Below are 108,399 nucleotides of genomic sequence, written 5' to 3'. Positions count from 1 at the left end.
CGGCTGACGACGCGAGACTGTGCGCGCGGCGTTCGGAACGTCTACGCACTGCGTAGCATTCCACGTCTCGGACGAGGTGCTCGCCGAGGTCGGCTGACGACGCGAGACTGTGCGCGCGGCGTTCGGAACGTCTACGCACTGCGTAGCATTCCACGTGTCGGACGAGGTACTCGCCGAGGTCGGCTGACGACGCGAGACTGTGCGCGCGGCGTTCGGAACGTCTACGCACTGCGTAGCATTCCACGTCTCGGACGAGGTGCTCGCCGAGGTCGGCTGAGTTTTCCCTTGCGTGGCAAGGAATCAGGGCCCGGGCCGGAAACTTTCCGGCCCGGGCCCTGTGCTCTTCCCGGTCCGTCGGGCAGAATGTGCGCCGTGACCTCGACGACCCCCGCCGCCTCCGCCGACATCACCGCCGAACTCTCCGCCGAAGAGCTGCGCCTCATCGAATGGATCGAGACGCAGGCGAAGGAACGCGGCAACGCGGTCATCACGGTCGCCGCGGACGACGAGGGCGCCGGCTACTGCTTCACCGCCTGCGCGTGGGCGCTGCACCACGTGCCGGAAGCCGTCGTGGTCGGGCTGCCCGACCAGATGGGCCAGGTGCTGCTCGACGCCTACGTCGACCGCGCGGCCAACGGCGAGATCTTCGAGGTCGGCCGGCGCTACGACGACTTCTTCGAGGGCGTCCCGGTCGTCCTCGAGCGCGTCAACAAGGGGCACTACCCCGAGTACTTCGGCACGGCTTTCCTGATCTACCCGGACGGCGACTTCCCGGCGCTGCAGCTGATCGTCGCGACGCCGGAGGGCAAGTTCCCCTGGCACCCCGACGCGCCCGAGGGCTTCGCGCGGTGGCAGCCGGTGCTGACCGAGAGCGGCGACCCCGAAAGCTGGACCCCCGGCGTCGACGGCCCCTAGAACTTCCGCAGGTCGGCGGCCGCTTCCGGATACCGCCGAGCCAGTTCCGCGGCGGATTCGAACTCGATGCAGTCGTCGGTGTACGGCGGCACGACGACCGTGCCCAGCAGGCTCCACGACCCGAGCGTGACGGTCGCCTGCCACGTGCCGGCGGGCACGACGACCTGCGGCCGCTCCCCGGCGGCGACGTCGGTGCCCAGCACCGGCCGCTCGACCGAGCCGTCCGGGTGCAGCAGCAGCATCGCGGCCGGCGCGCCCGCGTGGTGCACCCAGACCTCGACGCGGTCCAGCCGGTGCGGCGCGGAAAGCTCCGGCGCGACGACCAGGTAGTAGATCGCGGACCCCTCGGCCGAGCGCCAGCTCTGCGCCCACCGCCCACCTTCGACGGGCAGCGGCCGCAGTCCCAGGTGGGTGACGAAATCCGACGGCTCCGGCATGTCACCCATCCTGCCGCAGGCGCGCCCAGTAACCTGCGAACTCGAACGGATGTTCGCGGCGGGAAGGAAGAACGGGTGCGGGTGCTCGGGGTCGACCCCGGTCTGACCAGGTGCGGCCTGGGGGTGGTCGACGGCGGCAAGGGCCGGGCCGTCCGCTGCGTCGCCGTCGACGTGGTGCGGACGCCGCCCGACGCCGACCTGGCCCACCGCCTGCTCGGCATCTCGGACGAGGTCGAACGGTGGATGGACAAGTACAAGCCGCAGGCCGTCGCCGTCGAACGCGTCTTCGCCCAGCACAACGTCCGGACCGCGATGGGCACCGCACAGGCGGGCGGGGTGGTCGCCCTGGCCGCCGCCCGCCGCGGCCTGCCGGTCGTCTTCCACACACCGAGCGAGGTGAAGGCCGCGGTCAGCGGCTCCGGCCGGGCGGACAAGGCGCAGGTCACGGCCATGGTGATACGGCTGCTCAACCTCGAGGTCGCCCCGCACCCTGCCGACGCCGCGGACGCCCTCGCCCTCGCCATCTGCCACCTCTGGCGTGAGCCGATGCGGGCTCGCCTCGCCGAAGCCGAAGCCCGCGCGGCCGAAATGGCCCGCACCCACAAAGCCCGCCTCGCCGCGGCGGCGAAGCAAGCGAAGAACCCTGGAGCAGCGCGATGATCTCGTCGGTACGCGGAGAAGTCCTCTCGGTCGCCCTGGACCACGTCGTGGTCGAGGTCGGCGGGGTCGGCTTCGCCGTGCAGGCCACCCCGGCGACCCTGGCCACCCTGCGCCGCGGCGAGGAGGCCCGGCTGCACACCGCCCTGGTCGTCCGCGAGGACTCGCTGACGCTGTTCGGCTTCGCCGACGCCGACGCGCGCGAGCTGTTCGGGCTGCTGCAGACGGTGTCCGGGATCGGCCCGCGGCTGGCGCTGGCCACCCTCGCGGTGCTGGACCCCGACAAACTCCGCGCCGCGCTGGTCGAAGGCAACATCACCGTGCTCACCTCGGTGCCCGGCATCGGCCGCAAGGGCGCCGAGCGGCTCACCCTCGAACTGCGCGACAAGGTCACCGCGCTCGGCTCCGGCGACGCGCCCGCGGTGACCGCGCCCGGCGCGCTGCGCTCGGAGGTCGTCGAGGCGCTGGCCGGCCTCGGGTTCCCGGCCAAGCAGGCCGAACAGGCCGTCGACAAGGTCCTCGCCGACGGTGACGGCCATACGACGGCCAGCGTGCTGCGCGCCGCGCTGACCACCCTCGGCCGGAAGCGCTAGGCGCCGCCGTGGAGTATGAAGCGGTGGAAGAGGAAGAGGCCCTCTCGGCGTGGGCCCAGACCGGCGACCGCGACGTCGAGGGCACGCTGCGGCCGCGCAAGCTCGACGAGTTCGTCGGCCAGCCACGCGTGCGCGAGCAGCTGGAGCTGGTGCTGGAAAGCGCCCGCCGCCGCGGCGTGCCGCCCGACCACGTCCTGCTCTCCGGGCCGCCCGGCCTCGGCAAGACGTCGATGGCCATGATCGTCGCCGCCGAGCTGGGTGCGGCCATCCGGATCACCTCCGGCCCCGCGCTGGAACGGGCGGGCGACCTCGCCGCGATGCTGTCCAACCTGGCGCCGGGCGACGTCCTGTTCATCGACGAGATCCACCGGATCGCCCGCCCCGCCGAGGAGATGCTGTACCTCGCGATGGAGGACTTCCGGGTCGACGTCGTCGTCGGCAAGGGCCCGGGCGCGACCAGCATCCCGCTCGAGATCGCCCCGTTCACGCTGGTCGGGGCGACCACGCGGTCGGGTTCGCTGACCGGCCCGCTGCGCGACCGCTTCGGCTTCACCGGCCAGATGGAGTTCTACACCGACGCCGAGCTGGAGCTGGTCGTCCGCCGCGCCGCCACGATCCTCGACATCCCGATCGACCGCGACGGCTGCGCGGAGATCGCCGGCCGCTCGCGGGGCACGCCCCGGATCGCCAACCGGCTGCTGCGCCGCGTCCGCGACTACGCCGAGGTCCGCGCCGACGGCAAGGTGACCCGCGACGTCGCCCGCGCCGCGCTGGCCGTCTACGACGTCGACGAGCTCGGTCTCGACCGGCTCGACCGGGCCGTCCTGACCGCCCTGACCAGGTCGTTCGGCGGCGGACCGGTCGGCATCTCGACCCTGGCGGTGGCCGTGGGGGAGGAGGCGACCACCGTGGAAGAGGTGTGTGAGCCCTACCTCGTGCGCGCCGGTATGCTCGCCCGCACCCCGCGCGGCCGGGTCGCCACCGCGACCGCGTGGGAACACCTCGGCATGGTGCCCCCCGCGGACCTCCCGGGGCGCCCGGACCAGGGCGGGCCGTCGCTGTTCGAGCAGGACTGAACGGCCCGCACCGGCGGGTGGGTGCTGGCGTCCGCGCTGGTACCTGGCACACTTGACAGGAGCACATACCCAAAAACCGGACATTTCGGCTGGGCCCGGTGTCCGTCGAACGGAGAATCATGCAACAGCTATTGCTGCCCCTGCTGCTCGTGCTCGTCCTCGCCGTGCCGCTGGTGATGAGCACGCGGAAGCAGAAGAAGCAGCAGGCCGCGCAGCAGGACCTGCAGAGCAGCCTGGCGCCCGGTGACCGCGTGATGACCACCTCGGGTCTCTACGGCACCGTCGCCGACGCCTCGGGCGACACCACGATCGACATCGAGATCGCGCCCGGCGTCGTCACGACCTGGCTGCGGCTGGCGGTCCGCGAGAAGGTCGAGCCGGTCGTCGAGACCGACGAGGACACCGCGGACGAGGCGGAGGCCCCCGCCGAGGAGTCGATCATCGAGACCGGCTCCGGCATCAAGGACGAGGAGCCGCAGACCACGGCTCAGGTCGCCCCGCCGCTGGAGCACGGCAAGAAGTAGGTCCTCGCGGCACCCTGGGCGGGACGCGGGAACGCCCGACGAAAGTCGGTGTGGCCTCGCACGCCGGGCTCACGCAGCACCGAGTACTGTCTCGGTGCTGCGTGCGTGTCCGCCGTCATACCCGTGCCCGGGAGTGAATCGCACACAGTCCCTCCCGGTAACCCTCCGGGCGGGCACCGCTTAGTTGGGGCAACCCAGTCCGAGGAGACCGAAGCACCGTGGCATCATCGGCCGGGCATCTCCGCCCGGGACGCTATCTCGCCTTCTTCGCCCTGATCGTGATCGTGCTGTACGCGCTGGTGTTCCTCACCGGCAACCACAAGCCGACCCCGAAGCTGGGCATCGACCTGCAAGGCGGCACCCGGGTCACGCTCACCGCCCGCACCCCCGACGGCGGCCAGCCCACCCGGGAATCCCTGAACCAGGCGCGCCAGATCATCGAGCGCCGCGTCAACGGGATCGGCGTCAGCGGCACCGAGGTCCTCCTCGACGGCAACAACGTCGTCATCACCGTCCCCGGCGAGCAGGGCGACCAGGCGAAGAACCTGGGCAAGACCGCGAAGCTCGGCTTCCGCAAGGTCGTCGCGAACGCGACCCAGCCGGTCGTGCCGCCGCAGACCACGACCCCGCCGCCGGCCACCGGCACGCCGACCACGGGAACCACCCCGACCTCGGGCGCGCCGAGCAAATCCGCGCCGCCCGCTTCGTCGAGCGCGCCGCCGTCGAGCCCGGCCGCCGGTGGCGGCGGTGCCGCGGGCGCCCTCGCGCCGCAGCAGAGCACCACGCCCGCCCCGCCGAGCAGCAGCACCACGCCGCCGCCGGCGTCGAGCCAGGCCCCGGCGCCCTCGGACGGCTCGGTCGACGCCGACACCGCGAAGCAGATCCAGGCCGCCAAGGCGCTGCGCCAGGACCCGAAGCTGATCGGCGCGGACGGCACCCCGAACCAGGACCTCGTCGCGAAGGCGATGGCGTCGCTCACCTGCGCGCCGAACGCCAAGGACCCCCTCGAGGGCAACGACGACCCGAAGCTGCCGCTGGTCGCCTGCGGTGACCACGACACGTACAAGTACCTGCTGGAGCCGGAGTTCCTGCCGGGCACCGAGATCGCCGACGCGACCTCGGGCTACGACCAGCAGCGCGGCCAGTGGGTGGTGAACCTCAGCTTCAAGAGCGAGGGCACCAAGATCTGGGCGGACTTCACCTCGAAGAACGTCAACCAGCAGGCCGCGTTCGTCCTGGACACGCAGGTCGTGTCCGCGCCGAACATCCAGGTGGCCATCCTCGACGGCAACACCCAGATCACCGGCAAGTTCACCCAGTCCGAGGCGAAGGACCTCTCGGACATCCTCAAGTACGGCTCGCTGCCGCTGTCGTTCGCTTCCTCGGACGCGACCACGGTGTCGGCGACCCTCGGCCTGGCCTCGCTGCAGGCGGGCCTGATCGCCGGCGGCATCGGCCTGCTGGTGGTCTTCATCTACTGCCTGTTCTACTACCGGCTGCTCGGCGTGCTCACCATCCTGTCGCTGGCCCTGTCCGGCGCGCTGGTGTTCGCGGTGCTGGTGCTCCTCGGCCGCTGGATCGGCTACACGCTGGACCTCGCGGGCATCGCCGGCCTGATCATCGCCATCGGTATCACGGCGGACTCGTTCGTCATCTACTTCGAACGGCTCAAGGACGAGATCCGGGAGGGCCGGACGTTCCGGTCCGCGGTGCCGCGCGGCTGGGTCCGCGCCCGTCGCACCATCCTGGCCTCGGACGCGGTGAGCTTCCTGGCCGCGGCCATCCTCTACGTCATCGCGGTCGGCGACGTCCAGGGCTTCGCGTTCACCCTCGGCATGTCCACGGTGCTCGACCTGGTCGTCGTGTACCTGGTGACGCACCCGCTGGTGGCCATCGTGTCCACGTCCAAGAACGCGTTCCTGTCCAATCCGAGGCACCTGGGTCTCGGCGCCGTGCAGCAAGTGGGCTCGCAGCGTAAGAAGTCGACCTCGGTCGGCCGCGCGAACGTGAAGGAGGCCTGACGTGGGGGTCGAAGAACTGGGCACGGACGCCGAAGGCAACGCCAAGGCGGCGGTGAAGCCCGGCAAGAGGGAAAGCGTCTTCCACCGGCTCTACGTCGGCACGGGTGCGTTCGACGTCGTCGGCAAGCGCAAGCGCTGGTACGTCTTCTTCGGCGCGCTGGTGCTGGTCTGCCTCGCGTCGATGATCATCCGCGGGTTCAACCTCGGCATCGAGTTCGAGGGTGGCACGCAGATCCAGATGCCGGCCAACGGCACGCACGGCGTGATCACCGAGCAGCAGGCGAAGGACTCGTTCGAGAAGGCGCTCGGCCGCCCGGCGGCCGAGGCGCAGAAGGTCGGCACCGGTGCGGCGTCGACCATCCAGATCCGCACCGACACGCTGAACGCGGCCGACGTCGCGAAGGTCAAGCAGGGCCTGTTCCAGGACCTGGGCCCGAAGGGCACCAACGGCCAGCCCAGCGTGCAGGCGATCAGCGACAGCGCGGTGAGCGCGTCCTGGGGCGGGGAGATCTCGCAGAAGGCGCTGATCGCGCTCGGCGTGTTCCTCGTCGCGGTGGTCATCTTCCTGGCGATCTACTTCGACCTGCGGATGGCCGCGGCGGCGCTCGTCTCGCTGCTGCACGACATCCTCGTCACCGCCGGCGTGTACTCGCTGATCGGCTTCGAGGTCACCCCGGCGACCGTGATCGGCCTGCTGACGATCCTCGGGTTCTCGCTGTACGACACGGTGGTGGTGTTCGACAAGGTCCGCGAGAACACGCGCGGCCTGCTCGGGCTGACCCGTCGCACCTACGGCGAGGCCGCCAACCTGGCGCTCAACCAGACCCTGATGCGGTCGTTCAACACGGCGTTCATCGCGCTGCTGCCGATCCTGGGCCTGCTGATCGTCGGGTACGTCCTGCTCGGCTCGGGCACGCTGCAGGACCTGGCGCTGGTGCAGCTCACCGGTACCCTCGTCGGCGTCCTGTCGTCGGTCGCACTGGCCACGCCGCTGCTGGTCGACTTCAAGATGCGCGACCCGAAGTACGCGCAGCAGGCCGAGCGGGTCCGGCAGCGCCGGGTCAGCCAGGAGCGCAAGGCGGCGGGCGAAGAGGACTTCGACGCCTCGGACGACGACGCCCTGGCAAAGGAACTGCGCAAGGAGAAGGCGTACGCGGCCGCGGCCAGCGTCCCCGCCCGGATCCAGAAGCAGCGCCCGTCCGGCAAGCCCGCGGGCAAGCGGAAGCGCTGACGTGGAGCTGGACGACGCCCTCGGCCTCATCGCCGAGGTGCCGGACTTCCCGGAGCCCGGCGTGCTGTTCCGCGACCTGAGCCCGCTCTTCGCGGACGCGGGTGCGTTCAAAGCGGTGACCGACGCGCTGGCGGAAACGCTGGAGCCCGGTGTCGAGGCGCTCGCGGGTGTGGAAGCCCGCGGGTTCCTCCTCGCCGCGGCCGTCGGGTACGCCCGCGGCCTCGGCGTGGTGCTGATCCGCAAGCCGGGCAAGCTCCCGCAGGTGGCGGGCCGGGTGGACTACGCGCTGGAGTACGGCACGGCGACGGTCGAGCTGCCGGCGGGCGTCGTCCGGCCGGGCCAGCACATCGCGATCCTGGACGACGTCCTCGCGACGGGCGGCACGGTAGCGGCCACGGGCAAGCTCCTGGAGGACGCGGGCGCGGTGGTCGACGGCGTGTCGGTGGTCCTGGAGCTGGGCGCGCTGGGCGGCCGCGAGGTCCTGGGAGACCGCAAGGTCCACGCACTGCAGACCTGCTGAGAGGCAGCCGCGACGGCCGGCACGCAACCCGCACCGCGCTCCACCCAGGCCTCCCCGCAACCCCGATCCGAAGCCAGAACACGGCCGGCGGTGCCGGGTCAAGGCATCTTTCCCGCCTTGACGCGGTACTGCCGGCCGTAGTCACAATCGGGCATCGGGGTGGTGGGCCGTCTGATCAATGAAGCCGCTGGTCGCAGGCCCGACATCCCCCTGAACGGGCGCACCCGGGAGGGCCGCGAGGCGTAGCGGCTACCCTGGTGTTCCGAAGGCCGCACGAGCAGCAGGAGGTGCGGGTGAGCCAGGAGCTCGACGCCGCGGTGCCCGCGAAAGAGGGCGCCCAGCAGAACGGGCAGGCGGCGGCCCAGCCGCCGAGGCCGAACGGTGCGGCGCCGAACCCGTCCGCGACCCGGCGGGTCCGGGCGCGCCTGGCCCGGCGGATCACCGCGCAGCGCGCCGCCCCGGTCAAGCAGGTCCTCGAACCCCTCGCCGTCATCCACCGCGAGCTGCACCCCAACGCCGACCTCGGGCTGCTCCAGCGCGCCTACGACGTCGCCGAGGAGCTGCACCGGAACCAGCGGCGCAAGTCCGGCGACCCCTACATCACGCACCCGCTCGCCGTCGCCACCATCCTCGCCGAGCTCGGCATGGACACCACGACCCTGGTCGCGGCCCTGCTGCACGACACGGTCGAGGACACCGGCTACGCGGTCGAGAGCCTGAAGGCCGACTTCGGCGAGAAGGTCGCCGAACTCGTCGACGGCGTCACGAAGCTGGACAAGGTCAAGCTCGGCACGTCCGCCGAAGCCGAGACCATCCGCAAGATGGTCATCGCGATGGCCAAGGACCCGCGCGTGCTGGTCATCAAGCTCGCCGACCGGCTGCACAACATGCGCACCATGCGCTTCCTGCCGCCGGAGAAGCAGGCCCGCAAGGCCCGCGAGACCCTCGAGGTCCTCGCGCCGCTGGCCCACCGCCTCGGCATGGCCACGGTCAAGTGGGAGCTGGAAGACCTCGCGTTCGCGATCCTGCAGCCGAAGAAGTACGACGAGATCGTGCGCCTGGTCGCCGACCGCGCGCCCTCGCGCGACATCTACCTGCGGTCGGTCATCACCGACCTGACCAGCAACCTCGTGTCGTCGCGGATCACCGCGAAGGTCGAGGGCCGGCCGAAGCACTACTACTCGATCCACCAGAAGATGATCGTCCGCGGCCGGGACCTGGACGACATCCACGACCTGGTCGGCGTCCGGATCCTCGTCGAGGACGTCCGTGACTGCTACGCCGCGATGGGTGTCGTGCACGCGCTGTGGCAGCCGGTGCCCGGCCGGTTCAAGGACTACATCGCCCAGCCGCGCTTCGGCGTCTACCAGTCGCTGCACACCACCGTGATCGGCCCGGACGGCAAGCCCCTCGAGGTGCAGATCCGCACCTACGAGATGCACCGGACCGCCGAGTACGGCATCGCCGCGCACTGGCGCTACAAGGAAACCAAGGGCACGCACACCGGCAACGCCATGGACGTCGACGAGATGGCGTGGATGCGCCAGCTCCTCGACTGGCAGCGGGAAGCGGCGGACCCGGGCGACTTCCTCGAGTCGCTGCGCTACGAGCTGGCCGCGCGCGAGATCTTCGTGTTCACGCCGAAGGGCGACGTCATCACCTTGCCGGTCGACTCGACCCCGGTGGACTTCGCCTACGCCGTGCACACCGAGGTCGGGCACCGCTGCATCGGCGCCCGCGTCAACGGCCGCCTGGTCGCGCTCGAACGCAAGTTGGAGAACGGCGAAGTCGTCGAGATCTTCACGTCGAAGGCGGAGAACGCCGGGCCGTCGCGCGACTGGCTGTCGTTCGCCGGCTCGCCGAAGGCGCGCGCCAAGATCCGGCAGTGGTTCGCCAAGGAACGCCGCGACGAGGCGATCGAAGGCGGCAAGGAAGCCATCACCAAGGAGATCCGCAAGGTCGGCCTGCCGATCCAGCGGCTGGTCTCCGCGGAGTCGATGGGCGCGGTCGCCACCGAGCTGCGCCACGCCGACATCTCGTCGCTGTACGCGGCGGTCGGCGAGGGCCACACCAGCGCCAAGCACGTCGTCCAGCGGCTGGTCGCGCTGATCGGCGGGGTCGACGCGGCGGAGGAGGAGCTCGCCGAGCGCGCGACGCCGTCCACGGTCACCCGCCGCCGCGGGTCCAACGACGTCGGCGTGGTGGTCAAGGGCGCCAGCGACGTCTGGGCGAAGCTGGCCCGCTGCTGCACCCCGGTGCCGGGCGACGAGATCCTCGGGTTCGTGACCCGCGGCGGTGGCGTTTCGGTGCACCGCACCGACTGCACGAACGCCGGCGACCTGCAGTCCCAGCCCGAGCGGCTGGTCGAGGTCGAGTGGGCGCCTTCGGCGTCGTCGGTGTTCCTGGTGGCGATCCAGGTCGAGGCGCTCGACCGGCACCGCCTGCTCTCCGACGTGACCAAGGTGCTGGCCGACGAGAAGGTCAACATCCTGTCGGCCTCGGTGACCACGTCCCGCGACCGGGTCGCGGTCAGCCGCTTCTCGTTCGAGATGGGCGACCCGAAGCACCTCGGCCACGTCCTCAAGGTGGTCCGCGGCGTGGAAGGCGTCTACGACGTCTACCGCGTGACGTCGGCTTCCTAGGGAGTCCAGGAGACACCGGCGGCCGCCGCGATGCGCTCGCGCGACTCCAGGAGCCGCGCGCGCAACGGCGGCAGGTCGACGTCGAGCAGGCGCCCGTGCCGTTTGACCGCCTTCCCGGCGACGTAGACGCTGTCCACCAGCCCGGGGTGACCGGCGCTGACGATGGTGCGGACCGGGTCGGCGACGGGGAAGACCGAGAGGTCTTCGGCGTCCAGCAGGACGAGGTCGGCGTCCGTGCCGGGGGTGAGGCGGCCGGCGTTGCGCCCGCACGCCAGGGCGCCGTTCACCGTGGCGCACTCGAGGACGGTCCGCGTCGTCAGGCCGCGGTCGGCGGCCAGTGCCGTGCGCATGGCGCCGAACAGGTCGCCTCCGGCGGACAGGCAGTCGTCGACCGACAGCGTCGGGCGGAGGCCGGCGGCGAGTGCGCGGCCGGTGATGAGCGGCTCGAAGCCCATCTTCAGCTCGACGTCCGGGCTGATCGACACCGAAGAACCCGCGTCGGCGAGCATCGCCAGCTGGTCGTCGGAGAGGCCGTTGCCGTGGACGACGGTCGTTCGGTCGTCGAGCAGGCCGCGGGCGTGCATCTCCGCGATCGGGCGGTCGCCCCGCGGCCAGCCACCGGTGCCGTGGACGTGCGTGCTCACCGGCAGCCCGAGTTCCCTTGCCAGGGCGACATCCGCGGCGGTTTCGTCCATTGTGGAAATCACCGGCCCGCGCAGGCCGAGCACCATGTCGTCGCCCGGCAGCAGCTTGCGCACGCGCCGGATCTCCGGCTCGACGTCCGGCCCGTCGGCGCCGTAGCAGAAGATCGAGTGGCCGGGTGCGTCGTGCAGCCCGGCGATCGCGGCGTCGGCGTTCTCGGGGTGGAGGGCGCAGTGGAACCAGTCGAGCATGGTCGTGACGCCGGAGTTCAGGGCTTCGAGGCGGCCGAGGAGGTTGCCCAGGTAGACGTCCTCGGTCCGGTAGTGCGGTTTGAGCGTCCCGTGCGCGGCGACGCGGTACTCGTCGAACGTCCAGTCCGCGCCGAGCCCGCGGAACGCCGTCTGCCAGGTGTGCCGGTGCGTGTCGACGAACCCGGGCAGCACGATCTTCCCCGTCGCGTCGACGATCTCGGCATCGACGTCGAGCGCGGCGCCGATGGCGGCGATCCGGCCGTCCTCGATGAGCACATCGCCGCGGGGAAGGTCGCCGAGCGCCGGGTCCATGCTGACCACCATGCCGCCGCGCAGCAGTGTCTTCATCAGTCTCCTCCAAGAGTTGACGCGTCAACTCTGTATGCTACGCCCATGCTGGACGCGGCGGAGTGGGAGTTCTGGGACACCTGGATGCGCGCCCACCGGCTGCTCCTCCGCGAGCTCGACCGCGGGCTGCAGCGCGACTGCGGCATTTCGAAGGCCGAGTTCAGCGTGCTGATGACGCTGACCCGGCCGATGCGCGTCGGCGAGCTCGCCGACGCGCTCGACTGGGAGAAGAGCCGCGTCGCGCACCTGCTGACGCGGATGGAGCGCCGCGGCCTGGTGGCGCGGATCGAGGACGGCGCCACCGGACGGCGCACGGGAGTCGACCTGACCGGAGAAGGCCGCCGGACGGCGGAGCGCGCCACCAAGGCGCACGGCGCCAACGTCCGCCGCCTCGCCCTCGACCGGCTCACCGCCGACCAGGCCGCGGCCATCCGCTCCTGGAGCGAGCAGGTGCTGGCGGAAGGCTAGAAGAGCGCCGCGACCAGTGCGACCAGCGGCGGCACCGCCTGCGCGAGGGCACCGCCGCGGCCCGCGCCGCGCGGCCGGCTCAGGGCGAGCAGATCGGACACCCCGAGGACGATCCCGGCCAGCGCCATGTACGCGCAGGTATAGAGCACCAGCGCGCGCCCGGCCCCGGCCTGGCCGGTGTGCAGCAGCACCAGCCCGGCGACCGGCCCGGCCGCCAGGAACAGGTTGTAGAACCCGACGTTGAACGACCACAGCCGGGTGGCGGGCAGGTTCGCCGTCGGGATCTTGAAGATGCCCTCGTGCACGCCCGGCCGCTCGAACAGCAGGACCTCCCACGTGAACGCCAGGAGATGCACCAGCGCGGCGACCCCGGCGAATACTTCGGCGACGGCGTTCACGGCCGCACCAGCTCGACGCCGTGCCGGCTCGCGACCTCCGGGATCCGCTCCGCCGGAGCCAGGTCGACGTCGCGGAAGAAGCGGCCCATCGCGTCGGTCAGGCTGATCGCGAGGAACTTCGCCGACGGCGTGTGCACGGTGAAGGTGTTCACCGCGCCCGCCGGGATGCTGATCGACGCGCCGGGGCCCAGGTCGTGCAGCTCGCCGTCGACGTAGACCGTGATCCGGCCGTGCAGCACGTAGAAGCTCTTCGCCCAGGGCTCCGAGTGCGGCGGGACCGACGGCCCGCGGGGCGCGTCGACCTCGAACAGCTCGTAGGCCCCGCCGGTGTGCTCGGCACCGACCTTGACGGTGATCCGGGCGTCCTTCGAATCGAGTTCCGGGCCTTCGCCCGGTGCGCTGAAGTGGGTCATGCCCATCGATGGTGGGAACCGGCGGAGCGGGCGGCCATCCCCGGTTTCTGGGATACCCGTTCCGCCGTCCGGCGGCGCATACTCGGTCCATGTGGGAGGGTCGGGCGCAGGGCGCGCGGCGCGACATCGCCGCACTCGCGACGGCGGGCCTCGGGGTCGCCGAGCTGCACGCCGCCGCCATCGAGCTGGTCGAGCGGGTGGTGCCCACCGAGCTGACCTGCTGGGCGTCGCTCGACCCCGAAACCGCCGTGATCAGCTCGATGACCAGCGGCCGCGCCCGGATCCCCGGCGAGTACGAGCCGCTGCTGGCGACCTACGAGTACGACGGCGCCCAGCCGCACACCTTCGCCGAGCTGGCCGCGCGCCCGGTGCCGGTGGCCCGGCTCTCGGACCTGCCGCACCGCGACGCCGAACGCAGCGGCCGGCTCAACGAGGTGTGGCGGCCGCTGGGCCTGGACCACGAGCTGCGCGCGGTGTTCCGCGTCGACGGGACGTCGTGGGGCGCGGCGGGCCTGGTGCGGCGCGGCGAGTTCAGCGACCGCGAAGTCGAGTTCCTGACGGCGATCGCGCCGGCCGTGGCGGCCGCGACCCGGGTGGCCGCGCGCACGCGCGACCCGGGGGAGCCGGCGGACGCGGCGATCGTCGTGGCGGGCCCGGACGGCAGGCAGCGGGCGGCCACCGCGGCGGCCGCGGCGTGGCGGTCCGAACTGGACGAAATCGCCCCCGGCCGGTTCGCGGTGCTGCTGCGGGCGGTGGTGACCGGTGCGCGGGCGGCGGCGACAGGCACCTTCCGCGCCCGGGTCCGCGACGCCCGCGGCGGCTGGATCGTGTTGCACGCCAGCAGGTTGGTCGCCGAGGACGCCGACGAGACCGTGGTGACGGTCGGCCGTGCGTCGGGGGCCGAGCTGCTGAGCGTGCGGCTGGCGGCCTACGGCCTGACCGCCCGCGAGCGCGACGTCTGCCGCGAGGTGCTGGCCGGGCGGTCCACTGTGGACATCGCGGACCGGCTCGGCATCTCGGCCCACACGGTGCAGGACCACCTCAAATCGGTGTTCGGCAAGGTGGCCGTCCGCAGCCGCGGCGAACTGACGGCGAAGCTGCTTTCCTGACCGTTTTTCCGCCCGGAATTGCGGTGCCGGTTTTCGCGACTGCATGCTACGGTCCGCAAATTGCAGGGCGGCCGAGCCGAGGGGGCAGCATGTCCGACGACACCACGCGTTACCTCTGTGCGGCTTCCTACCTCGACCCCCGCTACGGCACCGAGGCGATCACCGAATTCCTCGTCGAGCCGACCCGGCCGGTCCCGCCGTCACCGGGCGTCGACGCCGGCCGGGTGCTGACCGAGGCGGTGCGGGCGCGGGCGCGCCGCAAGAACTACGACGGCGTGCTGGTCGGGCTGATGGCCGTCGTCATCGCGCTGTCGTGGGACAACCCGCTGCTGTACGGCTGGATCGTGCTGTCGGTGCTGCTCGTGGTCGCGCGGGCGGGGAAGACCGCGTACGCGAACGAGCGGGTGTTCAACCCGAAGACGCTCGTGCTGGTGCTCGCCGCGGTCGTGGTTCTGTGGCTGCTGCTGACCTACTCGGACGTGCTCTTCGACTCCGGGAGCTCGTATTCGTCGCGCTACTACGACGACGTCGACATCGACTACGACGGCTCCTCGGGCGGCGAAACCGCCCGGTTCGTCATCGGCATCGTGCTGGCCGTGGTCGTGCTCATGGTCGTCACCTTCGAGCGCTGGTCGCTGTGGAACCTGCTGACCACGCGCTTCACGCGCTTCGCCCCGCCGTCCCCCGACACCGGCAGCCTCTCCGGCCTGTTCACCGAAGACTTCCGCGACCAGCTCGCCCGCTACCGGCGCGACGACGAGTTCGCCGGGATGCCCGGTGCGCCGCTGGTGGTGTACCGCGGCTACAAACCGTTCGTGGGCGCGGGTTTCCGCCGGGACGCCTGGTCGATGGCGATCCCGCTGGAGCGGCTCGAAGACGACGAGAGCGACCCCGAGACCCGGCGGGAGCTGACCACCGAGACGCTGTACGAGGAGATCCGCGGGGCGGTCGCGGAGCTGCGGCAGTCGGCCGCGTTGTCGCCCGACCGGCGGCTCGGCGGGCTGACCGTGACCGAAGCCGTGTTCACCCCGGCCGCGGAGCTCATCGACCACCTCACCGACGCCGAGGCCGCGTCCTACCTGCCGGACATCGAGTACCCGCCGCACACGCGGCTGACCGAGGCCGACGTCGAGCGGATCCGGCGCGAACCCCGGGAGTGGGCGCGCTACTACCTGTGCTTCCAGGTGGAAACCTGGGACCGGGACCTGGTGCTCACGACGTTCCTGCACGTGGCGGTGGACGACACGACGCTCTACGTGGAGTGGACGCCGTTCATGCTGCCGCCGATCAAGGCCGAATACCGGGTCGTGGACAAGATGCGGCAGGAGTCGCTGCGCCCGTTCGGGCAGGGGCTGCTCGCCTGGCTGGAGCTGCCGGCGAGCCTGCCGGGCCGGATCGCCAACCTGGCGTCGTGGATCCGGCGGCCGAAGCGCGAGGCCGGCGTCCTCGACCCGGAGCGCTACGGCGCCGCGAGCACCCTGCGCGAGCTCGCGGCGGTGAACCTGTTCACCGACTACTTCCAGCTCGTCGACATCGAACGCTACGAGAAGATCATCGGCAGCAGGCTGCTGCCGACGATCGGCAAGCTGCTCGGCGACGCCGGGTTCTCGACGGCGAAGTTCGAGGAGCAGGCGGCCGTGGTGATCAACAACGACATCAGCATCGGCGGCGACAACCGCGCCCCGATCACCCAGACCGGGCAGCGCGGCCCGCGGCCGCGCGTGCCGAAGACGACCGGGCGCAACGCCGGAACGGAGGCCTGATGGGACACCGGATCACGAACAAGGTCAGCATCGGCGGGGACAACTCGGGCCGCATCACCCAGACCGGCATCGAAGGCGGCGGTGCCGACGAGACGGTTTCCTCGCTGCTGCAGCTGGTCGAGCGGCTGACGGCCGAGGTGCGCGGGAAGGACCTCGCGAAGCAGGAAGTGCTGGAGGACACGCTCACCGACCTGGCGGAAGACCTCCGCGCGGGCGACGCCGCCGAGCCGGCGGTGGTGCGCAGCCGATGGGAGAAGATCAAGGGGCTGCTCGGCGGGCTCGCGCAGTTCTCCGAGCTGGTCGCGAAGATCTCCGACCAGGTCCAGAAGATCTTCACCTGAGCGCGGCCTCAGAGCACCTTCCGCAGCAGGGCGTTGACCTCGTCCGGCCGTTCCATCCCCGGGAGGTGGCCGGTGTCGGGGAGTTCGACGAGCTCGGCGTTCGGCAGCGACGCCGCGAGGTGGTGGGACAGCTCGACGAGGCCGGGCGCGTCCGCCGTCCCGATCACCACCAGGGCCGGCGTCGTGATCTCGCCCAGCCGGTGCCGGGTGTCCGGGATCTTCTCCGTCCACTGTGGAGCACTCCAGTCGTGCCGGTAGACCTGTTCGCACATCTCCCGCACCAGCGCGACCATGTCCGGCGGCAGGACCGAGACGTCCCGCTCCGGGCCGGCGACCATGTAGCGGATGTTCGCGTCGGCCATCGCGCGCACGTCCGCCTCGTCGACGTCGATCTCGCGGGCGGCGTACCGGGCCAGCCGTCCGTCGGGGAACAGTTCCGTGGTGAGCCGCGCGATGTCCCGTTGCATGTGGTCCGGCCACGGGTGCCCGGTCAGGCCCGAGCCGAGCAGGGCGAGCCGGGTGATCCGCTCCGGCGCGGCCAGGGCGGCGTCCAGCGCGCACGCCCCGCCCATCGACGCCCCGACCAGCGCGGCCCGCTCGATCCCCCGGGCATCGAGCAGGGCCAGCAGGTCCTCGAAGTGGGCGTACTCGCCGGGGCCGTCGGCGGTTTCGCCGAAGCCGCGGCGGTCGTAGCGGATCACCCGGTGCGTGGCGGCGAGGGCGGTGAACTGGGCGTCCCACATCCGGCGGTCGCCGATCGCGGCGTGCAGCAGCACGACGGCGGGCCCCTCTCCCGCTTCGTCGTAGCCGAACGCCGTCCCGCCCACCTCGATCGTCGCCATGGGCCCAAGCTAGCGACCCGAACGTGTCACACACCGCACTTTTCGCTCAGGGCGAGAAGCTAATGTGCGACTCATGACCGAAGGATTCGAGCTGACGCGCGACGGGGAAGTCGCCCGGCTCACGCTGACCCGCCCGGAGAAGATGAACGCGATCACCTACGGCATGTGGTCGGCGATCCCGGACGTCGTGGCCGAGGTCGACGCCGATCCCGCGGTGAAGGTGCTGGTGATCGCGGGGGCCGGGAAGCACTTCTCGGCGGGCGCGGACATCAGCGAGTTCGGCGAGCTGCGCACGACCGCGGAGGGCGCGGCGAGCTACGACAAGGCGGTCGAGGGCGCGGTGGCGGCGCTGACCGCGCTGCGCAAGCCGTCGGTGGCGATGATCCAGGGCAACTGCATCGGCGGCGGCTGCCAGATCTCGGTCGCCTGCGACTTCCGGTTCGCCGCCGAGGGCTCCCGGTTCGGCATCACGCCGGCGAAGCTCGGCATCGTCTACCACTTCGACTCCACGCGCCAGCTCGTGTCGCTGGTCGGCCCGGCGCACGCGAAGTACTTCCTGCTGTCGGGCGAGCTGATCACCGCCGGCCGCGCCCGCGAGATCGGCCTGCTCAACGACGTCTTCCCGGCCGCGGAGCTGGAGTCGTCGACGCAGGAGTTCGTCGCCACGCTCTGCTCGCGGTCGCAGGCGTCGATCCGCGGGATGAACCGGATCATCGAGAAGATCGTGGCCGGCCAGGAGACGTCCGACGCCGAGGTCGAGGAGATCCGTTCCGAGGCCCTGCACGGCGTCGACTACGCCGAGGGCGTCGCCGCGTTCCTGGAGCGGCGCCCGCCGCGGTTCACCTTCCGCTGAGGATTGCACGCGTTGCCGCCGTTCGCGGCGATCGGCACGTGCAAGGGCCCGTCCGTGGTGACCTTCGAGGTTTCCCGGAGCAGCCCGGACGGCCCGTCGCGCACGGTGTCGGCGACCCAGTGGCCCGGTCCCAGGAAGCCCAGCGGTGCCCTCACGGTCGTGGCTGGCCCGGCGAAGATGCCGCCGACGAACCAGCGGTCACCCGAGCGGCGCGCGAACACCGCTTCACGGCCGGGCCTCCCGGACAGCAGGCGGGTTTCGTCCCAGACGGTCGGCAGCTCGTCGATCGTGCGCACGGCCTCCGGCCGGGCTTCGTAGTTCTCCGGCTTGTCCGCGCTGTGCTGCCAGCCGGATTCGTAGACGAAGAAGGTCGCCACCTCGTGGGCGTCCGTCGTGTCCCGATCGGACACCACGAACGCCGTCGGCGTGTAGTCCATGCTGCCGACGACGTTGCGGGTGAACGGGAACATCATGTTGGTCGCCGCCCGCGTCCGGAGCTGTTCGGCGCCGCGGTCGGCTTCGAAGCTCAGCACGTGGGCCAGGTGCGCGGGAACCCGCGCGGGACGGTCGCGCCGTGGAAGTCGATCATCAGCTCCTGCACGGCGGTGGCCCGCGATGTCGTCGACCAGCAGGTACGGCCAGCCGTGGCGGGCGGCGAAGTCGGCGAACTGCTTCTGTCGCAACGGATCGCCCGGGCTGTCGTGTTCGGACAGCCAGGACCAGGCGACCTTGCCCGGCCGCACCCAGGACGTGTCGTCCAGTTCGGACGGTCGCGCGAGGTCGTCGGCCAAAGTGGACTCGGTGACCGCCGCCAGGTCGCCGGTGATCGCCACCCGCCACGGCGTGGCGAACGGCCCCGGACCGGTGACGGCGGCGTCCGCGAGCTTGATGGCGTAGCCCGCCGAGCCGGCCGGGTGCGTCAGCCGGGCGCCGGAATACCGTCCGTCCACATCGGACTCGGTCAGGAGCGTGTAGCCGTCGCCGGTGGCGAACAGCGACGGGAAGCCGTAGTCGCCCGCCTGGGCGTCGCCCGCGGTAGTTTCGACCCGGACCCCTTCGTAGTCGGGGGAGTAGGGCAGCAGCCACGCGGGCGCCGCCGGGGGCAGCGTGAACGCCGACGCCTCGCCGAGCACAGGCCGAGGGGAGCGGGCGCGAGCACGGTCGTGCCGCCGCGGGTGACGGCGAAGGTCAGGCCGTCGTCACCGGTGCGGGCGACGACGGCGGTCACGGCGCCGGCGAGGCTCACGCTCCAGCGGCCGGCGGCACCGGCGGGCCCGCTCGTCACGGCCGTGGCCGCCGACGCCAAAGCCAACGCCGGCGCGAAGGCGAGCGCGGGCCTGCTCCCGAACCCCAAGGCAGCTCCTTCGCCGCGCGGAATGGCGTGTCGAGCACCGATCTTCGGCGCTCGGCGCGGATTCCGCCGACGGAGGGGTCAGGCATCCAGGTAGGCGTGGAAGTGCTCGGCGACGACGTCGGTCACCCCGGCGGGGTCGAGGCTCCCGTCGATTTCGATGACGCGGATGCCGAGCTCCCGCGCCGAGCGCACGGCCTGCGCGGCGAGCATCCGATCGCGCGTCAGGCGGCTGCGCTGCCGCGGGATGGTGGGCTCGTCCGGCCGGTGGCGCAGCTGGTGCTGGCGGAACAGCTCGGTCGGCACCAGCACGACCATCCGGCTCGGCGAATCCACGAGCGGCGCGACCAGTTCCGGGCGCAGGCCCCGGCCCTCGGCGACGATCGGCCGCGGCGAGGTCAGGGCGCGCAGGTCGGCCAGCGCGCATTCGAACCGCTGCCGGAACTCGGCCAGCAGGGCGGTCAGCTGGTCGCCGGCGGGGACGTCGTCGGCCGGCGCGGCACCGGGCCGGGCCCGGTCGTCGTGGTGGTAGGTCGTCAGCCCGTGGCGCTCGGCCAGCAGCCGGGCGACGGTCGACTTGCCCGTCCACGGGGCGCCACCGATCCAGAGCGTCTTGCGCAGAGTCCCGAACGGATCCGAGGTCATCGTTCGACTATTGCGGCACCGGCGCCCCGAAGGCCAGAGTTCGGGCGCTGGTTGATCCGTTCAGCTCAGGGCTCGCTTTCGCCGTCGACGACGAGGACGGTGGAGTCGTCGGCGAAGTCCGGTTTCCCGCCGAGCCGGAAGTGGAACCGCGAGCCCGGCCGCACGGCGGCGATCACCTGGGTCTCGGCCGTGTCGAGCACGATGATCGAGAGCTCGGTCGTGACCGGTTCCGGCCGCAGGACCTCGGGCACGACCGGGATCGGCAGCGTGCCGCTGACCGAGCCGGAGCCGTCGTCGTCTTCTGCGACGGGTTCGAACGGCGGCGGCGGGACGAGCCGCGGCCGGCGCCGCCACCAGAGCCCGGCGATCAGGCCGGTGAGCAGTCCGCCGGTGCCGCTGACGGCGGAGGCGAGCCCGACGCTGAGTCCGGAGGGCGCTTCGACGGGGTCGGCCTTCGGCGCCGGGGCGGGAGCCGGGGGAGTGGCGGGCAGCGGCCCGAACCGCACGGCGGGGTCCCGGGCGTCGTCGGGCAGCTGCAGCACCTGGCCCGGTTCGATGGCGGTGGGGTCGGTGAAGGGCGTGCCGTCGGGTCTGGGCCTGCCCTGGTTGAGCTGGAAGATCTCGGGGAACCGGTTGCCGTCACCGAGGGCGCGTTCGGCGATCTTGAACAGCGTGATGTCATCGGGGTTGTCGGCGTGCGGAACGATGTAGTACTTGACGGCGGGCGGAGGCGGCTGGGTCTGTGCGAGGGCGGGGCCGCCGACGAGCACGGCGAAGAGGACACCGGCGGCGCCGGCCTGCCCGGCCCGCCCGAGCACGCGGCGCACCGCGGGGTTTGCGACCATGGTCGGCACCTCTCCCCGGCGACCCCGGCGGGTCCCGGTGTTGCCCCTCTACACGGGGCCGGAGCGGGTGCGGTTCAGATCTCGTCCCACGGCACGGTTTCGTACGCCTTCGCGAGCAACTCCACCGCGCGGTCCGCGGGCGGCAGCACGAGGTCGTCGACGGACGCGATCGCGCGGCCCGGGGTCTCGGAGTTCGTCACGAACATCGCGTCGAACGAACGCAGGTCCGCCGGCCGGACTTCGCGCGTCTCCTGCGGGACACCCAGGCGGCGCAACGCTTCCTTCTGCACCAGCATCGTGATCCCCGGCAGCACCGCGGCTTCCGGCCACACGACCGTGTCGCCGGCCAGGAAACCGGCGTTCCACACCGAGGCCTCGCTGATCCGGCCGGCCGGGTCGACGAACAGCGCGTCGTCGTAGCCGGCCAGCTCGGCCTGGCGGGAGTGGTAGATCAGCCCGAACGTGCCCAAGTGCTTCACCTGCGGCAGCTCCCGCTGGTACCGCACCGTGCGCAGGCGCAGCGGCGCCGGCTCGGGCGGGTGCGGCGGGAGCGTCCGGACCAGGATCTCCGGCACGAGAGGTTCGTCGAACGAGCGCGTGACCACCATGACCCGCACCGAAAGCGCGGGTTCGCCGGCGATCGCCTGGCGGACGTACGCCCGCACCCGGTCGACGTCGAGGTCGGTGCCGAACAGCAGCCGCGTGCTCGTCGCGAGCCGCTCGAGGTGGAACGCGAGGCCGCGGACCCGCCCGTCCCGGACCTGCATCGCGGTGAAATGGCCGTAGGAGGTCATTCCCGCGACGAAGGCACCCGGGCCGAGCGGCTCCCCGTTCAGCTCGATGCGCGCCGCCACTACTGGACGGTCACGCCCGTGAACTTGACCTGCTTCGTCGGCGCCCCGGTGCCGTCCTGCGGGTTCGGGTTCGCGATGCCGGCCTTGGCGACGGCGTCGAGGACCTTGAGGCCCTCGTCGCTGATGCTGCCGAACACCGAGTAGTCCGCCGGCAGGCCGTCGGCGTTGCCGTAGACCATGAAGAACTGGCTGCCGCCGGAGTTCGGGGCGGACGTCTTCGCCATCGCGAGGATGCCGCGGCCGTACTTGATCTCCGGGAACGCCTCGTCCGGCATCGTGTAGCCGGGGCCGCCCTGGCCGTCCTGCGTCGGGTCGCCGGTGGCCGAGGGGTCACCGCACTGCAGCATCTGCAGGCCCTCGGTGCCGAGCCGGTGGCACATGGTGTCGTTGTAGAAGTTCTGCTTCGCCAGGCTGACGAAGCTCTGCACCGCGCAGGGCGCGAGCGCCCGGTCGAGCGTCAGCGGGATGTCGCCCGCGGTGCTCTTCAGCGTCACGTTCACCGTGCCGGTCGACGGGACGTTCTTGCCGTCGGGCAGGTTGACCTTCTTCGGCGCCTTGCCCGTCGTGTCGGCCTTGAAGTCGCACGTCGTCGGGTTCGGCAGCGCCGTGGCCCGCTTCGGCAGCGCCGTGCGCTGCGTCGGGATCTGGAGGTCGGTCGGCGGCGGCGCGGCCGAAGACGACGCCGCCGTGTCGGTGGCGTCACCGCCGTTGGCGCTCACGATCCACACCACCACGCCCGCCACGACGAGCACGGCCACGCCGACGACACCAGCGCCGATCCTCCTGCGTCGCTTCTGCTGCTCCAATCGGCGCTCGAGCTGCCTCTCGAGCTTGCGCTTCGCAGCTTCGCGGCGCTGCTGGTTGGTCGCCACCCCGTACCCTCCAGGTTTCCGCTCGTGTCACACGTCTGAGGTAGCGGCAGTGTATGGGCACAGCCTGTGAGGACCATGTACAGGGCCCGCTAGTCTCAACCCGATCGTGATCGGCGCCATCCGGCGCGGATGTCCGGGAGGCGTTCGGTGCTCGTCGTCGGGTTCGGCAGCGGCCCGCTGCAGGCCAACTGCTACCTGCTGGCGGCAGCCGCCGGCGGGCCCTGCGTGGTCGTGGATCCGGGGCAGGAGGTGACCGCCCCGCTGACCGCCGCGCTCGCCGAGCACCGGCTGGTCCCGGCGGCTCTCGTGGCCACCCACGGGCACGCGGACCACGTCGCTTCGGCCGCTTCGCTGGCGGCCGACCACGGCGTCCCGCTGCACTTGCACCCCGCCGACGCTTCGCTGTACGACGGCGACAGCGTCCCGCTCGAGCCGGGCACCTTCGCCGGTCTGGACCTCGACGTCCGCCCGGTGCCGGGGCACACCCCGGGCTCGGTGGTCCTGGGCCTGGCGACGGCCGAGGGCGGCCGGCTCGCGCTGACCGGCGACACGCTGTTCGCCGGCTCGGTCGGCCGCGGTGCCGACCCGGAGGCGGTGCGCGACCTGCTGACGAGCCTGCCGGACGACACGGTGGTGCTGCCGGGCCACGGACCGGCGACGACGATCGGGCGGGAACGCGCGGGCAACCCGTTCCTCGCCGGGACGGGGGCCTGAGCATGACGGAAGAGACCACCGAACGGCTGGCGCTGTTCGAGGAGGACCCGCGTGGCCGCCGTCGCCGCGGGATCTCGGGCCTGATCGGCGTGGTGATCGTCGCGGCCGCGTTCGGCGGTGTCGCGGGCCTGATCGGCGGCACCCTGATCGGGCTGGTCGTGGCGCTGGTGATCGCGCTGCCGCTGCTGTACGTGATGGCGGTCAGCATCCGCCGCCGCGTCTGGCTGGAGGGCTCGACGCTGCTCGTGCGCACGTGGGGCCTGCGCCGCGTCGACCTGGTCACGGCGACCCGGCTCGACCTGGTGATCGGCGACGTCCGCGGCTCCCGCACGGTGAGCCTGCTGGTGAACGCCGGCCAGCGCGGCAAGGTCGCGAAGGTCGACCTCGCGGTGTTCTCCGGCACCGGCGGCCGCGAGCTGGGCATCCTGCAGCTGCGGAAGCTGGCGAACGCGCTGATGAACAACACCGAGGCGAACGGCCTGGTGTTCGGCGAGCTGCTGGTCGCCGAACTGAAGGCCGAGGCGCGCGGCTCCGGCGTCGCGGACCGCCCGCTCTACCGCCTGGCGTCGGTGGCGCCGTCGGGCAAGTACGTGCAGCGGTTCACGATGGAGGCCGTCAGCCGGTTCGTGGCGACTCTCGACTGAGCTCTTCGTCCGCCTCGCGCAGCTGCTCGAGCTGGTAGACGAGCTCCGGGACCTCCTGCGCGATGTACGCGGCGAGGCGCTCGACGTGGTGCAGGGTGGCGCGGACGTCCTCGAGGGCGGCCGCGATGCGCGGCAGCGACTCCACGGCCTGGACGGTGGCCGTGACCACCCGCAGCGCACCTCGAACCACCTGGCGCGGGCCGATGAGCACGAACATGGCGCCTCCCCGGGTCGGCTGCCGCCTTCCTACCGCGTTCCGGCCGGTCCGGCTCGGTCGGGGTGTGCCGGTGTTACGGGTGGGACGGAACGGCTTTCGTGGTGCTGCTGAGGTATCCGGCGGGCTCGCGGGAGGCGATCAGCGCGGCCAGGATCGTCGTCACCGGGACCGCCGCCACGATGCCGACGCTGCCGGCGAGCGTCCGGACGATCTCCTGCGCGATCTCCTCGCTGCCGAGCAGCGCGCCCAGTCCGACCCCGGAGATCGACGAGTACAGCAGCACCGGCAGCGCGGCCCCGGCGTAGGCCATCACCAGCGTGTTGACCGCCGACCCGACGTGGTCGCGGCCGATCCGCAGGCCCGAGCGGTACAGCTCCTGCCAGGTCAGGTCCGGGTTGGCGCGGCGCAGCTCCCAGACGGCGCTGGTCTGGGTGACGGTGACGTCGTCGAGCACGCCGAGCGCGCCGATCACGACACCGGCCAGCAGGAGACCCCGGGAGTCGATGCCGTGGCCGAGCGACCCGATGAGCGTCGACGTGCTGTCGTCGAGCCCGGTCAGCGAGGCAGCGGCGGAGAAGATCGCCGACAGGACGCCGATCAACGCCAGGCTGACCAGCGTGCCGAGGACGGCCGCCGACGTTCTCGCCGACAGCCCGTGGGTCAGGTAGAGCGCGATGAACATGATCGCGCCCGACCCGGCGATGGCCACGACCAGCGGGTTCTCGCCGGCGAGGATGGCCGGGAGGATGAACAGCGCGATCACGACGAACGACAGGCCGAGCGCGACGAGCGCGGCCAGGCCCTGCCAGCGGCCCAGCACCAGCACGGCGACCGCGAAGAGGGCGGCGAGCACGAGCAGCGGGGTGCCGCGCTGGAAGTCCACGAGCTGGAAGCTGGCCGGGTCGCCGGCGTTGCCGCCGTTGTAGGCGAGCACGACGGCGTCGCCCGCGGCGAACCGCGGCGTGCTCGGCTCGATCGGGACGGTCAGCTTCAGCTGCTTCCCGCTCGCCGGGCCGTCGGTCATCGTGAGGTCGACCGTCAGGCAGGGCTTGGCGTTCGGGTCGGTCTGGTCGCCGACCTGGACCTGGCCCTGGGCGAGGCAGGGGCCGGTGGCGGTCGCGGTGATGTCCGCGGCCACCGGCGTGCCCTGCGGGACGACGCTCGTCGGGTCCGCCTTGCCCCAGGGGTAGAGCACGATCATGCCGGCGACGGTCGCCAGCGCCAGCGGGGCGAGCAGCCAGATCAGCAGGAGCTTGACGCGCTTCGACGCCGGGGCGGCGGGCCCGTGGCCATGACCGTGGCCGTGACCCGTTTCGGGCTCGGGTTTCTTCGCGGTGCGCGGCTTGGTACCGGCCGGGACCCGCTGCGGCCCGGTGTCCCCGCGCCGGGCGGCGCGCTGCGGTCCGGTGTCGGTCCGCCGGTCGCCGGTCGCGCGCGGAGCCTCGCTGCCCGGGACTCGCTGCGGGCCGGTGTCGGCGCGCTTGTCGCCGGAACCGTGCGAAGCGCCGTCGGCCGGAACCCGTTGCGGCCCGGTGGCGCGGCGGTCGGCGGTGGACCGGGCGCCGGCCGGGACTCGCTGGGGTCCGGTGTCGGCGCGCCGGCGAGCGGGGTCGGCGGCGCGGCGCGCGCCCTCCGGTGGCGGGGTCCGGCGGGCCGGTTTGCGGGGCGTACCCGGCGTTCCGGGCTTTTCGGAGGCGCCGCGCGCCGGCGAAGGGGACACCTCGTCCGTGATCCGGCGAATCGGGCCGGTTGCGTCGTCGTCGGTGTCGGGGCGGTCCACGCGCACATCCTGACAGCGGGATGTGCCGCCGCGCGCAAGGGGCCGCCGAGGGTCCGGTTCCTCCCGATGCGTCAGCCGTACGCCTGGCGGACGTGGACCCGCCGGTAGGCCGACGGCGGCGTGTCGAAGTGGTCCAGGAAGGCCTGGCGCAGCGTCTCCGTCGAGCCGAACCCGCAGCGGCGGGCGATGGTGGCCAGCGGGAGGTCCGTTCCCGACAGCATCCGCGCCGCGTGCTCGGTGCGGACCGTGCGGACGTACTTGCCCGGCGTCGTGCCGAGGTGCGCGTCGAACAGGCGGGTCAGCTGGCGGGTGCTCAGACCCGCCCGGGCGGCCAGCGCCGGGGTGCCGAGGTCGGCGTCGAGGTGCTCGGCGATGTACGCGGTCAGGTCGCGGACCTCGCGGTGCTCCGGTGGCGGGCCGGCCAGGAACAGGCTCACCTGGGCCTGGTTGCCGGGCCGCTGCAGGTACGTCACCAGCGACCGGGCGACCTCGCGGGCCAGCGTCGGCCCGTGGTCGGCCTCCACGAGCGCCATGGTCAGGTCGAGCCCGCTGGTCACCCCGGCGGCCGTGTAGACGTTCCCGTGCTGGATGTAGAGCGGCACGGGATCGACCGTGACCGCCGGGTAGGCGTCGGCCAGCTGCGCCGCCCAGCGCCAGTGGGTCGTGGCGCGGCGGCCGTTGAGCAGGCCCGCCGCGGCGAGCACCTCGGCGCCGGTGCAGACCGACGCCACCCGCCGGCTCGTCCGGGCCAGCCGCCGGATGTGGGCGAGCACGCGTTCGTCGGACGCCGCCGTCGTGCTGCCCCAGCCACCCGCGACGACCAGCGTGTCGAGGTCGGCCGTCACCTGGTCGAGCCGCAGGTGCGGCTGCAGGACCAGGCCGGAGCACGTGCGGATGGCCTGGCCGTCGATGGTGGCCAGCCGGATCTCGTAGGGCGGGCGCGCGCCGTGGCGGTTGGCGGCGTCGAGGACGTCGGCCGGGCAGGCGACGTCCAGCAGCTCCACGTCGGGGAATCCGACGATCGTGACCCGTCTGGGTGAGCCTGCCATGATCGCACGCTAGCAGCCGGACCGGCCTTCGGACGCGGTTCGCAGGATTTCGGACATCCGCGTCCGGCGCCCCGGCGGCCGCCGCCAGGGTGAGGGCCATGACCGCTGAGCAGAAGACCCTCGCCTTCGTCGTCTACCCGGGGCTGACGCCACTGGACCTGGTGGGCCCGCTCCAGGTGCTGAGCGCCTTGGCGCAGCTGGACCGCGGCTACCGGACTGTCGTCGTCGGCGCCACGAAGGACACCGTCGGGACCGACACGCCGCTGAGTGTCGCGCCCAGCCACACGTTCGACGAAGTGCCTTCGCCGTACGCGGTGCTCGTGCCGGGCGGCACGGTGCCGACGCTGCGGGCGATGGCGGACGAGCGCCTGCTCGCCTGGCTGCGCACCGCGGCCGCCGGTGCCGAGCTGGTGACGTCGGTCTGCACCGGCTCGATGGTCCTCGGCGCGGCCGGCCTCCTGGAAGGCAAGCGGGCGACGACGCACTGGATGTTCCGCGACCTGCTGACCGGCCTGGGCGCGACACCGACGGCCGAACGCTGGGTCGAAGACGGCCGGGTGATCACCGCGGCGGGCGTGTCGGCCGGCATCGACCTCGCGCTGCACCTCGTGGAACGGCTGGCCGGCCGTCGGGTCGCGACGAACATCCAGTTCGCCATCGAGTACGACCCGGAGCCGCCGCAGGGCCGCCTGGACTGGGACAACCAGCCCTACGGCGACCTCAAACCGCTGCGTGAGCACACGCTGCGGGCCGGGCTGGCCGACCACCCGGAGCTGCTGGGCAAGCTGTTGGCAAACGCCTGAACCAACGGCGTCGGCCATCCGGGTGATCGAGGGAAAAGCCCAGCCTCCGGCGGCTACATTCAGCTCGCTCGATCAGGTGATCTCGCGGGTGGGGTGTAGCCGTGCGGTTCCAGGTGCTCGGTCCGCTGACCGCCTCCGTGCCGCTGCCGTCGGCGGCCCAGCCGCGGCGGCTGCTCGCCGTGCTGCTCGCGCGCGCCGGCCAGTTCGTCGGCCGCGACACGCTGGTCGACGAGCTGTGGCCGGACGGCGCGCCGTCGAGCGCCGCGGCGATCGTGCAGGTGACCGTGTCGAAGCTGCGCAAGACGCTCTCGCCCGGCCTGGGGGCCGCCGAGGCCGGGCAACGCCTGCGGTCGGGGCCGCGGGGCTACGCCCTGTCGGTCGAGCCGGGGGAGCTGGACGCGGACGACTTCCTGACGCTGCTGTCCGCGGGCGCCGACGACCGGGCGCAACGCCGTCGCGCGCTCGAACGGGCGCTGGCGTGCTGGCGGGGCGACGCCTTCGCCGACGTCGCCGGCGGGCCGCTGCTGGAGGCGCACAAGCTGTGGCTGGAGGACCGGCGTTCGGCGGCGCTGCTGCAGCTGGTCGAGCTGGAGCTCGCCGACGGCGACGGCCGCGCGGTCGTCGAGCGGCTCGACCCGGTGGTCGCGGCCCGGCCCGCGGACGAGCGCTTCGCCGCCCGGCTCGCGTCCGCGCTCGGCGCCGTCGGCCACCGCGAGTCGGCGCTGGAGGTGCTCCGCCGGACGCGGCGGGCGCTCTGGGAAGAGGCGGGTGTGTGGCCGGGCGACGACCTCGTCGCGGTGTACCGCCGGATCGCCGGCACCGAATGGACGACGCCGGGCCCGCCCGCCCAGCTCCCGCCGGCGGTGCCCGACTTCACCGGCCGGGTCGCCGAGCTCGCCGGCACCGTCCGTGCCCTGCGCGGTTCCGGACCGGTCGTGCTGCACGGCGCCGCCGGGGCCGGGAAGTCGGCGCTGGCCGTCCAGGCGGCCTGGCGGGTGCGCCGCCGCTTCCCCGACGGCCAGCTGACCGCGTCGCTGCGTGACGCCGAGCCGGCCACCGTCCTCACCGGATTCCTGCGCCAGCTCGGTGCGACGCCGGCCGAGCTGGCCGACCGCGCCGGCCTGACCGGGTTGTGGCGCAGCTACACCGCCGATCGCCGGCTGCTGGTGCTGCTGGAGGACGTCACGACCGAGGCTCAGGTGCGGGCGCTGCTGCCGAGCGGGCCCGGGTGCGCGACGCTGGTGACCACGCGCCGTGAGCTGCCCGGCCTGTGCGGGGCGCGGCCCGTCGAGGTGGGCTGTCTGTCCACAGAGGACGCTCGGGCGCTGCTCGCGGCGATCGTGGGGGAGGCGCGGCTGCACGCGGAACCTTCGGCGGCGCACCGGGTTCTCGAGTGCTGCGCCGGGCTCGCGCTCGCCGTCCGGATCGCCGGGGCGAAGCTCGCGGCGCGGCCGAACCTGCGGGTGGCGGAGCTGGCGGCCCGGCTGGCCGACGACCGCCGCCGCCTCGACGAGCTGGCCACCGGCGACCTCGCGGTCCGGGCGGTGGTGACGTCGGCGCTGCGCGAGCGGCCGGCGGCGGACCGGTCGCTGCTGAGGCTGCTGGCGGCGTTCGAGGGGCCGGTGCCGGACTGGTGCGTCGCGGCGTTGCTGGACCGGCCGCCGGCGGAGGCCCGAGACCGGCTCGAGGAACTGGCCGCGGCGCACCTGGTCGAGCGGGCCGGGCCGGTTCCGGGCGAGGGAACGTCCTGCTCCGGACCGGACGGCCGCGCGGCACCCCGCTGGGCCTTGCCGCCCTTCATCCGGCTCGTCCTCACCGAAACCCCGGAGACCGGCTCCGCCGCCCTCCGGCGGGCCTGCGAGGCCGCCCTCGCGCTCGCCGAGCACGCCCGGGGCCGCGCGCCGAGCGGGCTGCCGACGCCCGATCCCGCTGTCCTGCGCCGGGTCGCCGCCGAACCCGGGGCCTGGGCGGCCGAAGAGACCGCGCACCTCGCCGCGGCCGCGCGGGTGGCCGCGGCGCGCGGCTGGCACGACCTCACCGAACGGCTCGCCGACGCCTGCACCGCGCTGGCCGGCACGCCGTGGCTCGGCCACGCCGCCCGGGCCGTGTCAGTGCTCGGGCTGGCCGCCGCCCGGCGGCGGCAGGACCCGCGCGCGGAAGCCGAAAAGCTCTACAACCTCGGTTCGGTGCACTGGCAGCACGGCCACGGCAGGCAGGCCCGCAACTACTTCGTCATGGCCGAGACCCGCTTCCGGCAGCTCGACGACCCGCAGGGGACCGGCGCGGTGCTGGCCGCGCTCGCCGACGTCCACCTCGACGGCGGTGACCCGCGCGCCGCCGAGGCCGAGCTGGTCGAGGCGCTCGGCCTGCTGCGCGCGTGCGGCGACCGCCACGGGCAGGCGGCCGCGGCCGCGCAGCTGGGGTCGCTGGCCGAGGACGTCGGGGACGTGCGGCGCGCGGTCGAGAGCTTCGAAGCCGGCATGCTGCTCGCGAGCGAGTGCGACGACGGCCGCGGGCACGACCAGGCCGCCAAGCGCTACGCCGACGTCCTGCGCCGCCACGGCGGCTACGACCGGGCCGCGGATCTGCTCACCGGCGCGCTCGGCGGCGCCGTCCGCACCCGCGAGCGGCACTGGGAGGCGCACGTCCTGCGCAGCCTGGGCGCCCTGCACACCGAGGCGGGCGAGCCGCGTGACGGCGAACGCTTCCTGACGCGGTCGCTGACGCTGTTCGAGCAGATCGGGCACCGGCACGCCGCCGCCTACACCCACCGCTGCCTCGCCGAAGCGCGCCGCCGCGCCGGCGACCCGGCGGGTGCGCGGTGGCACCTTCGCGTCGCCATGGGCGTGTTCCGCGAGTTGCGGGACCGCCGCGGCGCCGGCTACACCCTGCTCAGCCTCGGCCGGACCCACGCGGACGAGGGTGCCGCGGCCGAGGCCGCGCGGCTGCTGCGGACGTCGGCCGGCCTCTTCCGCGAGCTCGGGTTCCCGCTGTGGGAGCTGCGCGCGCTGGGGGAGCTCACCGCCGTCAGCAGTGAATCCCCGGCCCGGGACCGCACTCGTGAAGTCTTGACGAAGATCAGGACCTGACCCGCCGCCGCCCGGTGCCGCGGCGCGGGCGTTTGGCGAAGTTATGGCCCCGCCGATTTGGCTGCCGCCGTTCGGATCGTCGTACCGAGGAGGCAAGGCATGCCGGGACAACGGATGCTCGCGCGCGCGGCAGTGGGACTGACCGCGACGGCCGCGACGGTGGTCTTCGCGACCATCGGCACCGCGTCGGCGAGCGTCGAGGTCACCAAGCTCACCCAGGCGCAGGCGGCGTCGCAGCTGTCGGCCGCCGGGGTCACGCACTCGTCGAGCGGGGGCTGCACCGACCGCTACAACTCGACCTGCACGTCGTACGAGCAGATCAACCAGAGCACGGTCAGCGGCGTGATCACCCTCAAGCGCGCCAGCGGCTGCGCGATCAACATCACCGGCGGGACCGAGACCGGGCACGCGTCCGGCACCTACAGCCACTGGAACGGCTACAAGGTGGACATCTCGCACAACAGCTGCATCGACTCCTACATCAAGAACAGCTTCTCCTACATCGGGATGCGCGGCGACGGCTACCCGCAGTGGAAGGCCGGCTCCGGCAACCTCTACTGCGACGAGGGCAACCACTGGGACATCACGTACTACACCTGCGGCTGCTGAGGTCCGCCCGGCCGGGGCCTGCCCGTTTCGAGGGCTGCGGGCAGCTCCCGGTTACCGGCCGCGACCGCGGGGTACCTCTCCGGTGTGGAGACGACTTCGCGCAACACCCGAGCCGGCAAGCAGCGGACGGCGGTCATCGGCGCCGCCGGGGGTTTCGTCCTGCTCGCCGGCCTGTACCTCGTGCTCGCGCCCTGGGTCACCGGCTTCGGCGGGGCGGGCGTGCTGGCGCTGAGCAACACGGTGGTCGGCCTGGTCCTGGTCGCACTGGCGATCGCCCGCACGGCGACGCGGCGCCTGCGGTTCCTTGGCTGGGTGGTCCCGGTGCTCGGCGCGTGGACGGCGCTGTCACCGTGGCTGCTGCGACCGGCCGCCGAGACGCAGCCGTCGACGGCGGCGCTGGTCGGCAACGTGGTGGCCGGCGCGGTGGTCATCGTGGCCGGCGCGGCGATGCTCGCCCGCGGTGACTGACCGCTGTCCCGGACGTCAGTTCCCGATGAACACCCAGTCCCCGGAGCCGGGGCGGTACGGGCTGTCGGCCCGCTTGGCGACCACGCCCGGCAGGCCGTGCTGGCGGCTGGCGCCGAGGACGTCTTCGCCGCCGCCCGCGAAGTAGCGGGGGACCTGCCAGTGGCGGTCGGCCACCGGGAGGTCGGCCAGGAGCTCCCGGCGTTCGGTGTAGGGCAGGTCCAGGGTCGGCCTGCCGTCGAGGTGCAGGACGTCGCTCGCGAAGTAGAACACCGGGCAGTGCGCCTTGAGCCGCTTCGCCGCGTTGCCGTCGGCCCGGCGGCGTTCCTCGAGGCCTTCGGGGTAGGGCTTGCCGTCCTTGATCACGACGACTTCGCCGTCCAGCAGCACTTCCGTCGACCCGAGCTCTTCGCCCAGCTTGTGGAGGTCGGGGTAGCGGCCGGTGACGTCGGCGCCCGTGTCGTCGTGCGCGGTGACGCGGCCGCCGGAGACGAGCAGCATCGTGCGCAGGCCGCCCCAGGCGAACTCGTACGCCCAGTCGTCGTCATCGGGCGGCAGCTCGCCCGGGACCGCCGTCATCGGTTCGAGAAATTCGGGGGCGTCCTCGTGTCCCGGCTCGGCCGGGTCGAGGCGCCGCAGCATCCAGTCGCGGTCGTCGTCGGCGTTGTGCCGGTTGAGGAAGAGGTACTTGCCGCGCGCCCGCTCGCCGTGGAAGACGACCTCGACCTTGTGGTCGTTCCAGTGCAGGGTTTCGTACTTCCCGGTGTCCCACACGGTCATCCGGCCGCCGCCGTACTCGCCGGCCGGGATCTCGCCCTCGAAGGTGAGGTACTCCATGGGGTGGTCTTCGGTGTGCACCGCCAGCCGGTTCACGCCGGGCGTGAGCGGCAGTCCGCGCGGGACGGCCCAGGACACGAGCACGCCGTCGCGTTCCAGCCGGAAGTCCCAATGCAGCCGGGAAGCGTGGTGCTCCTGGATGACGAAGAGGTCGTTGCCCCCGGGTGACGGCGGGCCGTCGGGCCAGGGTTCGGGGGTGCGGTCCCGGCCGCGCTTGCCGCGGTACTCCTCGAGTTTGTCCGCCATCGCCGCCCCGGTACCCCTTCCGCTCGGGAGCGTCCAGGGTACCGGGCCGCCGGATCAGCCGTACTGGCAGACGGACGCGGTGCGGTAGCAGTTCGCGTAGTGGCTGATCTGGTGGTCGAAGTCGGTCAGCCGGATGACGACGTGCTCGACCCCGCCCGGCACGGTCGCGGTCAGGCCGTGGGTGCCGATCGACCCGGTCACGTTGACGCCTTGGTCCGCGCAGGCCTTCTGGCCCGAGCCGGGGAACTCGTAGGGGGCGGTCACCTTCGTCGACCCCTGGTAACCGGTGGCCGTCACCGTGATGCATTCGCCGGCCTTGACGAACAGGCTCGTGTCGCCGATGGTGACGGTCTTCAGGGACGTCGACCAGCTCAGGCTTCCGCTGAGGGCGGTCGCCAGCGTCCCGGAGCTGTGGTTGACGTTGACGGTGAAGCCGGACGGCGCCGCCGAGGCCACGCCCGCCGTAGCCGAGGCCATCGCGGCCGCGGTGCCCAGCGCCGCGGCGATCCGAACGAGGTTCCGCATTCGTTTCTCCCCTTCGTCGCGGAGCCCGGCGGCTCCGTCACCGCCTGAACGCCCGACCCCGGCCCGCGGTTGAGCCCCGCGCGCGCGTTCACCTGTTCGGCCCGCCACGACGACGGCCCCCGCCGGTGGGCGAGGGGCCGTCGAACGCCGGTGACGTCAGTCCGTTTCCGCCATGGCTTCGGCGAACTGCGCCGCGTACAGCCGCGCGTACGCGCCGCCGCTGCCCAGCAGTGTTTCGTGGTCGCCCTGCTCGACGATCTGCCCGTGCTCCATCACCAGGATCACGTCCGCGTCGCGGATCGTCGAGAGCCGGTGGGCGATCACGAAGCTCGTGCGGCCGCTGCGCAGCGAGTTCATCGCCCGCTGGATGAGGACCTCGGTGCGGGTGTCCACCGAACTGGTCGCCTCGTCCAGGATCAGGATCACCGGCTTGGCCAGGAACGCCCGCGCCACCGTGATCAGCTGCTTCTCACCCGCGCTGACCGTGCCGCCCTCGTCGTCGAGCACCGTCTCGTAGCCGTCCGGCAGCGTCCGGACGAACCGGTCGACGTGCGTCGCCTTCGCCGCTTCGACGATCTCCTCGCGGCTCGGGTTGTCCGCGCCGTAGGCGATGTTCTCCGCGATCGTGCCGCCGAACAGCCACGCGTCCTGCAGCACCATGCCGGTCTGGTCGCGCAGCTCCTCGCGGTTCATCTTCGCGATGTCGACGCCGTCGAGCGTGATCCGCCCGCCGTCCAGCTCGTAGAACCGCATGAGCAGGTTGACCAGCGTCGTCTTGCCCGCGCCGGTCGGGCCGACGATCGCCACCGTCTGGCCCGGTTCGACCGTAAGCGACAGGTCGTCGATCAGCGGCTTGTCCGGCAGGTAGCGGAACGAGACGTCCTGGAACTCGACGCGCCCGCGGATCACCGACGGCCGCTCCGGGTGCTCCGGTTCCGGCGCCTGCTCGTCGGCGTCGAGCAGCGCGAACACCCGCTCGGCCGACGCGACCCCGGACTGCAGCAGGTTCGCCATGCTGGCGATCTGCGTGACCGGCTGGCTGAACTGGCGCGAGTACTGGATGAACGCCTGTACCTCGCCGAGCGTCAGGCTGCCCGACGCGACGCGCAGCGCGCCGATCACGGCCACCAGCACGTAGCTCAGGTTGCCGATGAACATCATCGCCGGCTGGATCATGCCGGAGATGAACTGGGCCTTGAAGCTCGCCTGGTACAGCGTTTCGTTCTGCTTGTCGAAGATCGCCGCGGACTCTTCGCGGCGGCCGAACACCTTGACCAGCGAATGCCCGGTGTACATCTCCTCGACGTGCGCGTTGAGCTTCCCGGTCGTCGACCACTGCTTGATGAAGTTCGGCTGCGCCCGCTTCCCGATCTTCGCCGCCACGACCGCCGACAGCGGCACGGTGAGCAGCGCGATCACCGCGAGCAGCGGCGAGATCAGGAACATCATGATCAGCACGCCGATGACGGTCAGCAGCGAGGAGACGATCTGCGACAGCGTCTGCTGCAGCGACATCGCCAGGTTGTCGATGTCGTTGGTGACGCGGGAAAGCACCTCGCCGCGCGGCTGGCGGTCGAAGTACTTCAGCGGCAGCCGCGCGAACTTCGCCTCGACGTCCTGGCGCAGCCGGTACACCGCGTGCTGCACCAGCGTCGTCGTCAGCCGGGCCTGGATGAGCCCGAAGAACGACGAGATGACGAACAGCGCCAGCACGACGAGCAGGATCTGCCCGACCTTGTCGAAGTCGATGCCCATGCCGGGCACGAGGTCGACGCGGTTGTAGATGTCGGCGAGCGTGCCGTCGCCGCGGGCGCGCAGCCCGGCGACGACCTGCTCCTTGGTGACGCCCGGCGGCACCTGCTTGCCGAGCACGCCGGCGAGGATCGCGTCGGTCGCCTGGCCGAGGATCTTCGGCCCGATCACGGTGAGCGCGACGCTCGCCGCGCCGAGCACCAGTACGCCGATCAGGTACAGCCGCTGCGGGGCGAGCATGTGCAGCAGCCGCTTCAAGGACCCCTTGAAGTCGAGCGCCTTCTCGGGCGGCGCACCGCCCGCCATCCACCTGCCCGGCCCGGCCGTGGCGGCGCCGGTGTTCTTGTGCCGCTCGGCGGTCGGCCGTTCGCCGGCGTCGGTGACGGCGGCTTTGGGCGATTCGGTGGTGCTCACGCCGCCTCCTGCTCGGTCAGCTGGGACAGCACGATCTCGCGGTAGGTTTCGTTGCTGTCGAACAGTTCGTGGTGGGTACCGGTGCCGACGACGCGGCCCTCGTCGAGGACGATGATCCGGTCCGCGTTGCGGATCGTGCTGACCCGCTGGGCGACGATGATCACCGTCGCGTCGGCGGTTTCGGACACGAGCGCGCGGCGCAGGGCCGCGTCGGTCGCGTAGTCCAGCGCCGAGAACGAGTCGTCGAACAGGTAGATCTCGGGTTTGTGCACCAGCATCCGCGCGATCGCGAGCCGTTGCCGCTGGCCGCCCGAGACGTTCGTGCCGCCCTGGGCGATCGGCGCCTCGAGACCGCCTTCCATTGCTTCGACGAAGTCCTTGCCCTGCGCCACTTCCAGCGCGTGCCACAGTTCTTCGTCGGTGGCGTCCGGGTTGCCGTAGCGCAGGTTGCTCGCGACCGTCCCGGCGAACAGGTACGGCTTCTGCGGCACCAGCCCGACCGCGCGGGCGAGCACCGCCGGGTCGAGGTCGCGCACGTCGACGCCGTCGACCTTCACCGTGCCGCGGGTGGCGTCCATCAGCCGCGGGATCAGGTTCAGCAGCGTCGTCTTGCCGGTACCGGTGGACCCGATCACGGCGGTGGTCTCACCCGGCCGCCCGATCAGCGAAATGTCCTGCAGCACCGGCTTTTCCGCACCGGGGTAGCGGAACTCGACACCCGAGAGCTCCAGGTGCCCGTGCACCGCGCCGGGACGGATCGGCGACACCGGCGGGCGGACGCTCGACTCGGTGTCGAGCACCTCGCTGATCCGCTCGGCGCTGACCTCCGCGCGCGGCACCATCATGAACATGAACGTGGCCATCATGACGGCCATCAGGATCTGCAGCAGGTAGGACAGGAACGCCGTCATGGCCCCGATCTGCATGCTGCCGGAGTCGATCCGCTGCCCGCCGAACCACAGCACGGCGACGCTGGAGGCGTTCATCACCAGCATGACGATCGGGAACATCAGCGCCATCAGGCGGCCCACCCGCAGCGACACGGTGAGCAGCTGGTCGTTCGCGACGTCGAAGCGCTCGCGTTCGTGCTTATCCCGGACGAACGCGCGGATCACGCGGATGCCCATGATCTGCTCGCGCAGCACTTGGTTGATCCGGTCGATCCGCTCCTGCATCAGCCGGAACGCCGGGCGCATCTTGGTGATGATCGTGCCGACCGCGATGGCCAGCACCGGCACGATCACCAGCAGCAGCCCCGACAGCGGCACGTCGAGGTTGAGCGCCAGGATGATCCCGCCGACGCACATGATCGGCGCGGACACCATCAGCGTCAGCGTCATGACCACGAGCATCTGGATCTGCTGGACGTCGTTGGTGGTGCGGGTGATCAGCGACGGCGTGCCGAACTGGCCGACCTCGCGCGCGGAGAAGTCCTGCACCCGGTGGAAGACGCCGGCCCGGATGTCGCGGCCGACCGCCATCGCGGTGCGGGCGCCGTAGTACACCGCGCCGATGGAACCGGTGATCTGGGCGAGCGTCACGGCCAGCATCACCGCGCCGACGCGGACGATGTACCCCATGTCGCCTTTGATCAGCCCGTTGTCGACGATGTCGGCGTTGAGCGTCGGCAGGTAGAGCATGGCGATCGTCTGCACGAGCTGCAGCGCCACGATCACCCACAACGTGGTTCTGTACGGGCGCAGGTGACTGCGCAGGAGCTTGACTAGCACAACGATTCCCCCAGTGGAGTGGTGGTGGTGTTCGGTTCGGGTTTCCGGTCGGTGCCGCCGGTCAGGGTCGGCATCCCGGCGGCCAGCTCGTCCAGCAACCGCTCCAGCGTGGGCAGGAGCGGCTCGTCGGTCATGAACCAGTTGACGAAGGCGACGCGGACGGCGCTTTCCACCGAGGAGGCCATCAGCCGGCACAGCAGGTGGTCCACACCGCCCACCCGTTTCGCGATCGTTTCGGCGAGGACCCGCTCGACCGCCGCGTGGGCGTTGAGGAACTCGCCCCGCAGCATGAGCTGGCCCATCAGCTCCCGGATACGCGCAACGTACGCGCGATCGGGCTCGCCCTCACGCGAATATTGGTGGATCACCGCCTGCTTGACGGACTCCCAGAGCGGCTCGCCTTCGGGCCGGGCGAGCAGGGCTTCGCGCATCCCCTCGTGACGGTCGACGACCACCGAGCAGACCGCCTGCTCCTTGCTGGAGAAGTAGTTGTTGAATGTCCGCGGCGACACCCCGACCTCGGTGGCGATGTCCTCGACCCGGACGTTCTCCAGCCCGCGCTCCAGCGTGAGCCGCAGCGCGGCCTGCGCGAGGGCCCGGCGAGCCTCGCGCTTCTTGCGTTCCCGCAGCGTCAGCTTCGGTGGTTCGTCCGGCGCCATGAACGGAGTGTAGCGAAAAACTTGCGTGCCCCGCAAAAAAGTGCGGGGCACGCAAAAATCTGGGCGAACCGGACAGGGCTCGATTTCGTCGTGTGCGGCCGCCCGGCCTGCGGTATCGGGCGCCGTGTGCGTTCCGTTGCGGGGCGCAAATTGCAAAAATGGACCGATTGGCCTAACGCACTGCGCTCACCAGGAGCTACGTCCCGAAAATCCGCTCACTGCGCGCGATCGCGCGGGGACCGGCTGTGGACATCTGGCAAGCCTTTCTGCTTGCATGTCGGGCGTCGCCGCCCGGGGGTCGGCGCCGCGTACTCGTTTTCCGCACCTGAGCAAGGAAGAAGTGGGACCACATGGCGAGCCGGGCCCGGGAACTCCTGGATCGATCACGCGTCCTGCTGGACCGCTCGCGGGTCGCCGCCGCGCAGTTCCTCACCGCGCCGCCGAAGCACCCCGGGTACGCGCCCGCGCCGGGGCCGGCGATCGCGCAGCTGACGCCGCCGGTGGCGGCATCGGCGTCGTCCTCGGACGACGCCGTGCTGGCCGAGATCTGCGCCAGCGTGGCCCTGCGTGACCTCAACCTGCTCGACCAGCTCCTGGCCCGGCTCGAAGAGCTGGAGGCGGGGGAGGAGGACCACCACCGCCTCGCCGAGCTCTACCAGCTGGACCACCTCGCGACCCGGCTGCGCCGCAACGCCGAGAACCTGCGCGTGCTGGCCGGCCAGGAGACCGCCGACGACGCCGCCCGGGCGACTTCGGTCCTCGACGTCATGCGCGCGGCGATGTCCTCGATCGACCACTACGCCCGGATCACGATCGGCCGCGTGGTGAACCTCGGCGTCGTCGGCTTCGCCGCGGAGGACCTGGGCCGGGTGCTCGCGGAGCTGTTCGACAACGCCGCCAACCAGTCTTCGCCCAGCTCGCCGGTGAACGTCAGCGCGCACCTGACCGAGCAGGGCAGCGTGCTCGTCCGGATCGAGGACGAGGGCATCGGCATCCCGGCCGACCGGATCGACGGCCTCAACGCGCGGCTGGCCGCCGGCGGCGACCTCGACGACGCCGCGGCGCGGCACATGGGGCTCGCGGTCGTCTCCCGGCTCGCCGCCCGCCACGACTTCACCGTGCGGCTGGACCGGCGGAGCCCGCACGGCACGGTGGCCACCGTGCTGCTGCCCACCGGCATCGTCACCGAGCTGGCCGAAAACGCCTGGTCGGGCACCCGGACCGTGACGGTCGAGCCGGTGAAGGCGCCGGCGGGCGAACCGGCCTCCGTCGGCGGGCTGCCGCGCCGCCGCCCGGGCACGTTCCCGAAGGAGGAGCCGGTGCGGGCCGTGCCGCGCAAGCCGAGCCCCCGCCCGCGGCCGCTCGAGCAGACCGGCGGCACCACGGCCAACGGCCTGCCGCGGCGGGTACCCGGCAGCATCCGCGGTGCCGCGCCCGAACCGCCACCACCGCCCCCGGCCGCCGAACCGGCGGCGAACGGGCACGAGCAGCTGCTCGCCGACCTCGGCGCCTTCGCCGACGGCGAGCGGGCCGCCCTCGCCGAGAACCACCGTGCCCAGCAGGACGAGACGCCCGGAGGAACCGCCTCGTGAGCGCCCCCCACCCGGCCCCGGCGAACTTCGCCTGGCTGCTCGACGACTTCGTGCGCAAGGTCCACGGCGTCAGCCACGCGCTGATCATGAGCGTGGACGGCTTCCCCCTCACCGCGTCCGACTCGGTCGGCGAGGCCGAAGCCGAGCAGCTCGCGGCGATCGCCAGCGGCCTGCTCTCGCTCGCCGGCAACAGCGCGGCGCTGTTCGGGAAGGGCGCCTGCGAGCAGATCATCATCCGGCTCACCCACGGCTACTTCCTGTTCATGGGCATCGGTTCCGGTGCCGGGCTCGCGGTGCTGACCTCGGGCGAGGCGGACATGAAGGTGGTCGCCTACGAGATGACCCAGTTCATCACCAACGCCGGCCACGCGCTCACCCCCGAGGTGCGCGCCGAACTGCGCCAGGTGCTCACCGCGCGCCGCCCCCGGGTGTGATGACGATGCCCGACAAGGATGTGATCCCCGTGTCCGAGAAGGACACCGCCTTGCCGCGGCGCAGCCGCCGGATCCGCGCGTACGCGCTCACCGGCGGCCGCACCAGCACCCGGCACCAGCTGCTGGTGGAGACGCTGGTCTCGGTCCCGCAGTACGACCCCGCGCTGAGCGGCACGCTCATGCCCGAGTCGCGTTCGCTCTACGAGCGCGCCCGCTCCCGCTGCTCGATCGCCGAGCTGTCGGTCGGGCTCGACCTGCCGCTGGGCGTGGTGCGGGTGCTGATCGGCGACCTCGCGTCCCAGGGCGCGGTGTTCGTCCACCCCACCGCGCACGCCTACCACCACGACACCAACGTGCTCGAGAGGATCCTTGATGGGCTCAAGCGGCTCCCCGCCTGAGGGCGATCTGCTGACGATCTCCGCGAAGATCGTCGTCGCCGGGGGCTTCGGTGTCGGGAAGACCACGTTCGTCGGCGCGGTGTCGGAAGTGCCGCCGATGAGCAACGAGGCCTGGATGACCGAGGCCGGCGAAGGCGTCGACGACATCCCGCCCGGCGGCAAGTCGACGACGACCGTGGCGATGGACTTCGGCCGGATCACGCTGCGCCCGGACCTGCTGCTGTACCTGTTCGGCACGCCGGGGCAGGCGCGGTTCTGGTTCCTCTGGGACGACCTGAGCCGCGGGGCGCTCGGCGCGGTCGTGCTGGTCGACACCAGCCGGATCGACGAGTCGTTCGCGGCGATCAACTACTTCGAGAACGACTCGGACCTGCCGTTCGTCGTCGCGGTCAACCAGTTCGAGGGCATGCCGGTGCACGACCTCGACGAGGTGCGCGACGCGCTCGCGCTCGACCCGAGCGTCCCGCTGGTCACCTGCGACGCCCGCGACCGCGCCTCGGCGATCGCCACCCTGACCGAGCTGGTCAGCCACACGCTGTCGCTGGCCGTGCTGTCCGGTCCGCGTGAGCTGGCCGGCAGCGTCCCGAACGCCTGAGAAGGAGAACGAGCTTCATGCGCAGGGTTCTGATCGTCGGCGCCGGGCAGTCCGGGCTGCAGCTGGCCCTCGGGCTGCAGGCGAAGGGCTACGACGTCACGGTGATGTCCGCGCGGACGCCGGACGAGATTCGCGGCGGGCGCGTGATGTCGACGCAGTGCATGTTCCACGACGCGCTGCAGCACGAGCGGGACCTCGGGATCAACCTGTGGGAGGCCGACACCGTCAACGTCGAAGGCCTCGGTGTGTCCGTGGCCGCGCCCGACGGCGGCCGCGCCCTCGACTGGTTCGCCGAGCTGGACCACGTCGCGCAGTCGGTCGACCAGCGGGTCAAGATGGCGGGCTGGCTGGAGCTGTTCGAAGACCGCGGCGGCAAGCTCGTCATCCACGGCGTGATGACGTCCGAGCTGGACGCCCTGTCCCGGCTCTACGACCTGGTGATCATCTCGGCGGGCAAGGGCGAGCTGGTCCAGCTGTTCGACCGGGTGCCCGAGCGCTCGCCGTACACGAAGCCGATGCGCGCGCTGTCGCTGGCCTACGCCCACGGCGTCCGGCCGCGGCCGGAGCACCCGGACCGGATGGCGGTGCGGTTCAACATCGTCCCCGGCGTCGGCGAGCTGTTCATGATCCCCGCGTACACGCTGAGCGGGAACTGCGACATCCTCTTCTTCGAGGGCATCCCCGGCGGGCCGCTGGACTGCTTCGACGACCGCCCCGGCCCGGCCGAGCACTTCGGGCGGATCCTCGACCTGATGAAGCAGTTCGTGCCGTGGGAGTACGACCGCTGCCGCGACGCCGAGCTGACCGACGCGAAGGCCACGCTGGCCGGCGGCTACACGCCGGTGGTGCGCCGTCCGGTCGGCACCCTGCCGGGTGGGGCGATCGTGCTGGGCATGGCCGACGTCGTCGTCGCGAACGACCCGATCACCGGCCAGGGCTCGAACAACGCGAGCCACTGCGCGGCCACCTACCTGGACGCGATCGTCGAGCGCGGCGAGGAGCCGTTCGACGCGGAGTGGATGGACGCCACGTTCGAGCGCTACTGGGAGTACGCCCGGCACGTCACCGAATGGACCAACGCGCTGCTGCTCCCGCCGCCCCCGCACGTGCTCCAGATCCTCGGGGTCGCCGGCCAGAACCCCGCGGTCGCGCGGCGGTTCGCGAACGGGTTCACCGATCCGACGGACTTCCAAAACTGGTTCATGGACCCCGCACTCTGGGAGAAGTACCTGGCAGAGGTCTAGATCAGGCTGTCGCCTCGGGACGTTTCGGGCTACGGTTGTCACGTAGCGTGAAGGCGATCTCGGAGGTGCGTGGCATGCGGGCGATGTGGAAGGGCTCGGTGTCGTTCGGGCTGGTGAGCATCCCGATCCAGCTGTACGCGGCCACCGAGAACAAGAACGTCTCCCTGCGCCAGGTGCACGAGGCCGACGGCGGCCGCATCCAGTACAAGCGGTTCTGCACGATCGACGGCGCCGAGGTGCCCTACGCCGAGATCGCCAAGGGCTACGAACTGCCCGACGGCGAGATGGTCGTCATCACCGACGCCGAGATGGCGGACCTGCCGCTGCCCACGCAGCGCACGATCGACGTGCTGGAGTTCGTGCCGCTCGAGTCGATCGACCCGATCCAGTACGACCGCACGTACTACCTGGAGCCGCAGAAGAACGCGGTGAAGCCGTACGTGGTGCTGCGGGACGCGCTGCACAAGTCGAGCCAGGTGGCCATCGCCAAGGTCGCGGTGCGGCAGCGGGAGAGCATGGCGGTGCTGCGGGTGCACGCCGACGTGCTGGTGATGACGACGATGCTGTGGCCGGACGAGGTCCGCGAGCCCGACTTCCCGTTCCTGCGCGACGACCCGCCGCAGATCCGGCCGCAGGAGCTGACCATGGCCGGGTCGCTGATCGACTCGCTGGCCGAGCCGGTGTTCGAGCCGGAGAAGTACCACGACCACTACCGCGAGGCCCTCGAGGAGATGATCGAGGCCAAGGTGGCGGGGGAGGAGACGACCAAGCCCGCGGCGGTCACCGCGAAGGCGGACGTCGTCGACCTGATGGCGGCGCTGCAGGCCAGTGTGGACGCCGCGAAGAAGTCCCGCGGGGCGAAGTCCTCTTCGGAGGAGTCCGATGAGGACGAAAAGCCGGCCGCGAAGAAGAAGCCGGCGCCGCGGAAGCGGGCCCCCAAGTCGGCCTGATCCCGGCCGCGGTGGCCGGCGCGACACGCCGTCGCGGTCGTCCCGCGTCCGCGGGGTTCCCGGTGGTACCAAGGGGTTATGGAATGTGCTTCGTGTGATGCGGGCGTGGACCACTGTCACGGCACGCCGGTGGTGCACCCGGAAGGCGGATTCACCGAGTGCACCGATGCGGCCTGTTCGGACGCCGACCGGGTCCGGCACGGCCTGATCGTCGACTGCGAGGCGCTCGGCGGCGGGTGCCGCTGCGCCGCAGCACCCGGGAAACCCCTGCTGCGCCAAGCTTCCTGAGCCTCCCGCCAGGATCCGCGAAGGCCTTCCCGCCCGGTTTCACCCCCGGCTGGGGAGGCCTTCGCGGCGTCAGGGAGGCGTGAAGACGTAACACGATCGTGTATGCAGCTGTGTACACGGGCTTGGCGATGTGCTAACACTAACGGGGTCCTTCGGCTCTCCCTCCCCCTCGGAGCCGGAGGACCCTTTATTTTCCGTCCGTTGTGGATATGTCAGCCCTGGATGTACAGTTCAATGCATGGTGACGTGTGAGACGCGGGAGTCGGCGCTGGCCCGGATCGGGCGCGCGCTGGCCGATCCGACCCGCTGCCGGATCCTGACCGCCCTCTTGGACGGCCCGGCCTACCCCGGGCGGCTGGCCGCCGACCTCGGGCTGAGCCGCTCGAACGTCTCGAACCACCTGTCCTGCCTGCGCGGCTGCGGGCTCGTCGTGGCCGGCTACGAGGGACGTCAGGTGCGCTACGAGATCGCCGACGCCCACCTGGCCCGCGCCCTGGGCGAACTCGTCCGGGTGGTGCTGGCGGTCGAGCCGCGGGAAGAGTGCGAGCCGGCATGACGGACGCGTGCTCCGACGGCTGCTGCTCGCCGGTCGCGATCGCTCCGGACCGCCGGGCGGGGCTGGTGCGCCGGGTCCGGCTGCTCGTGACGGCGACGATCGCCTACAACGTCGTCGAAGCGGCCGTGGCGCTGACGGCGGGCACCGCGGCCTCGTCCGGCGCGCTGGTCGGCTTCGGACTGGATTCGGTGGTGGAAGTCGCTTCCGCGGTCGCGGTCGCGTGGCAGTTCTCGGGCCGAGACCCGGAAGCCCGCGAACGGCGGGCCCTGCGGATGATCGCGTTGTCGTTCTTCGCGCTGGCCGCCTACGTGACGGCGGATTCCCTGCGGACGTTCTTCACCGCGGCGGCACCGGAAAGCTCGCTCACGGGTGTCGTCCTGGCGGCCGTTTCGCTCGTCGTGATGCCCGTCCTGTCCGCCGCGCAACGGCGGGCGGGCCGGGAACTGGGTTCGGCCAGCGCGGTCGCGGATTCGCGGCAGACTTTGCTCTGCACTTACCTTTCCGCGGTCCTGCTGGCGGGATTGGTGCTCAACACCGTTCTGGGGTGGTGGTGGGCCGATCCGGCCGTTGCCCTCTTCATCGCTTTCGCGGCGGTGAAAGAAGGCCGAACGGCCTGGCGCGGCGAGCAGTGCTGCTGACGCCGTGCCAGGCCGTTCGCTACCTGCGAATCAGTACCAGTGCGCACGCCCACCGATCCGGCGGCCGGTGCCGCCCAGGATGGCCAGTGCCACACCGGCCACCGCGAGAATGATGCCGATGGTGTAAAGCACCGGGATACCCACGATGAACCCGATGACCAGAAGAATTACACCGAGAATGATCACTTGACACACACTCCTTCGCATGGGACCCGTCCGGCGTGCCGGCCGGGCGGATGCGCTGTCACGGGGAGGATGGCCACTTTCCCGATGAACCAAACTGCGTCGAATGGAGCAATCCTGGATCAGTACCGGTAGTGATCGAGCTTGTACGGACCTTCGACGTCGACGCCGATGTATTCCGCCTGGGCCTTCGTGAGCTTGGTGAGTTTCACACCGAGTGCGTCGAGGTGCAGGCGGGCCACCTTCTCGTCGAGGTGCTTGGGCAGCCGGTGCACGTCGGTGGCGTACTCGCCGGGCTTGGCGAACAGCTCGATCTGCGCGATGGCCTGGTTGGTGAACGAGTTCGACATCACGAACGACGGGTGGCCGGTCGCGTTGCCGAGGTTCATCAGGCGGCCCTCGGAAAGCACGATGATCGCGTGGCCGTCCGCGAACGTCCACTCGTGCACCTGCGGCTTGATCTCCTTCTTCGTGATGCCGGGCAGCTTCGCCAGGCCGGCCATGTCGATCTCGTTGTCGAAGTGCCCGACGTTCGCGACGATCGCGTTGTGCTTCATCCGGCTCATCTGCTCGGCCGAGATGATGCCGAAGTTGCCGGTGGTGGTGATGAAGATGTCGCCGTGGGCCACGACGTCGTCGAGCTCGACGACGTCCAGCCCGTCCATCGCCGCCTGCAGCGCGCAGATCGGGTCGATCTCGGTCACCGCGACCCGGGCGCCCTGCCCGCGCAGCGCCTCGACCGCGCCCTTGCCGACGTCGCCGTAGCCGCAGACGACGACGCGCTTGCCGCCGATCATCACGTCCGTGGCGCGGTTGAGGCCGTCCACAAGGGAGTGCCGGATGCCGTACTTGTTGTCGAACTTGGACTTCGTCACGGAGTCGTTGACGTTCATCGCGGGGAAGAGCAGCTCGCCGTCCTTGGCGAGCTTGTAGAGCCGCTTGACGCCGTTGGTCGTCTCCTCGGTGACGCCGCGGATCTCCTTGGCCATGCGGGTGAACCGGTCGCCGTCGGCCGCGAGGCTCGCGCGCAGCGTATCGAGGACGATCCGGTACTCGTCGGAGTCCTCTTCGGACGGTTGCGGCACCGCGCCCGCCGCCTCGAACTCGACTCCCTTGTGGACGAGCAGGGTGGCGTCGCCGCCGTCGTCGAGGATCATGTTCGGGGCCTGGCCGCCGGGGAAGGCGAAGAGCCGGTCGGTGCACCACCAGTACTCTTCGAGCGTCTCGCCCTTCCAGGCGAACACCGAGGTGCCGGCCGGCGCTTCGACGGTGCCTTCGGGGCCGACGACGACCGCGGCGGCGGCCTCGTCCTGGGTGGAGAAGATGTTGCAGGACACCCAGCGCACCTCGGCGCCGAGGGCGACCAAGGTCTCGATGAGCACGGCGGTCTGGACGGTCATGTGCAGCGACCCGGCGATGCGGGCGCCCTTCAGCGGCTGCGCCGCGGCGTACTCGCGGCGGATCGCCATCAGGCCGGGCATCTCGTGCTCGGCCAGCCGCAGCTGGGTGCGGCCGGCGTCGGCGAGGGAGAGGTCGGCGACGGCGAAGTCGAGGCCATTGCGGTTCTGCAGTTTGTCACTCATTCTTCGGTGCACTCCGGAGCTCGTCGGCGGGACGCGCGGGAGGCAGCACGAATGTCCTTGCGGACAACGAAAAGGCACCTCCCTCGCGGGAGGCGCCCTTGGAGTCGTGGTACGGGCCGAGCGTGGCGGAAGGAGTTCCGTCGCAGCGCCTCTCGGCCCGGAACCAGGATGGCAAAGCCGCCGGGAGGCTGTCAAGCGAGCGAGCGGGCCATGAAAACGTCGTCGACGTCGTGGCCGTCGACGCGGAATTCGGCCCGCAGCACGCCTTCCACGACGAACCCGCAGGCCTCGTAGACGCGGCGGGCCGCGGTGTTGTGACCCAGCACGCGCAGCGTCACCTTGCGCGCCCCGCGTGCCCGCGCCTCGGCCACGGCGGCTTCGACGAGCCGCCGGGCGATGCCGAGCCGCTGCCGGTCCGGGTCGACGGCGAGCCCGCCGATCACCCGCACGTGGTCGTGCGCGGGGATGCCGAAACCCTTGCCGAGCCGGACGTAGCCGGCGACCGCGCCGTCGTGCTCCGCGACGAAGACGTCTTCGGGCCGGCAGTCCTCGTCGAAGAACGGCGTCCCGGGCGGCGGCGCCGGAGCGGGGGAGACCGTCGTCGTCCAGGTGCGTTCGTCCAGCTTCGCGAGTGCGGCTTCGTCGTCGGCGCGGGCGGGGCGGATGGTGGTCGTCACGCGAGCATCGTGGCGGAACCGCGGCCGGCGCGCGAAGGGATTAAGGGCTAGATCAGGTGCGCGCGCCGCCAGATGCCCTCGGACCGGCCGCCGATCAGCCCCGCTTCGCGCAGGAACGGCACAATCTTCTCGGCCATCCAGCGCCGCGTCTCGTGGAAGTGCGGGTTGGCGAGCGCCGCGGCGCGGCCCTCGCGCGGATCGATCCCGACGCTGCGGTAGATCCGCGGGTCGACCATGCTGTCGATGACGCCGAAGGCGACCAGCGCGGTCCGTACCCGGTGCCGCTGCAGCGCCGCCTTCGACAGCTTCGGCGTCTCCCGCAGCACTTCCTCCTTGGCGAACCGGACGTGCCGGGCCTCCTCGACGACGTGGATGCGGTTGACCGAGCGGATCAGCGGCTGGATGCCGTCGTCGTCCATCATCGAGCGCTGCAGCCGGTCGGTGGTCTCCTCCGCGACCAGCACGCTGGCGAACATCGACGGGCCGGCCGCGGTCGCGCCGAACACCTTCGCGGCGCGGTGGACGACCTTCGGGACGCCGTAGCGCGGGACGCCGAGCCGGTCGGCGGTGCGGGCGAACATCACCGAGTGCCGGGTCTCGTCGCCGATCTCGGTCATCGCGTACTGCGCGTGCTCGGTGCGCGCGTCGAGGTCGAAGACGTACCGGGCGAGCAGCTGCATGAGGACGATCTCGAACCACAGGCCGACGCTCATGATGCTGGCGATCTCGTGCTTCGACAGCTCGATCCGCTGCTCCGGCGTCAGCTTCGCCCACAGGTCGGTGCCGTAGAGGGAGACCCGCTCCAGCGGCATGTACGCCTTGTCTTCGGCGAGCGGTGCGGCCCAGTCGATGTCGACGTACGGGTCGTAGGAGTTCTTCGCGGAGCTTTTGAGCAGGCGAGCCGCGGTGACGTCCCGGTCCTGGGCCTCGACGCCCATGGCGCTCCCTTCGGAAGTATGGGGTACACGCTGTACTAGCTACTTCGGCGAGCGTACACCGGCTCGCCGGGCTTGAGTAGGCTTCCCGGGTGACCAAGGTCGACGGACGGGCGACGCGCTGGGCCGGCCAGCAGGAACGGCGGCGCGCGGAGTTCGTCGACGCGGCACTGGCGGCGATCGCCGAGCACGGCCCGGACGTCTCGACCGAGCAGATCGCCGAACGCGCCGGCGTCGCCCGGACCCGGCTGTACAAGCACTTCGCGGACGCGGCGGACCTCCAGCGGGCCATCGCCCAGCGCGCGGCCGAGCTGGTGACGGCCGAGCTGGAACCGCTCTGGCACCCGTCGGGCTCGCCGAACGAGATGATCTCGACGGTGATCGCGACGCACCTGCGCTGGCTGACCGAGCACGTCCACCTGCACCGCTACCTGTCCCGCGCGGCCCCGGGCCCGACGGACGTGCGCGGCACGATCGCCCGCCACCTGAGCAGCCTGTTCACCGGTTACCTGACGGCGTTCGGCCGCGACCCGGCCCCGGCGGACACGATCGCGTTCGGCCTGGTCGGCTACGTCGAATCGGCGACGACCCGCTGGCTCGACCACCCGGGCGCGCTGACGTTGGACCAGCTGACCGCCCAGCTGAGCGGCACGATCTGGGCGATGCTGGACCACACGCTGCGGGCGGTGGGGGTGGAACTGGACCCGGACCGGCCGCTGCCGCTCCCGGACGGGCTCTAGTCCTCGCGCGGGAACTCCGCGCGCACGCCCAGCAGCCGCACCGCGCGGGTCAGCTCGAACATCCCCAGCACCTCCCGCGCCGCGCGGTCGATCTCCGCCGCGTCCGACGTCGGCTCGGGCAGCGTGATGCTGTGCGTGTGGGTCAGGAACGGCACGAACCGGACCTTCACCGCGACCCGCGCCGCCGGCCGGCCTTCGTCCAGGACGTCCTGTGACACGCGCTTCGCCAGCGCCGACACCTCCGCCGCCATCTCCGCCGGGTCGGTGAGGTCGCGCTGGAACGTCGTCTCGCGGCTGCGCGACCGGGCCACGTACGGCGTCGCGCTCACCTCCGCGTCGCTGATCCCGCCGCCGAGCAGGCGCAGCCACGGGCCGGTCTTCGGGCCGAACCGCGCCGCCAGCTCCGCCGGGTCGGCGCCGGCCAGGTCCAGGACCGTGGTGATGCCGAGCTCGGCGAGCTTCTTCGCCGTCTTGCCGCCGATGCCCCACAGCGCGTCGGTCGGGCGCGCTGCCATGACCTCCCACCAGTTCGCCTGCGTCAGCCGGAAGATCCCGCCCGGCTTGCCGAACCCGGTCGCGAGCTTGGCCCGCAGCTTGTTGTCCCCGATCCCGACCGCGCACGACAGCCCGGTCTCCCGCGCCACCGCGTCCTTGATCGCCGCCGCCAGCGCCTCGGGGTCGTCGGTCTCGGCCCCGACGAACGCCTCGTCCCAGCCCAGCACCTCCACCACGACCGGGAACTCCCGCACGGCGGCCATCACGTGCTCGGAGACCTCGAGGTAGGCCGGCGGGTCGCTGGGCAGGAAGACGGCGTCCGGGCAGCGCTTGGCCGCGATCCGCAGCGGCATGCCGGACTGGACGCCGAACTCGCGGGCTTCGTACGACGCCGTCGCGACGACGGCGCGTTCGGTGGGGTCGCCGTTGCCGCCGACGACCACCGGCTTCCCGCGCAGCTCGGGGTGGCGGGCGATCTCGACCGCGGCGATGAACTGGTCGAGGTCGACGTGCAGGACCCACTTCACGCCGCCCAGTGTTGCCTCAGAGCCGGTGGCGCGCCACGTGGGTCCAGACGGTGCCGGTCAGGGCGAGGATCCCGCAGAGCGTCACGCCGGGGTCGGGCAGGACCAGCCCCAGCACGAGCAGGGTCACGGCGACGACGTCGACGACGATCAGGAAGGCGCTGCGGAGCGCGCGCGACTTCGGGCGCTTGCCCTCGCGCAGTGCGGTGGCGAGATCGGGGTCGGTGACCTCGAGGTGCCGCTCGATCTTCTCGAGCTCGGTGCGGTCGTGGTGGCTGAGCATCGGGGTACTCCTTCGGCGCCGAACCCGCCGTATCGCCAGAGCGAATACCCAATCGTCCTCCCGGCGAACCGCCAATCGTCTTCTCATTTCGTGCTTTTTGCTGCTCCGACCGGGTGATCCGCGCTCCGTGACCGCTCGGAAGCACGTTACGTTCGCAGGGCACGAGGCCGGTCAGGCCGGCTTCGCGCCGGTCGTGGCCGGTCCGGACCTTCAAGCAAGCGGAGGACGCCATGACCCTGCCCACCGAACCGATCGGCAGCATCCCGCGCCCCGAGTACCTGATCGAGGGGCTGGGCGCCTTCGCGGCCGGACGGATCGACGCCGCCGCGCTCGCCGAGCTGGAGAGCCGGGCCCTCGCGGACACGATCAGCCGGTTCGAAGAGACCGGCTCGCCGGTCGTGTCCGACGGCGAGCAGGGCAAGCCGAGCTTCGCGACCTACCCGCTGGCCGGGCTGACCGCGCTGGCGCCGGACGGCGTCGTCATCCCGTTCGCCGACGGCCACACCCGCCAGCTGCCGCGGCTGACCGCGGGCCCGTTCCGCTACGCGACGCACGCGGACGCTTACCTGACGCGCGCGAAAGCCCTTACCGGCAAGCCCGTCAAGCAGGCGGCGATAGCCGCGTCGGCGCTCTCGTTGATCTACCCGGCCGACGGCATCGACGGGTACTCGCGGGAGCAGTTCCTCGCCGATCTCGTCGACGAAGCCGAAGCCGACATCCGGCGCAGCCTCGACGCGGGCGCGCACAGCGTGCAGATCGACTTCACCGAGGGGCGGCTGTCGCTGAAGCTCGACCCGTCCGGCGGGCTGCTGCGGCAGTTCGTCGACCTCAACAACGCCGTGCTGGACCGCTTCACGGCGGAGGAGCGCGCGAAGATCGGCGTGCACACCTGCCCGGGCGGCGACCAGGACTCGGTGCACAGCCTCGACGTCGACTACGCGGGTCTGCTGCCGGCATTGCTCTCGCTCCAGGCGGGCAACTTCTACGTGCAGCTCGCGAGCGAGGCCGAACCGGAGCGCGCGCTGCAGGTGATCGCCGATCACCTGGGGGACGGCCGCCGCGTGTTCGTCGGGGTGATCGACCCGATCGACCCGCGGGTGGAGACGCCGGAGGAGGTCCGCGACCGGGTGCTCACGGCGGCGAAGTACCTGCCGGCCGACCGGCTGGGCACGTGCGACGACTGCGGGTTCTCGCCGTTCGCCGACGACACGTCGACGTCGCGCGACATCGCGTTCGCCAAGATCAAGGCGCGGGTCGAGGGAACCGCGCTGGCGGCCGAGCAGCTGTGACGGCCGGGGCCCGCTCCGGCGGGCCCCTCAGGCCGTCTCGGCGGCGACCTTCAGCCCGAGGGCGACGAGCACGCTGCCGAGCACGGCGTCGAGCCCGCGGCGCACGCGCCCGCTGGCGAAGAACCGCTTGAGCGCGCCGACCACGAGGGCGAGGACGGCGAACCAGCCGACGGTGCCGGCGGTGGCGATGGCGGCCAGCTCGAGGGTCTGCAGGGTGGAGCCGTCGGCGGGGAGGAACTGGGGCAGCAGGGCCAGGAAGTACACGGCGACCTTCGGGTTGAGCAGGTTGGTGAAGAGCCCCTGCCGGAACGCGGCGCCGGCGTCGAGGGCTTTGGCGGTGGTTTCGCCCAGGTCGCGGTATTCGCCGCGGCGCACGGCGAGCCAGGCCTTGACCCCGAGGAAGACGAGGTAGCAGGCCCCGGCGAGCTTGACGACCATGAAGGCGACGGCGGAGGCCGTGAGCACGGCGGCCACCCCGAAGGCGATGGCGACGACCCAGGCGAAGACCCCGAGCGAGATCCCGGCCCCGGCGGCGATCCCGGCGCGCCGCCCACCGGTGAGCGACGAGCGGGTGACGACGACGAAGTCCGGCCCGGGCGACATCGCGCCGAGGATCACGACCAGCAGGAACGAGGCGGCGGTGGCACCGGGGATCATGCGGCCGAGCATACGAGGCGAAGGCCACTGGTTTTCGCGGCCGAACCGGGAAGAACCGGTGATCCACTGGTGTTGCCACCGGTACCGGCCCGAGCCCGGAAGTTCGCGTCCGAACCTCCGGTAGGGTCGGCCGAGTGGGCGATCCCAGGGGAGCGAGCATGACGGCTGAGGTGCGGACGCGGGTGCGGATCCCGTTGCGGCTGCACGGCGGCATCGAGGTCGACGCCGAAGCCGTCACCTTCCGCAACCTCGCCGACGACGGTGAGCACCTCGCCCTGGTCCTCGGCACCCCCGGCGACGTGCCGCTCGTGCGCCCGCACTCCGAATGCCTCACCGGGGACGTCTTCGGGTCCGCGCGCTGCGACTGCGGCCCGCAGCTGGCCGAGGCCGTCGACCGGATCTCCGCCGCCGGCGGCTATCTGCTCTACCTGCGTCAGGAAGGCCGGGGGATCGGCCTCTACAACAAGCTCGACGCCTACGCCCTGCAAGACCAGGGGCTCGACACCTACGCCGCCAACGCCGCGCTCGGCCTGCCCGAAGATGCCCGCGACTACACCGTTGCCGCGCAGATGCTCGAAGCGCTCGGGGTCGCCGAAGTGAACCTGCTGTCGAACAACCCGGACAAGGCCGCGCAGCTCGAGGCGGCCGGGATCACCGTGCGCGACCGGGTGCCGACCGGAGTCTTCGCCACCGACAGCAACGTCCGGTACCTGCGCGCGAAGGCCGAGCAGACCGGGCACACCCTGCCCGGGCTGGCCAGCTAGCTGAGCCGCTGGGCCGCCGCGGCCGCCGGGCTCGTGGTGAGCTTCTCCAGCAGTCCGATGAGGACCGTCTGCTCCGACGGCGACAGCGACGCCGCCCAGGCCCGCTCGCGCGTGTTGTGCGCCTGGTAGGCGTCGGTCACCGCCGTGCGGCCCGCGTCCGTCAGTGCCAGCCGGACCGCGCGGCGATCCTCGGGAACCTGCGTTCGCGTCACCAGGCCGTCCCGTTCCAGGGTCTTGACCAGTGCCGACACCGCAGCGCGGCTCATCCCGGCCAGGCGCGCCGCGTGGCGGGACTCGAGCGGGCCGGCCAGCCACAGCACGAACAGCACCCGGAACCCGCCCCAGCTCAGGCCGCGCGGGCGGTGCACCGTCGACTCCCAGTCGTAGACCAGCGCGCCAGCCAGCCGGTGCAGGGTCAGGCCGAGGCGCATCGCGACGGGGTCGGTGTCCGGCAGCTCCGCCTTCGCCTTCCCGATCGCGTAGTCGACGAACGAAAGGTAGTCGAGGTCTTCGGCCGGTCGGTCGGTCATGCGGCCAGATTAGGCGAAGGGGTTCCGCGCGGGGTGCCGGCGGGGTTAGGGTGACCGGCGAGATAGTCAAACCTTTGACGATCGTGAGGAGCGCTCGCCGTGACGAAGAAAGCGTTCGCCTCTTCGGCCGACCTGGCGGAGAAAGCGCAGACCCTGGAAGTCCTGGACGACGGCGTGTACGCGCTGACCGCCGAGGGCGACCCCAACATCGGCGCCATCGAAGGCGAGGACTTCCTCGTCTGCTTCGAAGCGCTGGCCACGCCGGTCGCCGCGGCGGAGTGGCTCGCGAAACTCCGCGAACACACCGACAAACCCGTGCGCTACCTGGTGCTGAGCCACTACCACGCGGTGCGCGTGCTGGGCGCGTCGGCGTTCGACGCGGACGTGATCGTCGCGCACGAGAACACCCGGGCCCTGGTCGCCGAGCGCGGCAAGGAGGACTGGGAGAGCGAGTTCGGCCGGATGCCGCGGCTGGCCAAGGGCGCGGACTCGGTGCCCGGCCTGACCTGGCCGACGCTGACCTTCTCCGACCGGCTGACGATCGACCTCGGCGGCGACCGCGGCGACCTCGTCCTGCAGTACTGCGGGCGCGGCCACACCGAAGGCGACATCGTGGCGTGGCTGCCGCGGCAACGGATCCTCTACGCGGGCGATCTCGTCGAGGCGGAGGCCGCGCTCTACACCGGCGACGCGTTCCACCGCGAGTGGGCCTCGTCCACTTTGGACCGCGTGGCCGCGTTCGGCGCCGGGTCGCTGATCGGCGGCCGCGGCGGGGTGAGCCGCGGCCGCGAAGCCGTCGACGCCGCCATCGCGCAGACCCGGCACTTCCTGGACACGATGATCCGCGAGGTCGGCGCGGTCCGCGACGCCGGCGGCACGCTCAAGGAAGCCTTCGAGCGCACGCACGCGGCACTGGCCGACCGGTACGGGCACTGGCCGATCTTCGAGCACTGCCTGCCCTTCGACGTCTCCCGGCTGTGGGACGAGCTGGGCGGCATCGAACGGCCGGTGGTGTGGACGGCCGAACGCGACCGCGAAGTCTGGGACCAGCTCCAAGGATGACCGTCGCCGTCCTGGGCAGCGGCCCGGTCGGCCAGACGGCCGCGCTGCTGCTGGCGCGCTGGGGTGTGCCGGTGGTGCTCGTCGACGAGCACGAGGTACGCGATCCCGTGGGGTCCAAGGCCATCTGCCAGCAACGGGACACTTTGGACGTCTGGGCGTCGCTCGGCGCGGGCTGCCTCGCCGAGGAGGGCTTGACCTGGACGACCGCGCGGACGTTCCACCGCGCCGGCGAGCTGTTCTCCCTGAGACTGCCCGACGGCGGGTCGGCGCTGCCGCCGTTCGTGAACCTGTCGCAGGCCCGCGTCGAAGAGGTCCTGGACGAGCTGATCGAACGGCAGCCGCTGATCGACGTCCGCCGCGGCCACCGTGTCCGGGAGCTGACCCAGCCGGGCCGGGTGGTCGTCGAGTGCGACACGGCGGACGGGCCGCGCCGGATCGAGGCCGACTACGCGATCGCCTGCGCGGGCGCGCGCGGTGACACCGTGCGCCACGCCCTCGGGCAGCACCTGGAAGGGGTGTCGTTCCGCGACCTGTTCCTGATCTGCGACATCCGCGCGGACCTGCCGGGCTGGGCGGCCGAGCGGCGGTTCTACTTCGACCCGCCGTGGAACCCGGGCCGCCAGGTGCTCATCCACCCGTGCCCCGGCTCGCAGTTCCGCATCGACTGGCAGGTCCCCGAGGACTATGACCTCGCGGCCGAGGAGTCGGGCGGGGCGCTGGAGAAGCGGATCCGGGCGATCATCGGCGCGGTGCCCTACGAGGTGGTCTGGCGGTCGGTGTACCGCTTCCACACGCGGCTGGTGCCGCGGATGCGGGTCGGCCGGGTGCTGCTGGCCGGGGACTGCGCCCACCTCGTCGCGCCGTTCGGGGCGCGCGGGCTCAACTCCGGCGTGGCCGACGCGGAGAACGCGGCCTGGAAGCTGGCCGCCGTCCTGCGCGGCGAGGCGGGGGAGGAGCTGCTGGAGAGCTACCACACCGAGCGGCACGCGGCGGCGGTGGAGAACGCGGCGGTCACCACGGCCACGATGGACTTCCTGGTGCCCCAGGACGACGAGCAGCACCGCCGCCGGCTGGACGTCCTCACGCGCGCGGCGCACGATCCGGCCGCCTGCGCGCTGGTCGACTCGGGCCGGCTGGCGGAACCGTTCTGGTACGTGGATTCGCCGTTGACCACGCCCGATCCGCTCCGGCCGTTCGCCGGACGGCCGCCGCGCGGGGCGGTCCCGCCGCCGGGGCCCGGGATCCTGCTGCCGGACCTCACCGTCGCGAGTGGACGGTTGCGCGACCTGGCCCGGCAGGGGTTCCTGCTGCTGACGACGCCGGGCGTGCGAGCGGAGGGCGTGCGGTCGGTGGAGATCCCGGTGGGCGGGGTGCTGGGTGCGCGTCCGGGCGAAGCCTGGCTGGTCCGCCCGGACGCGTACGTCGCCGCGGTGCTACGGGTAGGAGACCAGCGGGCTCACCTGGTGGCCGGTGTTCGCGGCGTCACCCGAATCGTTGACGACGTGGGCGATCGTGCCCACGCCGCCGAGTGACACCGAGACGAGGTTGTGGAACCGGACCCCGCTTGTGTTCGGCACCTCGAACGAGTGACTGGCCACAATGGACGGATTGGTGTTGAAGAAGCAGTAGCTGCCCAGTCCCCAGCCTTCGTGGCTGGTCACCGAGTCGGCCACCTTGTACGCCGCCCAGCCCTGCCGGCCGCCGCCGCTGGACCACGACGCCTGGTCCGGCGGGTCGTACGGCATCTCGTTCTGGAAGAAGTACGTCCGCCCGCCGTTGCCGTTCCAGAGCACCTCGTACTGCTGGTAGTGCTCGACGAACAAGCCGTACATCGTCACGTTGGCGCCGTTGACGACCAGGCCGTTGGCCGCGGTGTTGACGTTCCAGCCGACGCCGTAGGAGTGGTCGCCGCGCCACAGCCACATGTGGTCGCCGATGACGTTGTTCGAGTTGACCACCAGCGTCTGCGTGGCCTTCCCGACGGCCGCGCCGCCGATCCGGAAGAACACGTCGTGCAGCGACGTCGGGTCGGCCGCGTGGTTCGCGTTCAACCCCGGCTGGCCGACCTGCACCAGCACCGGCGAGTTCACCGCGCCGGCGTCGATCAGCAGCCCGGCGATCTTCACGCCGTCCACATCGGACGTCGTGATCGCGGCGGTTCCGTTGGTGGGCATCAGCGTCGCCAGGCCGAGGCCGAGCACCACGGTGTCCGGGCGCGTGACGTTCAGCGCCTGGTCGAGGTGGTAGACACCCGGCGTCACGAGCAGGTTCTTGCCCGCCGCCAGCGCGGCGTTGAGCGTCGCGGCCGAGTCGGACGGGTGTGCGACGTAGAACTCGCTGAGCGAGATCGACTGCCCGGCCGGCGCGCCGTGGCCCCAGCTCGTGCCCTGCGAGTTCTGCCGCAGTGCCGGGACGAACACGTTGTAGCTGCCCGAGCCGTCGACGTAGAGGAACGGCTTCTCGCGGACCACCGGGGTCTGGCCGACGACCGTCTCCGGCGGGTTCGGGAAGCTCGCCGGCGGGGTGCCGGTCGAGCCGACGAACACCATGTTCCACACGCCGCCCTGCCAGCCGCCCAGCTCGCTGTTGCGGGTCAGGAACTGCTGCTGCGAACCGGAAACGGCGACGCCGTCGATCTTGCTGTCGGCGATCAGGCCGCCGCTGGCCCAGCCGTCCCCGCCGTTCCACAGCTGGATCTGGCTGCCCCGCAGGTGCATCCGGCGGTAGGGCGCGGCCTGCGCGACGGCCCAGCGCTCGACCTGGCCGACCGGCAGCGTCACCGACAGGTTCTCGGCCGACCGCCAGAAGTTCTGCGTCGCGTTGCCCTTGTTGTTCGGGTTGTCGCCCTGCTGCAGCCAATCCGCTTCGACGCGGACGTGGCCGTTGAGGTTGACGTCGTCGGGCGACAGGCCGAGGCCCGCCACCTGCTCGTAGAAGCCGAGGTTGACGTCGGCGGTGTAGGTGCCCGGCTTGAACAGCACGGCGTAGCGCTCGTCGCCGAACTGGTTGGTGTGCTGCTGGTTCGCGATCTGCGTCAGCCGGTTCTGGATGGTCGCGGCCGGCGTCGAGGGGTCGAACACCGACACGTTCGGGCCGAGGTCCGGGTTGCGCGGGTCGGTCGGCGGGATGGTCGTCCCGCCACCGGTGCCGTGCACGGCGACTTCCCAGAGGGAGTAGCCGTAGCCGGTCGCCCGCTGGGTGCCGTAGACCCGCAGGTAGCGCGCGGTCCCGGTGAGGGGCACGGTCTGCGTGCCGCCGGCTCCGGTGGTCGTCGAATACGCGGTCGTCCAGGTGCTCGCGTCCGGGGACAGCTGGACGGAGAACGCTTTCGCGTACGCGGCTTCCCAGGTGAGCACCACGTCGCAGAGCTGCTGCGCGGAGCCCAGGTCGACCTGCAGCCACTGCGGGTCGCTGAACGCGCTGGACCAGCGCGTCCCGGTGTTGCCGTCGACGGCGGCGGACGCGGGGGTGCCGCCGTTCTCGGTCGAGGACGCGGTCGCGGGGTGGCCCTGCGCGAGGTTCGCCGTGCCGCACGCGGCGGCCTGGGCCGGCGCGGAGCCGACCACCGCCGCGGTGGTGACCGCGGTGACGAAGGTGGTCGCGATGACGAGGAGGCGGTGTACGGGGGAGAACGTCGTTGATCTCATCGGCCTGCCTGCTGATCGGGGGGAGGACGTGCGAAACGGGCCGGGCGAGCCCCACAGCTCGCGCCGGCGTCGGGTGGTGCGGCGGGTCCGCCCCCAGGTCACCCGCCCGGCGCCGTGAGCCGGAGGAGCGGTACCGGGTGGTGCGAGGAGCGCGAACCAGTCAGCCCGAAGGGTGCGTGTCTCGGCGGAGCCGTCCCGGGTGGCGGTCACGGAACCGGTTCCGTCGGTGAGATCGCAGTTAACAGCGCCAGGTTCGGCGGAGTCAAGGATCCGGCGCGGATTCTCCTCGCCCGGACCAGTGTCCGGCGTGGTCGGTGACCGTCCGGCGCAGGGAAGTTGACATTTTATGGTCCTTTATTTATATCTTGAACTAAGAGCGTGCCAACGGCCGGGACCCACACCCGCGCCGAAGACCACGTGAGCCGATCCGCGCCGGGGCAAGGCCGTCCCGGCGCCGGTTCGCCGTGGAGGTGCCCATGCAACGCCGCATGCCGAGGATCCGGGTTCTCGCCGTCCTCGCCCTGACCCTGGCCGCCCTGCTCACCGCGCCGGTGGCGCAGGCCGCGCCCGTCCTGCTCTCCCAAGGCCGTCCGGTGACGGCGTCCTCGACCGAGTCCGCCGCGTTCCCGGCGTCCGCCGCCGTCGACGGCGACCCCGGCACCCGCTGGTCCAGCGGCTTCAGCGACCCGCAGTACCTCCAGGTCGACCTCGGCTCGACCCAGCAGCTGTCCCAGGTCGTGCTGAACTGGGAAGCCGCCTACGCCAAGGCGTTCACGATCCAGGCGTCCACCGACGGCGCCACCTGGACGTCCCTCTACTCGACCACCACCGCGACCGGCGGCAACCAGACGCTGACCGTCACCGGCAGCGGCCGGTACGTCCGGCTGACCGGCACCCAGCGGGCGACGCAGTACGGCTATTCGCTGTGGGAGTTCCAGGTCTACGGCGGGGGCGGCACGACCCAGCCCGGTGACGTCCTGCTGTCCTACGGCAAGCCCGGCACCGCGTCCTCCTACCAGGACGACGGCGCGTGCCCCGGCTGCCTCCCGGCCAAGGCCTTCGACCACGACCCGGCCACGCGCTGGGCGACCAGCGCGACCACCGGCTGGGTCGACCCCGGCTGGATCACCGTCGACCTCGGCGCGACGGCGACGATCCACCAGGTCGTCCTGCAGTGGGACCCGGCCTACGCCGTCGCGTACCAGATCCAGGTGTCGAACGACAACGCGAACTGGACGTCGGTCTACTCGACCACCACGGGCAAGGGCTTCAAGGAGACGCTGACCGTCAACGGATCCGGCCGGTACGTCCGGATGTACGGCACCGCCCGCTCCAACGGCTACGGCTACTCGCTGTGGGGCTTCGACGTCTACGGCACCGGCGGCAACCCGGTGCAGCCGCCGCCCGCGCCGCCGGCCCCGCACTTCCCGGGCACGCTGGTCTGGAGCGACGAGTTCAACGGCGCTGCGGGCGCGGCTCCCGACGCGAGCAAGTGGACGGCCGAGACCGGGCCGGGGGTCAACAACGAGCTCGAGTACTACACGAACAACAACAACGCCAAGCAGGACGGCCGCGGCAACCTCGTCATCCAGGTCCGCCGCGAAGCCACTCCGGGCAGCGCGTGCCCGGTCGACCCGATCAGCGGCAGCGGCACCTGCCAGTACACCTCCGGCCGGATCAACACCGCGGGCAAGTTCAGCTTCACCTACGGGCACGTCGAGGCGAACATCAAGGTGTCCGGCACGCAGGGGCTGTGGCCCGCGTTCTGGTTGCTGGGCGCCAACTTCTTCAGCGGCACGCCGTGGCCCAACTGCGGCGAGATCGACATCATGGAACACGTCGGCAAGTCGCCGAACCTGGCGTACTCGACGATCCACGCCCCGGCGTACAACGGCGCCGGCGGTATCGGCGCACCGTTCGACCTCGGTCAGGACGTCGCCGCGGGCTTCCACAAGTTCGGCCTGGACTGGGACGCGAACCACATGACCTTCTCTGTCGACGGCAACGCGTTCGAGACGATCGACCGCGCCACCGTGGAGTCGACGCGCGGGCCGTGGGTCTACGACCACCCGTTCTTCCTGATCCTCAACAACGCCATCGGCGGCGACTTCCCCGGCCCGCCGGGAGCGGGGACCGTCCTGCCGCAGGACATGGTGATCGACTACGTGCGGGTCTACCAGTGAAGCGGCTCGCCCTCGCCGCGGTGGTGGCGGTGGGCCTGCTCACCGCGCCGCTGTTCACCGCCCAGGCGGCCCCGACGCTGCTTTCGCAGGGGCATCCGGTGACCGCGTCCTCCACCGAGAACGCCGCCTTCCCGGCGTCGGCCGCGGTGGACGGCGACCCGGGCACCCGCTGGTCGAGCCTGGCCGCCGACCCGCAGACGCTGCAGGTCGACCTCGGCGGATCGCACACGCTCAACCAGGTCGTGCTCCAGTGGGAGGCGGCCTACGCGAAGGCGTTCACGATCCAGGCCTCGGCCGACGGCAGCCAGTGGTCCACTGTGTACTCGACCACCACGGGCACCGGCGGCACGCAGACGCTGCCGGTGTCCGGAAGCGGCCGGTACGTCCGCCTGACGACGACCCAGCGGGCGACCCAGTGGGGCGTGTCGCTGTGGGAGTTCCAGGTCTTCGGCGACGGATCGGCCCAGGCGTGCGGCAGCGCCAACGCGGCGTTGCGGCAGCCCGCGACCGCGTCCAGCGTCCAGTCCGACGCCTTCCCGGCGTCGGCGGCGTTCGACGGCGACGGCGGGACCCGCTGGTCGAGCCTGGCCGCGGACCCGCAGTGGATCCAGGTCGACCTCGGCAGCGCACGCCCGGTCTGCGGCGTGGACCTGACGTGGGAGGCGGCGTACGCGAGCGCGTACACGATCCAGCTGTCCACCAACGGCTCGACGTGGACGACGGCGGCGACCGTGACCGGCGCGGGCGGCACCGAGCACCCCGCGGTGTCCGGCACGGCGCGTTATGTCCGGCTGAACGCGACCGCGCGAGCCACCCAGTGGGGTGTCTCGCTGTGGGAGTTCGCGGTGCACACCAGTGACAGCGCGCCGCCGACGACCACGCCCACCAACCCGGGTGGCTGCCCGTGGGTGGGATCCACCGCGCCGGTCGCCGACCGGGTGAACCAGCTGCTGGCCGTCATGACGCCCCAGCAGAAGGTCAAGGTGCTGCACGGCAACGGCGCGACCGGGCCGTACATCGGCAACACCGACGCCGTGCCGGAGCTGTGCATCCCGGCCCTCGGCCTGCAGGACGGGCCGGCCGGGGTCGGCGACGGCCTCGACGGCGTCACCCAGTTCCCGGCGCCGGTGTCGGCCGCCGCGACCTGGGACACCGGGCTGATGAACCGGTACGGCAGCGCGATGGGTGCCGAGTTCGCCGGCAAGGGCGTCGACATCGCCCTCGGCCCGACGATCAACCTGGTCCGCGACCCGCGCTGGGGCCGCAACTTCGAGACCTACAGCGAGGACCCGTACCTCGCCGGCGCGGCGGGGACCTCGACGATCCAGGGCATCCAGAGCCAGGGCGTGATGGCGCAGGCCAAGCACGCGGCCGCCTACAACGTCGAGGCCGGGGCGTCGCGCGGGACGCCGTCGGACAACGTCATCGTCGACGACCGGACGCTGCACGAGCTGTACCTACCGGCGTTCCAGCAGGTGGCGAGCCAGGGCCAGGTCGCGTCGATGATGTGCGCCTACAACCAGATCAACGGCGTCCCGGCGTGCCAGAACAGCGGCGTGCTGACCACGGCGATCAAGCAGGACGCCGGATGGGGCGGGTTCGTCGGCTCCGACTGGGGTTCGGCGACCGGCGGCCCGCGGCAGCTGGCCAACGGCGGGCTCGACATGGAGATGCCCGGCGGCGCGTTCTTCGGCCAGGGCCTGCTCGACGCCGTCTCCCGCGGCGAGGTCACGCAGGCGCGCGTCGACGACATGGTCCGGCGGGTGCTGACCCAGATGTTCCGGTTCGGCGTCTTCGACCGGGCTCGGCGGGGTTCACCGGCTTCGGTGGTGACCAACGCGGCCAACGTGACGACCGCGCGGGACGTCGCCGCGGCCGGGTCGGTGCTGCTGAAGAACACCGGGGTGCTGCCGTTGACGGCGGCGACGAAGTCGATCGCGCTGTCCGGCGGCGACGGCATCGACCCGCAGAACATCGGCGGCGGCAGCGCCAAGGTGAACCCGTCGCCGGCGTCGGTCAACCCCATCAACGGGATCAAGGCCAGGGCGGGCTCCGGCGTCACCGTGTCCTATGTGGACGGGGCGGGGGAGCACGTCCAGACGCCGAACATCCCGGGTGCGGTGGCGGCCGCCCGCACCGCGGACGTCGCCGTCGTGTTCGCCAGCTACGGCGAGTCCGAGACCCAGGACCTCGACACGATCGATCTGCAGAACCAGCAGAACGACCTCATCGACGCCGTCGCCTCGGCCAACCCGCGCACGGTCGTCGTGCTCAACACTGGGTCGGCGGTGACCATGCCGTGGCTGGGCAAGGTCGCCGCGGTGATCGAGGGCTGGTACCCGGGCCAGGAGAACGGCAACGCGCTCGCGTCGCTGCTCTACGGCGACGTCAACCCGTCGGGCAAGCTGCCGATCAGCTTCCCGAAGCAGCTCGCCGACCTGCCGACGGCAAGCGTCCAGCAGTTCCCGGGCGCGAACGACCGGATCGAATACTCCGAAGGGCTCAACGTCGGCTACCGGTGGTACGACAGCCGGAACCTCGACCCGCTGTTCCCGTTCGGCTTCGGCCTGTCGTACACGACGTTCGGGTTCTCCGACCTGGTCGTCACGCCCCAGGGTACGAACGGCACCGCGACCGTGACGGCGACGGTGACCAACACCGGCACCCGCGCGGGCGCCGACGTCGTCCAGCTCTACATCGGCCAGCCCGCCGGGAACGGCGAGCCGCCGAAACAGCTGAAGGGGTTCAAGAAGGTGCAGCTCAACCCCGGGCAGAGCACCCAGGTGTCGTTCCCGCTCACGCCGCGGGACCTCGCGCACTGGACCGGGTCGTGGACGACGAACGCGGGCCAGTACCGCGTCTACGTCGGGGATTCCTCGCGCAACGTCCCGCTTTCGGGAGGGTTGACCGTGTCCTGAGTCGATTCGCGGATCACCAGTGACGTCGGGACGATCAGCGGCTCGTCCGGCCGGGGTGCCCCACCCAGCCGGTCGAGCAGCTGGCGGGCCGCGGTCTCGCCCATCTCCCGCAGCGGCTGGCGGATCGTCGTCAGCGCCGGCTGGGTGTGCGCGGCCAGGGGGATGTCGTCGAACCCGACCACGGCGACGTCCCCCGGCACCGCGCGCCCGGACTTGCGCAGGCCGGCCAGCACCCCTGCCGCGGTGAGGTCGTTGTGCGCGAAGACGGCGTCGAACTCCGGGCCGGTGGCGAGGAGCTGGAGGATCGCGGCCTCGCCGCTTTCGCTCGTGAAGTCGCCTTCGATGATCAGGCGCGGGTCGAGCGTCAGCCCGGCATCGCGCACGACTTCGTTGAACCCGTTGAGGCGGTCGGTGGTGCAGCCGAAGTCGCGCGGCCCGGTCACGGTCGCGAACCGCGTGCGGCCGACGGCGAGGAGGTGCCGGGCCGCGGCCGCGCCACCCTGACGGTTGTCCGTGCCCACCGACGGGAACGCGGGACGGCGCCCGCGGTCGTCGATCACCACCACCGGCAGCCCGGAGTCGTGCAGCACGCGCAGGTGCCGCACGGCGTCCGGCGGCTCGACGAGCAGCAGCCCGTCGAACGCCTTCGCCGACACCTGCCGCGAGAACTCGTCGAGGGAGTCCGTGCCGCGGTTGGCCGTGGACAGCAGCAGGCCGTAGCCCTTGGCCTCCACGACGTCGGCGACGCCCTGCAGCACCTCGCCCATCCACGGCCAGGTCAGCCCCGGCACCAGCATCCCGACCGTGCGGGTCACCCCGCGGGCGAGCCCGACCGCGCCGGCGCTCGGGATGTACCCGGTCGCCGCGATCACCTCGCGCACGCGGATCGCGGTCGCCGCGTCCACATCGGCCTTGTTGTTGAGCACCCTCGACACGGTCGTCTTGCTCACCCGCGCCCGGCGGGCGACCTCGGCGATCGTGACGCGCATCCGTCCTCCCGGGGGCCCTGTGCTGCAAAGGTACTCGCCCTCGGGGCCACCGCGAGCGGTGCGAGATCGATCAAGTCCGGACAGACAGCCGGGAAAGGCTCGCGTCGCCGGTCTTCCAGCGCGTCCGGACGGCCACGTAGCGGGCCGGACCCGAGTCCGCGGCCGCGTAGGTGACGCCGTCGACGCTGGTTTCGACGGTCGTGGCGGGCACGCGTCCGCGGGTCCAGGCCAGTTCGACCGCGGAAACCGCCGTCACCGCCCCGAGATCGACGACCATCCGGCCGTCCGGCCCCGGCCGCCACGCCGTCGCCGGGTCGTCGTCGACCGCGGCGGCCGGGCTGGACATCCCCGGCGGCAGGGGTTCGGCGGGGAAGGTGGTCCGGCCGAGCGCGCGGTCGGCCAGCGGGTAGGGGCGGACGTCGCCGAAGACGACCGGCACGGTCCGCCTTGGCGGCAGCAGCACCGGCCGCGCGCGGCCGCCGTCCGGGGTGACGGTGACGAGCACGGGCAGCAGCCCGGACGGCGCGGTCAGCTCGACCCGGCTCGCGTCGCGGACGACCGCCTTCACCCCGGCCGGGCCGTTGAGCGTGAACCGCGGGCGCTCGATGCGGCCTTCCGCCGCGGCGAGGGCGTAGGAGTATTCGGTGCCGGTCCGGGTGAGGGTCTGCTCGCCGCGGTACAACCGGTTGCCCGGGAGGGGCACCGTGCCGCTCGCCGCCGTGCCGGAGAGGTTGAGCAGCACGAGGAAGCCGTCGGTGACGGTGGCTTCGACCGCGGTCGCGCCGGTCGTGACGCGGCCACTGGCCTGCGCGGGGCCGGGGCGCAGCTCGGCGACGAAGGGGGCGGGCGGGCCGTCGGAGAGGGTGACGTGGTCGCCGGTGACGGTGAGCGGGTTCGGTCCGGTGACGGTGATCCCGGCCCGGCCGTCGATGTCGAGGCGGCCCTTCGTGCTGCTGAGCGCGGGCACCCGGTAGGTCGCCGCCGTCGTCCAGGTGACGCCGTCCGGCGAGGTTTCGATGCGGTACTTGCGGCCGGCGGCGGCTTCCCAGTTCAGCCGGACGCGGTCGACCGTCCGCGGCGCGCCGAGGTCGACGGCGAGCCAGCTGTCCGCCCGCGGCCGGTCCGAAGTGGACACTGCCCAGCGGGTGGTGGTGTCGCCGTCGGTGGCGTACTTGGCCTCCTTGCCGGGGCTCGCCGACGACGCCGACGCGGTGCCGGTTCGCGCGAGGTCCGGACCGTCGCCGGCGCGGATCTCGAAGGCCCAGACCGAATAGCCGTACTGCGGGTCCGGCTGGACGCCGAGCATGCGGACGTACCGGGCGGTGACCGGCGCGAACGTCAGGTCGTCGGTCCGGGCGCCGCCGGCCGGCGCCTTGATCGTCACGGTGCCTTCGGCGGCGGTGTACGTGCGGTCGCCGTCGAGGCCCGGGACGCCCGGCATCGCGAGGTTGTAGACGTTCAGGACGCCTTCGCCTTCGGCGACACCGGTGCTGGCGTACACGGCGGAACCGGTCGGAAGGGTGGCGAAGGCGGCGTACCCGGCGTCGAAGCGGAGGAGGCCGACGGTGCCGTCGAAGCCGTCGCGGACCTTCGCGTAGGTGGTGGCGTGCCGTTCCTTGACGGCGATGTTCGTGGCGGGCAGCAGCATCGGGTTGGCGCCGCCGAGGACGAAGAGCCAGTCGTCGTGGTGCGGCTGCCAGGCGAACTTGACGAAGCCGGGCTTGGTGACGGTGCCCGCCCAGGCGGCGGGGGAGCGGTGGGCGAGCAGACCGGGCCCGGCGCCGAAGTCGGCGGCCCCGGCGGCGTGGGTGTCGAACTCCGCCTTGGTCACCGGGGTGATCGGGCGCTGGTTCGCTCGCCACTCGTGGAGGAGGTAGCTGATGGCGAGCTCGGCGCGGGCTTCGGGTTCGTACTTGGGCTCGCCGGAGAACTTCGTGATCCGGTCGGCGGGCGCGTAGGCCTGGTAGGGCTCGAGCCGGGCGGCCAGCTGGGCTTCGGCGTGGGCGGCGTGGCGGTCGCCGAGGACCTGGGCGCGGAAGGCGAGCGGGATGACGTCGCGGCCGTAGAGGTGTTCGCGGTCGGCGACCATCGGCATCAGCGGCTCGCCGGCGTCGCTGGTCATCAGGAGCATGGTGCGCCAGAGCAGCTCGCCGTTCGGCTGGGCGGTGAGGACCTCGGGCAGCGGCGTGCCGGCGGCGAGGAAGTGCATCGCGTTGCGACCGGAGGTGCGCCAGAGCTCTTCCTGGTAGTGCGGGCCGAAGGAACCGTGGTTCTCGACGAGGAACGTGTCGTGGAGGTTGGTGGCGGTGTTGGCGTCGATCGGGCGACCGTCGACGAGCCGCGGGTTGGCGAGATCGGCGGCGGGGAGCCCGCCTTCGTTGCGGCTCCAGGTGCCGAAGGCCGCTCCCCAGTCTGCCGCGCGCGGATCTCCCGGCGCCCAGGCGAGGGCCGGGGCGAGCGACTGGGCGTAGACGCCCATCTCTTCGAGCTTGGTGTCACCTTGGTAGCCGCCCTGGAGGCCGTTGGGTGTCCAGCCGCCGGACGTCGGGTCGTCGCGGGTGCCGAGCGCGGTGGTGTAGGCGGCTTGCCCGGTGGTGATGCGCTCGACGTTCTGCTTGGTGACCTCGTCGAGGTCCGTCCACAGTAGACGGGCGGCGAGCAGGAAGTACGACTGGAAAGTGGTGTCGAAGAAGAGCCGACGGCCCCATTCGCCGCCGCCGGCGAGCAGGTTCGACGCGGCGAAGTGCCTGATGGTGGCGAGGGTGTGGGCTTTGAGTTCGGCCTTTTCGATGCCGGCGGTGGCGGCGTCGTAGCCGTCGCGGGTGAGGAGGAGGGCGTTCCCGAGGACGACGGCGAAGGTGAAGTCCTTGGCGGGGTAGATCCCGGCGGCCCGGTCGAATTGCTGTTCGGCCCAGCGGGTGTGCCGGAGGAGAACCCGCAGGTAGGTGGCGGCGACCGGGTCGGGTGGCGCGGCGCTTTCGGCCGCCGCCGTGGCGGGTGGCAATCCCGCGGCGAGGAGGGCCGCGACGCCGCCCGCGCTCAGGAGGGCTTGACGTCGGTTCAACTCGCCCATGGTTCGGTCTCCGCTCGATGACAACCTTGTCAGAGCGGATTCTGGGACGGCCCGGTCCGGCGGGGCAAGCCCGGCGGTGGATCCCGTCCGGTTTCGGACAAGGCTGGAGTAATTCGTATAACGGGCTATACCTTGCCCGCCGGGTATGGCGGCTCGCCTCCGTGGTGGGAGCAACCTCACCGAAGCCGACCCCTCCCAGCGTGTTGAGATGACAACGTGATCACCGACCCCGGCACCTTCCTCCTCCTGATCCTGGCCGGAGTGGGCGCCGGCCTGACCGGAGCCACCGCCGGGCTCGCCTCCCTCGTCTCCTACCCGGCCCTCCTCGCGGCCGGCCTGCCGCCCGTCACCGCGAACGTCACCAACACCGTCGCCATGCTCGGCACCACCGCCGGAGCCGCCGCCGGCGCGCGCCCCGAACTCGCCGGTCAGCGGCGAAACCTCGTGCCGCTGTGCCTCATCACCACCGTCGGCGGTGCGTGCGGCGGCCTCGTCCTGCTCCTGACCCCGTCCGACGCCTTCACCGCCATCGTCCCGTGGCTGATCGGCGGCGCCTCGATCGTCCTCATCGCCGGGCCGCGGCTGCGCCGGCTGGCCGAAGGCGCCGAACACCACGGCCTGAGCCCGGCCACCGCCGTCGCCGCGTTCTTCATCGGTGTCTACGGCGGTTACTTCGGTGCCGCCGCCGGAGTGCTCATGCTCGCGCTGCTCGTCTCCGTCTGGAGCCAGCCGCTGGCCCGGACGAACGCCGCGAAGAACCTGGTCACCGGCTCGGCGAACCTGCTCGCCGCGATCGTCTTCGCCTGCACCGGCAAGGTCGCCTGGGCCGCCGCGCTCGCCGTCTGCCTCGGTTCCCTCGCCGGCTCGTGGCTCGGCTCGAACCTCGTCCGCCGCCTCCCGGCGACGCCGTTGCGCATCGGAATCGGTATCGCCGGGCTCGGACTGGCCGTGGTGCTGGCGTTCTCCTGAAACGACAAGGCATGATCGGCGGGGTATCGGCGAGCAGGAGACCAGATGAGCATTGTCGGGACCAGGGTGGTCCGCCAGGAGGATCAGAACCTGATCACCGCGGGCGGCACCTACGTGGACGATCTGCGGGAGGAAGCGCTTTCCGGCGCCGCGCATGCGGTGTTCGTGCGCAGTCCGGTCGCGCACGCGCGGATCGGCAGCATTGACGTCAGCGAGGCGAAGGCGGCGCCGGGGGTGCTCGGCGTGTTCACCGCCGCCGACCTCGGCCTCGACCCGCACGACGCGGGGCCGGTGAAGGAACCGTGGCTGGCCGACGGCGTGGTGCGCTACGTCGGCGAGCCCGTCGCGCTCGTCCTCACCGAGGAGCGCTACCAGCTGGCCGACGCGGCCGAGCTGGTCGACATCGACTACGACCCCCTCGACGCCGTCGCGAGCATCGACGCGGCACTGGCGGGCGAGACGCTGCTGTACCCCGACAAGGGCAGCAACGTCATGCAGGTCAACGGCGCGCAGGAGTTCGACGAGTCGATCTTCGACGGCTGCGACGTCGTCGTGACGCAGGCGATCGTGAACCAGCGCGTCGCCCCGGCGCCCCTCGAAGTCCGCGGCGCCTCGTGCGCGTGGGGCGAGGACGGCCGCCTGACGGTCTGGCTTTCCACGCAGAACGCCCAGATCGCCCGCACGCAGGTGGCCATGAGCCTCGGCGTCGGCGAAGACCGGGTGCGCGTGATCGCCCCGGACGTCGGCGGTGGCTTCGGCGCGAAGATCGGCGCGGACCCCGAGGCGACCGTCCTCGCCTGGGCCGCGAAGGAGATCGGCAGGCCCGTGCGCTGGGTCGAGTCGCGCAGCGAGAACCTCACCTCGATGACGCACGGCCGCGCGCAGCAGAACACCGTGACCATCGGCGGCAGGCGCGACGGCACCGTCCTGGCGTACCGCCTCGACGTCGTCCAGGACGCGGGCGCCTACCCGCGGACGCTGTTCCTCCCGACGCTGACCGAGCTGATGGCCGTCGGCGTCTACCGGTTCCCCAAGGTGGAGACGCGCAGCCGCGCGGTCGTCACGAACACGACGCCGATCGCCGCCTACCGCGGCGCGGGCCGCCCGGAGGCGACAGCCGCGGTCGAGCGCGCGATGGACGTGTTCGCGGCCGAGATCGGCATGGACCCGGCCGAGGTCCGCCGCGTCAACTTCATCCGTCCCGAGGAGTTCCCGTACCAGACGCCGACCGGCGCGTCCTACGACACGGGCGAGTACGCGGCGGCGCTGGACAAGGTCCTCGAGACCGCCGGCTACACCGAGCTGCGCGCCGAGCAGCAGCGGCGCCGCGACGCGGGCGAGACCGTCGAGCTCGGCCTCGGGATCGCCGCCTACGTCGAGATCACCGGTGGTGACGCCGGCGGCGAGAGCGGCCGCGTTGACATCCACCCGGACGGCTCGGTCGTCGCCTGGACCGGCAGCTCTCCGCACGGCCAGGGCCTGGGGACGTCGCTGGCGATGCTCTTGTCCGACCAGCTCGGCGTGCCGCTGGAGAAGATCACCGTCCGCCACGGCGACACCGACGAGGTGCCCAAGGCCGTCGGCACGTTCGGTTCCCGGTCGCTGCAGCTCGGCGGCTCGGCGATCCGCCAGGCCGCCGACGAGGTCATCGCGCAGGCCCGGCAGCTGGCCGCCGACCTGCTCGAAGCCGCCCCCGAGGACATCGAGCTGGACGCCGACCGCGGCGTCTGGCAGGTCCGCGGCGCGCCGTCGAGCACGGTGCTCAGCTGGGCGCAGGTCGCCGAAACGGCCGGCGAGGGCAAGCTCACCGCCGACGTCTGGTTCGGCGGCGGCAAGCCGACGTTCCCGTTCGGCGCGCACCTCGCCGTCGTCGAGGTCGACACCGAGACGGGCAAGGTCGAGCTGCGGCGGATCATCGCCGTCGACGACGCCGGCCCGATCGTCAACCCGCTGACCTTCCGCGGGCAGCGCCACGGCGGGCTCGGCCAGGGTGCCGCGCAGGCGCTCATGGAGGTCGTCACCTACGACGAGGACGGCAACCCGACGACCGCGACGCTGGCGGACTACTCGTTCGTCACCGCCGCCGAGCTGCCGGACTTCGAACTGGTCGACATGGCCACCCCGACGGACCGGAACCTGCTGGGCGTCAAGGGAATCGGCGAAGCCGCGACGATCGGCTCGACGCCCGCGGTGCACAACGCCGTGGTGGACGCGCTTTCCGCCCGCGGCGTCCGGCACCTGGACATGCCCACGACCCCGATCCGGGTCTGGGCCGCACTTTCGAAGGGAAACGCACGGTGAAGGTTTCGATCGAGGTCAACGGGCGGCCGGTGGCCGAGGAGGTGCCGGACCGGACGTTGCTGGTGCACTTCCTGCGCGACACCGCCGGGCTGACCGGCACGAACATCGGCTGCGACACGACGTCCTGCGGCGCCTGCACGGTGCTGCTCGACGGCGAGTCGGTCAAGTCCTGCACGGTGCTGGCCGCGCAGGCCGACGGCCACGCCGTCACGACCGTCGAGGGACTGTCCTCTTCGGACGGCTCGTTGCATCCGGTGCAGCGCGCGTTCCGCGAGCAGCACGGCCTGCAGTGCGGGTTCTGCACGCCGGGCATGATCATGGCGTCGGTGTCGCTGCTGGCTGACAACCCGAAGCCGACGCGCGACGAGGTGCGGGCGGGGCTGGAGGGCAACCTCTGCCGCTGCACGGGGTACCACAACATCGTCAGCGCCGTGATCGAGGCATCGGGCCAGGAGGTGGACCAGTGATCCCCGCCGCGTTCGAGTACCAGCGCGTGTCCACAGTGGACGACGCGCTGGCCCGGCTGGCTTCCCTGGGCGACGAGGCAAAGGTGCTCGCCGGTGGTCATTCCCTGCTGCCGCTGATGAAACTGCGCCTGGCGGCACCGGAGTACCTGATCGACATCGGCCCGGTGGACGAGCTGCGTTACGTCCGCCTCGACGGCGACGACGTCGTGATCGGCGCGTTGTCCCGCTACAGCGACCTCGCGCGGGACCCGGTGCTGCTGGAGCACGCGCCCCTGCTGGCGCACGTGTCGGCTTCGGTGGGCGACCGCCAGGTCCGCCACCGCGGCACGATCGGCGGTTCGCTGGTGCACGCGGATTCGGCGGCGGACCTGCCGGCGGCGATCCTGGCCTCCGACGCGGTCCTGGTCGCGCGCGGCCCGGAGGGGGAGCGGCGCATCCCGGCGGCGGAGTTCTTCCTCGGCCCGTTCACGACGCCGCTGGAGCCGGCCGAGCTGCTGATCGAGGTTCGGCTGCCCCGTCAGACGGGGATGGGCTGGGGCTTCGAGAAGTTCACCCGCCGCGCGATCGACTGGGCGATGGTGGGGGTGGCGGTCGTCGGCGGCCGGGTCGGCTTGGTGAACATGGGCGGAGTCCCGCTGCGGGCGACGGCCACGGAGTCGGCGTTAGCCGAGGGGAAGTCGATCGCCGAGGCGGCCTCGCTGGCGGCTGCCGACACGAACCCGCCCGACGAGCCCCACGCGACGGCGGAGTACCGCCGCCACTTGGCCCGGGTGCTGACCCGCCGGGCGTTGACCGCGGCCGGCTGACGTTCGACGATCACCGGCGCCGTCCGTCGGCGCCGGTGATCGCGACGGCCGATTCCCGCCAGTCCGGCTGGTGCGCGGTGGGCAGGATCGAGGCGTGAAGACTTCTGCGCACACGGCGATCGAGCCCGGAATCCTGTACTTCGGTACCCCGGTCGTGTTGATATCGAGCGAAAACGAGGACGGTTCGGCCAACCTGGCACCGATGTCATCGGCGTTCTGGCTCGGCTGGCGGGCGATGCTGGGGCTCGGTGCCCGTTCCAAGACGACTCAGAACCTGTTGCGTACTCGGGAATGCGTGCTGAACCTGCCTTCGGACGAGTTGGCTCCCGCTGTTGACCGGTTGGCTCTGACCACCGGTTCCGATCCTGTGCCTCCTGGGAAGGTGAAGCGGGGGTACTTCCACGTCGCCGACAAGTTTTCGCGCGCCGGGTTGACTTCTGTTGCTTCCGAGACCGTTTCGCCGCCTCGGGTCGGTGAGTGTCCTGTTGCGATGGAGGCTGTTGTCGAGGCCGTGCATCCGGTTGCCGACGAGGATCCCCTGCAGCGTGGGGGGATTGTGGCTGTCGAGGTGCGGGTCCAGCGGGTCTTCGTGCACGACTCGATCCGGGTTCCGGGGAGTGCCGATCACATCGACCCCGATGCCTGGCGGCCGTTGATCATGAGTTTTCAGAAGCTTTATGGTCTTGGGGACCAGGTTCATCCTTCTACTTTGGCTCGGATTCCTGAACGGTTGTACCGTGGGCCTGATATTGATCGGGCGCGTTCTGTTGGCCTTGGGGCTCGTGGTTGAGTTTTACTGATACGGCTTCGCCGGGGCGTGGGAAATCGGCGCTTCTTATGGCTGGGTGTTCCTGTGTCTGGGAGCGCCGATTCCCCACGCAGCGGTGTCCCTGCCGGGCTTACTCTTTCTACCCTTTCGTGTGATGATCGTGTGTTCGGGTTCGGTTAACCTTGTTGTATGGCAACGGAAACGGTGTGGCAGACGGATGCGATGGCCCTGGCCGATCGCATCGCCACTCTGCTCACCGTGGTGCGTTCTGCCGAGGCGGAGATCGGTGCGTTGCTGGTGGAAATCGAGTCCCGCGGGGTGATGGAACTCTTCGGCTACCGCTCGGTCGCCCGACTCCTCGAGCACTTGGCTGACATCCCGAAGTCCGCTGCCGAGACGATGGTCAAACGAGCCCAGGCCCTGCACCCCGGCCACCACCTCGACAGCCCGGCACCTGTCGCTCCCGCTACCGCGGCCGCCGCGGCGGAGGGCCGCTTGAGCAACCCGATGATCGACACCGTCATCGGCAGTCTCACGCAGGTCCCGCCCGCACATCGCGAGGACGCCGAGCAGCACCTGCTGGCCCTGGCATCGAACGCGGGCTACAAGCAGGTCGCCGCCCTCGGCGCCCGCATCGTGGCCCATTTGGACCCCGACGGTCCCGAGCCCGACACGACCGAACCGGCTGTTCCCGCCCGGGAACTGTCCCTGCGGCGCAAACGAACCGGGATTTGGGAGCTGCACGGCCGCTTCGACGACGAAACCGGCACCCGCGCGAGCGCCCTGCTGGATGCCTTGGCCGAACGCCGCACCAACCCCTCCGAGGGCGCCGACCTGCGCTCCCCGCAGGAACGCTACGGCGACGCCTTCTCCGACGCAGTGGATCTCGCCCTCAACTCACCGGACCTGCCCATGCAGGCGGGCGAGCGGGCGCACGTGATGGTCGCGGTGTCGCTGAAGGATCTGAAGTCCGGCGTCGGCCAGGCGACCCTGGGCGACACGGGCACGATGACGGCGGCGGAGGCCAGGATCCATGCCTGCGACAGCATGATCATCCCGGCGGTGCTGGGCGAGAACAGCGAACCCCTGAACCTCGGACGGCTCCGCCGCCTGATCTCCGCAGGCCTGCGCCGCGCGTTGTTCCTGCGCGACCGCGGCTGCGCCTTCCCCGGCTGCCACCGCCCACCCCGCCACTGCCAGGGCCACCACATCCGCCACTGGGCCGACGGCGGCCCGACAGACCTGAACAACCTGGTCCTGATGTGCGCCCACCACCACCGACTGCTACACCGTTCCGGTTGGGAGGTCCGCATCGCCGCCGACGGCCTACCGGAGTTCCTCCCACCAGCGTTCCTGGACAAACGCCGAAAACCCAGACGCAACAACCTGCATCAACCGCTGCCATTCGCAGCCTGAGCCGATCGAACACGGGAAAGGCCCGCAGCCACAAGGCTACGGGCCTACACCCACGCCCTCATGTCCCCAAGGGCAACGCCAGCGGTCCTCAGCTGGACTGGATCCGACGCCCCAATCGGACCAACATCTCTCGCGGGCCCGCGAGCCGCGAGCCGCGAGCCGCCAGCTGCGAGTCGCTAGCCGCTCGTCGAGAGTCGCCGGCCGGGGCGCCAGCCGCCGGTCGCAAGGCCCGAGTCGCGAGTCGCCCGCGCCAGCCGCTCGCCGTCCACCGCGAGCAGTCAGCCACCAGCCGTGAGCCGCTCGCTGCCAGCCCGCCAGCTGCGAGTCACCCGCTGTTCGCCTCGTCGCTGGAAGCCGGCCTTGCGCGCGGTGCCCCGTGTCGGGCGAACGCTGGCCGGGCCCGCCGTCCGGTTGAGTTGCGTTTCCTCGCAGGAAGCGCTTGCTGTCCGCAGGCTGAGCCCACATCCGCTGCCGCCTCGTCGGCGCTGTTCGCCGGCTGCGCTCGTCATCTGCATAAACCCGGCCCCACCGAGTCACGTAGCGTCGAGCTGGGTCAGTACCGGTGCCAGCTGCTCGATCCCCGCCGTCACCGCTGCTCTTCCCTTGGCCGAGCTCACCGACGGCTGCTGCGTCAGCAACACCACCACATACCGCCCACTCACGACCCCCGTAGTGTTCAACACCAGCGCGTTCCGCAGGATCATCCACCCCTGCTTGATCTGCCACGACCGCCCGGCCAAGCCGTCCGGTATCCCGAAGTACTGGTCCCACCCGTCGTCCGCCGGGTTGCGGGCTGCCGCCAATGCCGCCAGCAGTGGGGCCGCCACCTCGTCCGGGACCACGTCCAGCAAGTACTCGTACGTCGTCACCACGTCGGATGCGCTCGTCCTCGCCATTCCCCACTGGGTCGGGTCCGTGGGCGGTGTCGTGTGCGACAACCCGATCAACGCCGCCGTGCGGGTCACTATCGCGTTGCCGCCGTTGCGCTCCCAAAACCGCGAGGCGATCGCGTCGTTGCTGCCCTCCAGCATGTCCGTCAGGTCCGCCACCGACTCCGCGTCCGGCAGCGCCCACGTTCCGCCCTCGTGGACCTCGTCGATCGCGATCAGGAGCTTCACCACCGAGGCCGTGTAGTACGGGCTGTCCGCGTCCAGCGAGGCCAGATCCTCGTCCGACTCACGGTCGTACAGGACGAACCCGACACTCGTTCCCCGGGACTCCGCACTCACCGCGGCGCTCACCGAACCGGCCACCGACGACAAGTCCGGGTACGGCGCCTCCGACGTCGTCGACGCCCCCGGGCTGATCGCCGTGTCGTCGGGCGGCTCCGAAGCCGGCGACACCACCGCCGGCCGGTGTCCGTCGGGCGCCGCCACCAGCACGGCCGTCAGCGCCGCCGCCGTCAGCCCTGCACCCGCCAGTGTCCAGCGGATCCGTCTTCCCATGTCCGCTCAACGTGCGCCAAACCCCGGACGACCTGTCGTTTTGCTGTGTCTTGCTGTGGAAACGCTGTGGTCCGGACCGTGGGACACCCGCGCGGCAGGCGTAGCGTCGTCTTGTGAGCGACTTGAAGATTCTCGTGGTGGGCGCCGGCGCGACCGGTGGGTACTTCGGCGGACGGCTGCTGCAAGCCGGGCGGGACGTCACCTTCCTCGTCCGGCCGGCCCGGGCGAAGCTGCTGCGGGAACGCGGCCTGCGGATCGTCGGCCTCGGGGAGGACACCGTCCTCGACCCGCCGCTGGTCGAGACCGGCTCCCTCGACGGCACCTACGACCTCGTCCTGCTCGCCGTCAAGGCGAGCGGCCTGGCCTCGGCCATCGACGATTTCGCCCCCGCCGTCGGCCCCGGCACGCTGATCCTGCCGTTCCTCAACGGGCTCGCGCACATCGACGTCCTCGACAAGCGCTTCGGCTCCGACGCCGTGCTCGGCGGCGTCGCCAAGGTGCAGACCACCATCGACGACGACGGCGCCATCCGACGGCTCGGCCCGCTGCAGAGCCTGGCCTACGGCGCCCGCGCCGAAGCGCCCACAAACCTCGCCGCGGTCGACGAGGCCCTGAAGAACGCCGGGTTCACCGCCGCCCTGGACGCGCGGATCACCGAGTCCATGTGGGCGAAATGGGTGTTCATCGCCGCGATCGGCGCGGTGAACAGCCTGATGCGCGGCACCATCGGAGAGGTCGTCGCCGTCCCCGGCGGCGCGGACTTCGCCGAAGCCGTCGTGGCCGAAGCGGCCGCCGTCGCCGCGGCCGCCGGGTACCCCGTCCCCGCCGCCGACCTCGCGGCCACCCGGAAGACCGTCACCGACCCCGCGATGGGGGGATCTTCGCTGTACCGCGACCTGCTCGCCGGTCACCCGGTCGAGGGGGAGCAGATCTTCGGCGATCTCACCGCGCGTGCCCGTGAGCTGGGCGTTGCGACACCGCTACTGGATCTTGTCACCCTCCAGCTGCGCGTGCACCAGCACCGCATCGGGTGACGTGATCACCTAGTGCGCTTTGCCCGCACAGGCCGGGGATCGTGGTCTTTCGGGCACCCGCGTGGCGGCGCCGACGCGGGGTTCCCGGGCACTGCTAACCTTCGGCAGGAAAGTTGCTTGAGGGTTTGACGAACGAATGCAGCGAGGGGAAATGGCGGACAGGTTCGAGTTCGTCCTCGAGGTCGTCGAAGCCCTCGTCGTCGGCCAGGCGACCGGCGGCGACATCCGGCGCTACCCGTTGCGCGCGGGCAACCTCCCGGCGGACCCGCTGCGGTTCGTGCGGGTCGCGCGCCAGGTGTACGACGCGCTCGAGCAGCGACGGCTTTCGGTTTCGGGCGAACTGCACCCGGGCGTGCGGACGGCGTTCGAGCTGCTCGCCGAGCCGCGGGTTTCGGTTGCGGTGAGCGGGATCGACGGCCTCGGCGCCGACGTCGCCGTGCTCGTGGTCACCGACGGCGCCCAGGCGCTCGGCATCACCCAGGCCCCCGACACCGACGACCTGCTCTTCTCGCTGTTCGCCGACGAGGAGCTGGTCGAGGTCGTCACCGGCGTGCTGCCGCCCGCCCCGGCCGCGACCACCGGCAAGCACGTCGTGCACCGCGCGGCCGGGCGCGAGGTCTCGGCCATGACGGCGAAGCGGATCGCGGACGCGGAGTTCGACGAAGAAGAGACCGACGCCTTCGGCATGATCGAGGTCAAGGCCGTGGTGCGGCCGGGCCGCCGGCCGCCGGCGCCGAAGCCCTCGGACGTCGCCGTGCTCGAACGCGTGCTCGCCGAACCGCGGCTCGGCGGCGGCCACATCGCGGTCACCGCGCAGGGCCGGCGCGGCGAGCGGCTGGCGGGCGACCCGCTGAGCTGGCTGGACACCGCCGACGGCCGCTACCTGGTGCACACCACGACCGGCGAGGCCGGCGAGCTGACCGCCGAATACGTCCCGGCCGGACGGGCCGACCTCGCCCGCGCGATCCGCGATGCGATCGCCGCGGTGTACTGACCGGAAAGGGAACAGTCCTGATGACGGAAGAGACCCAGGCGGTTGCCCAGGCTCTCCAGGCGACGGCGCAGATGCAGACCGCGACCGAGCCCGCGCAGAAGGCCATGGCCGCGGTCCGTGTCGGGCTCGCCGGTGCCCAGCTGAAGCGGCTCGCGCAGAGCGGCGGCTTCGCCATCGACGACACCACGGGCAACCAGCTGATCGAAGCGCTCGAAGGCGTGCTCGAGTCGCTCGAGCAGCGCTGGGCGAACCTGCAGCGGCTGCACGACGCGCCGGCGATGAGCCGGACCGCGACCGGCCAGTGGGTCTCCGCGCACATGGTGAACACCGCCGCCGACGAGAACGGCCTGGTCACCCAGCTGCAGGCGGCGCGCCAGGAGTTCCCGACCTACATCGAAGCCATCAAGCTGGCGAAGAAGAACTACAAGTCCCGGGAAGAGACCACGCGCGCGACGCTGACCTCGCTCCCGACCGCCGACCAGAGCTGAGGGAGACCGTGGCACCCACCGCCGAGTCCGTCTCGGACCCGTCGTCCCCGGACTACAACCCGCGCAGTCCGCTCTACGACGTGACGGCCGATTCGTCGTCGAAGTACTACGTCGGGCCGCTGAAGGCGGACAACCTGCCTTCGGGTGACGAGATCCGCGAGATGGCCACCCAGCAGATCGACGACGAGATCCGGGCCGGCTGGCTCGGCCCGGCCGTCGACCCGGTGCTGCGCGACAAGAAGATCCAGGAGCTGTACCAGCAGCACCTCGACGCCGCGAAGCACGGCCTCGACGAGGGTCTCACCATGCGCGAGAACGGCGGCGCGCCGAAGACGCTGTGGGCCAACGCGAGCCACGAGCAGATGAACGACGCCATCACCCAGGACGCCAACCCGGCCAGCGTCGCGGAGACGTCGGAGGAGTGGGTGGCCGTCGGCAACGAGCTGGGCACGCACCAGAAGACCCTGGGCGACGCGATCAACGCGAGCACCAGCAACTGGCAGGGCGACGCCGGTGACGCCGTGCGCGAGCACCTCGCCGGCGTCGGCAAGTGGCTGGGCGCGACCGCGCAGGGAGCGACGCTCGCCGGGCGCCAGCAGGAGATCCACTCCCAGGCGCTGAACGAGACCCAGCGGCAGATGGTCGCGAACCCGCCGGTGCAGTTCGACCTGCAGAGCACCAACCAGCGCCTGATGTCGATGACCGACCCGGTGCAGTACGCGGCGGCGGCGGGCGAAGCGATGCAGACCTACCGGGCGCAGCAGGCCGCGCGGGACCACGCCGCGCAGATCATGACGCAGTACGACGAAACCATCGGCGCCGCGGTCGCGACGCCGCGGTTCCCGGCCCCGCCGAAGCTCCCGACGGCGACGGCGCAGCGGCAGGGCACCGCGGCGGGCGGCGCGGGTGCGGGCGGCAGCGCCCAGCCGCTGATGGCACGAACGGCGATGGACCCGGCGCTCGACCCCACGGCCGCGGGTCGCACCCCGGCCGGCCTGAATGCCGCCGGGCTCGACGGCGCGGGCGGCCCCGGTGGCAGCGGTGCCGGCATCCCCGGTGGCGGCGCCGGCTTCTCCGGCAGCGGCATCCCCGGTGACGGTTCGGGCGCGGGCGGGTCCGGCTTCTCGGGCGCCGGCATCCCGGGCGGTGGCAGCGGAGCGGGCGGTTCGGGCTTCTCCGGGGCCGGCATCCCGGCCGCCGGCGGCGGCGGTGCCGGTGGCTCGGGCTTCTCGGGCGCGGGCATCCCCGACATCCCCGGCGGCAGCTTCACCGGCTCCGGCATCCCCGGCTCGTCGGCGCCGGGCTTCGACGACTCGACGACGACGTCCGGCTTCACCCCCTCCGGCATCCCCGGGGGCGGCGGTACCGGCGGCAGCGGCTTCACGCCGCCGTCGATCCCGAACATCCCGGACGTCTCCGGTGGCGGCGGCGGTGGCATCCGCGGCGGCAGCCCGATCCCCGGGTTCACTCCGCCCGGCATCGACCCGATCACCGGCCTGCCCACCGGCACCGGCCCCGGGGGCATCCCCGGCGGCGGCATCCCGGGCGGTGGCACCGGCAAGATGCCGACCATCGGCCGCGGCGGCGGGATCAACGGCGAAAGCATCGCGAGCAGGCTCGGCGGCATCGGCGGCGGGTCCGGGGGCGGCTCCCTCGGCGGGATCGGCGGTGGCTCGGGTGCCGGCGGCGTCGGCGGTGGCGTGCGCGGTACGGGCGCGGGCAGCCTGGGCGGCGGTGCCGCGTCCGGCGCGGCCGCGGAGGCCGAAGCGGCGGCGGCGCGCAACGCCGGGATGGCGGGCAAAGCCGGTGCCGCGGGCAGCCCGGGCATGGGCGGCATGGGTGCCGGTGCCCGCGGCGGCAAGAAGGAAGACGACAAGGAACACAAGTCGGCCGACTACCTCGAGAGCGACGACCCGAACTTCTTCGCGGGCGAGCAGGTGGTGGCGCCCCCGGTGATCGGCGACTGGAAGAACCAGGATTGGAAGTGAACGCATGACGGCGGCGGGCTTCGAGGTCGAGCCGGACGAGCTGGTCGCGCACGCGAGCCACGTCGAGGGCCTGGTGGACCGGCTCGACACGGCGTCCGCCGCGGCCGACTCGGCGATGTCGGACCACGCCTACGGGCTGCTGTGCGCGTTCCTGCCGCCGATCATCCGGCCGACGGGGGAGAAGGCGAAGGAAGCGCTCACGGCGTCGGCGGAAGGCGTCCGCGGGCTCGCGGACAACGTCAAGACGGCCGCGCAGTCCTACCGCGACGGCGAAGAGGGCAACGCCCAGCCGTTCGAGCGTCAGCTCGCCGCGTCGCCGCGCACGGCGGAATCGAGGCAGGCATGACGTCCCCGAACAACGGCCTCGGCGACCTGATCCGCGACCCGGACGAGGCGATCCGCCGGATGGACGACTGGGCGGCCGGGTTCGCGGCGAAGGCGCAGCGCTACCAGGCGGCGCAGGAGGAGACCGAGCGGCTGCGGCTGACCGCCAGCAGCAGCGACGGCGCCGTCAGCGTCACCGTCGGCGCGGACGGCACCGTCACCGACCTGACGTTCAGCAACAAGATCAAGTCGTTCCCCCTCGACGAGCTGTCCCGGGCCATCCTGACCACCATGCGGCGCGCGCAGTCCGGCATCGCCGAGAAGGTGGCCGGCGTGATGGCCGAGCAGCTCGGCGACGAGGACCGCGAGACCCGGACGCTGCTGCTGGACAACCTCCGCGGCCGGTTCCCCGACCCGGACGAGCCCGAGGACCAGCCGCCGGCCGAGCCCCCGCCCGCACCGCCGGCGCCGTCCGGCGGCGCCGCGACGCCGCCGGCCTCGGGCCCGGCGACGCCACCGCGCCGCGGGACCGCGGCCGATCCGGACGAGCAGGACAACAACCCCTGGTGACGAGCGGCTGAACGACCGCTCGACAAGGACGGCTTCCGGGGTCGACACTGAGCCGATGACCGGCCTGATCCCCGGAAGCCGCGTCCGCCTGCGCCCCGCCGCAGCCGCCGACGCCGCCCGGTTCGAGGAGATCCTGTCGCACCCGGACATCGCCCGCTGGTGGGCGGACGCCGAAGAACCGGTGGCGGCGCAGGTGTCCTACCTACTGGACCCCGACGACGGCACCACGACCTACGCCATCGAGCACGATGACGTCGTCGTGGGCATCGAGCTGGCCTTCGAGGAAGCCGACCCCCAGTACCGGCACGCCGGGATCGACATCGCGGTGCACCCGGACTGGCAGGGCCGCGGCCTCGGCACGGACGCGATCCGGACGCTGGCCGAGCACCTGTTCACCGTGCGCGGGCACCACCGGCTGGTGATCGACCCGGCGGCGGACAACAAGTCCGCGATCCAGCTGTACCGGTCGCTGGGCTTCCGGCCGGTCGGCCGGATGCGCGCGTACGAACGCGGGCCGGACGGCAGCTGGCACGACGGGCTGCTGATGGACCTGCTGGCCGAAGACCTCGTCCCCGCGCTGGCCGGCTCGTGAGCACCCCGGTCGCGGCACGACAGCTGCGGCGGGTTGCCGTGGCCAGCGCGATCGGGACCACGATCGAGTGGTACGACTACTTCATCTACAGCACGGCGACGGCGCTCGTGTTCGGCAAGCTCTTCTTCACGTCGCTCTCGCCCGCGTCGGGCACCCTCGCCGCGTTCGCGACGCTCGGCGTCGGGTTCCTCGCCCGCCCGGTCGGCGGGATCCTGTGGGGCCACTTCGGCGACCGCGTGGGCCGCAAGGCGATGCTCGTGCTGTCCCTGCTTTTGATGGGTTTCGCGACGGTCGGCGTCGGCCTGCTGCCGACCTACTCCGCGATCGGCGTCTGGGCGCCGATCCTGCTGCTCGTCCTGCGGCTGCTGCAGGGGCTGAGCGCGGGCGGCGAGTGGGGTGGCGCGGCGCTGATGGCCGTCGAGCACGCGCCCGAAGGCCGCCGCGGCCGGTACGGGTCGTTCTCGCAGATCGGCGTTCCGGCCGGGCTGATCCTGGCGCAGCTGCTGTTCTTCGTCCTCGGCCGGTCGCTGACCGACGCGCAGTTCGCGTCCTGGGGCTGGCGGGTGCCGTTCCTGGCGAGCATCGTGCTCGTCGGCGTCGGCCTGGTGATCCGGCTGCGGATCGAGGAGACGCCGGTGTTCGCGCGGCTGCGTGACGAAGAGGAGCGCAGCAGCCGGCCGATGGTCGACGTCCTGCGCGAGCGGCCGCGGGCACTGCTGGTGGCGTCGGGCAGCTTCATCGCCAACACCGCGATCGGCTACATCTTCCTGGCGTACCTGCTTTCCTACGGCACGTCGGTGCTCAAGATCGACCGCACGACCCTGCTGGTGGTGGTGATCGTGGGCAGCCTGACGTGGCTGGTGAGCATCCTCGTCACGGCGGCGTGGTCCGACCGCGCCGGCCGCAAACCCGTGTACCTGGCCGGGTCGATCCTGCTGGTCGTCTGGCCGATCCCGTTCTTCCTGCTGGTGGACACCAAGGCCGCGGTCTGGCTGATCGTCGCGGTCGTGGTGCTGAACATCGGGCTGGGCGCGACGTACGGGCCGCAGTCGGCGTTGTTCGCGGAGCTGTTCGAGCCGCGGTACCGCTACAGCGGCGCGTCGTTCTCCTACGCCGTGGGCGCGGTGCTGGGCGGCGGGTTCGCACCCCTGATCGCGACGGCGTTGCAGACCGCCACCGGGACTTCGCTGTCGGTGTCGCTCTACCTCGTGGCGGTGGCGCTGCTGAGCCTGGTGGCGGTGCTGTTCATCCCGCGCTCACAGCCGGTCTAGCCGGACCGCGGCGGCCATCCGCTCGTAGCCCGCGTCGCCCGGGTGGAGGTGGTCGCCGGAGTCGTAGGCCGGCAGCATCCGCAGCGGGTCGCCCGGGTCGCGGACGGCGGCGTCGAAGTCGACGACGCCGTCGAAGACCCCGCTGGTGCGGATGAAGGTGTTCACCGCGGTGCGGGTCGCTTCGAGGGTTTCGTCGTAGACGCGCCAGCCCTTGAACGGGGTGAGCGTGCCGCCGAGGACCCGGATGCCGCGTGCGTGCGCCTGCGCCACCAGCTGGCGGTAGGCCGAGGTGATCGCGTCCGGGTCGGTCTGGTGCGGGTCCTGCTGGATGTCGTTGATGCCCTCCAGCACGATCAGCGTCCGGACGCCGCCGACGCTCAGCACGTCGCGGTCGAAGCGGGACAACGCGTTCTGGCCGGCGCCGGACCCGGGGACGTCGAGCAGCAGCCGGTTGGCGCTGATGCCGGCGTTGAGGACGCCGAAGCGGCCGTGCAGCCGGTCGGCGAGGTAGTCCGGCCAGCGGTGGTTGGCGCCGGCGACCGAGCCGACGCCGTCGGTGATCGAGTCGCCGAGCGTCACGATCGAGGCTTCGGCACCGCCCTGGACGTCGACGCCGGAAACGTAGTGCCACACGGACGTCTGCTCGGTGTAGGGCGCGCCCGCCTCGCTGCCGGCGAAGTCGCCGGCGCGGGTGAAGTACGACGTCTGCGACGCGGCCGGGTGGTAGGTGACCGGGCCGGACTTCGTGGGCACGTACGTCGTGACGAGGAGGTTGGCGTCCGCCGGGATCCGGGCGTCGACGGGATCGCTGAGCGCTTCGGCGCCGGCCGGGACGACGACACTCGGCGCACCACCGAAGGTGAGCGAGCGCAGTGTGCCGGGGACGGCGTCGGGACCGTCGGCCTGTACCGCGATCGTGACGTGCCCGAAGGTCAGGGGAGAAGCGCCGAAGGCGTTGGAGAGGTGGACGCGCGCCCGGCCGCCGCCCGCGCTGGTGTGCACGACGTTGCGGATCGAGAAGCTGGGGTAGCCGTCCGGAGTATTGGCGACGGCGGCCGCGGGCGCGGCGGCCCAGGTGCCGACCCAGCCGTGGACGGCGTGCTCGGTGGATGCCGGGAGAGCGCTTTCAGGGTGGGCGGTGCCGGCCGTCGTGAGGATGCCGAACCCCGCCAGGACTGCCGCGCTCACGGCCAGGAAGCGTCGCATCCACTCACAGTGGCGTGGCTGGTCCGGACCGGGGACCGCTGATCAGGTGAGCGAACCGGACAAGACCCCGGACAGGGGTGTCAGGAATGGGGCGGGCCCGTCCGGGATTCTGGGGATGCCGGACGGGCCCGCGCGAGGTGGCCGTTGCCGCGACGGCCGCTCGCCGGAGTGCCCGGTCCCGATCGGGCGGAGGCTGGCCCGGATCGTTGCGTCGTGGCGACCCCGGAGGGCGTGTGCGAGACGCCCTCACCCAGAGCACGGCCGGTGGTGCGCGGCGGTTCAGCGGGAGCGCGGATTTCGCGGGGGAATCTCGGCGAGGCGCCTTTCGGGCACGCGGAACGGCCGTGAACGAGTCGTTCACGGCCGTTCGGGCGGAAACCTCACGCGGCGGCGGGAAAGCCGCCCAGTGCGCGGTGGCCGGCATCGGTCAGTTCGGCCGGGGCCCACTGGCCCGGCGACGGCGTGCCGGCCGCGCGGATCAACCCGGCGCGGGCCAGGTCGTGGGCGGTGTTCTGGTCGCAGCACGGCAGCCCGTCCACGCGGAGGTCGGGTGCACAGCTGCAGCGGAGCTCGGCGCGCCCGTCGCGGATCGCCTTGAGCATGGCGATCGCGCGGCGGCTCAGCGCGTTCTGAGAGGTGGACATCGGTCTGGCCTTTCGGTGCGCGGCTGGTTCCGGCGGCGAGTTGCTGCAGCTCGTTACCCAGGACTACGCGCCGGACCCGAGCGAGGTTCACTTCGATCGCCTCTTGACACCGGAAGGCCCAACGAGCAGGGTCAGTCATCGGATGAATCAGCCCCGCCAACGGCAGAGTGGCCAACTATGGCCCAACTCTGCCGTCAATCCGCCGTAGTCATCCGATCCCTGGAGGTTCAGTGACGACCTTCCCCCGCCGGCAAGCCCTCGGCATCGCGCTCGGTGGCGCGGTGGCTCTCGGCGCCGCCGGTCTCACCCCCGCCGGTGCCGCCGTGCCCGTGGACGCCGCGCCGGACGGTCCCGGCACCCCGATCGTCCCGCCCCCGCCGCCCGTCCCCGTCGCCCTCGACACGTGGTTCACCAACGACGGCATCGACAGCGCGTCCGCCACCGGCGGCGACTTCGACGGCTCCGGCTACACCTTCCCCGCCGAACAGCTGCCCGCCGGGCGGACGACGACCGTCGGCGGGGTCCCGTTCACCCTCGGGTCCGCCGCCGCCGGCGCGAAGAACAACATCGCCGCCACCGGCCAGCGGATCGACCTGCCGAAGGGCCGCTACTTCGTCGCCTACTTCCTGGTCGCCGCCAGCTACGGCACGACCGGCGGCACGGCCACCGTGCACTACGCCGACGGCAGCACGAGCACCGGCTCCCTCTCCGGCCCGGACTGGTACACCGGCACCGGCGCGCTGGTCTCGCCGTTCCGGTACGCACCCGGCGGGGTCGTGGACGCCAACCCGGTTTCGCTGGCCACCGGCCAGGTCTGGGTCGACCCGGCCCGCGAAGCCGTCGCCCTGACCCTGCCCACCACGGCGACCCCCGCGCCGAACGTCTCCAGCCTGCACGTCTTCGCCCTCACCCTGCAGCCGGTGGCCGTCGGCCGCTCGGCGCTCGTGCTCGACAGCCGCTCCACGGTGAACCTCCTGTCCGACGGCGGCCCGCAGGCCGCCGAAGCGACCATCGTCAACGCCGGCACCGTGTGGCTCGGCGCCGGCGACCGCGTGAGCGTCACCGTCGACGTCCCCGGCGGCCGCACGACCGTGCCCGCGGCCATCCGCGCGCTGGCGCCGGGGGAGCAGGCGACCGTCCGGCTCGGGATCGCGCCGAACGCGTCCGTCCCGCCCGGAACCACGACGAACGGCCAGGTCCGCGTCACGGCCGGCCGCGGGACCCTCGCCACCCAGCAGGTCCCGATCACGCTCGGGATCCCGGACTTCCGGCCGACCGACGCCTCGCTGTCGACGCACCGGGCGCCCTACTGGTTCACCGACAGCAAGTTCGGCATCTTCATCCACTGGGGTGTGTACGCCGTGCCCGCGTGGGCGCCGGTCGGGCAGCAGTACGCCGAGTGGTACTGGCAGAACCAGCAGGACCCGAACGGCGCGACCTACGCCTACCACCGGGAGAAGTACGGCGAGAACTTCGCCTACGACGACTTCATCCCGCTGTTCACCGCCGCGAAGTTCGACCCCCGCACGTGGCTGAACCTGATCGCCGACGCCGGCGCGGAGTACTACGTCCTGACGTCCAAGCACCACGACGGTTTCGCGTTGTGGGACACCAAGGTCAGCGACCGCAACTCCGTCAAGCTCGGTCCGAAGCGGAACATCATCGCCGAGCTGTTCGCCGCCTCCCGGAAGTACACACCCCAGCTGCGCAACGGCCTGTACTTCTCGCTGCCCGAGTGGTTCAACCCGGACAACCCGTGGATGGGCCACGCGCCGCGCAACCCGTACACCGGCGCGCCGCTGCCCTACACCGGCTACACCGCGGGCAAGGACTTCGTCCGCGACTACCAGGCCCCGCAGGTGCTCGAGCTGATCTCGGAGTTCGACCCGGACGTCCTGTGGTTCGACATCGGCGGCGTCAACGACAGCCGAAACGTGCTCACCGAGTACTTCAACCGCGCCAAGAACCGCAAGCGCCCCAAGGACGTCACCTACAACGACCGCGGCGGCATCCCCGACCACGACTTCACCACGCCGGAGTACACGACGTACCCGAACACCGTGGTGGCGAAGTGGGAGGCGAGCCGCGGGCTCGACCCGTTCTCCTACGGCTACAACCGCGCGACCCCCGACGACCGGTACATGACCGCCGAGGAGGTCGTCCGGACGCTCGTGGACATCGTGTCGAAGAACGGCAACTTCCTGCTCGACATCGGCCCGGACTTCGACGGCACGATCCCGGACGTCATGCAGAAGCACCTGCGTGACGCTGGCGCGTGGCTGAAGGTCAACGGCGAAGCCATCTACGGCACGACGTACTGGTCGCGCATGGCCCAGCTCGGCGACCTGCGGTTCACGGTCAAGCAGAGCGAGGCCTTCTACGTGCACTCGCTGGCCGCGCCGGGCAGCAGGCTGGTGGTCGCCGCACCGGTCCCGATCCGGGACGGCGACCGCGTGACGCTGCTGGGCTACCGCGGGAACCTGCACTGGACCGTCGAAAACGGCGCGCTGGTGATCGACGTCCCGGCCGCGGCCCGGCAGGCGGGCCGCTACGCGTGGGTGTTCAAGATCGCCTGGAGCTAGAGGTCGGCGTTCTTGCCGATGTACAGCTCCGCGAACGCCGCCGCGGCCGCGGGCGAACCCAGCAGGCGGCGCATCCGGGCCTCCGCGATGCGCGCCGCGAACGGGTTCTCGCCCGTGGCCGCGGTGTTGTGGAAGATGTCCGACAGCCACTGGGAAAACTCCTGGTACTGCCACACCAGCGGCAGGCACGCGTCGGAGTACCCGGCCAGCCGCGTGGGATCGCCCGCATAGTGCGCCTGGTAGGCCTCCGCGAGCAGGAACGCGTCGTGCAGCGCGAGGTTCATGCCCTTCGCCGCGATCGGCGCGACCAGGTGCGCCGACTCGCCCGCCAGGTGCAGGCGGCCGTGCCCCATCGGCTCCACGACGTAGTTGTGCATGTCGAGGATCCGCTTCTCGATCAGCTTTCCCTCGATGATCGGCCCGTCCGGCACCGCCAGCCGTGCTTTCAGTTCCGTCCACACGCGTTCGTCGGGCCAGTCCGCCTCGGTCTCGCCCGCCGCCGTCTGCAGGTAGAAGCGCGTCACCGTCGGCGTGCGGGCCATGTGCGCGCCGAACCCGCGCGGGTGGATGCCGAACAGGACGCCGTCGGCGGACGGCGGTGCCTCCGCGAGCAGGGCCAGCCAGCCGATTCCGTAGTCGTGGTGGGACTTCACGGTGGTTTCCGGCGGCAGGTACCCCTGCGTGATCCCGCGGGCGCCGTCGCAGCCGGCGACGAAGTCGCACTCGATCCGGTGTTCGGCGTCCGCGGTGCGGAACGTGACGGCGGGGGAGTCCGATGTCAGGTCCTGCAGCCGGACGTCGGCGACTTCGAAGAACGCCTCTCCGCCCGCGTCGGTGTACTGCGCGACCAGGTCGGTCACCAGAAGCTGTTGCGGGTAAACGAAATGCCGCTGCCCGGTGACGTCGCCGTAGCGGAACGGGTGCCGCCGCCCGGCGAACCGGAACTCGAACGCCTCGTGCCGCGGCGCCCGCGCGACGAGCCGGTCGCCGAGGCCGCGCTGTTCGAGCCCGCGCACGGCCCACTCCTCGATGAACCCGGCCCGCGGCCGCTGCTCGATGAACGCCCGGCTCTCGCTTTCCAGCAGCACGCAGGGGATCCCCGCGCGCCGCAGGAGGTTCGCCACCGTGAGCCCGGCCGGACCCGCCCCCACCACGGCCACCGCCGTGCGCGTCGCCACCATGCGCCCGAGGGTAGCGCGAACCGGGCTCAGTAGAACTGCCGCAGTTTCGGCCAGGCGGTCGACCACGGCTCGGTCAGCGAGCACAACGACAGCGGGGTGCCGTTCTCGTCGTTGTCGACGCCTTCGGCCGTGTGGTACTTCGTCACCAGCCGGCACCCGGTGATCAGCCGCGACGCGGGCGAGCCGCGTTCGAAGCCGCCGACGACCAGGACCGGGCCGACCAGCCGGTCCGGCGGCGGACCCCAGTCGGCGTAGGACATGTGCGGCGAGTACGGCTGGGGCAGGCCGAGCGCGGGTCCGTAGTGCTCGAGCGCGCCCGCCTCGCCGTAGTTCCCGGCGACGATCACCGCGGTGTCCCGCTCGGTGGCCGGGATCCGGTCCCAGGCACCGGCGACGGCTTCGGCGAACCCGGGCCAGCCGACCTGTTCGCCCGGTTCCTTGTTGACCGCCAGCAGCGGGCCGTTCAGTGCTGCCACCGGCACGACCGGAAGTCCGGTGAGGACGGACACGACCACGCACACCGCGGCCGCCACGCCGGTCAGCGCGCGCCGGGCCGTGCCACCGCGGCCCAGCCACCGCAGCGCCGGCTCCGCGCCGAGCGCCACCAGCGGCAGCAGCAACGGCACCGAGTAGTACGGTTTCCCGCCCAGGACCAGCAGTTCGGCGCAGACGACCGGGTAGGCGACCGCGAGGGCGCGGGCCCAGCGCAGGGCCGGGTCGCGCCACGGCCGCACGAGCCCCGCGATCCACACGGGCACCAGCACGGGGGAGAGGTACACCAGCTGCATCGGCACGAACAACGCGCGGTTCTCGCCGCCGTCGTCCTCGCTGATCCCGCCGGCGACGGTGAGCATCGGCCAGCCGTGCGACGCCTGCCAGACCACCACCGGCGCGGCCAGCACGGCGGCGATCCCCACGCCGGCCGCGAGCCACCAGGAGCGCAGCACCCGGCGCGGCCCGGCGACGGCCACGCCGATGCCCAGCCCGGACAGCAGGAGCAGTACCAGCCACTTGTTCGCCAGGCCGGCCCCCGCGGCGGCGCCGACGGCGAGCCACCACCGGCCGTCGCCGGTGCGCAGGAGCTTCAGCCCGAACAGCGCGATCAGCGACCACAGCAGCACGTCCGCGGAGTTGGTGGCCAGCATGTGCGACACCACCAGGACGTACGCCGAGAGCGCCGTCGCGATCGCCGTGAACAGCTGCGCGCCGCGGCCGCCGCCGAACTCGCGCGCGATCAGCGTGACGACCACGACGGTCGCCATGCCGAGCAGGGTCGCGACCACCCGCAGGCCGGACGGCGTTTCGCCGAACAGCGCCGTCGACGCGCGCGCCAGCCACGGTGTGAGCGGCGGGTTGTCGACGTAACCCCAGTCCGGCCGGCGGCCCGCCGCGACGAAGTACAGCTCGTCGCGGTGGAAGCCGTAACGGCCGGACAACGCGGTCAGCACCACCGCTTGCGCGGCGACGACGATCCCGATCGGCAGCGCGGCGAACCGCGGCAGGTCTTGACCGGCCCCCATGGCAGTCTCCCCTCGGCGTGCCCGGATCGTACGCCGGTGATCACGCCGCGGGGAGCGCTCCGACGTATTCGGCACCGGCGTCCGCGACCAGCTCGGCGAGGGACTGCGCGCGGCGGATCGGCGTGAACTCCACGTCGCCGCGCTCGGTCACCGTGAAGCCGTGCACGGCCGGGCGCGGCAGCGTGTTGTAGGCGTAGTGCGCGCCGAAGTAGTAGGCGCCGGTGTCGTGCGCGACGACCAGGTCGCCGGGCTCCAGCAGCGGCAGCGGTCGTTCCTTGGCCAGGAGGTCGCCCGCGAAGCACAGCGGGCCGGCGATGTCCTGCGGCACTTCGGGTCCGGTCTTCGGCCGGCCCTGGGCGTCCGATGCGGTCAGCCGCAGCGGCCAGTGCTCTGGCTGGAGGACCGTGCGGGCGGCGACCTGCGCGCCGGCGTGCGTCACGGCGATGGGCCGGCCGCCCGAGACCTTCGTGTACTCGACGGTGGAGACGAGGAAGCCGTTCTTCGCCAGCAGGGACCGGCCGAACTCGGTGACGAACGTGTAGCGCCCGTCGGCGAGGGCGGGGACCTTCGCCAGCAGCGTCGTCACGTAGCCGGCGTAGGTCGGGCCCGGGTCCTCGGAAGCGAAGTTCACCGGAAGGCCGCCGCCGAGGTCGATGCTCGTGACCTGCCGGCGTCCGGCGTTGATCTCTTCGGCGAGGGCGTGCACCGCGGCGACGCCGTCGGCCATCAATTCCGGCGGGCAGCCCTGCGAGCCGACGTGGACGTGCAGCCGGGTCAGCCACGGCCGCCGCGCGAAGGCATCGAGAATGGCGGTCCGGTTGTCCCGCAGGGGAATGCCGAACTTCGACGTCGCGGTCGCGGTGCTGGTGTCGCCGATCCGGCCGGCCCCGACCTGGGGGTTGATCCGCAGGCCGAGCACCGAGCGCGGGTGGTCCACCAGGTCGTCGAGCCGGGCCAGCTCCTGGAAGTTGTCGGCGTTGATCGCGGTGCCCTCGGCCAGGGCGTGCGCGAGTTCGGCGGTCGTCTTGGCGGGGGAGTCGAGGACGAGCCGCGCGCCGCGCAGGCCGGCGGCTTCGGCGACCGCCGTCTCGCCGGGGCTGGCGACCTCGGCGTCGACCCCGAGGTCGGCGAGGTAGCGCAGGACGGGCGCGAGGCCGCACGCCTTCGCCGCGACGGTGTGCTGGACGCGGCCGAGCGGCGCGAACGCCTTGGTCAGGTCCTCGACGGCTTCGCGGATGCCGGCGAGGTCGACGAACCCGGCCATGGGGTCGAGGAGCCCCCGGTCGGCCGCCGCGGCGAGGGCGTGGAACTTGCGATCGGTGCGGTTCACGGTCCCCAGTCTTGGACCGGTCCGCGCGAGGGGTCCAAGACTTCGTCCCTCTCGATCTATAGGCCCGGCCTATAGTGGCTGGGTGGACCTGCGCCGTTGGCACTACTTCGCCGTGCTCGCCGAGGAGATGCACTTCACGCGCGCGGCCGCGCGGCTGTTCGTGTCGCAGCCGTCGCTGAGCCAGCAGATCCGCGCGTTCGAGGCGGAGCTGGGGGTGGCGCTGCTGGACCGGTCGGGGCCGCGGTTCGCGCTGACGGAGGCGGGCCGGGTGGCGGCGGCGGAGGCGCGGGAGCTGCTGTCGCGTTTGGACCGCGCCCGCGGCGTGATCGCGGCGGCCGGCCGCGGCGACGCCGGGCGGCTTCGGATCGCCTACACGCGGTCGGCGCCGGGCCCGCTGGCCGGCGACCTGGTGGCGGCGTACCGGGCGGCGTTCCCGGACGTGGAGCTGGCGCTGGAGACCGGCTGGACGAGCCTGAACCTGGCCCGCCTGTCCGCCGGCGAGATCGACGTGGGGTTCGTCCGGCCGCCGGTGGACTTCCCGGGGGTGGAGGTGGCGGTGGTGGGCTCGGAGGAGGTGCTGATCGCACTGCCGTCGGGGCACGCGCTGGCCCGGCGGCGCGGCCGGCTGCGGCGGGCGTGGATCGCGGCGGAGCCGGTGGTGTTCTGGCCGCGGTCGAACGGGCCGGGCCAGTACGACGCGATCAGCGCGCAGGTGTGGCCGGACGGCGTCCCGCCGATCGTGCGCGAGGAACCGGAGGACGAGCAGCTGATGCGCGCGGTCGCGGAGGGCGCGGGCATCGCGGCGGTGCCGGAACACCGGGCGCGGGGATTACGCCGCCGCGGGGTGGCGCTGCGGCGGCTGGAGGACCCGGTGCCGGTGATCGACCTGGGACTGGCCTGGCGGGCCGGGACGGTGGCCCCGGTGGTGCAGGGGTTCGTGGACCTCGCCCGGCGGTCGTGAGTGAGAACCCTGTTTCCCACTCACGAGGTGGTGCTCAGTCGCAGGCCCGCAGCACCGCGTCCGCCACCTCGCCCAGGTGCGCGGCCGCGCTGTGGCCGGGCACCAGGCGGTCCGTCAGGTACGCGAACGCCAGCCGCCGGCCCGGGTCCGCCCACCCTATGCAGCAGTTGCTCCCGTTGTGCCCGAACGTCTCGCGGGCGCTCAGCGTCCCCATCGGACGGCCCACCCCGCCGAGCTGGAAACCGTGCGCCCAGCGGACGCGCGTGCCGATCGTGCGGTCGACCACCGCGTCGCCCGAGGGCCGGCGGGCCGCCGCCACCGCCGGCCCGGCGAACCCGTCCAGCAGGGCCTGGTAGAACCGGGCCAGGTCGCGGGCCGTCGTCGAGATGCCCGCCGCCGGGATCACCGCCCGGCGGACCGCGCGGCGGTTCACCACCCGGGCCGTCACCGGGCCGCCCAGCCCCCGGCCGCGGACCGGCACGTGCCGGGGCCACAGTTGCGGTGGCAGCCCGAGGAACGTGTCCTCTAGCCCCAGCGGGACCAGCAACTCCGACGCCAGCAGCGCGTCCACGGACGTGCCGGTCACCCGCCGGACCAGCTCGCCGAGGATGTGCCCGAACACGATCGGCTGGTACGCCGCCACCGAGCCGGGTGCCCAGCGCAGCGGTGCGCGCTCGATCGCCCGGACCGCGCGCGACCAGTCGGCCATCGTGAGCGCGTCGCGGGCGAACCCGCGGGCCGTCGCGAACCCCGAACGGTGCTGCAGCACCTGGCGGATCGTCACCGCGCCCTTGCCGCCGCCCGCGAACTCCGGCCAGTAGCGGGCCACCGGCGCGTCCAGGTCCACCGCGGACCGCACCGCCAGCGAGTGCACCAGCAGCGCGACGAACGGCTTGCTCGCCGAGAAGATCCAGTACAGCGCGTCCGGCGGGCCGATGTCGAGCAGCACCCGGCCGTCGCGCAGGACGCACAGGCTCGCCCGGGCCCCGCGGGCGCGCACCAGGTCGGCGACCTCGATCACCCGGGCGAGGGTACCCGCGCGGCGTATGCTCGCGGACGGACAGGAGGGGAACTTCCCATGGCAGGCCACGAAATCACCGACCGCATCGCCGACCTGATCGACGAGGAGCACCGGCTGCGCAAGGGCGCCCTCCACCACGGCGGGCTGACCCCGGCGGAGCGGCTCCGGCTCAAGGACCTCGAACACCAGCTGGACGCGGCGGTCGACCTGCTGCACCGCCGCCAGGCCCTCTCGGTCTTCGACGACGACTGAGGCTCAGAAGAACCCTTCGCGGCCGGTGCCGGGCACGACGCGGTGCCCGAGGTCGGCGCTGATCCGCGCGGCCGTGCGCACCACCAGCGGCACCACTTCCTGACGCAGCTTCGCCACGTCGGAGCGCCCGCTCGACGTCGACGACGCCAGGGCCGCCACCACCGCGCCGCTCGCGTCCCGGACGGGCGCCGACACCGAGAGCAGCCCTTCCTCCAGCTCCTCCGCGACCAGTGCCCACCCCTGGTCCTGCACCGTCCGCAGCGCGCGGCGGAACTCCTCCTCGTCGGTGACGGTCGACGCCGTGAACCGCGGCAGCCCGGCCGCCACCACTTCGTCGACCAGCGCCGGCGGCGCCCAGGCCAGCAGCACCCGGCCCATCGACGTCGCGTGCGCCGGCACGCGCGTGCCGATCGAGACGTTGATGCTCATGATCCGCCGCACCGGTACGCGGGCGACGTAGACGACCTCGGCGCCGTCCAGCGCGGCCAGCGAGGCCGATTCGCCGGTCTCCTCGGCGAGGCTGAGCAGCCGCGGCTGGGCGGTCTCGATCATGCCGTGCGACGCCGAGTAGTGCTGGCCGATGCTCAGCACGCGCGGGGTCAGCGTCCAGCGCGGGCCGTCGCCGCGGACGTACCCGAGCCGTTGCAGCGTCAGGAGGATCCGGCGGACGGCGGGGCGGGACAGGCCGGTCGCGGACGCCAGCTCGGCGAGCGTCGGGTTCGCGCGCTCGGCGTCGAACGCCATCAGCACGGCGAAGCCCCGCTCGATGCTCTGGATGAAGTCGCGGTCGGTCTCCATCGCCCCATCCTTCCGCACCCCCGCCGGGGACCTCGTCTTGACAACGCGGACCCGGCGGGGGACTCTCCCTAACGTGTCCGCATAGCGTTCAAATTGTACGCACAGCGTACAGGAGGTGGGAGCAATGACGCTCGACCAACGCGAAGTCCGCAACGCCTTCGGCCGCTTCGCCACCGGCGTCACGGTCGTGACCTGCCGCAACGACCAGGGCGAGCCGCACGGAGCGACGGTCAACGCGTTCACCGCCGTCTCGCTGGAGCCGGCGCTGTGCCAGGTCACGCTGACGCGCCGGTCGAAGGCCTGCCGCTACCTCGACGGCGCGCCCTTCGCGGTCAACGTCCTCGCCGCGGACCAGCTCGACACGGCGTGGCACTTCGCCGGCCGGCCGCAGGACCGGGCGCCGGAATGGGCCGAAGGCACGCTCGCCCCGGTGCTGACCGGCACCGCGGCCACCCTCTCCTGCCGCCCGTGGCGGGTCTACGACGGCGGTGACCACCTCATCGTCATCGGCGAGGTCGAGCACCTCGAAACCAGCGACGCCGACCCGTTGCTGTTCTTCGCCGGCGGGTTCCGCGAGCTCGGCCCGCGCGGCAGCGCCCACTGGTCGGCCTCGGTCGACTGCCCCGACCTCGGCTGGTTCGGCTCGGCCGCCGAATTCGCCCCCCTCACCGCAGCCTCCTAGAAACCGACGAAGGGTTCCCGATGAGCATCCAGGAGCAGGACGCGCCCGCCAAGGTGCGCACCACCCGGCCGATGACCGGCGACGAGTACGTCGAGTCGATCCGCGACGGCCGGGAGGTGTTCATCTACGGCGACAAGGTCGACGACGTCACCACGCACCCGGCGTTCCGCAACTCGGTCCGGATGACCGCCCGCCTCTACGACGCCCTCCACGATCCCGACCGGCAGTCCGTGCTCACCGCGCCGACCGACACCGGCAGCAGCGGCTTCACCCACCCGTTCTTCCGCACCCCGAAGTCCCGGGAGGACCTGTTCGCCGACCGCGACGCGATCGTCGCCTGGGCGCGGATGACCTACGGCTGGATGGGCCGCAGCCCGGACTACAAGGCCGCCTTCCTCGGCACGCTCGGCGCGAACTCCGACTTCTACGAGCCGTTCGCCGACAACGCGCGGCGCTGGTACGCCGAGTCGCAGGAGAAGGTCCTCTACTGGAACCACGCGATCATCAACCCGCCGGTGGACCGCGACCGCAACCCCGACGACGTAAAGGACCTGTTCATCCACGTCGAGCAGGAGCGCGACGACGGCCTGGTCGTCTCCGGCGCCAAGGTCGTCGCGACCGGCTCGGCCATCACCAACTACAACTTCATCGCCCACTACGGCCTGCCGATCAAGAAGCGCGAGTTCGCGCTCGTCTGCACGGTGCCGATGGGCGCGCCGGGCATGAAGCTGATCTGCCGCAACAGCTACTCGAACGTCGCCGACGCGACGGCCAGCCCGTTCGACTACCCGCTGTCGAGCCGGTTCGACGAGAACGACACGATCTTCGTCCTCGACAAGGTGAAGATCCCGTGGGAGAACGTCTTCATCTACGGCGACGCCGAGAAGGCGAGCACGTTCTTCCCCGGCTCGGGCTTCCTGCACCGCTTCACCTTCCACGGCGTCGCGCGGCTGGCGGTCAAGCTCGACTTCATCGCCGGCCTGCTGATGAAGGGCGTGGAAGTCACCGGCACCAAGGACTTCCGCGGCATCCAGACCCGCGTCGGCGAGGTGATCGGCTGGCGCAACCTGTTCTGGGCGCTCTCGGACGCGATGGCCGCCAACCCGGACGAGTGGCGCAACGGCGCCGTCCTGCCGCACCTGGACTACGGCCTGGCCTACCGCTGGTTCATGACGCTCGGCTACCCGCGCATCCGCGAGATCATCATGCAGGACCTCGGCTCCGCGCTGATCTACCTGCCCTCGTCGGCGAAGGACTTCTCCTCGCCGGAGATCCGCCCGTACCTCGACCGGTACGTCCGCGGCTCCAACGGCTACGACGCCGTCGAGCGCGTGAAGCTGATGAAGCTGATCTGGGACTCGATCGGCAGCGAGTTCGGCGGCAGGCACGAGCTCTACGAGCGCAACTACTCCGGCAACCACGAAGGCGTGCGCGCCGAGCTGCTGTTCGCGTCCCAGCAGTCCGGTTCGGCCGAGGCGATGAAGGGCTTCGCCGAGCAGTGCATGGCCGAGTACGACCTGGACGGCTGGACCGTCCCCGACCTCTACAACCCCGGCGCCACCACCCTTTCCCGCTGACGGAGGACCCGCCATGACCACCACCGAACACCACGTACCCACCGCGGCGGGCTCGGGCAGCTCCGCCAGCGCGGCCTTCCGCGCGGCCGGCCGGGAAACGGGAGACGTACCGGCCGAGCGCGTCGACGAGGTCGCCCGTGCCGTGCTGCGCGGCGTGCACCAGGCGATCCGCGAGCACGACGTCACCTACCCGGAGTTCCAGGCCGCGAAGCAGTGGCTGATGGACGTCGGCGAGGGCGGGGAGTGGCCGCTGTTCCTGGACGTCTTCGTCGAGCACGTCGTCGAGGAGGTCGCCGCCCGGACGCAGGACGGGACGAAGGGCAGCATCCAGGGCCCGTACTACCTGCCGGGCCAGGAAAAGCTGCCGTGGCAGGCTACGCTGCCGATGCGCCCGGTCGAGAAGGGCACACCGCTGGTGCTGGCCGGCCAGGTCCGGGACGTCGACGGCGCTCCGGTCGCCGGCGCGGAGCTGGACATCTGGCACGCCGACGACGACGGCTACTACTCGGGCTTCGCGCCGGACATCCCGGACGGGAACCTGCGCGGTGTCGTGGTGTGCAACGGTGAGGGCCGGTTCGAGATCACCACCGTCCGGCCGGCGCCGTACCAGATCCCGACCGACGGCCCGACGGGCAGGCTCGTCGCCGCCGCGGGCTGGCACGCGTGGCGGCCCGCGCACCTGCACCTCATGGTGCGCGCGCCGGGCTACCGCACGATCACCACGCAGCTGTACTTCCAGGGCGGCGAGTGGCTCGACAGCGACGTCGCCGAAGCCACCAAGCCCGAGCTCGTGCTCGACCCGCGGCCGGGTACGGACGGCGGCCTGCGGGCGGCGTACGACTTCGTGCTCGAACGCGCCTGACGTCCACGCCGGCCGGGCCCGCGCGGGCCCGGCCGGCCTTGCCACCGGGAGGAACCCCTTGTCCGACTTGGAGATCGACCGCGTCGAAACGGCGCTGCTCGACGTGCCGCTGCGCCGCCCGCACCGCTTCGCCCGCACCGGCATGACCGCGCAGCCGGTGCTGCTGGTGTTCGTCCACACCCGCGGCGGCGCGGTCGGTGCCGGCGAAGGCGTGGTGCCGGGCGGCCCGTGGTGGGGCGGTGAGTCGGTGGAGACGATGGCGGTCGTCGTCGAGCGGTACTTCACGCCGGTGCTGCTCGGCCGGCGCGTCGACGACATCGCGGGGATCCTGCGCGATCTCGGCGACGTCGTCGCGGCCAACCTCCACGCCAAGGCCGCGGTCGAGGTGGCGCTGCACGACGCCTGGGCCCGCGCCCTCGGCGTCCCGGTGCACACGCTGCTGGGCGGGGTCGCGCGGCGGTCGGTGCCGGTGACGTGGGCGCTGGGCACGGAACCGGCGCCGGTGGTGGCCGACGAGGCCCTCGCGAAGCTCGACGCCGGCCACCGCAGCTTCAAGCTCAAGATGGGCGCTCTCGACCCGGCCGACGACGTCGCCCGCGTGTGCGCGGTGGCGGAGAAGCTGGTCGGGGTGGCGAGCGTGCGCGTCGACCTCAACGCGCGCTGGGACCTGCCGACGTCGCTGAAGTACCTGCCGCGGCTGGCGGACGCGGGTGTCGACCTCGTCGAGCAGCCGGTGCCGGGCGCGGAAGTCGAGGCGCTGGCCGAAATCGCCCGCGCCCTGCCGATCCCGGTGATGGCCGACGAAAGCCTCCGCACGCCCGGCGACGCGCTGCGGCTGGCGAAGCTGCGCGCCGCCGGCGTGTTCTCCCTCAAGACGACGAAGTCCGGCGGGCTGCGGGCGACGCGGGCGATCGCGGAGGTCGCGGCCGCGGCGGGAATCCCGTGCCACGCCGGGACTTCGATCGAAAGCCCGGTCGGGACGGCGGCGTCGCTGCAGCTCGCCTGCACCGCGCCGGCGGTGACGTGGGGGAGCGAGCTGTTCGGGCCCCTCCTCATGAGCGAGGAACTGCTGACGACGCCGTTGCGCTACGAAGGCGGCGAACTGCACCTGCCGGACGGGCCCGGCCTCGGCGTGGAACCCGACCGGGGTGCGGTCCGCCGGCTGCGAAGGTCGTGAAGGCGCCGGCTCAGCCGTGGCGCAGGATGGCGCCGAAGCCTTCCCACAGGTCGACGCGCTCGTCCAGCACCACCACCTCCGCGCCGGTCGCCACCGCCGCGAAGGGAAGCGCCTCGTCCGCCCGCCGCCGCTCCGGCTCGGGGACGCCCAAAGCCTGCAGCCCGGCCTTGCCCACGGAGACCTGCGCCGGGTCGGGGCCGCCGAACACCGCCGTGTCGCCCGGTGAGCCGACCAGCAGTGTCTCGACGTTCGCCTCGGCCAGTGCGCTCGCCACCGCTTCCAGGCCGCTCACCGCCAGGCCGTCTTCGCGGCCCGAGCCGGCGCGGAACTTGTCCGCCAGGTCGTCGAGCGCCGCGAGGTGGCGGCCGGTCAGCAGCTCGCGCACCCGCCGGTCCAGCTCCGCGCGCGACGAGCCTTCGGCCCGGCTGCCGCCCTCGACCTCGCGGGCGATCCGGCGGAGGTGCTCCGGCAGCGTCTCGTGCAGGGCCGCGCGGGCCTGCTTCTCCCCGGCCAGGACGACGAGCCGCGCGCCGGACCGTTCCACCGCCTTCGTCACGTGCTCGGCGACGGCCGCCAGGTTCCGCCGGGCCGTCTCCTCGGCCGCGTTCTGCAGGGTGTGGTGGGCCGGGCCGCCGCCGCGGACCTTGTGCACCGGGTGGTTCTCGCCTTCGACCGTCTCGGTGCGCGGCTCGCCATCGTCGTACTCGGTGATCTCGGCGCCGACCCGGTCGGCCACGACCAGGACGTACTTCGGCGTTTCTTCGGCGTGGGTCGCCAGCGGCAGCAGGTACGGCAGCGCCGAGAACCGTACGACCGGCTCCGGCGGCGGGGCGGCGAGGCGCCGGTCGAGCAGCACCTCGCCGTGCGCGGCGATGATGCTCCGGCCCGCCTTGCCGACCGGCGGCGCGCTGTCGCGCACCGCCCGCAGGACGGCTTCGACCGTGGCCGGATCGGCCCGCTGATCGGTCAGGCCCGCTTCGATCTCCTTCAGCCGGAGCGCGAGGAGCTTGGCGGCGTCCTCGGTGTCGTGCGAAAAGTCGAAGTGCACGGACGCGAACGGCCCGTCCGCGTCGGTCAGGTCGCGGAGCGCGGTTGTGTCCACAGTGGACTCCCTTCGGGTCGGCGGCAACCGTCGTGCGCGGCGGTTACCGCCCGTCCCGCGGGGCTAAACGTCGCCGAGCGCCGACCGGACGGCCGCCACCACGTCCGGGTGACCGAGGGGCAGCGGCGGCGGCACGCGGTCCTCCGGGCCTTCGGTCGTCGAGGCGATCACGCGCACCTCCGTGCCCGCTTCGCGCAGCTTCGCCACGACGTCGTCGTGCTCGGCCAGCCAGTCTTCGTTCGCCTTCGCGGCGTCACCGGAGGGCAGGAACGCGTCCGACGCCGGGTCGACCAGCAGCAGCCGCGCGGCCCCGCCCGGGTGGCGTTCGACGAGCTGGAGGGCTTCGGCCGCGAACGGACCGCTCGCCACGACGGTGATTTCGGGATCGCCGGGGCCGTGGTCGCCCACGAGGTCGTCGGCCTCGGTGAGGGCGCCGCCGGCCGGGACGCGGCACCAGAAGATCCCGCGCCGCTCCGCCAGCGGGCGCCAGGTGGCGGGCAGCTCGTCGTGCCGCGCGGCGCCGGCCGGGTCGAGCACGATGATCTTCGGCCCGGCGGGGTCGCCCGCGGTCACGACCGACGGGCCTTCGGAACGAGCGGGTTCGGCGGTCATGGAAGTCCTTTCAGCGCCGGGGGAGTTCGGGGGAGTCGGTGTCGAGCGGAACCGCGCCGGACCGGACCAGTCCCAATTGGACGGTCTGCCGGCCGGTCAGCCGGTCCAGCACCCAGTCGGCCGCCGTGCGCACGCGGTTCCCGGGCATCGCCATGAGGTGGTAGCCGCGCGTGACGGCCTTCGCCGGGAGCCCGGACAGCGGGATGTGCAACGGGTTCGCCGCGGCGGCGCCGGCCCCGAGGTCGACGACGAAGCCGAGGTCGTGGTGGCGGTAGGTGCCGGGGCGGCCGTAGCCCAGCGACGCCGCGACGTTGCGCCCGGCGAGCTTGCCCTGCCGCTCCGCGTGCTGCGCGGTCATCGCGGTGTACTGGCCGGGCCGGGTGAGGTCGGGCACCGCGGCCGCGTCGCCGCAGGCGAAGACGTCGTCGCGGCCCGGCACGGAAAGCTGCTCGGTGACGACGAGCCTGCCCTTGGCGGTCTCGAGCCCGAGGTCGGCGACCAGCGGGTCCGGCCGCACGCCGACGCACCACACGAGGGTGTGGGTCGGCACCGGATCGCCCGTGGTCAGCGTGACGCCCTTGGCGTCGGCGTGGTCGATCGAGGTCTTCATCAGCACCTCGACCCCGCGGCCGCGCAGCACCTCGTCGGCGGTCCGGCCCAGCCGCTTGTCGAGCTCGGGCAGCACGCGCTCGGCGACGTCGAGCAGCAGCCACCGGATCTTCTGCCCGGCCAGCTCGGGGTGGCGCCGGGCGAGGGCTTCGGTGAACGCGGGTCCCTGCGCGGCGACCTCGGTGCCGGTGTAGCCGGCGCCGACGACCACGAACGTGCAGCGGGCGTCGCGCTCGGCGGGGTCGTCGGCCGCCGCGGCGAGCTCGATCTGCCGCGTGATGTGGTCGCGCAGGTAGAGCGCCTCGGGCACGCCGCGGAAGCCGTGCGCGCACTCCGGGACGCCCGGGATCGGCAACAGCTTGTTGACGCTGCCCGCGGCGAGCACGACCCGGTCGTAGCGGATCCGGTGCTCCCGGTCCTCCGGGTCGGTGTAGCAGACCTCGTGGGCGTCGAAGTCGACCCCCGTCGCCTTGCCGAGCACGAGCCGCACGCCCGGCAGCGTCTCGGGGATCGACACCGTCACCCGCCGCGGGTCGAGGATCCCGGCCGCGACCTCGGGCAGCAGCGGCAGGTAGAGGAAGTAGTCGGTGGGGTTCAGCACGACCACTTCGACGTCTTCGCCCGCGGTCTTCCGCAGGCTCTTGGCCGCGTGGTAGCCGGCGAACCCGCCGCCGACGATCACGACACGCATGGGTCTCCTTCCGGGCCGGGTGGTGGCGTCCCGGCCGGTTACCCGAGGTCGGAGCGCGGAAACCCGCGGGGTTGACCTCAGGGCTCAGTGGCGTACGGTCAGGGTGTTGGCTGTTGTTCAGACTCACGTGCTCCGGTCAGCGCCCCTGCACGCCGCGATAGGGAGCGCCATGCACTGTTTTCGCACGATCGACGAGCCGTCCGGCTTGACCTTCACCAGCACCGTACGACCGGGCGAAGTCCGCGTCATCACGCTGGTGGGTGACATCGACGCCGCCACGGTCGGCACCCTCGACGAAGCTCTCGCCACCGGCGAGCGGCTGGTCGCCGACCTCACCCGCGTCGCCTTCCTCAGCTGCGCCGGCGTCCGGTCGCTGCTCGAGGCGAACACCCGCGCCGAACTCGCCGTGGTCGTCGGCGGCCACGCGGTCACCCGTTCGCTGGAGGCCACCGGCGCGGACCTGCTGCTGCGGATCCAGCCCCGGGTCGGCGCGGCGATCGCCGAGCTGACCCCGCTGCCCGGCCGGGAGGCGTGACCGCCCGGCGGTCCGCCTCCCGCCGTCCACTGTGGACTCTGTTCAGTCGTCCGGCCAGTCGCCGGTGGCTTTCTCGTAGCCGATGGCACCCGCCCGCTCGGTGGCGGCCTTGACGGCGGCGAAGATCGCGCCCTGCACCGCCGCCGCGATGATCACCTGCCGCCAGGTGTAGTCGCGGTCGGTGGCGTCGGGCGCGTCCTCTTCGCCGGCCACGCGCTTCCAGACCTGCTTGAAGGCCTGGCCGGCGAGGACCCCGCCGAGGGCACCGACGACCCAGCTCAGCGGTTTGTACAGGACCTTGTTCACGAGTCGTTCCTCCGTCGCAGGATCAGCCGGATCAGGATCACCAGGCCCAGCACGCCGGCGAACACCGGCAGCGGGTTGCTCCGGACGACGTCGGCGCCCTGGCGGAACCTGACCGCGGTCGGTTCGTTCGTCACGTCGGCGACCTTCGCGGTCGCCTGGTCCAGTTTCTCGTCGACGCTTTCCTTGACCCGGGTCTTCACGTCGAGCTTCTGCCCGAGCGCTTCCAGCGTTTCGGCCAGTTCTTCCCGCGTGGTGTCCCGGTCGAGCCGCGCCTCTTCGGCGTTCTTCGGGAAGTCCCCGCTCATGAGTGCACTCCCTGCTTCACCGTGTCCACGTCCTCGCGGACCCCGCTGATGGCTTCTTCGGGCACCGGGGGCACGCCCTGCGTGACTTCCTTCTTGCCGACCAGCGCCGCGACGCCGGCGACCAGGAACAGCGCGACCGCGACGAGCACCGCGGCCAGCCAGCCCGGCAGGACGAGCGCCAGCGCCAGCACGGCGGCCGCGACCAGCGTGCCCGCGCCGAACAACGCGAACAGACCGGCCGCGCCGAACAGCCCGGCGCCGACGCCCATCTTCTTGCCCTTGCGCTGCAGTTCGAACACCGCGAGCCGCATCTCGTCCCGGACGAGCCGCTTGACCTCGTCGGTCAGGTCCGTCACCAGCTCACCGACCGAGCGGTCGGCCGCCGGCTTCTTGTTCACTTCTTCGATCACGGAACACCTCCTTGTCTGGGCGCCGTGTACCCGGACCCGTGCGCGGTCAACCACGCCGGGTTTGGCCGGTGGTGCACCGGGTAGCCGATTCGGTGTCACCACCTACGAGGAGGAGTGCATGAGCACGATCACCGAAATCGTGGACGTGGAGGTCCCCGTTTCGACCGCGTACAACCAGTGGACGCAGTTCGAGGAGTTCCCGCGGTTCATGGAGGGCGTCGAAGAGATCCGCCAGGTGGACGCCACCCACACCCACTGGGTGACGCGATTCGGTGGCGTGACGCGCGAATTCGACGCGACGATCACCGAACAGCACCCGGACGAGCGGGTCGCCTGGACCTCCGACTCCGGTCCCGACCACGCCGGCGTGATCACGTTCCACCGGCTCGACGACACGCACACCCGGGTCACCGCCCAGATGGACATCGACCCGGAGGGCTTCGCCGAAAACGTGGCGGACAAGCTCGGCGTCCTCGACCGCCGGGTGAAGGGCGACCTCAAGCGGTTCAAGGAGTTCATCGAACACCGCGGCGGCGAAACCGGCGCGTGGCGCGGTGATGTCGACCGCCCGGGCACGTAAGCAACACGATCGGGCGACACGGCGGGACGGCCACCGTCCCGCCGTGTTTCGCGCCCGGAACCCCCGGGTAGGCCGCAGGCATGACCACCACCGACGTTCCGGCCGTGGACCTGGGCAACGGCGTGCGGATCCCGCAGTTCGGGTTCGGCGTGTTCCAGATCCCGCCGGAAGACACCGCCCAGGCCGTGCGAACCGCACTGGAAGCGGGGTACCGCCACATCGACACGGCCCAGATGTACCGCAACGAAGAAGGGGTCGGCGCCGGCGTCGCGGAGTCCGGGCTCGCGCGCGAAGACGTCTTCGTCACGACGAAGCTGGCGAACGACGCGCACGGGCACGACAACGCGATCACCGCGCTGGAAGGCAGTCTGCGCCGCCTCGGCTTCGACTACGTCGACCTCTACCTGATCCACTGGCCGTTGCCGCACAAGGACAACTACGTCCGCACCTGGCAGGGCTTCGAAGACATCCTGCGGGCGGGCAAGGCGCGCGCCATCGGCGTTTCGAACTTCCAGCCCGCGCACCTCGACCGGCTCGCCGAGGAGACCGGCACCGTGCCCGCGGTCAACCAGATCGAGTTGCACCCGGCGCTGCAGCAGCCCGAACTGCGTGCCTACCACCAGGCGCACGGCATCGCGACCGAAGCGTGGAGCCCGCTGGCGCAGGCCGAAGTCCTCGACGACCCCGTGCTGAAGGACCTGGCCGAAAAGCACGGCCGGACGGCCGCGCAGGTAGTTCTGCGCTGGCACGTCCAGCTCGGGAACATCGTCTTCCCGAAGTCGTCGTCGCCGGAGCGGATCCGGCAGAACATCGACGTCTTCGGCTTCGAGCTGGACGACGAGGACATGGCCGCGATCGGCAAGCTCGACGACGGGCACCGCACCGGACCGGACCCCGACACCTTCACGGGGTGACCGCGGCGTTTCCCTCCGCGACCGGCCGGGTATTCCTCCCGAAGAGGTCCCCACCAGGAGAAGGAGCGTCCCGGCATGACCACGAACGCGTACCTGTCGTTCCTCGCGATCGGCGTGGCGCTGGTCCTGATCGACGGGCAGATCATCTACCGCAGCGGCCGCCGCTACCTGGAGAACTCCTACGGCGACCCGGCGGCCGGCGCTTCGATGACCCGCCTGGTCACCGTCCTGTTCCACCTGGCGACGCTCGGTGTGCTGGCACTGATCTCCACGGTCAACCTGGGCGGCAGCGACCTCCCGGGCGTCGTCGGACGGCTCGGCGTGCTGCTGCTGATCCTCGCGCTGGCCCACGCGATCACCCTCGCGGCGCTCGCCCGCATCCGCGGCGAGCAGGAGGTGGAGGCGGTCGTCCAGCGCGGCGGGCGCCAGCAGCGGGTGGAACCCGAGCCGCAGGCGACGGTGACGCCGGTCCCGGGCCAGGACGGCCGCTACCCGGCCGCCAGCCCGTCGCTGGAGAACCGGTCCCCGTACTCGGCCCAGTAACCGGCGCAGGACCAAGGGCGGCACTTTCCCGCGGAAGTGCCGCCCTTCGCCGTCTGCGGGGTCAGCGCTCGGCGGGGAGGTCGACCTCGGTGTGCCGGGTGGCGAGCGTCAGGGCCAGGTCGGCCAGCTTGACGTTCAGGTCCTGGGACGCGCGGCGCAGCACGTCGAACGCTTCGGCGGCGCTGATGCCCCGGCGCTGCATCAGGATGCCCTTCGCCTGGCCGATGACGTCCCGGCTTTCGACCGCGCGGCGCAGGTGCTCCCGCTCCAGCTCGGCCGCCGCGACGGACTCGGTGTGCGCCAGCGCCAGCGACGCGTGCGTCGCCAGCAGGAGCGCCAGGTCGACCGAGCGGGCGTCGAACGCGCCCGGCCGGCTCGAGTAGATGTTGAGGGCGCCCGAGCTGCGGGGCGGGCGGGCGTCCGGCAGCAGCGCGGTCGCCAGCACCGAGTGGTAGCCGAAGCCGGCCGCGGCCGGGCCGAACGAGGGCCAGCGCGGGTCGTGCGCGAGGTCCTGGGACCAGCCGATGGCCGGGCCGTCGGGGCGGGCCGACTCCACGCACGGCCCTTCGCCGTGGTCGTACTGGGCCTGGTCCAGCCGCACCGCGACCGGGTCGGTCTCGACCGGCGTGTGGTAGGTGCCGTCGGGCTCCCGCAGCGTGACGCTGACCAGGTCGGCCCCGGGGACGACCGCGCTCGCGGCGCCGACGACGAGCCGCAGCACGCCCCCGACGGTGGGGGTCACGTCGAGCAGCAGGCGCGTGAGCTCGGCGAACTGCCGCGTCAGCGGGCCGGCCGGCGGCTCCTCGTCCTGCCCGAACCGCGCCCGGTCGCGTGCCCATTCGTCTTCGCCGATGCTCATGCCCGCCGTCGTCCTCCCTCGGTGCCGGCCTCCATTCAACCCGATGCCGGCGTCCGCCCCCGCGCGGTGCTCAACCGGGCGAGTCCGCGGCCCGGCGGAGCGCGTCCCGCGCGCGGTCGACGAAACCCGGCCCCGGCCACAGCTGCTCGGACTGCGGCACCCGGTCGGACAGGTCGGGGTGCGGCACCGTCGCCGCGGCGTCCCGGACCGCGACGACCTCCTTCCCCAGCTCGGCCCGCCGTTCGGGCGAGCAGGTGAGCCGGACCTGGCGCACCGCCGCCGGGCCCTCGTCGTGGACGTGCCGCCGGACGGCGCGGATCAGGCCGCCCAGCAGCCGCTCGAACCGGGTTTCCTGCGGCCCCGCGCCCTCCAGCTGCCGCATCAGGCCGTCCGCCTCGGCGAGCGCGCCGTCCCCGTCGAGGAAGGACTCTTCCGCGACGGCGTGGCGGACCAGCTCGGCGATGAGGTGGTCGGCGAGGTCCTTCCGGTTCTCCGGACTGCCCTGGCCGAGCTCGAGCTCGGTGCACAGGCGGTCCAGCTCCCGGTGGTCGCCGGCGAGGACGGTGGTCAGGTCGGTTGCGGGCTGGCTGCCGTTCATGCACTCTCCTGGTCCGGGCTCGGGGGTCGCGGGCGGGATACCCGCTGCTCGCGCGGCGAATCCCGTGTCGGGCCGGCACACGCCGGGTATCCGTGGGGAGAACCGGTCCCAAGGGAGGATGATCATGGCAGCGCCGTCGTCGGTGACCGAGCGCGAGCGCAAGTACGAGATCGTCGCGGGGAGCGGCGTGCCGCGCCTGGTCGGCGTCGCCGGGGTCGCGACGCAGGACGACCCGGTCGAGCAGATCCTCGACGCTTCCTACTACGACACCGAGACGTTCCGGCTGGCCAGGAGTGGCATCACGCTGCGCCGCCGCGTCGGCGGGCACGACGCGGGCTGGCACCTCAAGCTGCCGGTCTCCGCCGACGAGCGGCAGGAGATCCAGCTGCCGCTGGGCGGCGACCCGAACAAGGTCCCCGGCCGGCTGCGCCGGCTCGTGCGCGCGTTCACGCTGGGGGAGAAGCTGGTGCCGATCGCGCACCTGCGCACCGACCGGTTCGCCCACCGCCTCGCCGACGGCGACGGCCGCACGATCGCGACGCTCACCGACGACCACGTCACCGGCGAAGCCGGCGGCGAGAGCGCGCGCCTCGACGAGTGGCGCGAGCTGGAGCTGGAGCTCGACCCCGGGACCGATCCGGGCAGGCTCGACGACTTCGACCGGGCGCTGACCGGAGCCGGTGCCTCGGCCTCGCCGTGGCCGTCGAAGCTGCGGCGCCTGATCGGCGACCGCGTCCCGGTGCCACCGCGCGGGCGCAAGAAGCCGACGGCGGGCGACATCGTGCTGGCCTCGCTGCGCGACCACTACGCACGCTTGCGCCGCGCGGACGTCGGCGTCCGGCTGGACGTCGAGGACTCCGTGCACCAGATGCGCGTCGCGACCCGGAAGCTGCGCAGCGCCCTGCGCACGTTCGGGTCCATTGTGGACAAGGACGCGACCGCGCCGCTCGCGGCCGAGCTGAAGTGGCTCGGGCAGCAGCTCGCCCCGGCGCGGGACACCGAGGTCACCGAGCAGCGCCTGCGCGAGCGGCTCGACGACGTGCCGTCCGAGCTGGTGTTCGGGCCGCTGCGCCAGTACCTGACCCGCTACTTCGCGCGGGAGGCCGAAGAGGGCCGCACCCGGGCGATGGCGGCGCTGACCGGCAAGCGGTACCTGAGCCTGCTGCGCGCGCTGGACACCCTGGTCGAGGACCCGCCGCTGACCGGCCGGGCGCGCAAGCCCGCGAAGGCCGCGCTGCGCAAGCCGGTCCGCAAGGCCGCCCGGAAGCTGCGGCGCGCCGAAGCGGCGGCGAGCGGCAAGGAGGGCCGCGAGCTGGAGAGGGCGCTGCACGAGGTCCGCAAGAAGGCGAAGCGGGCTCGCTACGCCGCCGACACCGTCAAGCCGGTCTACGGCAAGAAGCTGCGGGCCTGGCGCAAGAACGTGAAGGCCGTGCAGAGCACGCTCGGCGAGCACCAGGACACCGTGGTCGGCCGGGACGTGCTGCACCACCTGACCATCGCCGGGCACGGCGAAGGGCAGAACACCTTCACCTTCGGACTGCTCCACGCGCGCGACGCCGCGGCGGCGGCGCAGCTGCGCGAGCGGTGGGCGGGGGAGTGGCGGCGGCTCCGCAAGGGCACCCGCCCGGGCTGGCTCTGACCCGGCCGTGGGGGGCGGGCGCCCGCCGCCCGCCCCCCCCGGGGGCGCCGGCGCCGGCGACGGGGGTGGGGGGGGCGGCGGGGGGGAGCCCGAGACCC

107 protein-coding genes and 1 riboswitch are annotated in these 108,399 nt (G+C 72.1%); of the genes, 62 read left to right on the top strand and 45 right to left on the bottom strand.

Going from position 1 to position 108,399, the window contains the following annotated elements:
• Positions 1-363: 363 nt before the first annotated feature.
• Positions 364-915 carry a DUF4262 domain-containing protein gene (locus AB0J40_RS43570; RefSeq protein WP_364465839.1) on the top strand — a complete coding sequence of 184 codons (552 nt, stop codon included), beginning with the start codon at positions 364-366 and terminating at the stop codon, positions 913-915.
• Here the strand turns inward: AB0J40_RS43570 and AB0J40_RS43565 are convergent.
• The gene (locus tag AB0J40_RS43565) at positions 912-1,352 is read right to left on the bottom strand and encodes a cupin domain-containing protein (RefSeq protein ID WP_364465837.1); all 441 of its coding nucleotides are present in this window, start codon (positions 1,350-1,352) and stop codon (positions 912-914) included. The genes AB0J40_RS43570 and AB0J40_RS43565 overlap by 4 nt on opposite strands.
• 75 nt (positions 1,353-1,427) lie before the next feature.
• Between AB0J40_RS43565 and ruvC the strand changes: the two genes are divergently transcribed.
• The 8 genes from ruvC to AB0J40_RS43525 all read left to right on the top strand — a co-directional run bounded on the left by ruvC (position 1,428) and on the right by AB0J40_RS43525 (position 10,616).
• The gene (gene ruvC / locus AB0J40_RS43560; protein ID WP_364465835.1) at positions 1,428-2,012 is read left to right on the top strand and encodes a crossover junction endodeoxyribonuclease RuvC; all 585 of its coding nucleotides are present in this window, start codon (positions 1,428-1,430) and stop codon (positions 2,010-2,012) included.
• Entirely contained in the window at positions 2,009-2,602 is a 594-nt protein-coding gene (ruvA, locus tag AB0J40_RS43555) for a Holliday junction branch migration protein RuvA (protein ID WP_364465833.1), read from the top strand. Before ruvC ends, ruvA begins: the two co-directional genes overlap by 4 nt.
• Before the next feature lie 8 nt (positions 2,603-2,610).
• Positions 2,611-3,678, top strand: coding sequence for a Holliday junction branch migration DNA helicase RuvB (gene ruvB / locus AB0J40_RS43550; protein WP_364465831.1), 1,068 nt, complete (start codon positions 2,611-2,613; stop codon positions 3,676-3,678).
• A gap of 119 nt (positions 3,679-3,797) precedes the next feature.
• The gene (gene yajC / locus AB0J40_RS43545) at positions 3,798-4,202 is read left to right on the top strand and encodes a preprotein translocase subunit YajC (protein WP_364465829.1); all 405 of its coding nucleotides are present in this window, start codon (positions 3,798-3,800) and stop codon (positions 4,200-4,202) included.
• Positions 4,203-4,420: 218 nt separating this feature from the next.
• Positions 4,421-6,223 (top strand): protein translocase subunit SecD, encoded by a 1,803-nt coding sequence (gene secD / locus AB0J40_RS43540; protein ID WP_364465827.1) that lies wholly within the window; start codon positions 4,421-4,423, stop codon positions 6,221-6,223.
• 1 nt (position 6,224) lies between these two features.
• Positions 6,225-7,454, top strand: a complete 1,230-nt coding sequence (gene secF / locus AB0J40_RS43535) for a protein translocase subunit SecF (protein ID WP_364465825.1) — start codon at positions 6,225-6,227, stop codon at positions 7,452-7,454.
• A 1-nt stretch (position 7,455) separates the two neighbouring features.
• Positions 7,456-7,974 carry an adenine phosphoribosyltransferase gene (locus AB0J40_RS43530; protein ID WP_364465823.1) on the top strand — a complete coding sequence of 173 codons (519 nt, stop codon included), beginning with the start codon at positions 7,456-7,458 and terminating at the stop codon, positions 7,972-7,974.
• Positions 7,975-8,267: 293 nt separating this feature from the next.
• Entirely contained in the window at positions 8,268-10,616 is a 2,349-nt protein-coding gene (locus AB0J40_RS43525; protein WP_364465821.1) for a bifunctional (p)ppGpp synthetase/guanosine-3',5'-bis(diphosphate) 3'-pyrophosphohydrolase, read from the top strand.
• On the opposite strand, the gene AB0J40_RS43520 is transcribed toward AB0J40_RS43525, so the two are convergent.
• On the bottom strand, positions 10,613-11,857 hold the full coding sequence (locus AB0J40_RS43520; RefSeq protein ID WP_364465819.1) for an amidohydrolase family protein: 1,245 nt from the start codon (positions 11,855-11,857) through the stop codon (positions 10,613-10,615). The two genes, AB0J40_RS43525 and AB0J40_RS43520, sit on opposite strands and share 4 nt — an antisense overlap.
• Positions 11,858-11,902: 45 nt before the next feature.
• Between AB0J40_RS43520 and AB0J40_RS43515 the strand changes: the two genes are divergently transcribed.
• Complete coding sequence (locus AB0J40_RS43515; protein WP_364465817.1) at positions 11,903-12,325, top strand: MarR family transcriptional regulator; 423 nt, start codon at positions 11,903-11,905, stop codon at positions 12,323-12,325.
• On the opposite strand, the gene AB0J40_RS43510 is transcribed toward AB0J40_RS43515, so the two are convergent.
• Both AB0J40_RS43510 and AB0J40_RS43505 read right to left on the bottom strand, forming a co-directional pair.
• The gene (locus tag AB0J40_RS43510) at positions 12,322-12,723 is read right to left on the bottom strand and encodes a DUF1304 domain-containing protein (RefSeq protein WP_364465815.1); all 402 of its coding nucleotides are present in this window, start codon (positions 12,721-12,723) and stop codon (positions 12,322-12,324) included. The two genes, AB0J40_RS43515 and AB0J40_RS43510, sit on opposite strands and share 4 nt — an antisense overlap.
• A complete protein-coding gene (locus AB0J40_RS43505; RefSeq protein ID WP_364465813.1) occupies positions 12,720-13,136 on the bottom strand; it encodes a cupin domain-containing protein in 417 nt (138 codons plus the stop codon). Before AB0J40_RS43505 ends, AB0J40_RS43510 begins: the two co-directional genes overlap by 4 nt.
• A gap of 89 nt (positions 13,137-13,225) precedes the next feature.
• Here AB0J40_RS43505 and AB0J40_RS43500 point away from each other — a divergent pair, with 89 nt between their 5' ends.
• From AB0J40_RS43500 to AB0J40_RS43490, 3 genes are all read left to right on the top strand, one after another.
• The gene (locus tag AB0J40_RS43500) at positions 13,226-14,245 is read left to right on the top strand and encodes a helix-turn-helix transcriptional regulator (RefSeq protein WP_364465811.1); all 1,020 of its coding nucleotides are present in this window, start codon (positions 13,226-13,228) and stop codon (positions 14,243-14,245) included.
• 89 nt (positions 14,246-14,334) lie between these two features.
• Positions 14,335-16,008 carry a hypothetical protein gene (locus AB0J40_RS43495; protein WP_364465809.1) on the top strand — a complete coding sequence of 558 codons (1,674 nt, stop codon included), beginning with the start codon at positions 14,335-14,337 and terminating at the stop codon, positions 16,006-16,008.
• On the top strand, positions 16,008-16,349 hold the full coding sequence (locus tag AB0J40_RS43490; RefSeq protein ID WP_364465807.1) for a hypothetical protein: 342 nt from the start codon (positions 16,008-16,010) through the stop codon (positions 16,347-16,349). Before AB0J40_RS43495 ends, AB0J40_RS43490 begins: the two co-directional genes overlap by 1 nt.
• Positions 16,350-16,357: 8 nt before the next feature.
• On the opposite strand, the gene AB0J40_RS43485 is transcribed toward AB0J40_RS43490, so the two are convergent.
• Entirely contained in the window at positions 16,358-17,191 is an 834-nt protein-coding gene (locus tag AB0J40_RS43485) for an alpha/beta fold hydrolase (RefSeq protein ID WP_364465805.1), read from the bottom strand.
• A gap of 73 nt (positions 17,192-17,264) precedes the next feature.
• Between AB0J40_RS43485 and AB0J40_RS43480 the strand changes: the two genes are divergently transcribed.
• Positions 17,265-18,044 carry an enoyl-CoA hydratase-related protein gene (locus tag AB0J40_RS43480; protein ID WP_364465803.1) on the top strand — a complete coding sequence of 260 codons (780 nt, stop codon included), beginning with the start codon at positions 17,265-17,267 and terminating at the stop codon, positions 18,042-18,044.
• On the opposite strand, the gene AB0J40_RS43475 is transcribed toward AB0J40_RS43480, so the two are convergent.
• The 5 genes from AB0J40_RS43475 to AB0J40_RS43455 form a co-directional block, all read right to left on the bottom strand.
• A complete protein-coding gene (locus AB0J40_RS43475) occupies positions 17,984-19,177 on the bottom strand; it encodes a glycoside hydrolase family 97 catalytic domain-containing protein (RefSeq protein ID WP_364465801.1) in 1,194 nt (397 codons plus the stop codon). The genes AB0J40_RS43480 and AB0J40_RS43475 overlap by 61 nt on opposite strands.
• 299 nt (positions 19,178-19,476) lie before the next feature.
• A complete protein-coding gene (locus AB0J40_RS43470) occupies positions 19,477-20,040 on the bottom strand; it encodes a hypothetical protein (protein ID WP_364465799.1) in 564 nt (187 codons plus the stop codon).
• Positions 20,041-20,105: 65 nt separating this feature from the next.
• The gene (locus AB0J40_RS43465; protein WP_364465797.1) at positions 20,106-20,885 is read right to left on the bottom strand and encodes a hypothetical protein; all 780 of its coding nucleotides are present in this window, start codon (positions 20,883-20,885) and stop codon (positions 20,106-20,108) included.
• Between the two features lie 74 nt (positions 20,886-20,959).
• Positions 20,960-21,739, bottom strand: coding sequence for an aminotransferase class IV (locus tag AB0J40_RS43460; protein ID WP_364465795.1), 780 nt, complete (start codon positions 21,737-21,739; stop codon positions 20,960-20,962).
• Entirely contained in the window at positions 21,739-22,611 is an 873-nt protein-coding gene (locus AB0J40_RS43455; protein WP_364465793.1) for a peptidylprolyl isomerase, read from the bottom strand. Before AB0J40_RS43455 ends, AB0J40_RS43460 begins: the two co-directional genes overlap by 1 nt.
• A 147-nt stretch (positions 22,612-22,758) precedes the next feature.
• Between AB0J40_RS43455 and AB0J40_RS43450 the strand changes: the two genes are divergently transcribed.
• Positions 22,759-23,325 carry an MBL fold metallo-hydrolase gene (locus AB0J40_RS43450; RefSeq protein WP_364465855.1) on the top strand — a complete coding sequence of 189 codons (567 nt, stop codon included), beginning with the start codon at positions 22,759-22,761 and terminating at the stop codon, positions 23,323-23,325.
• 2 nt (positions 23,326-23,327) lie between these two features.
• Positions 23,328-23,969 carry a hypothetical protein gene (locus AB0J40_RS43445; RefSeq protein WP_364465791.1) on the top strand — a complete coding sequence of 214 codons (642 nt, stop codon included), beginning with the start codon at positions 23,328-23,330 and terminating at the stop codon, positions 23,967-23,969.
• Here the strand turns inward: AB0J40_RS43445 and AB0J40_RS43440 are convergent.
• The 3 genes from AB0J40_RS43440 to AB0J40_RS43430 form a co-directional block, all read right to left on the bottom strand.
• On the bottom strand, positions 23,941-24,186 hold the full coding sequence (locus AB0J40_RS43440; RefSeq protein ID WP_284748885.1) for a hypothetical protein: 246 nt from the start codon (positions 24,184-24,186) through the stop codon (positions 23,941-23,943). The genes AB0J40_RS43445 and AB0J40_RS43440 overlap by 29 nt on opposite strands.
• Positions 24,187-24,259: 73 nt before the next feature.
• Positions 24,260-25,966, bottom strand: a complete 1,707-nt coding sequence (locus AB0J40_RS43435) for a YibE/F family protein (protein ID WP_364465789.1) — start codon at positions 25,964-25,966, stop codon at positions 24,260-24,262.
• A 71-nt stretch (positions 25,967-26,037) separates the two neighbouring features.
• Positions 26,038-27,015, bottom strand: a complete 978-nt coding sequence (locus tag AB0J40_RS43430; RefSeq protein ID WP_364465787.1) for a GlxA family transcriptional regulator — start codon at positions 27,013-27,015, stop codon at positions 26,038-26,040.
• Positions 27,016-27,113: 98 nt separating this feature from the next.
• Between AB0J40_RS43430 and AB0J40_RS43425 the strand changes: the two genes are divergently transcribed.
• The 4 genes from AB0J40_RS43425 (at position 27,114) to AB0J40_RS43410 (ending at position 31,984) form a co-directional block, all read left to right on the top strand.
• On the top strand, positions 27,114-27,818 hold the full coding sequence (locus AB0J40_RS43425) for a DJ-1/PfpI family protein (protein WP_364465785.1): 705 nt from the start codon (positions 27,114-27,116) through the stop codon (positions 27,816-27,818).
• Between the two features lie 101 nt (positions 27,819-27,919).
• Positions 27,920-30,907, top strand: coding sequence for a BTAD domain-containing putative transcriptional regulator (locus AB0J40_RS43420; protein WP_364465783.1), 2,988 nt, complete (start codon positions 27,920-27,922; stop codon positions 30,905-30,907).
• A 99-nt stretch (positions 30,908-31,006) separates the two neighbouring features.
• A complete protein-coding gene (locus tag AB0J40_RS43415; protein WP_364465781.1) occupies positions 31,007-31,516 on the top strand; it encodes a hypothetical protein in 510 nt (169 codons plus the stop codon).
• An 84-nt stretch (positions 31,517-31,600) separates the two neighbouring features.
• Positions 31,601-31,984, top strand: a complete 384-nt coding sequence (locus tag AB0J40_RS43410) for an SPW repeat protein (RefSeq protein WP_364465779.1) — start codon at positions 31,601-31,603, stop codon at positions 31,982-31,984.
• Positions 31,985-31,999: 15 nt separating this feature from the next.
• Here AB0J40_RS43410 and AB0J40_RS43405 read toward each other — a convergent pair whose 3' ends face one another.
• The 5 genes from AB0J40_RS43405 to AB0J40_RS43385 all read right to left on the bottom strand — a co-directional run bounded on the left by AB0J40_RS43405 (position 32,000) and on the right by AB0J40_RS43385 (position 38,144).
• Entirely contained in the window at positions 32,000-33,064 is a 1,065-nt protein-coding gene (locus AB0J40_RS43405) for a DNA polymerase ligase N-terminal domain-containing protein (RefSeq protein WP_364465777.1), read from the bottom strand.
• A gap of 54 nt (positions 33,065-33,118) precedes the next feature.
• On the bottom strand, positions 33,119-33,589 hold the full coding sequence (locus AB0J40_RS43400) for a hypothetical protein (RefSeq protein WP_364465775.1): 471 nt from the start codon (positions 33,587-33,589) through the stop codon (positions 33,119-33,121).
• 156 nt (positions 33,590-33,745) lie between these two features.
• Complete coding sequence (locus tag AB0J40_RS43395; protein WP_364465773.1) at positions 33,746-35,755, bottom strand: ABC transporter ATP-binding protein; 2,010 nt, start codon at positions 35,753-35,755, stop codon at positions 33,746-33,748.
• A complete protein-coding gene (locus AB0J40_RS43390; protein ID WP_364465771.1) occupies positions 35,752-37,485 on the bottom strand; it encodes an ABC transporter ATP-binding protein in 1,734 nt (577 codons plus the stop codon). Before AB0J40_RS43390 ends, AB0J40_RS43395 begins: the two co-directional genes overlap by 4 nt.
• Complete coding sequence (locus AB0J40_RS43385) at positions 37,479-38,144, bottom strand: TetR/AcrR family transcriptional regulator (RefSeq protein WP_364465770.1); 666 nt, start codon at positions 38,142-38,144, stop codon at positions 37,479-37,481. The genes AB0J40_RS43390 and AB0J40_RS43385 overlap by 7 nt, the downstream gene beginning before the upstream one ends.
• A gap of 350 nt (positions 38,145-38,494) precedes the next feature.
• Here AB0J40_RS43385 and AB0J40_RS43380 point away from each other — a divergent pair, with 350 nt between their 5' ends.
• The 9 genes from AB0J40_RS43380 to AB0J40_RS43340 all read left to right on the top strand — a co-directional run bounded on the left by AB0J40_RS43380 (position 38,495) and on the right by AB0J40_RS43340 (position 44,839).
• Positions 38,495-39,736 carry an ATP-binding protein gene (locus tag AB0J40_RS43380; protein ID WP_364465768.1) on the top strand — a complete coding sequence of 414 codons (1,242 nt, stop codon included), beginning with the start codon at positions 38,495-38,497 and terminating at the stop codon, positions 39,734-39,736.
• Positions 39,733-40,170, top strand: coding sequence for a roadblock/LC7 domain-containing protein (locus AB0J40_RS43375; RefSeq protein ID WP_125315245.1), 438 nt, complete (start codon positions 39,733-39,735; stop codon positions 40,168-40,170). Before AB0J40_RS43380 ends, AB0J40_RS43375 begins: the two co-directional genes overlap by 4 nt.
• A 5-nt stretch (positions 40,171-40,175) precedes the next feature.
• Positions 40,176-40,568 (top strand): DUF742 domain-containing protein, encoded by a 393-nt coding sequence (locus tag AB0J40_RS43370; RefSeq protein WP_364465766.1) that lies wholly within the window; start codon positions 40,176-40,178, stop codon positions 40,566-40,568.
• Positions 40,543-41,163, top strand: coding sequence for an ATP/GTP-binding protein (locus AB0J40_RS43365; protein WP_364465765.1), 621 nt, complete (start codon positions 40,543-40,545; stop codon positions 41,161-41,163). The genes AB0J40_RS43370 and AB0J40_RS43365 overlap by 26 nt, the downstream gene beginning before the upstream one ends.
• A 17-nt stretch (positions 41,164-41,180) precedes the next feature.
• Entirely contained in the window at positions 41,181-42,407 is a 1,227-nt protein-coding gene (locus AB0J40_RS43360; RefSeq protein WP_364465763.1) for a styrene monooxygenase/indole monooxygenase family protein, read from the top strand.
• A 74-nt stretch (positions 42,408-42,481) separates the two neighbouring features.
• Positions 42,482-43,357, top strand: a complete 876-nt coding sequence (locus AB0J40_RS43355; RefSeq protein ID WP_364465761.1) for a Ku protein — start codon at positions 42,482-42,484, stop codon at positions 43,355-43,357.
• Between the two features lie 78 nt (positions 43,358-43,435).
• Complete coding sequence (locus AB0J40_RS43350; protein WP_364465759.1) at positions 43,436-43,645, top strand: hypothetical protein; 210 nt, start codon at positions 43,436-43,438, stop codon at positions 43,643-43,645.
• Positions 43,646-43,883: 238 nt separating this feature from the next.
• The gene (locus tag AB0J40_RS43345; RefSeq protein WP_364465757.1) at positions 43,884-44,201 is read left to right on the top strand and encodes a metalloregulator ArsR/SmtB family transcription factor; all 318 of its coding nucleotides are present in this window, start codon (positions 43,884-43,886) and stop codon (positions 44,199-44,201) included.
• On the top strand, positions 44,198-44,839 hold the full coding sequence (locus AB0J40_RS43340) for a cation transporter (RefSeq protein ID WP_364465755.1): 642 nt from the start codon (positions 44,198-44,200) through the stop codon (positions 44,837-44,839). Before AB0J40_RS43345 ends, AB0J40_RS43340 begins: the two co-directional genes overlap by 4 nt.
• Before the next feature lie 30 nt (positions 44,840-44,869).
• Here the strand turns inward: AB0J40_RS43340 and AB0J40_RS43335 are convergent, their stop codons facing one another.
• The 4 genes from AB0J40_RS43335 to AB0J40_RS43320 form a co-directional block, all read right to left on the bottom strand.
• The gene (locus tag AB0J40_RS43335) at positions 44,870-45,025 is read right to left on the bottom strand and encodes a hypothetical protein (RefSeq protein ID WP_004559113.1); all 156 of its coding nucleotides are present in this window, start codon (positions 45,023-45,025) and stop codon (positions 44,870-44,872) included.
• A gap of 119 nt (positions 45,026-45,144) precedes the next feature.
• Positions 45,145-46,605, bottom strand: a complete 1,461-nt coding sequence (gene ahcY, locus AB0J40_RS43330) for an adenosylhomocysteinase (RefSeq protein WP_364465753.1) — start codon at positions 46,603-46,605, stop codon at positions 45,145-45,147.
• 83 nt (positions 46,606-46,688) lie between these two features.
• A riboswitch (S-adenosyl-L-homocysteine riboswitch) is annotated at positions 46,689-46,765 on the bottom strand.
• Between the two features lie 31 nt (positions 46,766-46,796).
• Positions 46,797-47,282, bottom strand: a complete 486-nt coding sequence (locus AB0J40_RS43325) for a GNAT family N-acetyltransferase (RefSeq protein ID WP_364465751.1) — start codon at positions 47,280-47,282, stop codon at positions 46,797-46,799.
• 47 nt (positions 47,283-47,329) lie between these two features.
• The gene (locus AB0J40_RS43320; RefSeq protein WP_364465749.1) at positions 47,330-48,220 is read right to left on the bottom strand and encodes a diiron oxygenase; all 891 of its coding nucleotides are present in this window, start codon (positions 48,218-48,220) and stop codon (positions 47,330-47,332) included.
• A gap of 89 nt (positions 48,221-48,309) precedes the next feature.
• Between AB0J40_RS43320 and AB0J40_RS43315 the strand changes: the two genes are divergently transcribed.
• Positions 48,310-48,957, top strand: coding sequence for a TetR/AcrR family transcriptional regulator (locus tag AB0J40_RS43315; RefSeq protein WP_364465747.1), 648 nt, complete (start codon positions 48,310-48,312; stop codon positions 48,955-48,957).
• Here the strand turns inward: AB0J40_RS43315 and AB0J40_RS43310 are convergent.
• Both AB0J40_RS43310 and AB0J40_RS43305 read right to left on the bottom strand, forming a co-directional pair.
• Positions 48,954-49,979: a DNA polymerase IV gene (locus tag AB0J40_RS43310; protein WP_364465745.1), complete on the bottom strand. Its 1,026-nt coding sequence runs from the start codon at positions 49,977-49,979 to the stop codon at positions 48,954-48,956. The two genes, AB0J40_RS43315 and AB0J40_RS43310, sit on opposite strands and share 4 nt — an antisense overlap.
• 16 nt (positions 49,980-49,995) lie before the next feature.
• On the bottom strand, positions 49,996-50,259 hold the full coding sequence (locus AB0J40_RS43305) for a DUF3040 domain-containing protein (protein ID WP_364465743.1): 264 nt from the start codon (positions 50,257-50,259) through the stop codon (positions 49,996-49,998).
• Positions 50,260-50,489: 230 nt separating this feature from the next.
• On the opposite strand from AB0J40_RS43305, the gene AB0J40_RS43300 reads away from it, so the two are divergent.
• Complete coding sequence (locus AB0J40_RS43300) at positions 50,490-51,548, top strand: cobalamin-independent methionine synthase II family protein (RefSeq protein ID WP_364465741.1); 1,059 nt, start codon at positions 50,490-50,492, stop codon at positions 51,546-51,548.
• Between the two features lie 27 nt (positions 51,549-51,575).
• Here AB0J40_RS43300 and AB0J40_RS43295 read toward each other — a convergent pair whose 3' ends face one another.
• Positions 51,576-52,205 (bottom strand): LysE family translocator, encoded by a 630-nt coding sequence (locus AB0J40_RS43295; RefSeq protein WP_364465739.1) that lies wholly within the window; start codon positions 52,203-52,205, stop codon positions 51,576-51,578.
• Between the two features lie 158 nt (positions 52,206-52,363).
• Between AB0J40_RS43295 and ribA the strand changes: the two genes are divergently transcribed.
• The gene (ribA, locus tag AB0J40_RS43290) at positions 52,364-52,969 is read left to right on the top strand and encodes a GTP cyclohydrolase II (RefSeq protein WP_364465737.1); all 606 of its coding nucleotides are present in this window, start codon (positions 52,364-52,366) and stop codon (positions 52,967-52,969) included.
• Here ribA and AB0J40_RS43285 read toward each other — a convergent pair.
• Positions 52,966-53,499 carry a MarR family transcriptional regulator gene (locus AB0J40_RS43285; protein ID WP_364465735.1) on the bottom strand — a complete coding sequence of 178 codons (534 nt, stop codon included), beginning with the start codon at positions 53,497-53,499 and terminating at the stop codon, positions 52,966-52,968. The two genes, ribA and AB0J40_RS43285, sit on opposite strands and share 4 nt — an antisense overlap.
• A 99-nt stretch (positions 53,500-53,598) precedes the next feature.
• On the opposite strand from AB0J40_RS43285, the gene AB0J40_RS43280 reads away from it, so the two are divergent.
• Both AB0J40_RS43280 and AB0J40_RS43275 read left to right on the top strand, forming a co-directional pair.
• A complete protein-coding gene (locus AB0J40_RS43280) occupies positions 53,599-54,561 on the top strand; it encodes an MBL fold metallo-hydrolase (RefSeq protein ID WP_364465733.1) in 963 nt (320 codons plus the stop codon).
• Positions 54,558-56,093 (top strand): FAD-dependent monooxygenase, encoded by a 1,536-nt coding sequence (locus AB0J40_RS43275; protein WP_364465731.1) that lies wholly within the window; start codon positions 54,558-54,560, stop codon positions 56,091-56,093. The genes AB0J40_RS43280 and AB0J40_RS43275 overlap by 4 nt, the downstream gene beginning before the upstream one ends.
• Here the strand turns inward: AB0J40_RS43275 and AB0J40_RS43270 are convergent.
• Positions 55,995-58,208: a discoidin domain-containing protein gene (locus AB0J40_RS43270; RefSeq protein WP_364465729.1), complete on the bottom strand. Its 2,214-nt coding sequence runs from the start codon at positions 58,206-58,208 to the stop codon at positions 55,995-55,997. The two genes, AB0J40_RS43275 and AB0J40_RS43270, sit on opposite strands and share 99 nt — an antisense overlap.
• Before the next feature lie 476 nt (positions 58,209-58,684).
• Between AB0J40_RS43270 and AB0J40_RS43265 the strand changes: the two genes are divergently transcribed.
• Positions 58,685-60,391, top strand: a complete 1,707-nt coding sequence (locus AB0J40_RS43265) for a discoidin domain-containing protein (RefSeq protein ID WP_364465727.1) — start codon at positions 58,685-58,687, stop codon at positions 60,389-60,391.
• Positions 60,388-63,309: a glycoside hydrolase family 3 C-terminal domain-containing protein gene (locus AB0J40_RS43260; RefSeq protein ID WP_364465725.1), complete on the top strand. Its 2,922-nt coding sequence runs from the start codon at positions 60,388-60,390 to the stop codon at positions 63,307-63,309. The genes AB0J40_RS43265 and AB0J40_RS43260 overlap by 4 nt, the downstream gene beginning before the upstream one ends.
• Here AB0J40_RS43260 and AB0J40_RS43255 read toward each other — a convergent pair.
• Positions 63,252-64,298 (bottom strand): LacI family DNA-binding transcriptional regulator, encoded by a 1,047-nt coding sequence (locus AB0J40_RS43255; RefSeq protein WP_364465723.1) that lies wholly within the window; start codon positions 64,296-64,298, stop codon positions 63,252-63,254. The two genes, AB0J40_RS43260 and AB0J40_RS43255, sit on opposite strands and share 58 nt — an antisense overlap.
• Positions 64,299-64,368: 70 nt before the next feature.
• On the bottom strand, positions 64,369-67,371 hold the full coding sequence (locus tag AB0J40_RS43250; RefSeq protein ID WP_364465721.1) for a discoidin domain-containing protein: 3,003 nt from the start codon (positions 67,369-67,371) through the stop codon (positions 64,369-64,371).
• A gap of 216 nt (positions 67,372-67,587) precedes the next feature.
• Between AB0J40_RS43250 and AB0J40_RS43245 the strand changes: the two genes are divergently transcribed.
• The 6 genes from AB0J40_RS43245 to AB0J40_RS43220 all read left to right on the top strand — a co-directional run bounded on the left by AB0J40_RS43245 (position 67,588) and on the right by AB0J40_RS43220 (position 74,099).
• Entirely contained in the window at positions 67,588-68,340 is a 753-nt protein-coding gene (locus tag AB0J40_RS43245) for a sulfite exporter TauE/SafE family protein (protein WP_364465719.1), read from the top strand.
• Positions 68,341-68,385: 45 nt separating this feature from the next.
• On the top strand, positions 68,386-70,641 hold the full coding sequence (locus tag AB0J40_RS43240; RefSeq protein ID WP_364465717.1) for a xanthine dehydrogenase family protein molybdopterin-binding subunit: 2,256 nt from the start codon (positions 68,386-68,388) through the stop codon (positions 70,639-70,641).
• Complete coding sequence (locus tag AB0J40_RS43235; protein WP_364465715.1) at positions 70,638-71,108, top strand: (2Fe-2S)-binding protein; 471 nt, start codon at positions 70,638-70,640, stop codon at positions 71,106-71,108. The genes AB0J40_RS43240 and AB0J40_RS43235 overlap by 4 nt, the downstream gene beginning before the upstream one ends.
• Positions 71,105-71,914: a xanthine dehydrogenase family protein subunit M gene (locus AB0J40_RS43230; RefSeq protein ID WP_364465713.1), complete on the top strand. Its 810-nt coding sequence runs from the start codon at positions 71,105-71,107 to the stop codon at positions 71,912-71,914. The genes AB0J40_RS43235 and AB0J40_RS43230 overlap by 4 nt, the downstream gene beginning before the upstream one ends.
• A gap of 94 nt (positions 71,915-72,008) precedes the next feature.
• Positions 72,009-72,704, top strand: a complete 696-nt coding sequence (locus tag AB0J40_RS43225) for a flavin reductase family protein (RefSeq protein ID WP_364465711.1) — start codon at positions 72,009-72,011, stop codon at positions 72,702-72,704.
• Between the two features lie 168 nt (positions 72,705-72,872).
• Entirely contained in the window at positions 72,873-74,099 is a 1,227-nt protein-coding gene (locus AB0J40_RS43220) for a DUF222 domain-containing protein (RefSeq protein ID WP_364465709.1), read from the top strand.
• 533 nt (positions 74,100-74,632) lie between these two features.
• On the opposite strand, the gene AB0J40_RS43215 is transcribed toward AB0J40_RS43220, so the two are convergent.
• The gene (locus tag AB0J40_RS43215; protein WP_364465707.1) at positions 74,633-75,544 is read right to left on the bottom strand and encodes a hypothetical protein; all 912 of its coding nucleotides are present in this window, start codon (positions 75,542-75,544) and stop codon (positions 74,633-74,635) included.
• 113 nt (positions 75,545-75,657) lie between these two features.
• Here AB0J40_RS43215 and AB0J40_RS43210 point away from each other — a divergent pair, with 113 nt between their 5' ends.
• The 8 genes from AB0J40_RS43210 (at position 75,658) to AB0J40_RS43175 (ending at position 82,805) form a co-directional block, all read left to right on the top strand.
• A complete protein-coding gene (locus AB0J40_RS43210) occupies positions 75,658-76,578 on the top strand; it encodes a 2-dehydropantoate 2-reductase (RefSeq protein ID WP_364465705.1) in 921 nt (306 codons plus the stop codon).
• A 151-nt stretch (positions 76,579-76,729) separates the two neighbouring features.
• A complete protein-coding gene (locus AB0J40_RS43205) occupies positions 76,730-77,572 on the top strand; it encodes an ESX secretion-associated protein EspG (protein WP_364465703.1) in 843 nt (280 codons plus the stop codon).
• 20 nt (positions 77,573-77,592) lie between these two features.
• Positions 77,593-78,060 carry a hypothetical protein gene (locus AB0J40_RS43200; RefSeq protein WP_364465701.1) on the top strand — a complete coding sequence of 156 codons (468 nt, stop codon included), beginning with the start codon at positions 77,593-77,595 and terminating at the stop codon, positions 78,058-78,060.
• Between the two features lie 8 nt (positions 78,061-78,068).
• Positions 78,069-80,048 (top strand): hypothetical protein, encoded by a 1,980-nt coding sequence (locus AB0J40_RS43195; RefSeq protein ID WP_364465699.1) that lies wholly within the window; start codon positions 78,069-78,071, stop codon positions 80,046-80,048.
• A gap of 4 nt (positions 80,049-80,052) precedes the next feature.
• The gene (locus tag AB0J40_RS43190) at positions 80,053-80,394 is read left to right on the top strand and encodes a type VII secretion target (protein WP_364465697.1); all 342 of its coding nucleotides are present in this window, start codon (positions 80,053-80,055) and stop codon (positions 80,392-80,394) included.
• Positions 80,391-80,942, top strand: coding sequence for a YbaB/EbfC family nucleoid-associated protein (locus tag AB0J40_RS43185; RefSeq protein WP_364465695.1), 552 nt, complete (start codon positions 80,391-80,393; stop codon positions 80,940-80,942). The genes AB0J40_RS43190 and AB0J40_RS43185 overlap by 4 nt, the downstream gene beginning before the upstream one ends.
• A gap of 55 nt (positions 80,943-80,997) precedes the next feature.
• Positions 80,998-81,534: a GNAT family protein gene (locus tag AB0J40_RS43180; protein WP_364465693.1), complete on the top strand. Its 537-nt coding sequence runs from the start codon at positions 80,998-81,000 to the stop codon at positions 81,532-81,534.
• Positions 81,531-82,805, top strand: a complete 1,275-nt coding sequence (locus AB0J40_RS43175; protein ID WP_364465691.1) for an MFS transporter — start codon at positions 81,531-81,533, stop codon at positions 82,803-82,805. The genes AB0J40_RS43180 and AB0J40_RS43175 overlap by 4 nt, the downstream gene beginning before the upstream one ends.
• Here AB0J40_RS43175 and AB0J40_RS43170 read toward each other — a convergent pair.
• Both AB0J40_RS43170 and AB0J40_RS43165 read right to left on the bottom strand, forming a co-directional pair.
• Positions 82,791-84,011, bottom strand: coding sequence for an SGNH/GDSL hydrolase family protein (locus AB0J40_RS43170; protein WP_364465689.1), 1,221 nt, complete (start codon positions 84,009-84,011; stop codon positions 82,791-82,793). The genes AB0J40_RS43175 and AB0J40_RS43170 overlap by 15 nt on opposite strands.
• A 380-nt stretch (positions 84,012-84,391) precedes the next feature.
• Entirely contained in the window at positions 84,392-84,655 is a 264-nt protein-coding gene (locus AB0J40_RS43165; protein ID WP_364465687.1) for a hypothetical protein, read from the bottom strand.
• Positions 84,656-84,885: 230 nt separating this feature from the next.
• Here AB0J40_RS43165 and AB0J40_RS43160 point away from each other — a divergent pair, with 230 nt between their 5' ends.
• Entirely contained in the window at positions 84,886-87,237 is a 2,352-nt protein-coding gene (locus tag AB0J40_RS43160) for an alpha-L-fucosidase (protein WP_364465685.1), read from the top strand.
• On the opposite strand, the gene AB0J40_RS43155 is transcribed toward AB0J40_RS43160, so the two are convergent.
• Genes AB0J40_RS43155 through AB0J40_RS43145 form a run of 3 tightly spaced genes read right to left on the bottom strand, consistent with a single transcriptional unit; the run spans position 87,234 to position 91,268 of the window.
• Positions 87,234-88,418 carry a 4-hydroxybenzoate 3-monooxygenase gene (locus AB0J40_RS43155; protein WP_364465683.1) on the bottom strand — a complete coding sequence of 395 codons (1,185 nt, stop codon included), beginning with the start codon at positions 88,416-88,418 and terminating at the stop codon, positions 87,234-87,236. The two genes, AB0J40_RS43160 and AB0J40_RS43155, sit on opposite strands and share 4 nt — an antisense overlap.
• A 26-nt stretch (positions 88,419-88,444) precedes the next feature.
• Positions 88,445-89,938 (bottom strand): glycosyltransferase family 39 protein, encoded by a 1,494-nt coding sequence (locus AB0J40_RS43150; protein ID WP_364465681.1) that lies wholly within the window; start codon positions 89,936-89,938, stop codon positions 88,445-88,447.
• 40 nt (positions 89,939-89,978) lie between these two features.
• On the bottom strand, positions 89,979-91,268 hold the full coding sequence (locus tag AB0J40_RS43145; RefSeq protein WP_364465679.1) for a diaminopimelate decarboxylase: 1,290 nt from the start codon (positions 91,266-91,268) through the stop codon (positions 89,979-89,981).
• 82 nt (positions 91,269-91,350) lie between these two features.
• Here AB0J40_RS43145 and AB0J40_RS43140 point away from each other — a divergent pair, with 82 nt between their 5' ends.
• A complete protein-coding gene (locus AB0J40_RS43140) occupies positions 91,351-92,229 on the top strand; it encodes a LysR substrate-binding domain-containing protein (RefSeq protein ID WP_364465677.1) in 879 nt (292 codons plus the stop codon).
• A gap of 34 nt (positions 92,230-92,263) precedes the next feature.
• Here the strand turns inward: AB0J40_RS43140 and AB0J40_RS43135 are convergent, their stop codons facing one another.
• Positions 92,264-93,250: a serine hydrolase domain-containing protein gene (locus tag AB0J40_RS43135; RefSeq protein WP_364465675.1), complete on the bottom strand. Its 987-nt coding sequence runs from the start codon at positions 93,248-93,250 to the stop codon at positions 92,264-92,266.
• A 57-nt stretch (positions 93,251-93,307) separates the two neighbouring features.
• Between AB0J40_RS43135 and AB0J40_RS43130 the strand changes: the two genes are divergently transcribed.
• Positions 93,308-93,502, top strand: coding sequence for a DUF2630 family protein (locus AB0J40_RS43130; protein ID WP_364465673.1), 195 nt, complete (start codon positions 93,308-93,310; stop codon positions 93,500-93,502).
• Positions 93,503-93,505: 3 nt separating this feature from the next.
• On the opposite strand, the gene AB0J40_RS43125 is transcribed toward AB0J40_RS43130, so the two are convergent.
• A complete protein-coding gene (locus tag AB0J40_RS43125) occupies positions 93,506-94,300 on the bottom strand; it encodes an IclR family transcriptional regulator C-terminal domain-containing protein (RefSeq protein ID WP_364465671.1) in 795 nt (264 codons plus the stop codon).
• Between the two features lie 124 nt (positions 94,301-94,424).
• Between AB0J40_RS43125 and AB0J40_RS43120 the strand changes: the two genes are divergently transcribed.
• From AB0J40_RS43120 to AB0J40_RS43105, 4 genes are read left to right on the top strand one after another with little or no spacing between them, the layout of a single operon-like run.
• Complete coding sequence (locus tag AB0J40_RS43120; RefSeq protein WP_364465669.1) at positions 94,425-94,982, top strand: flavin reductase family protein; 558 nt, start codon at positions 94,425-94,427, stop codon at positions 94,980-94,982.
• Positions 94,983-95,002: 20 nt separating this feature from the next.
• A complete protein-coding gene (locus AB0J40_RS43115) occupies positions 95,003-96,559 on the top strand; it encodes a 4-hydroxyphenylacetate 3-hydroxylase N-terminal domain-containing protein (protein WP_364465667.1) in 1,557 nt (518 codons plus the stop codon).
• Positions 96,560-96,572: 13 nt separating this feature from the next.
• Complete coding sequence (gene catA, locus AB0J40_RS43110; protein ID WP_364465665.1) at positions 96,573-97,421, top strand: catechol 1,2-dioxygenase; 849 nt, start codon at positions 96,573-96,575, stop codon at positions 97,419-97,421.
• Between the two features lie 58 nt (positions 97,422-97,479).
• Positions 97,480-98,598, top strand: a complete 1,119-nt coding sequence (locus tag AB0J40_RS43105) for a muconate/chloromuconate family cycloisomerase (protein WP_364465663.1) — start codon at positions 97,480-97,482, stop codon at positions 98,596-98,598.
• A 10-nt stretch (positions 98,599-98,608) separates the two neighbouring features.
• Here AB0J40_RS43105 and AB0J40_RS43100 read toward each other — a convergent pair whose 3' ends face one another.
• The 3 genes from AB0J40_RS43100 to AB0J40_RS43090 all read right to left on the bottom strand — a co-directional run bounded on the left by AB0J40_RS43100 (position 98,609) and on the right by AB0J40_RS43090 (position 101,612).
• Complete coding sequence (locus AB0J40_RS43100) at positions 98,609-99,700, bottom strand: Vms1/Ankzf1 family peptidyl-tRNA hydrolase (protein WP_364465661.1); 1,092 nt, start codon at positions 99,698-99,700, stop codon at positions 98,609-98,611.
• A 63-nt stretch (positions 99,701-99,763) separates the two neighbouring features.
• Positions 99,764-100,312: a hypothetical protein gene (locus tag AB0J40_RS43095; protein WP_364465659.1), complete on the bottom strand. Its 549-nt coding sequence runs from the start codon at positions 100,310-100,312 to the stop codon at positions 99,764-99,766.
• A gap of 10 nt (positions 100,313-100,322) precedes the next feature.
• On the bottom strand, positions 100,323-101,612 hold the full coding sequence (locus AB0J40_RS43090; protein WP_364465657.1) for an NAD(P)/FAD-dependent oxidoreductase: 1,290 nt from the start codon (positions 101,610-101,612) through the stop codon (positions 100,323-100,325).
• A 169-nt stretch (positions 101,613-101,781) separates the two neighbouring features.
• Between AB0J40_RS43090 and AB0J40_RS43085 the strand changes: the two genes are divergently transcribed.
• Positions 101,782-102,147: an STAS domain-containing protein gene (locus AB0J40_RS43085; protein ID WP_364465655.1), complete on the top strand. Its 366-nt coding sequence runs from the start codon at positions 101,782-101,784 to the stop codon at positions 102,145-102,147.
• Positions 102,148-102,189: 42 nt separating this feature from the next.
• On the opposite strand, the gene AB0J40_RS43080 is transcribed toward AB0J40_RS43085, so the two are convergent.
• From AB0J40_RS43080 to AB0J40_RS43070, 3 genes are read right to left on the bottom strand one after another with little or no spacing between them, the layout of a single operon-like run.
• Positions 102,190-102,453: a DUF4235 domain-containing protein gene (locus AB0J40_RS43080; RefSeq protein WP_364465653.1), complete on the bottom strand. Its 264-nt coding sequence runs from the start codon at positions 102,451-102,453 to the stop codon at positions 102,190-102,192.
• Entirely contained in the window at positions 102,450-102,758 is a 309-nt protein-coding gene (locus AB0J40_RS43075) for a DUF3618 domain-containing protein (RefSeq protein ID WP_364465651.1), read from the bottom strand. The genes AB0J40_RS43080 and AB0J40_RS43075 overlap by 4 nt, the downstream gene beginning before the upstream one ends.
• Complete coding sequence (locus tag AB0J40_RS43070; protein WP_364465649.1) at positions 102,755-103,168, bottom strand: phage holin family protein; 414 nt, start codon at positions 103,166-103,168, stop codon at positions 102,755-102,757. The genes AB0J40_RS43075 and AB0J40_RS43070 overlap by 4 nt, the downstream gene beginning before the upstream one ends.
• Positions 103,169-103,286: 118 nt before the next feature.
• On the opposite strand from AB0J40_RS43070, the gene AB0J40_RS43065 reads away from it, so the two are divergent.
• The 3 genes from AB0J40_RS43065 (at position 103,287) to AB0J40_RS43055 (ending at position 105,205) form a co-directional block, all read left to right on the top strand.
• Positions 103,287-103,748 (top strand): SRPBCC family protein, encoded by a 462-nt coding sequence (locus tag AB0J40_RS43065; protein ID WP_364465647.1) that lies wholly within the window; start codon positions 103,287-103,289, stop codon positions 103,746-103,748.
• Positions 103,749-103,828: 80 nt separating this feature from the next.
• Positions 103,829-104,662 carry an aldo/keto reductase gene (locus AB0J40_RS43060; protein WP_364465645.1) on the top strand — a complete coding sequence of 278 codons (834 nt, stop codon included), beginning with the start codon at positions 103,829-103,831 and terminating at the stop codon, positions 104,660-104,662.
• Positions 104,663-104,737: 75 nt separating this feature from the next.
• Positions 104,738-105,205 carry a hypothetical protein gene (locus AB0J40_RS43055; protein WP_364465643.1) on the top strand — a complete coding sequence of 156 codons (468 nt, stop codon included), beginning with the start codon at positions 104,738-104,740 and terminating at the stop codon, positions 105,203-105,205.
• Between the two features lie 61 nt (positions 105,206-105,266).
• On the opposite strand, the gene AB0J40_RS43050 is transcribed toward AB0J40_RS43055, so the two are convergent.
• Complete coding sequence (locus AB0J40_RS43050; protein WP_364465641.1) at positions 105,267-106,064, bottom strand: GAF and ANTAR domain-containing protein; 798 nt, start codon at positions 106,062-106,064, stop codon at positions 105,267-105,269.
• Between the two features lie 70 nt (positions 106,065-106,134).
• Positions 106,135-106,662 (bottom strand): hemerythrin domain-containing protein, encoded by a 528-nt coding sequence (locus tag AB0J40_RS43045; RefSeq protein WP_364465639.1) that lies wholly within the window; start codon positions 106,660-106,662, stop codon positions 106,135-106,137.
• A 124-nt stretch (positions 106,663-106,786) separates the two neighbouring features.
• On the opposite strand from AB0J40_RS43045, the gene AB0J40_RS43040 reads away from it, so the two are divergent.
• Positions 106,787-108,301, top strand: coding sequence for a CYTH and CHAD domain-containing protein (locus AB0J40_RS43040; protein WP_364465637.1), 1,515 nt, complete (start codon positions 106,787-106,789; stop codon positions 108,299-108,301).
• Positions 108,302-108,399 lie beyond the last annotated feature (98 nt).

It is taken from the genome of Amycolatopsis sp. NPDC049691 (genome assembly GCF_040675005.1).
Lineage (GTDB): Bacteria > Actinomycetota > Actinomycetes > Mycobacteriales > Pseudonocardiaceae > Amycolatopsis.
The sequence above is the reverse complement of the archived record's forward strand: the minus strand, read 5'-3'. Positions and strand labels throughout refer to the sequence as shown.

What these genes read in the sequence shown, in the direction of transcription:
- AB0J40_RS43240 (WP_364465717.1), top strand. Translation starts at nt 68,386, where the DNA reads ATGAGCATTGTCGGGACCAGGGTGGTCCGCCAGGAGGATCAGAACCTG.
- AB0J40_RS43570 (WP_364465839.1), top strand. Translation starts at nt 364, where the DNA reads ATGTGCGCCGTGACCTCGACGACCCCCGCCGCCTCCGCCGACATCACC.
- AB0J40_RS43085 (WP_364465655.1), top strand. Translation starts at nt 101,782, where the DNA reads ATGCACTGTTTTCGCACGATCGACGAGCCGTCCGGCTTGACCTTCACC.
- AB0J40_RS43345 (WP_364465757.1), top strand. Translation starts at nt 43,884, where the DNA reads ATGGTGACGTGTGAGACGCGGGAGTCGGCGCTGGCCCGGATCGGGCGC.
- AB0J40_RS43150 (WP_364465681.1), bottom strand. Translation starts at nt 89,938, where the DNA reads ATGGGGGCCGGTCAAGACCTGCCGCGGTTCGCCGCGCTGCCGATCGGG.
- AB0J40_RS43360 (WP_364465763.1), top strand. Translation starts at nt 41,181, where the DNA reads ATGCGCAGGGTTCTGATCGTCGGCGCCGGGCAGTCCGGGCTGCAGCTG.
- ruvA (WP_364465833.1), top strand. Translation starts at nt 2,009, where the DNA reads ATGATCTCGTCGGTACGCGGAGAAGTCCTCTCGGTCGCCCTGGACCAC.
- AB0J40_RS43130 (WP_364465673.1), top strand. Translation starts at nt 93,308, where the DNA reads ATGGCAGGCCACGAAATCACCGACCGCATCGCCGACCTGATCGACGAG.
- AB0J40_RS43490 (WP_364465807.1), top strand. Translation starts at nt 16,008, where the DNA reads ATGGGACACCGGATCACGAACAAGGTCAGCATCGGCGGGGACAACTCG.
- AB0J40_RS43065 (WP_364465647.1), top strand. Translation starts at nt 103,287, where the DNA reads ATGAGCACGATCACCGAAATCGTGGACGTGGAGGTCCCCGTTTCGACC.
- AB0J40_RS43060 (WP_364465645.1), top strand. Translation starts at nt 103,829, where the DNA reads ATGACCACCACCGACGTTCCGGCCGTGGACCTGGGCAACGGCGTGCGG.
- AB0J40_RS43275 (WP_364465731.1), top strand. Translation starts at nt 54,558, where the DNA reads ATGACCGTCGCCGTCCTGGGCAGCGGCCCGGTCGGCCAGACGGCCGCG.
- AB0J40_RS43200 (WP_364465701.1), top strand. Translation starts at nt 77,593, where the DNA reads ATGACGGAAGAGACCCAGGCGGTTGCCCAGGCTCTCCAGGCGACGGCG.
- AB0J40_RS43305 (WP_364465743.1), bottom strand. Translation starts at nt 50,259, where the DNA reads ATGCTCAGCCACCACGACCGCACCGAGCTCGAGAAGATCGAGCGGCAC.
- AB0J40_RS43115 (WP_364465667.1), top strand. Translation starts at nt 95,003, where the DNA reads ATGAGCATCCAGGAGCAGGACGCGCCCGCCAAGGTGCGCACCACCCGG.
- AB0J40_RS43405 (WP_364465777.1), bottom strand. Translation starts at nt 33,064, where the DNA reads ATGGCGGACAAACTCGAGGAGTACCGCGGCAAGCGCGGCCGGGACCGC.
- AB0J40_RS43045 (WP_364465639.1), bottom strand. Translation starts at nt 106,662, where the DNA reads ATGAACGGCAGCCAGCCCGCAACCGACCTGACCACCGTCCTCGCCGGC.
- AB0J40_RS43355 (WP_364465761.1), top strand. Translation starts at nt 42,482, where the DNA reads ATGCGGGCGATGTGGAAGGGCTCGGTGTCGTTCGGGCTGGTGAGCATC.
- AB0J40_RS43250 (WP_364465721.1), bottom strand. Translation starts at nt 67,371, where the DNA reads ATGGGCGAGTTGAACCGACGTCAAGCCCTCCTGAGCGCGGGCGGCGTC.
- AB0J40_RS43340 (WP_364465755.1), top strand. Translation starts at nt 44,198, where the DNA reads ATGACGGACGCGTGCTCCGACGGCTGCTGCTCGCCGGTCGCGATCGCT.
- AB0J40_RS43095 (WP_364465659.1), bottom strand. Translation starts at nt 100,312, where the DNA reads ATGACCGCCGAACCCGCTCGTTCCGAAGGCCCGTCGGTCGTGACCGCG.
- AB0J40_RS43465 (WP_364465797.1), bottom strand. Translation starts at nt 20,885, where the DNA reads ATGGTCGCAAACCCCGCGGTGCGCCGCGTGCTCGGGCGGGCCGGGCAG.
- AB0J40_RS43500 (WP_364465811.1), top strand. Translation starts at nt 13,226, where the DNA reads ATGTGGGAGGGTCGGGCGCAGGGCGCGCGGCGCGACATCGCCGCACTC.
- AB0J40_RS43440 (WP_284748885.1), bottom strand. Translation starts at nt 24,186, where the DNA reads ATGTTCGTGCTCATCGGCCCGCGCCAGGTGGTTCGAGGTGCGCTGCGG.
- AB0J40_RS43400 (WP_364465775.1), bottom strand. Translation starts at nt 33,589, where the DNA reads ATGCGGAACCTCGTTCGGATCGCCGCGGCGCTGGGCACCGCGGCCGCG.
- AB0J40_RS43265 (WP_364465727.1), top strand. Translation starts at nt 58,685, where the DNA reads ATGCAACGCCGCATGCCGAGGATCCGGGTTCTCGCCGTCCTCGCCCTG.
- AB0J40_RS43090 (WP_364465657.1), bottom strand. Translation starts at nt 101,612, where the DNA reads ATGCGTGTCGTGATCGTCGGCGGCGGGTTCGCCGGCTACCACGCGGCC.
- AB0J40_RS43320 (WP_364465749.1), bottom strand. Translation starts at nt 48,220, where the DNA reads ATGGGCGTCGAGGCCCAGGACCGGGACGTCACCGCGGCTCGCCTGCTC.
- AB0J40_RS43495 (WP_364465809.1), top strand. Translation starts at nt 14,335, where the DNA reads ATGTCCGACGACACCACGCGTTACCTCTGTGCGGCTTCCTACCTCGAC.
- AB0J40_RS43270 (WP_364465729.1), bottom strand. Translation starts at nt 58,208, where the DNA reads ATGAGATCAACGACGTTCTCCCCCGTACACCGCCTCCTCGTCATCGCG.
- ribA (WP_364465737.1), top strand. Translation starts at nt 52,364, where the DNA reads ATGACGGCTGAGGTGCGGACGCGGGTGCGGATCCCGTTGCGGCTGCAC.
- AB0J40_RS43480 (WP_364465803.1), top strand. Translation starts at nt 17,265, where the DNA reads ATGACCGAAGGATTCGAGCTGACGCGCGACGGGGAAGTCGCCCGGCTC.
- AB0J40_RS43515 (WP_364465817.1), top strand. Translation starts at nt 11,903, where the DNA reads ATGCTGGACGCGGCGGAGTGGGAGTTCTGGGACACCTGGATGCGCGCC.
- catA (WP_364465665.1), top strand. Translation starts at nt 96,573, where the DNA reads ATGACCACCACCGAACACCACGTACCCACCGCGGCGGGCTCGGGCAGC.
- AB0J40_RS43520 (WP_364465819.1), bottom strand. Translation starts at nt 11,857, where the DNA reads ATGAAGACACTGCTGCGCGGCGGCATGGTGGTCAGCATGGACCCGGCG.
- AB0J40_RS43445 (WP_364465791.1), top strand. Translation starts at nt 23,328, where the DNA reads ATGACGGAAGAGACCACCGAACGGCTGGCGCTGTTCGAGGAGGACCCG.
- AB0J40_RS43050 (WP_364465641.1), bottom strand. Translation starts at nt 106,064, where the DNA reads ATGAGCATCGGCGAAGACGAATGGGCACGCGACCGGGCGCGGTTCGGG.
- AB0J40_RS43255 (WP_364465723.1), bottom strand. Translation starts at nt 64,298, where the DNA reads ATGCGCGTCACGATCGCCGAGGTCGCCCGCCGGGCGCGGGTGAGCAAG.
- AB0J40_RS43185 (WP_364465695.1), top strand. Translation starts at nt 80,391, where the DNA reads ATGACGTCCCCGAACAACGGCCTCGGCGACCTGATCCGCGACCCGGAC.
- AB0J40_RS43170 (WP_364465689.1), bottom strand. Translation starts at nt 84,011, where the DNA reads ATGCGACGCTTCCTGGCCGTGAGCGCGGCAGTCCTGGCGGGGTTCGGC.
- AB0J40_RS43415 (WP_364465781.1), top strand. Translation starts at nt 31,007, where the DNA reads ATGCCGGGACAACGGATGCTCGCGCGCGCGGCAGTGGGACTGACCGCG.
- AB0J40_RS43470 (WP_364465799.1), bottom strand. Translation starts at nt 20,040, where the DNA reads ATGACCTCGGATCCGTTCGGGACTCTGCGCAAGACGCTCTGGATCGGT.
- AB0J40_RS43075 (WP_364465651.1), bottom strand. Translation starts at nt 102,758, where the DNA reads ATGAGCGGGGACTTCCCGAAGAACGCCGAAGAGGCGCGGCTCGACCGG.
- AB0J40_RS43040 (WP_364465637.1), top strand. Translation starts at nt 106,787, where the DNA reads ATGGCAGCGCCGTCGTCGGTGACCGAGCGCGAGCGCAAGTACGAGATC.
- AB0J40_RS43180 (WP_364465693.1), top strand. Translation starts at nt 80,998, where the DNA reads ATGACCGGCCTGATCCCCGGAAGCCGCGTCCGCCTGCGCCCCGCCGCA.
- AB0J40_RS43380 (WP_364465768.1), top strand. Translation starts at nt 38,495, where the DNA reads ATGGCGAGCCGGGCCCGGGAACTCCTGGATCGATCACGCGTCCTGCTG.
- AB0J40_RS43300 (WP_364465741.1), top strand. Translation starts at nt 50,490, where the DNA reads ATGACCCTGCCCACCGAACCGATCGGCAGCATCCCGCGCCCCGAGTAC.
- AB0J40_RS43505 (WP_364465813.1), bottom strand. Translation starts at nt 13,136, where the DNA reads ATGACCCACTTCAGCGCACCGGGCGAAGGCCCGGAACTCGATTCGAAG.
- AB0J40_RS43365 (WP_364465765.1), top strand. Translation starts at nt 40,543, where the DNA reads ATGGGCTCAAGCGGCTCCCCGCCTGAGGGCGATCTGCTGACGATCTCC.
- AB0J40_RS43385 (WP_364465770.1), bottom strand. Translation starts at nt 38,144, where the DNA reads ATGGCGCCGGACGAACCACCGAAGCTGACGCTGCGGGAACGCAAGAAG.
- AB0J40_RS43295 (WP_364465739.1), bottom strand. Translation starts at nt 52,205, where the DNA reads ATGATCCCCGGTGCCACCGCCGCCTCGTTCCTGCTGGTCGTGATCCTC.
- AB0J40_RS43565 (WP_364465837.1), bottom strand. Translation starts at nt 1,352, where the DNA reads ATGCCGGAGCCGTCGGATTTCGTCACCCACCTGGGACTGCGGCCGCTG.
- AB0J40_RS43350 (WP_364465759.1), top strand. Translation starts at nt 43,436, where the DNA reads ATGGAATGTGCTTCGTGTGATGCGGGCGTGGACCACTGTCACGGCACG.
- AB0J40_RS43190 (WP_364465697.1), top strand. Translation starts at nt 80,053, where the DNA reads ATGACGGCGGCGGGCTTCGAGGTCGAGCCGGACGAGCTGGTCGCGCAC.
- AB0J40_RS43485 (WP_364465805.1), bottom strand. Translation starts at nt 17,191, where the DNA reads ATGGCGACGATCGAGGTGGGCGGGACGGCGTTCGGCTACGACGAAGCG.
- AB0J40_RS43370 (WP_364465766.1), top strand. Translation starts at nt 40,176, where the DNA reads ATGCCCGACAAGGATGTGATCCCCGTGTCCGAGAAGGACACCGCCTTG.
- AB0J40_RS43220 (WP_364465709.1), top strand. Translation starts at nt 72,873, where the DNA reads ATGGCAACGGAAACGGTGTGGCAGACGGATGCGATGGCCCTGGCCGAT.
- AB0J40_RS43430 (WP_364465787.1), bottom strand. Translation starts at nt 27,015, where the DNA reads ATGGCAGGCTCACCCAGACGGGTCACGATCGTCGGATTCCCCGACGTG.
- ahcY (WP_364465753.1), bottom strand. Translation starts at nt 46,605, where the DNA reads ATGAGTGACAAACTGCAGAACCGCAATGGCCTCGACTTCGCCGTCGCC.
- AB0J40_RS43425 (WP_364465785.1), top strand. Translation starts at nt 27,114, where the DNA reads ATGACCGCTGAGCAGAAGACCCTCGCCTTCGTCGTCTACCCGGGGCTG.
- AB0J40_RS43125 (WP_364465671.1), bottom strand. Translation starts at nt 94,300, where the DNA reads ATGGAGACCGACCGCGACTTCATCCAGAGCATCGAGCGGGGCTTCGCC.
- AB0J40_RS43215 (WP_364465707.1), bottom strand. Translation starts at nt 75,544, where the DNA reads ATGGGAAGACGGATCCGCTGGACACTGGCGGGTGCAGGGCTGACGGCG.
- AB0J40_RS43055 (WP_364465643.1), top strand. Translation starts at nt 104,738, where the DNA reads ATGACCACGAACGCGTACCTGTCGTTCCTCGCGATCGGCGTGGCGCTG.
- AB0J40_RS43165 (WP_364465687.1), bottom strand. Translation starts at nt 84,655, where the DNA reads ATGTCCACCTCTCAGAACGCGCTGAGCCGCCGCGCGATCGCCATGCTC.
- AB0J40_RS43155 (WP_364465683.1), bottom strand. Translation starts at nt 88,418, where the DNA reads ATGGTGGCGACGCGCACGGCGGTGGCCGTGGTGGGGGCGGGTCCGGCC.
- AB0J40_RS43205 (WP_364465703.1), top strand. Translation starts at nt 76,730, where the DNA reads ATGGCGGACAGGTTCGAGTTCGTCCTCGAGGTCGTCGAAGCCCTCGTC.
- AB0J40_RS43285 (WP_364465735.1), bottom strand. Translation starts at nt 53,499, where the DNA reads ATGACCGACCGACCGGCCGAAGACCTCGACTACCTTTCGTTCGTCGAC.
- AB0J40_RS43120 (WP_364465669.1), top strand. Translation starts at nt 94,425, where the DNA reads ATGACGCTCGACCAACGCGAAGTCCGCAACGCCTTCGGCCGCTTCGCC.
- yajC (WP_364465829.1), top strand. Translation starts at nt 3,798, where the DNA reads ATGCAACAGCTATTGCTGCCCCTGCTGCTCGTGCTCGTCCTCGCCGTG.